The sequence below is a fragment of the Rhizobium hidalgonense genome (assembly GCF_005862185.2).
Lineage (GTDB): Bacteria > Pseudomonadota > Alphaproteobacteria > Rhizobiales > Rhizobiaceae > Rhizobium > Rhizobium hidalgonense.
The window spans coordinates 115,145-229,127 of sequence record NZ_CP054029.1 but is presented as its reverse complement, the minus strand read 5'-3'; the positions used below and the strand labels follow the sequence as shown (position 1 = coordinate 229,127).

The window sequence follows — 113,983 nt, the reverse complement described above, 5'->3', positions numbered from 1 at the left end:
CTCCGGTCATTTCTCGACGCCGAACGTGCCCTATTTCGAGGGCGTCAAGACCTTCAACGGGCGGGTGCTGCACGCCCACGACTTCCGCGACGCGCTGGAGTTCAAGGGCAAGGATATCCTGCTTGTCGGCCGTAGCTATTCGGCCGAGGACATCGGCTCGCAATGCTGGAAATACGGCGCAAAATCGGTGACGACGAGTTACCGGTCAAAGCCGATGGGCTTCAAATGGCCGGAGAATTTCGAGGAACGTCCGCTGCTGACCCGGCTGGAAAATCGCACGGCGCATTTCCTCGACGGCTCGACCAAGGAGGTCGATGCGGTGATCCTCTGCACCGGATACCAGCACCATTTCCCCTTCCTGCCTGACGATCTCAGACTGAAGACCGCCAACCGGCTCTGGGCCGACAGCCTCTACAAGGGCGTGATCTTCGACAGAAACCCGCAGCTCTTCTATATCGGCATGCAGGATCAGTTCTACACCTTCAACATGTTCGACGTGCAGGCCTGGTGGGCGCGAGACGTGATGATGGGGCGCATCACCTTGCCGCCGGAAGAGGAGCTGAAAGCCAATTTCGACATGTGGCGTGCCCGCGAGGAGACGCTCGAAGATGCCGAGCAGATGATCTGGTATCAGGGCGACTATGTGAAGGAACTGCTTGCCGAAACCGATTATCCTTCCTTCGACATCGAAGGCACCAACAAGACCTTCATGGAGTGGGAACATCACAAGGCCCACAACATCATGGGCTTCCGCGATCATGCCTATCGATCGCTGATGACCGGCAACATGTCGCCGACGCACCACACGCCCTGGGTCGAGGCGCTCGACGATTCCATGGAGGAATATCTGCGCAACTGACGAGGCGGGCCGCATTGCCGGAGCAGGGTGCCTGTCCACTCTGTTCCGGCAGTTGCAGCCGGCCGTTGAAGCGTGTCGCGCAAAAGTGTGCAGCGGTTTTGCGATCACGACATGCTTAGCACAAAGAAGACGGCATAAATCCCTCTGCAACTCATCTCTTCGGACGTGGCCTTCATGGATTTTCAGACAAGCATTCTCGGGCGCATGAACGGTTTTCTCTACCGCTGTCGCGCCGATGAAAACTATACGATGCTGGAGATGACCAACGGCATCGAGCGCATCTTCGGTTATCCAGTCGACGAGATCGTCGGCAATCGCACCCGCACCTTTACCTCGATCATGTACGAGGAAGACGTGCCGTTGATGGACGAGGTCGTCGGACGGGCGCTGGAGAAACGCGCGGACTGGACGATGGAATACCGCATCCGCCACGCCATGGGCCATCTCATCTGGGTGACCGAGACCGGCGGCGGCCTCTGGGACGAGAAGGGTGAGCTTCTCTATCTCGAGGGTAGCATCATCAACATCGAATCACTCTACCAGCGAATCGACGAACAGACCGCCGACATGCGCGTCACCGCCTCGAAGACCAACGAGATCCTGCAATCGCTGCGCTACCTCAAGCTGCTCGCCGTCAATGCCGGCATCGAGGCGGCCCGCGCCGGCACAGCCGGATCGGGTTTTGCCGTGCTTGCCGCCGAAATGCGCACGCTTGCCAACTCCTCCGAAGAGGCCGCCCGCGCCATTTCCGACGCGCAGCGCAAGGCGCAAGGCTGAGCATTGGCGCCGACGCAGAACGCCCGCGTTGTTAACCTGCGGCGTTCTCACAAATTGCATATATTCTTCAATAGCTTGTTGTAATTCCGCTGGACAGGAATCTCGCGCTGTTACCAGGAATATTCAGGCCGCGTTAACTTTTTGTTAACCATAGCAGCGCTACACATGGTCAACGATTTCTTCACATAGATGACCAAAGTGCTAACAGACGCTCGCTCTATCCGCATCAAGGGCCGCTCTTTCCTGGCGGTCATGCTGTCCCCGGACCTCCCGATCGACGATTGGTTGACCCGGCTGGACGATCTGGCCGCGCGTTCGGCCGGCTTCTTCCTCGGACGGCCTGTTGTGCTCGACCTGACGGACCTGCAAATCGACCGGCCGCAGCTCAAAGAGCTGATTGCCGAACTTGCCAAGCGCAATGTCAGCATCATGGGTATCGAAGGCGCGCGGCCGTCGATCCTCGGCTCGGGCATGCCTCCGGCACTCAAGGGCGGCCGGTCGGTTTCCGATATCGAGGTTCCCGCCAAGGAGACCGCCGATCCGCCGGTCAAAGCGGCAGCCGCCGAGACCCGTGCTGCCATGCAATCGATCGTCATCCGGGAACCGGTGCGCTCGGGACAGTCGGTGATCTTTCCGGAAGGTGACGTCACCATCATCGGATCGGTCGCGTCCGGCGCCGAGGTGATCGCCGGGGGATCGGTCCATATTTACGGCGCGCTACGCGGCCGAGCCATGGCGGGCTCCATCGGAAACGCATCGGCGCAGATTTTTTGCCGCAAGCTCGAGGCCGAGCTGGTGGCAATCGACGGCATCTACAAAATGGCAGAAGACATGGCCCCCAATCTTCGCGGACAGGCAGTTCAGCTCTGGCTCGAAGACGATGCGATCATGGCGGAAAAACTGATCTGACGACAGCGCCGCGCGTCTTTTCAGACGCGCAAAGGACGCTGTAACACTTTGAATTACTGCGGCAAAGGAGAGAGAAATGGGGAAAGTGATCGTCGTCACGTCAGGCAAGGGCGGGGTTGGCAAGACAACCTCGACCGCCGCATTGGGAGCGGCGCTGGCGCAACGCAATGAAAAGGTCGTCGTCGTCGATTTCGACGTCGGCTTGCGTAATCTCGACCTGGTGATGGGCGCCGAGCGCCGGGTCGTATACGACCTGATCAATGTCATCCAGGGCGACGCCAAGCTGACCCAGGCGCTGATCCGCGACAAGCGGCTGGAGACGCTGTTCCTGCTGCCGGCCTCGCAGACGCGCGACAAGGACAATCTGACGGCCGAGGGCGTCGAGCGCGTCATCAACGATCTGAAGCGCTATTTCGACTGGATCATCTGCGACAGCCCGGCCGGGATCGAGCGCGGTGCGACGCTTGCCATGCGCCATGCCGATGTTGCCGTTGTCGTCACCAATCCGGAAGTCTCGTCGGTCCGCGATTCCGATCGCATCATCGGCCTGCTCGATGCCAAAACTGCCAAAGCCGAACGCGGCGAGCGGATGGAAAAGCACCTGCTGCTGACCCGCTACGATGCCAACCGCGCCGAACGCGGCGACATGCTCAAGGTCGACGACGTGCTGGAGATCCTGTCCATCCCACTGCTCGGCATCGTGCCCGAAAGCATGGATGTGCTGCGGGCATCCAACATCGGTGCGCCGGTGACGCTTTCTGAAAGCCGCAGCCCGGCTGCGATGGCCTATTTCGACGCCGCGCGCCGGCTCGCCGGCGAAGTAGTACCGATGGCAATCCCTGAGGAAAAGCGGAATATTTTCGGCAAGATCTTCGGACGGAGGGCGGCATGAATATTTTCCGGCTATTCAACAAGCAGAGAACCGCACCTGCCGCCCGTGAGCGCCTGCAGGTGCTTCTTGCCCACGAGCGCTCCTCGGCGGGTTCGGACCTCGTCTCGCTGCTGCGCGAGGAAATCCTTGCGGTGATCGCAAAACATGTGCAGCTCGACCACGACAAGGTACAGGTGACGATCGATCGCAACGAGTTCGTTTCGACGCTTGAGATCGATGTCGAAATTCCGCTGAATGCGGCCGTGCAGGCCGCTTAAAACGAGGCGCTGCCTGTCGTCACGACAGGCAGCGCTCGAAGTCACGACTTCCGGGCTTTGCGATTGGCGTAACGCAAGTCGCGTGCGGCCTTTCGGGCAGCTTCGTCGGCAATTACGCGAGCGATCCGGTCTTTGTCGGCCGCTTCGCGCGCGTCGGCGTCGGCGCGTGCTGCAGCCTCGGCGGCTGCCTGGCGCTCTGCTTCCGCGGCCTGAGCCCGTTCCAGTTCCTCGCGCTTCACCCGTTCCCGCTCGGCGCGCCGTTCTTCCCTGGCCGCGGCGACAGCTTGACGCTCCGCCTGCTTTGCCAGCCGAGTCGGTTCGGCCGTATCCTTGGCGGTACGATACGCATTGAGGAGAGCTGCCTTGGCTTCGGCAGCGGCGCTGCGACGATCGGAAAGCTCGTTGTTTCTGGCGTGTTTCAAATCTGTTACCTGACTGTTTGATTTCGAGACTAGAGCACGATGCCGAAAACTGCGCGATTTTCGGAAGACCCTATGCTCTATCTGTTCGATTTGGATCTAAATGATATTATGCCAATCCGACGTAAAATCATCCAGACTAAAATCACATTTTCTTTTTTCGCTTCGTAGCCGGGGCATTTTCCGCCATCAAGCGATCCTGCAATTCCTTGGCCTCACGGGCTTCGCGCAATCTCAAGGTCTTTTCCTCACGGGCGCGCACCGTCTGATCAATCTCTTCCACTGCACGGCTGCGCGCCAGGAATTGCGATTGTGCGTTACCGAAGGCGATCTCCGCCCGCTGGCGTGATTTGCTGTGTGTCTCTGTCATTTTTGTCCTGGATTTTCTAGGGCGACGCGCGGCATTTCGGACGCGCAAAAGGCGCCGCAACACCTTGAATGCTGCATAATTCCTTAAATCGATTCCGATGAAAGGAATGACGCAGTGGCGCGCTCGGCGCGCAACAAAAAGGCCAGGCAACCTGCCTGACCTTGCCGGTATCACGCTTTCGACAGTGCCAGTACATCCGTGGTCAAAGGAAAGCAGATATCAATTTAGGCAGCTTGAAGATTGCAAGCGGACATTTTGCCCGACTTGTTATCGCGCTCAAGCTCGTAGCCGATCTTCTGGCCTTCGACGATTTCGCGCATGCCGGCGCGCTCGACAGCAGAGATGTGAACGAAGGCGTCAGCGCCGCCGTCATCAGGCTGAATGAAGCCGAAGCCCTTGGTGGAATTGAACCATTTAACTGTGCCAGTGGTCATAACAAACCCTTTCATAGCAATTGACAGACCGCACGTGCGATAGCACGGCGGATGATGATCTCGATTTTGAAGAGGGAAGTTCGTCCAGGGCACGTTGCCAGCGTGCAATAACAAAAGTCAAACAAGCAATATCGACAATCCTGATATAATCATCGAACGCGGATTTGTCAACTTTTAGTTTTTTGAAACTCTCAATTCTCTATGTGGTTGCATACGGCCGTCTTACACATCGTCGCCCGTAGGCGACGCGTCCAGGTCTCAAATGCATGCGTTACGAGCGCGGCCGCGTCTTCTGCGGGTCATAATGCGAGAGCGGCACGACCGTCGCCGGCAGGCGTTTCTGGTGGCCATCGAGCTTGCCGATTTCGACCTCGGTGCCGGGACTTGCGTGCATCACATCGATGCGGGCGAGCGCGATCGTCTTGCCGAGCACAGGCGAGCGCGTGGCGCTGGTGACAACGCCCACCTGTGCCCGGCCGATATGGACGCCGTCGCCGTGGCCGACCGCCTCATTGGCCTTGATATCGAGCCCGACGAGCAGGTGGCGCGGATGCTCCTTGCGCCGGATCAGCGCCTCGCGGCCGATGAAATCATCCTGTTTGGATTTCAGCGGCACGGTGAAGCCGATGCCGGCTTCGAACGGATCCGTCTGGTCGGTGAATTCGTGATGGGCGAAGATCAGGCCCGCCTCGATGCGGACCATGTCGAGCGCCTCCAGCCCCATCGGCTTCAGTCCATGCGGCTGCCCTGCCTCCCAGACGGCGTCGAACACCGTCAGCGCATCCTTGGGATGACAGAAGATCTCGTAGCCGAGCTCGCCGGTATAACCCGTGCGCGAGACGACGATTGGCGCCCCTTCGAAGCCGCCGATGCGGCCGATGGTGAAACGGAACCATTCGAGCTCGCCGATATCTGGCTGGCGCGGCGCCGTCCAGATGATCTCCTTCAGGATATCGCGGCTCCTGGGACCCTGCAGGGCGATATTGTGCAGTTGGTCGGTCGAGGAGCGCACCCAGGCCTTGAAGCCCTTCTTCTCGGCCTGCTGACGCAGCCAGATGCCGCTGAAATCATCGCCGCCGATCCAGCGGAAATTCTGCTCGCCGAGGCGGAAGAGCGTGCCGTCATCGATCATGCCGCCGTTTTCGTAGCACATGGCGGAATAGACCACCTGGCCGGTCGACAGTTTTCGCACGTCGCGCGTCAGGCAATATTGAAGCAGTGCCTCGGCATCCGGCCCGGTCACCTCGAACTTCCGCAGCGGCGAGAGATCGATGACGGCGGCGCGCTCGCGGCAGGCCCAGTACTCCTCGACCGGGCCTTCGCTGGAAAAGCGGTTCGGCAGCCAGTAGCCGCGATATTCGGTGTAGTCCCGCGTCAGCGCGGAGAGACGGGGATGGAAGGCGGTTTCGCGCGTCAGTTCGGCGTCGGCATCTGGGGTCATGCGATAGGCCACCGCTCTTGAGAATTTCTCGTTTCCGGAAAAGGTGCGGACATGGATATCCGTCGGATCCCAGCCGTTCGCCGCATCGATATCGTCCGGGCAGGACGAGGAGACGCAGACGAGATCGGTCAGGGCCCGCATCAGCACATAATCACCAGGGCGCGACCACGGCTCGTCGAGGTAGAGCTGGTTGTTGTGGTCGATATTGGTGTTGTAGAAATAGTTCAGCGCTTCCCAGCCCTTGCGGCCGGCAATGCCGTAAGGCGCCAGCGCCGCGTTGAAATTGTCCGTGCAGTTGCTATGGCCGGGATAGCCCATGTCGTCGTAATAGCGCGCATTGCAGGCGGTCGCGAAAGCGTCGTGGCGCCCGACCGTATCCTGGACGATTTCGACCAGGGGCTCGAAATCCCGGTCGAAAGCCTTGGAGGGAAGGCCCGGCATCGGATAGCTGCGGCCGAGCAGCGTGCGAGTGACCGTTGAATCGAGCGCCAGGTCGAGGCCCTTGTCGACCTTGCGGGCGGCGAAGGCCTGGAAATCGGTGCACTGACGTCCGTAGACGTCGATGATCTGGATGAATTCGCCGGCGCGCACGAAATAGGCCGCAGCGGTCGCCGCCCGGATGCGGATATCCTCGATCGGATCGGCGGCCGGTTCCGGCAGGGCGGCGGCATAATCACGGATCAGCAGGCTGCGCTTGATCCTGACCTCGATCGGCGTCGCCGTATCCTGCGCCTCCGGCGACATGGCAGCCGCCGGTGCTGCGACGATCAACAGACCTTTCATGCTAACGGTGAAATCCGTCTGGCTGCCCGGGGTCGATTCGGTCCCGAAGAGACGCAGGGCTCCGGCCGCCGCAAGGTCGGCGCCGCGACGCTGAAGCGCCGTTCGAGTGCGGGCCGCGCTTTCATCCTCTGCTTGAAGAATGGCCTTCAAGCCCTCGGCTGAATTGCTGAAAGCCGTTCCAAGACCGGCCGCTTGGAAGCGCCCTTTCTCGTCGAGGAAAGAGATTTCGCAGACCTGGCCGCCCTCGCTGTCGATAACACTGACGCGGTCACCCGCCTCGACGCGGACGACGACCGATCCACCGCCCTTTACCCGGTACCGTTCGGCTCCCTCCGGCAGGGTGGGAATGCCCGGATAATGCACGAGGCTTGGAGCGACCGTCCGCAGGCCCGTCACAGCAGGATGAAGTTCTCGCATTCTACCCTCATGGGCGATCGGCATGCCATGCGGCACACACCCATACAGGTTACAAAATGGCTCGGGAAAGTAAAGGCATGTTGACTAAAAAGAAAATATCTTCACTATGCATAAAGAGTTCAGACTCGGGAATCCGTCGGGAGCGCGGATCGCCAAAATCATCCGGGCGGACTTGAGACTGTCAGGGAGACACGTTCGGGGAGACGTACAAAGAGACGTCCGGAACAGATAGATATGGGGAATTTTACCGATGACAGATATTGTGGAGGCCGGAATTTCCTCCGGCACCGAAGGTAAGCTTGTACGCGCGCTCGACTGGAAGGGCGCATTCTGGGTGGCCGCGGGCGTGCCGCCGCTCGTTCTTTTCTCCATTGGCGGCATCGCAGGCACGACGGGCAAGCTTGCCTTCGTCGTCTGGATCATCTCGATGGTGATGGGTTTCCTGCAATCCTTCACCTATGCCGAGATTGCCGGCATGTTCGCCAACAAATCCGGCGGCGCCTCGGTCTATGGCGCCACCGCCTGGCTGCGCTATTCCAAATTCATTGCGCCGCTGTCGGTCTGGTGCAACTGGTTTGCCTGGTCGCCGGTGCTGTCGCTCGGCTGCGCCATCGCCGCCGGTTACATCCTCAATGCATTCTATCCGATTCCGGCGGCGGATTCGCAGATGGTCCTCGACTGGATCTCGGCGCATGCCGCTTCCATCACGGCCGACAGCCCCCGCGTCGCCGAATATATTGCAGCCCATGCCGGCACCACGCCTGAAGACGCCATCAAGGCGTTGCTCAGCACCGACGGTATTGCCGCACTGACGCCGGCGATCCGCAGTTGGTCGCTCTTGAGCTTCAACATTCCCTTCCTGGCCACCGCCAACATCAACGCCACCTTCTTCATCGGCGGCACGCTGATGCTGATCATCTTCGCGATCCAGCATCGCGGCATCTCGGAAACGGCAAGCGTGCAGAAGTGGCTGGCAATCATCGTGCTGGTACCGCTGCTGATCATCGGCCTCTATCCAATCGTCAGCGGCCAGATCCTTGCCACCAATGTCACCGGCCTGGTGCCGCCGACAGCCGCCTATGCCGCGGCCGACGGCACCTGGAGCAATGGCGGCTGGACGCTCTTCCTCGGCGGCCTCTATATCGCCGCCTGGTCGACCTATGGCTTCGAGACGGCGGTCTGTTATACCCGCGAGCTCAAGGATCCGAAGACCGACACCTTCAAGGCGATCTTTTATTCCGGCCTTGCCTGCTGCCTGTTCTTCTTCCTCGTGCCCTTCGCCTTCCAGGGCGTTCTCGGCCATGCGGGCATGCTGGCCCCCGGCATCGTCGATGGCACCGGTGTTGCCGAAGCCCTCGGCGGCCTGATCGGCGCCGGCCGGATCGTCACCCAGTTGCTCGTCGTGTTGATGATCATGGCACTCTTCCTCGCCATCATGACGGCAATGGCCGGCTCGTCGCGCACGCTTTACCAGGGCTCGAAAGACGGCTGGCTGCCGAAATATCTCGACCACGTCAACGAAAATGGCGCGCCGACACGGGCGATGTGGACGGATTTCGCCTTCAACCTCTTCCTGCTGGCAATTGCCTCGGATGTCGGCGGCTATTTCTTCGTCCTCGCCGTCTCGAATGTCGGCTACATCATCTTCAACTTCCTGAACCTCAATTCCGGCTGGATCCACCGAATGGATTCCGGCCACATCGAACGCCCCTGGAAGGCGCCGACCTGGCTGATCGGCCTCAACACCGTGCTGGCCTTCGTCAACGCGCTGTTCCTTGGCGCCGGCGCCAAGGTCTGGGGTTATTCCAATGCGCTCTGGGTCGGCTTCATTTTCGCCGCCCTGATCCTGCCGGTCTTTGCCTATCGCCACTATGTACGTGACGGCGGCAAATTCCCGGCCGGTGCGATGGAAGATCTCGGCCTCATCGGCCAGGATCTCGGCGTCAAGAAAGCCGGCATGCTGCCCTATCTGGCGCTCGCCGGCGGCCTGGCGATCGTCCTGATCGCCAACGTGATCTTCCAGCTTCCAGCTTAAAGTGCCTCCCAAGCAGAAAAGCCGCCATGGCAACATGGTGGCTTTTTCATGCGCTCATCGAGGGCAATACCGTTCCACCATCAGACAACGGTCTCGCCGCCGTCGACGACGAGGATCTGCCCGGTCATGTAGGATGAGCGGTCCGAGACCAGAAAGAGAATGGGCTCGGCGATTTCGGAGACATCAGCCCAGCGTCCGAGCGGCACCTTCTCGGCGACATAGGCCTCGATTGCGCCGCGCCCGCCCATCTGGGCGATGAACGGTTCGTTGAACGGCGTATCCACCCAGCCCGGGCAGAGCGCGTTGACACGAACGCCGAACCTGGCGTAGTCGCCCGCCATCTGCCGGGTCATCGCGATGACCGCATGTTTCGTCGTCGTGTAGGCGATCATCTCGCGATCGTAGAGCACGCCCGACGAGGAAGACGTGTTGAGGATGACACCGCGGCCGGCCTTCTTCATCAACGGCATGACGAAGCGAGCCGCCATGAAATGCGCTCGGACATTCAGGCTCCACGACCTGTCGAAACCCTCGACGGCCACCTGTTCCAGATCGCCCGCCACCTGTGCGCCGGCATGATTGTGGAGGATGTCGATCCGGCCGTGTCGTTCGGCGACCGCGGCGATGCCGGCTTCGAGTGCCGTGTCGTCGGTGACGTCGAGAATAAGGCTCTCTGCCCTGCCGCCCGCGGCCTCAATCCGGCCGACGGTTTCGGCGGCATTGGCGGCATTCAGATCGGCCACGACGACGAACGCACCTTCTCCTGCCATGATCAGCGCGCCGGCCTGGCCGATGCCCGACCCCGCTCCGGTGACGATCGCGACGCGATTTTCAAGAATCATCGGTGTTTCCCGTTCATTTTGTTGTTTTCTCACGCATCAGAAAGCGTGCGATGAGGATCAGTCCCAGCGATGCGACAAGCACCATCGTGGCGATGGCGTTGATCTCCGGCGTCACGCCACGTCGGATCGAGGCGAAGACATAGATCGGCAGAGTGGTGTTCGAACCTGCGACGAAGAAGGCGATGATGAAGTCGTCGAAGGAGAAGGTGAAGGCGAGCAGGAAACCGGCGAGGATCGACGGCAGGATCTGCGGCAGCACAATCTGACGAAAGGTGGTGAAGGGTGTGGCGTAGAGATCGCTCGACGCCTCGACGATGTCACGGCCGAGGCCGGCGATGCGTGCTTTGACGATCATTGTCACCAGCGCCATGGTGAAGAGGCCGTGGGCGGCGATGATCGAGCCGTAGCCGAGCGAAAGCTTCGGCGCCTGTTCGCCTGGCCAGATGGCGGCGATCAGCGGATTGACGAAGCCGAAGACCTCGACCAGCGCCACCAGCGTCGCGATGCCGATGACGACGCCGGGAACGACGATCGCCGCAGCAAACAGCCCGTCAAAGACCGCGCGCGCCCGGGCACCGAGCCGCTCCATGCCGATCGCCGCCATTGTGCCGAAAATGGCCGCCAGCCCGGCGCTGGTAAAGGCGATGGTCAGGCTGTTCTGCAGCGCTTCCATCAGGAAGGTGTTGCCAAGTGCCTTGCCATACCATTGCGTCGAGAAGCCGGTGAACTCGCTGGCATTGCGGCCGGCATTAAAGGAGAACAGCACGACAAGCGCGATCGGCGTGTAGAGGAACAGGTAGACTGCGGTGACCAGCGCGCGCATCAGACGAGATCCACCTGGCGGGTACCGGCAACGCGCCAGGCGATGCGCATGGCGATCAACAGCACGATGACGACGACAACGACGAGGGTGACGGCGATTGCAGAGCCGAACGGCCAGTTGCGCGACTGTAGGAAGAGGTCGACCAGCGCATTGCCGATGAAGAAGACTTTGCCGCCGCCAAGCAACTGCGGGATCAGATATTCGCCGAGTAGCAGAATGGTGACGAGGGCGATGCCGGTCATCACGCCTGGAAGCGACAGCGGCAGCGTGATGCCGAAAAAGGTCGAAAGCGGCCGCGCGCCGAGATCCGCGGAGGCCTCCAGAAGGCGGAAGTCGAGCTTTTCGAGGCTGACATAGATCGGCATGATCATCAGCGGCAGATAGCCGTAGACGATACCGAGCAGCACGGCGCCGGGTGTGTTCAGCAGTCTAACATTTTCGATGCCGACCATCTCCAAGAGATGCGGAATGCCGCGGGCGCCCAAGATGTACATCCAGGCATAGGTGCGTACGAGAAGGCTTGTCCAGAAAGGCACGACGACGAGGGAGACCAGCAGCAGCCGGTATTTGGCGCTCGCCTTGACGGCCAGGTAATAGGCAACCGGATAGGCGACGAGCAGGCAGGCGAAGGCGCCGATCGGCGCAAGGATCAGCGTGTTCTTGAAGGCTGCGGCGCGCGAACCGAGATTGGCAAACTGCGCAAAGGTGAAAGCCGCCTGATAACCGCCTTCGGGAGCCCGCTCGCCGAAGGCAAAGACGATGATGGCGATGAACGGCAGCACCAGGAACACGAACAGCCAGATGCTGGCCGGACCGACAAGAGCCGCGGTGACAAGGCGCCGTTTGGTGGCAGGAGTAAAAGGCATCGAAGGTTCTTTATCCGCCGGTTCTCAGCACGAGGCCGGCCCCCTCGCGCCAGGCGGCGGGGCCGGAGTTGGGAAGGGCGATCAGGCCGACTTGAAACGCGCCATCAGTTCCGCCCGGCCGGGATCGGTCAGCGTCACTGCCGCGCCGAATTCCAGCGGCGTCAATGATGCCTCGTCGGGATAGACGATCTTGTTCGCGGTGATCTCCTTCGGCAGCAGCGCGATGACCCGGCTGTCGGTCGTCGGCGCACCATTGGCGATGTGCTCCTTGACGGCATTGGTCGGATCCATGAGGTAGTTGAGCAGCGCGTAACCTGCCGCCTTGTTCGGCGCATCCTTCGGGATGGCGTAATAGTCGGTCCAGATCTCGCCGCCGTCGGCACCAAGCACATAGGCGATCTCGGGAACGTCGCGGTTGAGCTGCGCCCCGTCATTGGTCCAGCACATGGTGAGCCAGGCGTCGGTGGCGCGCATGGCCGGTTGGTAGTCGCTGTTGATGGCGAAAAGGTGCGGTTTGACTTTGATCAGCAGTTCCTCGGCCTTGGCGAGTTCGTCCGCCTTGATCGAATTGAAGCCGTAGCCGAGCGAGACCAGCGCGCTGCCGATCGTCGTCAGCTGGTAATCATGCACCATGGCGCGGCCGTCGGCTTCCGTTTGGGCGACTTCGAAGAAGTCCTTCCAGCTCGAAAGTTTGGTCTTGATCTTCGAGGTATTGACCGAGAACCCGGTCGTACCCCAGTTCTTCGGCACGGCATAGGTCTTGCCATCGATCATGCCTTCCTTGGTGAAGCGCGGATTTTCCGTCGCCTGGCTGAAATTTGGGATCTTGGAGAGATCGAGTTCGTCGATCAGGCCGAGCTTGTGGTGAGTGGAGATTGTATAGTTGGTCGGCACGAAGAGTGACCAGCCGGAGGCGCCCGCCTGGAGCTTGGCCAGCATTTCCTCGTTGGAGCCGAAGACGTTGACCTCGACGGCAACGCCGGTCGCCGCCTTGAAATTCTCGAAGGTCGCAGGGTCGTGGTAATTCGGCCAGGTGGCGATCGACATCTGGGTGCCGAGATCCTCGGCGTAGGCGGGCGTCGACAGCGCACCGGGGAAACGCGACAGCACGGCGGTCGCAAGCCCGAGGCCGGTGACGCCGAGGAAGTGACGGCGGCTGACGGAGCCACGCTTCAGGCGCATGAACTCGTCCATGAAGCCTTCAGGGGTAATAGGCAGATGATCCTTGTAGTCCTTGCTCATGATGCTGTTCCCTTGTTCTGGTTTATGCATTCGATGCTGAAAAAACTTGGGCCGAAGAAACCTGGGCTGGAAAGACGTGGGCCATGTCGGGATCGAAGCCGAGGAAGATTGCTTCGCCCGGCTCGACCAGATCGCTCTCATTCATGCCACGCCGGTCGGCGGTGACGAGGAAATCGCCGAGACCCGGGACGGTGACCGCATATTCGGCCGAGGAGCCGAGGAAGATGCGGTGCGTGACCGTGCCGGCAAAGGACGCGCTGCCGACCGCAGCCCGCGTCAGCCGGATCGCCTCGGGACGGATCGCAACGATGACGTCGCCCGTCGCAAGGCCAGGCCGGGCATTGGCCGCAAGCGCCGAACCGTCACCAAGGCGCAGCCTCGTGCCACCGGCTTCCATCGTCGCACCGATCCGGTTGGTCTTGCCGACGAAATCGGCGACGAAAAGATCGGCCGGGCGGTCGTAGACCTCCTGCGGCGTGCCGAGCTGACGAATGCGCCCCGCGCTCATGACGCAGACGACGTCGGCCATCGACAGCGCTTCTTCCTGATCGTGGGTGACGAGCACGAAGGTGATGCCGAGCTCGCGCTGCAGCGTCTGCAATTCGATCTGCATGGCCGAGCGCAGCTTCTTGTCGAGCGCGGCCAGCGGCTCGTCAAGAAGCAGCACCGAAGGCCGGTTGACGATCGCCCGCGCCAAGGCCACCCGCTGCTGCTGGCCGCCGGACATCTCGTGGATGCGCCGCTTGGCGAAACCGCCGAGCCGCACCATCTCGAGCGCCTCTGCCGCGCGGCGATTGATCTCGGCAGCCGCAATCCTCGGCCGCATCTGCCGCAAGCCATAGGCGACGTTCTGTTCGACGTTGAAATGCGGAAACAGAGCATAATGCTGGAAGACCATGTTGACGGGGCGGCGATAGGCCGGAACGCCGTTCATCTCCCGCCCGTCGATCAGCACGGCGCCCTCGCTCGGCTGCTCGAAGCCGCCGATCATGCGGAGACACGTGGTCTTGCCGCAGCCGGAAGGGCCGAGCAAAGCGAGGAAAGCACCTTTCGGTACATTCAGGTTTATGTCTGTCACGGCGGTCACCGCGCCATAATTCTTGGTGACCGAACGGAATTCGATATCGTTCGTCGAAGCGGATGCCACGCGTCTGTTCCCTGCGGTTGGTTGGTAAGGGCAGTCTAGCGCTGCCTTTTTGCCACCGTCGTTGGGGAAAGACTAAGCCTGGCCCCTCTGTGCGGTATATACCCCGAAGGAGGTATTTTACCTCAAATCTCTTCGTGGAAGGTGTATATGAAACTCAGAGCGTATCTCTGCTGAGGCGGTTTGGGGAGGCTATCGATGAGCATTGATCTCGAGGCGCTGTTTCAGGCTTTCGACGTCACCGTCGGAAAGCCCGCCATGGCGGATGCGGAGTTTGGAGAGACGTTCCGCCGGATGATGGCGGCGCTGGTGCGCTTCGATTATGTCGTGGTTTTTGCCTATCGCGGCAAGGAGCGGCCGATCGATCTCTACAGCACCTTCGATCCCGACGAGAACGTGGTTTTCGTCACACTCTACCAGGTCGGTCCCTATCTGCTCGATCCGTTCTACCATACCGCCCGCGCGCGCCGCCCAGGTGTCTTCCGCATGCGCGAGCTGGCGCCCGACCGCTTCTTCTCCAGCGAATATTACCGGAGCTATTATGTCCAGACCGGACTTGCCGAGGAGATCGGCTTCTTCGTGACACTCGACGACGACATCACCGTCGTGCTGTCGCTGATGCGCCGGGAAAAGACCGGCCCGTTTCCGCCGGCTGAATTCGCGCTCCTGAAAAAGGCCGAACCTCTGGTGGCGAACCTTGTCCGGCATTTCTGGCCGGGGCTCGGTGCCCGCTTCGACGCGCAACGCGATGCCGGCTTGAGAACGGGGAGGAAGCGCGGTGCGGCGGCGCAGGCGCTGCAGCCGGCCGACACTGTCTGGCGCGACCTCAAGCTGACGAGCCGCGAAACCGCGATCGTCGACCTGGTATTGCAGGGACATTCCTCGGAATCGATCGGCCTCAGGCTCAACATCTCGACGGGCACGGTGAAGGTTCATCGCCGCAACGTCTACCGCAAGCTCGGCATCTCCTCGCAGACGCAGCTTTTGTCGATCTACCTGAAGACATTCGGCAACACGGGCGACCGACCGGCCCAAAGCACAAGTCGATAGGCCTCGGCCCGGACAGCCTGTCCACTTCGGCGTGAAGCAGACAGGCTTCGCTCACTGGAAGCCGAAAGGCTCAGCGGCCGCCTTCGATCTTGCGGTGGCGCTGGTTGGTGCCGCCCTTGCCGTAAGGATAGTCCAAAGGTTGGGGAGCACTCACCTCGTTGAGTCTTCCCATTTCCTCTTCGGAGAGCACAACCTTCATGGCGCCGAGATTGTCGGCCAGTTGCTCCGGCGTGCGGGCGCCGAGGATGACCGAGGTGATCGCCGGCCGCGCCGCCGTCCAGGCGAGCGCCACCTGTGCCATGCTGACGCCACGCGCTTTGGCGATCTCCTCGACCGTGCCGATGATGGCCCAGGTGCGTTCCTGCGCATTGCGCGGCGCGTAGGATTCGCCGCCGCGGTTGGGGTTTTCGCCGAGGCGGGTGGCGCCGGTCGGCATCTCGTCGCGCTTGTACTTGCCGGTCAGCCAGCCGCCACCGAGCGGCGACCACGGCAACAGGCCCATGCCGGCATCCTGGCAGGCCGCGACGATTTCGAGTTCGATGTCGCGCATCAGCAGATTATATTGCGGCTGCAATGTCACCGGGCGTGTATAGCCCCGCGCCTTGGCGATCTCCGAAGCCTTGGCGATGTGCCAGCCGACATAGTTCGAGAAGCCGTAATAGCCAATCTTGCCGGAGGCAACCGCGTCGTCGAGGAAGCGCAGCGTCTCCTCGATCGGCGTCAGCGCGTCCCAGGCATGCATCTGGTAGAGGTCGATCTGCTCGAGGCCGAGGCGGCGGAGCGAGTCGTCGAGCGCCTGGCCGAGATGCCGGCGCGACAGGCCGATATCATTGGGACCATTGCCCATCGGAAAACGGCCCTTGGTAGCGACGATCGCCTGGCGGGCCTCGGTCGGGCGCGCCTTCAGCCAGCGTCCGATGATCTCTTCCGACTTGCCAGCGCTGTAGACATCGGCGGTATCGATGAAATTGCCGCCCCAGGCGAAATAATCGTCGAGCAGCCTGTGCGAGGCCGCTTCGTCGGCCTCCGCGCCGAAGGTCATGGTTCCAAGGCAATAGGCGGTAACAACGGTCCCGCTGGGACCGAGCTTGCGATAATCCATTTCTTCCTCCTTATGCGGACACCCGCAGCCGGCGCGCAAAATCGCCGGGGGAGAAGCCGGGGCTTCCGCAATCAATGACAATATCGAGCTTGAGGCGGCCGCTTGCCGCCAGGATGACGTATGGCGCCCTGGGCTCATTCGGCTCAGGGGCGAGGGCAGCATAACCAATCCCGCCTCTGCCACAAGTGGGAAAAAATATTCCCACCCGCCGCTGCGGCCGGCGAGGTTATGGATTTTGCGACAGCGAACCGGCGATCAAATCGGCGGCGGCAACGCCGGTCTCGTAGGCGCCGTGCGCCGTCGAATAACGCGAGCGCGAGCAGGCTTCGCCGGCAAAGAAGACCCGCCCGTCATGCGGCGCGGCGAGCACCGCGCGCAGATCGGAAGCACCGGGCTCGGCATAGGAATAGGAGCCGCCGATATGGGGTGCCGCGGCCCAGGCCGAGATCGCCGCAACCGACAATTCTCTGCGGATATCGGCGCCGAATTGTGCCGCCAGTTCATCGGCGGCGAAGGAAAAGGCGGCCTCTCCACCCTCCCGCTCCAGATCATGCGCGAGGTCGCCGGCAAAATAGGCCTCGACGACGGGAGCGCCGAACGGCCGGAGCTGATAGGTGCCGGTTGCGCCACGGCTGATCGAGCCGAGCATATGGGTATCGGCCGGCAGCGCCTGCGGATGTGCGAGCCGGAGGAACAGCTTGTCGGCGAGCCCGAGCGGCAAACGCGCCGCCGCCTCGATCTTCTCCGGCAGGGCAGGGTGGAAGGCGATCCTGCCGGCGGCAAGCACATTGGTCGAGACGGTCACCAGCACCGCACGGGTAGTGAGCCTGCCCTGGTTCGTCCGAATGTCGATACGGCCGGCATGGCGGTGGTCGATGCGGGTCACCTCGGTGCCGAGCCTTGCCGGAACCGGCCTGCCGTAGCGGCTGATCAATGTTCCATAACCCTCACGCACCCGCCAATCGGGACCGGGGCCGGGATCGTATCTGTTGTAGTCGATCACCGATGCGCGTTCCAATTCGGCGCCGGTGATATAGGTACCGATCGCCCGGATCTGGCCGTTCCAGGCATTGCCGGGTTCGAGCATCTCGGCGAGATCGGTGTCATCGCCTTCATGGCTCTCGAGACGTTCGAAATAGTCGCCGATCGCCTCTTGCGCGGCGTGGGTCTCGGCATCGTCCCGCTGCAGCCGCTGACCGCCGTTCCAGGGCGCCGGTGTCCGATCGACCGTCAGTCCGACCTCGTCAGCAATCGCCGTCCAGGCATTGGTCCGCGCCCCATGCAGCCAGCCGCAACCGAGATCGAGCCCGATATCGCCGGCATCAGGCAGCCCCACGGTCCAGGCACGGCCGCCGAGACGATCGCCAGCTTCAAGCAGCAGGATGAAAAGATCCGGGCGAATGGCCTGGAGGCGACGGGCAGCGGCAATGCCGGCGGCGCCGGCGCCGATAATGACGACGTCTTCGTCGGCGCCCTTGCCGTTGTCACCAGGCATGTGTTCTCCTTTGACCGCTCGCCGCTCAGCTAAGCTGCCATGTCCGCGAAACGCAAGGGGATAGCGCGCCGCCCGCGATGGATTAAAACGCCTCTGCATGACATACAGGTCGAATGAGCGTGAACAGAGATTCGCAACTCGACATGTTTGCCAAGCCATCGCCGGCGGCGGCCAAGGCGCGTGCTCCGATGCCCCGGTCGCCGCCGCAGCCGGCCGCCAGGTCTGAAGAACAGATGGCGCGTACGCTCGAGGAGAGCGGCAACTATCGCATCTTGAGAAAGCTGATCGCCCGGCCGGTTGCGTCAGTCAGACGGCCGGAATTCTCGCGGCTCGGGATCATTCTCGACACCGAGACGACGGGTCTCAACCACCGCAGCGACGAGATTATCGAAATCGGCGCCGTCGCCTTCACATTCGACGATGATGGCGCGGTCGGCGATGTCGTCGGCATCTATGGCGGCCTGCAGCAGCCATCGCGGCCGATCCCGCCCGAGATTACCCGGCTGACCGGTATCACCGATGCGATGGTCGAAGGGCAGGTCATCGACACCAGACCACTGAGCGCCCTGATCGAGCCGGCGGATCTGATCATCGCCCATAATGCCGGTTTCGACCGGCCGTTCTGCGAGGTCTTCTCGAAGATCTTCGCCGGCAAGGCCTGGGCATGCTCGAATTCGGAGATCGACTGGAGCGCCCGCGGTTTCGAAGGCACCAAGCTCGGCTATCTCGTCGGCCAGGCGGGTTATTTCCATGACGGCCATCGCGCCGTCGACGACTGCCACGCGCTGCTGGAAATCCTCGATCGCGCGCAGGGCGACGATGAAAGCCCGTTCGCCGAGCTTTACCGCGCCAGCCAGCGCTCACGCATCCGCATCTTTGCCGAACACAGCCCGTTCGAGATGAAGGACCATTTGAAGGCGAGGGGTTATCGCTGGTCGGATGGCAGCGACGGCCGCCTGAAATCCTGGTGGGTCGAAGTCGGCGAAGACGATCTCGACGAAGAACTCTCCTATCTGCGCTCGGAGATTTACCGTTGGAAAGAGGCGGAGCCGCCGATCATGCGGCTGACGGCCTTCGACCGTTTCAAATCCTGACCGCGCAACGCTTCGGTTCTGGATCGGCAACACCTCCAGACATGCGGACCCATGCAAGTGCCGCATAGGTGCAGTGATGCATTGGCGCTGCAACAATCGAAGGGCTCGTACTATATACCACTCATCGAAGCGAACGAAGCGCCAAGGACTGGCAGCTAGGCTTCGAAAGCCCACGGAAAGGGGATCATCATGAACGTAGCACGCTCTTTTAATAACTGGCGCAAGTACCGTCAGACGGTCGCTGAACTGGGCCGTATGTCCACGCGCGAATTGAACGACCTCGGCATCGGCCGCGGCGACATCCACAGCATCGCTCGCGCTGCCATCGCCCGCTAACGGCCCGCAGACTCAGTACTATCGAAGACTTGGCCAGCGCCTGCTTTCTCTGAAGCGGGCGCTTTGCTTTTGTGCTTGCGGCGGATAGGCCGACGATGGAGAGAGCCTCCCGCTTTTCGCATAACGCATAGCTGCCCTGCAAAGAAATGCCTACCAACTGAGCAGGAAATAAGTATGATTATTTCTATCGAAGCGATGCACCTCCTCCCGCATCCCTTCGATATGCAGGCGCCCATCCTCCTCCCAGGGTCGTCTGCGGGAACGGCAGCACTCCTCCTCCCAGCTGTCGTTCGGTTTTTTACGAAAGCCTGCCGCACCTCCTCCCGCGGCAGGCTTTTTCGTTTTGGCCGATAGAAATTTCCATCGGGCCGAAAAAGCCACTGCAATCCATCGCACTTGGAGAACACAGCTTCCCTGTTTGCTATTGATTTTATTGGTACTTTTTAGACACGCTGCTTGGCGCGAACGAACCTGCAGAAACATATTGACTTCGAACTTGTCGTACAACTATGTAACCATATGGTTCATTATCGAGCGGAAGGGACGGTCGAACCGAGCCAGCGCCGCGACAGCGACAACACCTGACGACAACGAAAACTGAGGAAATTCGCCATGCAGATCGACGTGAGACACGCCTCCCATCCCGAGGCTGTGCGCAATTTCGACACCGAAACGCTGCGGCGTCACTTTCTGGTCGAGACCATCTTTGCGGGCGGCGAGATCCGGCTGACCTATTCCCATTACGACCGCATGGTCATCGGCGGCGCCACGCCGCTCGGCCCCGGCCTGACGCTGACGGCGCCGACGGCGATCGGCCAGGAAACCTTTCTTGCCGAGCGTGAACTCGGGGCGCTGAACATCGGCGGCGCCGGCCGCATCATCGTCGACGGCACCAGTTACGATCTTGCCAAATATGATTGCCTCTATGTCGGTAGGGGCGCCAAGGACATCAGCTTCGAGAGCGCCGATGCCGCCAATCCGGCAAAGTTCTATCTGGTTTCGACGCCGGCGCATCAGACGCATCCGACCGTGCTGCTCACCCGCGAAAAGGCCCGTCACCTGACGCCGGGCGAAGCTGCGACGGCCAACAAGCGGTCGATCTACCAGTTCATCCACCCGGAAGTCTGCCAGTCCTGCCAGCTCACCCTTGGTTTCACCATGATCGAGCCCGGCAGCGTCTGGAACACCATGCCGGCCCATACGCATGACCGGCGCATGGAAGCCTATCTCTATTTCGATCTCGAAGCCGACCAGCGTGTCTTCCACTTCATGGGCGAGCCGCAACAGACCCGGCATATGCTTGTCGCCAACGAGCAGGCGGTTATCTCGCCGCCCTGGTCGATCCATTCGGGCGCCGGCACCAAAAATTACAGCTTCATCTGGGCGATGGCCGGCGACAATAAGAGCTTCACCGACATGGATCATATCGCCATTGCGGATCTGAGGTGAGCCCCGTGGCAAATCCCTTCGACCTTTCCGGAAAAACCGCCGTCGTCACCGGCGCCAATACCGGCATCGGCCAGGCGATTGCGGCGGCGCTGGCCGAAGCCGGCGCCTCTATCGTCGCCGTCGGGCGCTCGTCAATGGACGAAACCGAGGCGCTGGTGAAGGAGGCGGGAAGCCGCTTTCATGTCGTCAAGGCCGATCTCGCCACCATCGAGCCGGTCAAGGGGATCGTCGACGAGACGATCCAGACCTTCGGCGGCCTCGACATCCTCGTCAACAATGCCGGCATCATCCGCCGCGCCGATGCGCTCGACTTCACCGAGGAAGACTGGGACGCTGTGATCGACGTCAACCTGAAGACGGCCTTCTTCCTGTCGCAGGCGGCCGGCCGCCACATGGTCGAGAAGGGCAGGGGCAAGATCATCAACATCGCCTCGCTGCTCTCCTTCCAAGGCGGCATCCGCATCCCGTCCTATACCGCCTCGAAAAGCGGGCTTGCCGGACTGACCAAGCTGCTTGCCTGCGAATGGGCCGGCAAGGGCGTCAACGTGAACGCCATTGCGCCGGGTTATTTCGTCACAAACAACACCACGGCCTTGCGCGAGGATGCCGACCGCAATGCCGCCATCCTTGCTCGTATTCCGGCCGGGCGCTGGGGCACGCCTGCCGAACTCGGCGGCGCCGCCGTGTTCCTGGCCTCGTCGGCCTCCGACTACGTGCATGGAGCGGTGCTGCCGGTCGACGGCGGCTGGCTGGCGCGGTGATGCGGCCCCGACCGACGACTGAATAAATCAGCGCCGCACCTCTGAAGAGACGCGCGGCGCTGTCGCAGTGAGCTGCCATGACCGACATCATTTTGCCTTTGCCGCCGGCATGCGTTAGCAAAAGAATAGCGGCCGGCGCAGCCGCATCGACAGGCGGGATCAGACAGGGATGACGGACAGAGACAAGGCGGTCACCACCACTCGGCAGCCACCGAACCTGCGCAGCGGCCTTGCCGATATGTTGACGGCGCAGATCGAGTCCGGCGACCTGAAGCCCGGCCAGCGCCTGCCGACCGAGCTGGCGATCATGCGGGCGACCGGCGTCAGCCGGACGATCGTTCGCGAAGCGCTTGCGACGCTGCGCGCCAAGGGGCTGATCACCACGCGGCAAGGTCTTGGAGCCTTCGTCTCGAACGATCCGACCGCGAGATCCTTCTCGATCATTCCGAACGACCTGCAGTCGATCGACGAGGTCTTGCGCGTGCTGGAGCTGCGCATGGGGGTCGAATACGAAGCCGCCGGTCTTGCCGCGCTGCGGCGCAGGCAGGAAGATCTCGACCGCATGCAGGATCGCCTCGATGCCCTCGACAAGGCGCTCGAAGAGGGCGGATACGGCGCACAGGAGGATTACGCCTTTCACCGGTCCATTCTGGTCGCGACGCAGAATTCCTATTACAGCCGCCTGTTCGATACGTTCGGCGATATCATGGTGCCGCGGCAATGGGCCCGCCTGGACAAGATGACATCGGCCGAGCGCAAGCGCCATGCGGCGCGCATGCGCCGGGAACATCACGCCATATTCACGGCGATCCGCAACAGTGACGAGGCTGCGGCGCGCCGCGCCATCCGCAGCCACCTGTCGAAGAGCGCCGCCCGCTTCGAAGAGCTGCGCGACGCCAGTATTTCGTCCTGAACCGTTACGACTTGGCCTTCGGCCGCAGCAGCCGTCTCCAGCCGGCGTGATCCGTCTGCAGATCGACGGAGGCGTGAACCGCTGGCAGAAGCGGTTTGCGCTGGCGCCGGCCGAAGCGCCGTTTGAAGCCCAGGATATTTTCGACGAAGCTCCTGGTGAAAAGCCCGGGGCCGCTTGAATAGATGCGCCATCCGCCGTCGACCGCGATCTTCCCCGCCTTGACGCGCTTCCAATCGGCGGCGGCCTGATAGCGGTCAGGGAAAGCCGCGTCGCTGCTGCTGAAATAGGTGTTGCGCTGGCGCAGCGAAGCATTCGGCAGCGCATTGGTGACGGCAATCGGGTTGACGACTGATATCGCCTTCCAGAGCTCATCCGCCTCGGCATCGAGGGCCAGCGTTTCGCAGTAGCGCAGATGGGCATGCACATACATCAGCCCGATCTCACGGCCGAAGAAGGATGAGGATTCGGCGCGGCGAAACAGCGTCTCGGGTCCACCGGCATAGGTCGCGGGCTTTTCCATCAGCCGCACGCCGTCTGGAAAGAGCAGATGCTTCTTGATCAACTTCATATGATCCTGTCTCTGCGCCGGCGTGAATAGCCGGCCCAGCATCGCCTGCGTCATCGAGATCAGCGAGAAAGAGAGGCTGGTGCGCCGGTCGCTCGGGTGCAACAGCAATTCGACGCCGTCATGGGCGGGATCGAAGATGCCGTAGCCGGCAACAACGCCGTCCCGGATGAGATGACGGTTGAAATCCCGGCGCATCGCCGCGGCGACCTTCCGGAGGGCCTTGGCCTTATCGCCGTGGCCGAGGCGGCGCTGGATTGCGGAATAGCGGACGATCTGCTCGTAGAGCAGGGCAACGGTCCAGCTGCTGACCATCCAGTCGCGCAGATGCGGATCGGCCGGCTGCAGGGAATCGTTCCAGTCTCCCTCGCCATAGCGGATCAGATGCGTTCCCGGGATGAAGCGTTCGCGGACGGTATCGAGCAATTTCTCGACATGGATGGCGATGGTGCTGGCCTTCTCAGACCTCTGCATGGTCTTTTCGTCGCGCCAGGAGACCCTCTCGCCGAGGATAGCGAGATCGCCGGTCGCCTCGATATAGTCGCAGAGCGCCTTCAGCGGCCAGACGACGATGTCGCCATGGCTGTCACCCGCCCGGATATTGGAATAGGGCTCCAGCATGAACCATTGCGGCCAGTCGCCGTTTTTCAGGTATTGTTCGCCAAAGACGGTCTTCACGACCTCTTTGGCCTCGCGATCATGTTCATAAGCGAGCAGGAATTCGATCGGCCCCTGGCAAGCGTCACGTGTGCCCCAGGCTGCACCCGTATATTGCTCCAGACCGTGCGGCACGCTCAGATGCACGATCGCATCATGCGCTAGCCAGGGCAGGAGGGCCGTCTGCGCGGTAAGGTCGGGCGAAGTGCTGTCGATCGTCAGACCGCGCACGGCGTTGCGCCAGAATGTCGATGCCGGCGCAAGCATTGCTTCAACTGTCACACCGGCCTCATAACGCTCGGCCAGGCGCTCGGTTTCTTCGGCATCGGTCATCGAGCCGACGACGGCAAAGCAAAGCGCCTGGGTCGGCCGGGACCGCATGGCGACGAAAGCGCCGTCGCGTGCAATCCCGTCGGTATAGAGCAGCTCGTCACCGCCGATTACCTCGATGGCATCGGGCGTTGAGCTTACCAGGCAGTAGCTGGCGTCAGGATACCGCTCGCCCCAGAGCCAAGCGGGATCCGGCCGGAAAAGGATGCGTTTGCCTGATCTATCGAATTCGATCTGCCCGCCGGCGTCATATTCACGCTCGCCGAGTACGACATTACCGAACACCAGGAAACGGCACGGCTTGCCCTCGACGGAGACGGTCCACTGGATCGCAGTTTCCTCGCCGGAGGCGACCGCCGCAACAGTGATTGTCCGATCGGCGCAGTGATAGATCCAGCGGCAATCGCTGAGCCCCATTTCGAAAGCCGACGGCACCGCCAGCAGCTGCCAGCCGGCGCCGACATCGGCCATGATGCGCAAGCCGCTGGCGCGCGTCAGGTTGTAGGGGTCGCGGGAGACGGAAAAGAGCTTGTGGAAGGAGGTGTTGCCGATCGTCAGTTGCGCGGCGAAAATGCCCTGCATCCAGCAGGTCGCGGCAAGTGTCCTATCGTCGAGCAGCATGTTCTGGCCGCTGCGCACGATCGCGCCGTGGCGGCGCGCCACCAAAAGTTCCTTTTCGCGCAGGACGACGTGGCGGTTCAGGGCGCCATCCGGCACGAAAAACGACAGCAGCTTTCCGTCGGCGCGCTCTTCCAGGCTCCGCTCGGGATAGAGCTGGCCGATTGCCTTTTTGTCCAGCGCCTCGACCTTCAGCAAGGCAGCATCCTGGAGCAGGCTGCGGACAGGCGCCGTCTCTGCGAGATCGTCAGCTGCGCTCTCCAGGCCCGCAAGCCCGTCGAGCCTTGACAGGTCGTCATCATCAGACGTTTCGGGGTGATCGGTGGCGAAGATGGCGAAGAAGGTCGCCGTCGCGCCGCTTGCCGGACCGGAGAGCGATCGCGACTGGATGGCGGGACAGGCCGTCTCCTGCTGCCGCCGTTCGCTCGGCAGGCTGGTGCCGTAAGGGCCGACCAGCAGGTCGCCGTGGCGGTCTTTTGCCTGCACCAGCTGGATTGCATCCGTGGCATAGGCAGCCGCACCATCGAGGCAACCCTGAACGAGCCAAGGATTGCGGCCGCCGCCCTGCTTGAGATTTTGCCGGTTCATCACCACGGGGCCGAATATCCGGTGATTAGCGATGTGGTGATCGACATATTGCGAGGCATAGGCCTCGCTGTTCATCAGGAAGCCGCGATCGCCAAGACCGACATCCTGGACCAGCACCAGATCCACCGGTACCACTACCTCCTTGAGATGCTGGATCGAGACACGCCAGAACCAAGCAGTCTCGGAGGGATGCAGCGCCAGTCGGACGTTGTAGCCGATATCGCCGGCTTCGCCGCTCCAGGAAAAGCTCGTCGCGTCATGCCCGAAGCCGCCATCGGCGCCCGGCCCGACAATTTCGACGACATCGGGCCTTTTGCCACCGACGCGCAGATAAAGCCGGCCGATGCCGCCGAACAAGGGCGAACCCTGGATCTGGTTGATCTGCACCGACCCCTTGTCGTCGGCATATTCGATCGCAAACAGCGTGCCGTTCGGCAGGGCCGATATCGACAGGCCGGAACCGTTGGCGATCGTCAACAGGCCAAGCTGTTCGCGTCGGGGCATTTGAAAACTGCGCTTGAGGTCCGGGACCATTGATATCTCGTGGATTCGTTTCAAAGGGGAACTGGAGGATGACGCAAATGATTGAGAGAAATCTTAGCGGCGATCCGGAGATCGGCAAGCTGTCGCGACGGGTTTCACGTCAATGCCGGCCGCTTCGCGAAGGGTATGCAAAGCAGGGCGCAGCCAGTCAGGATGGCGACGACCAGCCAGGCCTCGTTGATCGCCTGAACGCTTGCCGCGGTCTGGACGAGAGGGTCAAGCATCGCCGTCGCATCGGCATCGAAGCTGCCGCTATGTCTTGAGACGATCTCCGCCGGCGCGCCGACAAATGCCGCAGTACCGAGGTCGCCGGCTTGAAGACGTGCCCAGAGGTTTTGGCCGAGTGGTTCCGAACGGGTGTAGATGATGGTGTCGATGAGCGCGATGCCGATCGCGCCACCGAGATTGCGCATCAGATTGAAAAGGCCGCTGGCATCGGGAATGCGGTCTGGCGGAAGCGTGCCGAGCGCCAGCCGCGTCGGCGGCAGCAGGCAGAACATGATGGCGACGCCGCGCACGATCTGCGGCCAGAACATCGCGTCATAATCCGAACGCGGATCCTGAAAGGCGCTCATGCCGACGCCGATAGCAAACAGGGCGAAACCGATAGCCGACAGCAGCCGCGCATCCATGCGCTTCTCCAGCGCCACCGCGACCGGTGCCGTGACCAGTTGGGCGATGCCGGTGACCAGCATCGTCATGCCGATTTCGAGCGCGTCATGGCCTCTGACGAAAGCGAGAAAAACCGGCATCAGATAGACCGAGCCGAACAGGCCGATGCCGAGCACGAAGCTTAAGGTCGAGCCGACGAGAAAATTCCGATCGGCGAAATTGCCGAGATCGACAATCGGCCGGCGCCGGCGCAGCGATCGTGCGATGAATATACCGCCCGATGCCAGGCAGATCGCCAGCAGGCTCAGCACATAGGCCGAGGTCCAGCCGCTGGTCGGCGCCTCTTTCAGGCTGAGCTCCAGGCTCGTCAGTGCGGTTGCCATCAACAGAAGCGACAGACCGTCGAGATGCCGGAGTTCGGAGGGATCGACGGCCTGCCTCGGCAGGAAGCGTGCCGCCAGGATGGCCGAGGCGATGCCCGGAGGGATGTTGATTAGGAACAGCCAGTGCCAGGAATAGGTCTCGGTCAGCCATCCGCCGACGATCGGCCCGACGGTCGGCGCCAGCACTGCCAGCACGCCGGCGATTGTCGTTGCCAGCGCCTGCCGCTCATTGGGGAACAGGATGAACACGGCTGAGAACACCGAGGGGATCAGGGTTCCGCCGGAAAAGCCCTGCAGCACCCGCCAAGTGACCAGCTCGCCGAAGCTGCTGCTGGCCGCACAACCGGCGGAAGCGGCGACGAACAGGCCGATGGCGGTAACGAACAGCCATCGCATCGTCAAAAGCCGCGTCAGCAGGCCGGTCAGCGGGATCGCCACAACTTCGGCGATGAGATAGGCCGTCTGTATCCAGCTCATCTGATCCGGATCGATACCCAATGCCGACTGGATGGTCGGCAGCGATGTCGCCACCACCTGGACATCGAGGATCGCCATGAACATGCCGACGCACATGGCAATGAAGCCGAGCCAGACGATGGCGGGGTTTGCGTCGGGATGGGCAGGCTCAACTCGTTTCATGCGATGGCCCCGCGCGCGCGGCATTTCTGCCCCGGTTGAGAATAGCGATCATGTTTGTGATCGAGACGATCGACATGTCAACCGGCATATCAGGGCAAAAGCATCACCGAATGCAATCGAGCCCGACCGGGAAGGCCAGGCTCGACGGCTTCGGATACGCCCGCAAAAATTTGAGATCGGCAATTGACGGGCCTGCGGGAAACTGACTATCAATATTAAATCAATTTGATTGACTCCAAAAATATAATGAGGGGAGCATTGGAATGAGATCGAGCAAAAGCCTATTCCGCAGAATTTCCGTGCGTGCCGGCTGGGCGGCGGCGACCGCCCTGACGGCGCTCGTCGCTTTCGGGGCAGGCGGTGCCGCCGCTGAATCGGTGCTGACGATGCACATAGAGGAGCAGACCAGCTGGGTTCAGAACTTCAATCCGTTCGATCTGGCCGGCCGCCGGCAGAGCACGATGGATTTCATCTACGAGCCGCTGGTGATCTTCAATGCCGAGGATGGCGGCAAGCCGGTCTTCCGCCTGGCAACCGGCTATAAATTCTCCGAGGATATGAAATCGGTCACCTATACGCTGCGGCCCGATCTGAAATGGTCGGACGGCCAGCCGCTGACCTCGGCTGACGTGAAATATACGATCGATCTGATGCTGAAGAACGCCGCCCTCGACACGGTCGGCGTCGGCGAAACCGTTGCCTCGGTCGAGACGCCGTCGGCAACCGAGGTGAAGATCGATCTCAAGGCCGTCAACTCCGATTTCCCGGAAACGCTTGCCGATCTTGCCGTCGTTCCCGAGCATATCTGGAAGGACGTTTCCGATCCTGTCGCCTTCAAGAACGAGAAGCCGGTCGGTTCCGGCCCGATGACCGAACTGCGTCGCTTCACGCCGCAGGTCTACGAGCAGTGCCGCAACCCGAACTACTGGGACGCCGCATCGTTGCATGTCGATTGCCTGAGGCTGCCGCAAATATCAGGCAACGACCAGATGCTCGCCATCCTGCCGGAGGGCAATATGGACTGGATCGGCTCCTTCATTCCGCAGATCGACAAGACCTTCGTGGCGCTCGATGCCGACCACAACGGCTATTGGCAGCCGCCGGCCGAAACTGTCGCCTTCCAAATGAACTTCAAGAGCGGCAATGACGGCAACCTCGAGGCCTATAAGGACCTGAACTTCCGCCACGCCTTCAGCCTGGCCATGGATCGCAAGTCGATGGTCGATATTGCCGGCTTCGGCTATCCCGTCGTCAACGAGCATGCGACCGGCCTGCCGCCGCGCTTCGAGACCTGGCGCAACAAGGCGGCGGAGGGCGACAAGGACGCCTTCATGGGCTTCGATACCGAGAAGGCCAACAAGGTCCTCGACGATGCCGGCTACAAGAAAGGCGCCGACGGCTTCCGCACGACGCCGAGCGGCAAGCCGATCGCCTTCCCGATCATCGTACCGAACGGCTGGACGGACTGGATCGATGCGGTGCAGATTGCCGTCGAAGGCCTGCGCGCCGCCGGCATCAATGCCTCGGTCGCCACCCCGGAATATGAACAATGGCGCAAGCAGATCATCGACGGCAGCTTCGAGGTCGTCATGAACTCCCGCGCCGACGGCGCGACGCCGTTCCGCGGCTATTACCAGAGCCTGTCGACCGCCTATGGCGGGCGCATCACCGGCGCACCCTCGCGTTATTCGAACCCCAAGCTGGATGCGCTTTTCGATCAGTATCTGAAGGCGACGTCGGAGGACGATCACAAGAAGATCTTCAACGACATCCAGCTGCTGATCGCCGATGACTTCCCCGTTGTGCCCGTCTTCAACGGCCCGACCTGGTATCAATTCTCCAGCAAACGTTTCACCGGCTGGGTCACAGACAAGGATCCGATCATGAATCCGGAGGATCATGACAATAACCGCATGCGCCTGATGCATCTGCTCCGTCTGAAGCCCGTCAGTTAAGCCTCGCAGGGAGCGGACATGCGCATTTCGAGCCGGCGCCTCGGCGTCTATGCGGTCGCCCTGGCCTTCGCCATCGTCGTGAACTTCATTCTTCCCCGGCTGATGCCGGGGAGCCCGGTTGATGCCATGGTCGCCCAGCTCGGGCCGCGGGCGACACCCGCCGCCGTCGAGGCGATCAAGGCGCGCTTCGGCGCGGTCGACCAGCCGATGCTCTGGCAATTCGCCGATTACCTGAAGGGGCTTGTCACCCTCGATCTCGGCGTCTCGGTCAAATATTACCCCCAGACCGTCGTTCAGGTTCTCGGCCGTTCGACGCTCTGGACCGTCTTCCTGGTGACGACAGCGATCATCTTTTCGCTCTGCGTCGGCGTCGTGCTCGGTGCGATCTCGGCCTGGCGCCGCGGCGGGCGTTTCGACACGATCGTCTCGCCGCTGTCGGTGATCATGATTTCGGTGCCGCCGGTCATCGTGGCGCTGACGACGCTATTCGTCTTCGCGGTTTCGCTGCGCTGGTTTCCCGTCGGCTATGCCTATGATCCCAATCTCGATCCCGCCTTCGATTTCACCTTCGCAGGCAGCGTGCTCCTCCATGCGATCCTGCCGGTGCTGACGCTTTCGCCGTTCCTGATCGGCGAGTTCCAGACGACGATGCGCTCGTCGATGATCTCGGTGCTCGGCGAGGACTATGTGACGATGGGCCGCGCCAAGGGGCTCAGCCACCTCACTGTCATGTTCGGCTACGGCGCCCGCAATGCCATGCTTCCGGTGCTGACCAATCTGGCGCTGATGCTCGGCGCCGTTTTCGGCGGTTCGATCGTCACCGAGATCGTCTTCAACTATCCCGGCCTGGGACTGACGCTTTATACCGCGAGCATCGCCCGCGACTACCCGGTCATCCAGGGCCAGCTGCTGCTGATGACGCTTGCGACGCTCGGCGCCAACTTCCTGGTCGACATGATTTACGGGTTCGTCGATCCGAGATTGCGGGAGGCTGCGTGATGAGTTTTAGCCTGTGGCCCATCCTCAAGCAGAAGAAGGCGCTGGCCGGCCTGATCATTATCGCCGTCCTGTGGTCGATGGCGCTGTTTGCGCCGCTCGTCGCCCCCGGGGAGCCCGGCGCGCGTGTCGGGCGTTCGCATCAGCCGCCGTCGATCGAACATGTTCTCGGCACCACCAAGATGGGGCGGGACGTCTATCGCCAGTTCGTCTGGGGCGCCCGCAGCTCTCTCTCCGTCGGCTTTGCCACGGGCATTGCCATCACCGTTCTCGGCACCGCCATCGGCCTCGTCGCCGGTTATGCCGGCGGCAGGACGGATGCATGGCTCGACCTGGCGACCAATGCCGTGCTCGTTATCCCGAACATGCCACTCTTGATCCTGCTCGCCTCCTTCGCCGGCACAGTGGGGCCGATGACGATCATGACGATCATCGCGCTGACCTCCTGGCCGTGGGGCGCCCGGATGACGCGATCGCAGACGATGGCGCTGCGCAATCGCGATTTCGTCACGGCTTCGAAGATGATCGGCGAGCCGGCCTGGCGCATCATCTTCGTGGAAATCCTGCCGAATCTGACGACGCTGATCGGGATCAATCTCGTCGGCAGCATCATCTACGCCATCGTTGCCCAGACGACGCTCGAATATCTCGGCTTCGGCGATCCGCTGAAAGTCTCCTGGGGCACTATGCTCTACAACGCCCAGAACTCCTCGGCGATCATGGTCGGCGCCTGGTGGGACATCGGGGTGCCGGCGCTCGGTATCGCGCTGACCGGCCTCGGCCTTGCGCTGTTGAATTTCACCTTCGACGAGATTGCCAATCCGCAGCTCCGCTCCGGCCCGGCGCTGACCCGCTGGTTCCGTCTCAACCGCGCCCGCAACCGGGAACTGGAGCTCGGCCGATGAGCGACAATCTTCTGGAAATCGAAAAGCTCAACGTCGACTACCTCGTCGACAAGGGAGAATTCCGCGCCGTCAAGGAGGTCTCCTTCACGATCGGCCGCGGCGAGATCTTTGGGCTTGCCGGCGAATCCGGTTGCGGCAAGAGCACCATCGCCTATGCCATCACCCGGCTTTCCAAGGCGCCCGCCTGGATCAGCGGCGGCAGCATCCGGCTGACCGGGCAGGATCTGTTGAAGCTGCCGGAACGCGAGCTGCAGAAAATCCGCTGGAAGCGCATCGGCATGGTCTTCCAGAGCGCGATGAATTCGCTCAATCCGCTGATGCGGGTCGAGGCGCAGTTCCACGACGTTCTGCGCCGGCACACCGGCAGCTCGCGTGAGCAATCCCGGGCTCGGGCCGAGGAGGTGTTCCGCCTCGTCGGCATTCCCACCCATCGTATCGGCGACTACCCGCACCAGTTCTCCGGCGGCATGCGCCAGCGCATCGTCATCGCCATCTGCCTGGCGCTCAGACCCGAGCTCATCATCATGGACGAGCCGACGACGGCGCTCGACGTGGTCGTGCAGCGCGAGATCCTCGAACAGGTCGTCGATCTGCAGCGGGCTCACGGCTTCTCCGTGCTCTTCATCACCCATGACCTGCATCTGATGGCGCAGCTCTGCCGGCGCATCGGCGTCATGCTGAAGGGCGAACTCGTCGAAGTCGGCGACGTCGGCCAGGTCGCCCATGCGCCGAAGCACGACTACACGCGCAAGCTCTGGAATGCCATTCCGCAGCTTCCCGGCAATCCGCATTTATCGGAGCTCACGGCATGAAAGCGGAGGTTAATCCCGTTATCACAGAAGCCGTGATCCGGCTCGAGGACATCAAGCGCGATTTCGGTGCGGTCCGGGCGCTGAAAGGCGTATCCTTCTCGCTCTTTCCTGGCCGGGCCTTGGCGCTCGTCGGCGAATCCGGCTGCGGCAAGACGACCTGCGCCCGCATCATCGCGCGGCTGGACAAGCCGACCGGCGGCAGGCTGTTTTTCCGCGGGCAGGAACTGACCGCCCGCAGCGAGACCGGGGACGAGCATCGCTACCGCCGTGAGGTGCAGATGGTCTTCCAGGATCCGTTCTCCTCGCTCAATCCGGCCTTCACCGTCAGCCATCATCTGGCGCGGCCGCTGCAACTGCATCGGCCGAGCGGCTCCAAGGCTGATCTCGCCGAGGAGATGACCCGGCTGCTGGCAAGCGTCGGGCTGGAGCCTGATCTGACCAGGCAGAAATTCCCGCATGAACTTTCGGGAGGCCAGCGGCAGCGCGTCAACATCGCCCGCGCCCTTGCCGTCGCGCCAAGTGTGCTGGTCGCCGACGAGCCGACCTCGATGCTCGACGTCTCGATCCGCAAGGACATTCTCGATCTGCTGGCGACGGTGAAACGGGAAAACGACCTTGCCATGCTCTATATCACCCACGACATTGCAACGGCAGCACATGTGGCCGAGGAGATCGTCGTGATGTTTGCCGGCCAGATGGTCGAATGGGGCGACACCAATAAGGTTCTCTCCGATCCCAGCCATCCCTATACGCGATTGCTGCTTTCCGCCGTGCCGGACGGCAGCAGGCCGTTCGTGACCGGCGGAAGCGCGCGTTTCCTCGAACAGGCGGAAAAGGTGCGTTCGCTGAGCCGCCCGGAATCATCGGTGATCGAACAGGTCGGTCCCAACCACTTCATCCGCGCGCTCGGCGTTTCCAGCGCCGAAAGCCCCAAGAGCTGATTTTCAAAAGACCCGACCTTCAAGAGGAAAAGTGACCATGTCCACACCGCGACCGAAAGCCCTGCGGCTTGAAACCCTTTGGAACCCGCCGGCCGACGGCAAGGAGTTTTCCTATGTCCTGCGCCTCAAAAATCTCGGCAGCGAGCCGCTGTCGCATTTCTCCCTCTGCGTCAGCGGCCCGGGCCGTGTCGACCCGGCCGGGCGGGTCGAAGGTGCGACGGTCTCAAAACGGCTTTCCAATTTCACCGAATTCCAGCCGCCGGCCGATTTCGTGCTCGGCGCCGGCGAGACCTGGACGATCTCCGTCTATGCGCTGAGCTGGCAGTTCCGCCATTGGACGGACGGCGCGACAAGCGCCTACCTCGCACTTTCCGATGGCCGCACCATCGTGCTCGGCATCGAGCCGACGCGTTCTTCAGTCAGCAATGCGCCGCTGAAGCGCGGCGCCGAAATCTATCCCGTGCCCGTCCATGCGCCGGTTCAGGTGTCGATCATTCCCTGGCCGAACCATGTGGCCGTCACCTCCCGCCGTCCATTGCCGGCCGGTTTTGCGCCGCAGCCGCAGAGCGGCGAAGGGGAGGCGGCGGCGCAAGGTTTTGCGGCGCTGGTGGAGCAACTCTTTGCCGTCGAAGGCATCGTGCGTAGCGAGGCGGAAGGCGCAGTCCCGGTCGTCCTGAAGGATGCCGCGGGCTTCGGTCCCGAGGCCTATCGGCTGAGCTTCGACGAGGAGACATTGACGGTCGAGGCAAGCAGCCGGACCGGCTTTCTCTACGGCCTCGTCACCCTCGGGCAGATCTGGCGCGGCGCCAGGCTGCATCCCGGGGCCTTCCAGTTTCCGGCGTCCGGCGAGATCGTCGACGAGCCGGCGATGGGCTGGCGCGGCCTGCATCTCGATGTCGCCCGCCAGTTCTATGGCGCGGCCGAAGTCAAGAAGCTGATCGCGGTGCTGGCCTGGAACAAGCTCAACCGCTTCCACTGGCACCTTTCCGACGACGAGGCCTGGCGCGTCGAGATCGACGCCTATCCCGCGCTGACCGAAATCGGCGCCTGGCGCGGCCACGGCCTTGCCGTCCCGCCGCTGCTCGGTTCGAGCCCGGCCCGCACCGGCGGTTATTATCCCAAGGCCGTCATCCGCGAGATCGTCGCCCAGGCAAAGAGCTTCGCTGTCGAGATCGTGCCGGAGATCGACATGCCCGGCCATTGCTACGCCATGCAGCAGGCGATACCCGAACTGCGCGACCCTGATGAAACCGGCAGCTACTATTCGGTTCAAGGCTTTCCCGACAATTGCATCAATCCGGCGCTTGAGAAGACCTACGAGATCGTCGAGACCATCCTGACGGAACTCATCGAACTTTTCCCGTTCAAAACAATCCATCTCGGCGCCGACGAAGTGCCGCTCGGGGCATGGTCCGGCTCGCCGGCAGCGCTCGATCGCCTGCGCACCGTTGCCGGCGACGCGGTTGCCGATGCTCATGCCAAGCGGCTGAACGTCGTCACCAATACGCATGGCGCCGACGATATCCACGGCTCGGGTGCGGCCATCCTGCAGGCGGAGTTCCTCGAACGCGTCCAACGCTTCCTGGCCGGCAAGGGCTGCATCACCGGCGGCTGGGAGGAGGCTGCGCATGGCGATGTCATCGACAAATCGAAGAGCTATCTCTGCAGCTGGCGCAATGTCGAGGTCTCGGCCGAACTTGCCGAACGCGGCTACGACATGGTCGTCTGCCCCGGACAGGTTTATTACCTCGACATGGCGCTGAGGCCGGACTGGGACGAGCCCGGCGCCAGCTGGGCGGGAACCTCGGACGCGGAAAAGCTCTATAATTTCGATCCGGTCGGCGGCTGGACAGCGGGCCAGAAACAGAAACTGCTCGGCATCCAGGCCTGCATCTGGTCCGAACCGATGACGGATCGCGCCGTTTTCGACCGCCTCGTCTTCCCGCGTATATCAGGACTTGCCGAAACCGGCTGGACGAAGCCGTCCTCCAAGTCATGGGAACGCTTCAAGGCGCTCGCAGGGCTGATGCCGCTGCTTTACGGGCTGCAACAGTCGTAAGGCTGCGATCGGGACCGTGATAGAACGGTCCCGATCGGCCATTGGGGCACCCGATCGGGTTAGCGCGGTAAGTATTGTGGAATATGCGAATGTACGCATAATTTCGGCGGCCGGCGCTGCCAGGCAAGACCGATCGAGCGCTCTTGGGGATCCCAATGGAAACAATCGTCGAGGACGCCAATACCGGCGTCGTGTCACCCGAACTCGTGGTCGATGCACTGTTTGCCTGCCGAAAGACGGCAGCGATCAGGGCGGCCATCGAGCTCGATCTCTTTACGCATATCGCCGAGGGCAAAACGGCGGCCTTGCTGGCGTCGGCAACAAGCGCGTCGGAGCGTGGGGTGCGCATCCTGTGCGACTACCTCGTGGTCCATGGTTTCCTGACAAAGGAGAGCGGACAGTACCGGATGACGCCCTCGACCAGGATGTTCCTCGATCGCAATTCGCCGGCCTATATGGGCTCCGCCGTGGAGTTCGTCGCGGCACCCGAAATACTGGATAATTTTCTGTGCGATCCGGCGGCCGTCGTGCGAAACGGCGGTTCGGCCGGGCTTGCCAACATGTCGTCCGACAATCCCGTCTGGCTGAAGTTTGCGCGCGGCATGGGCTCCTTTACCGGGCTCAGCGCCAAAATACTGGCTGGCGAAATCTCCGGCTGGCGGAGGTCTCTTAAAAAGGTTCTGGACATCGCTGCAGGTCCGGGCATTTTCGGCATCGAAATTGCGAAAGCCTTTCCAGCAGCAGAAATCGTCGCCGTCGACTGGGCCGCGGTCCTGGAGCTGTCGCGGCAGAACGCGGAAAAAGCCGGCGTGGCTGCGAGGTATCGGACAATCGCCGGCAGTGCCTTCGATGTCGACTGGGGCACGGGTTATGATCTCGTCCTGCTTCCGAATTTCCTGCACCACTTCGACATGCCGACATGCGCTCAGCTGTTGCGAAAGGTCATCGCGAGCCTGGCAGCGAATGGTCGGATCGTCGCGGTCGATTTCGTGCCGAACGAAGATGGCGTGTCGCCGCCTTTTCCCGCGGCATTCTCCTGGGAGATGCTGGCCAGCACGCCGGCGGGCCCGGCTTATACGCAAAGTGAGCTGACGGAGATGGCAAGACTGGCCGGTCTTACCGGCGTCACAGTCAAACCGATGCCGCCAACGCCGGCAAGTCTCATTCTTTTCGAATAGCCCTATGCCAGGATCGAGGCTGACGTCCCGTCAGCCTGCGCCGAACAGATATTTCGCGAGAGAAGGCGCGTCACTGCCGCTGCCGGTAGGCAGAGGGTGTGACACCTGTGCCCGCCTTGAATGCCCGGGTCATATGGCTCTGGCTGCTGAAGCCGCAGGCCGAGGCGATCTGCGCGATCGGGTCCATGCCGCGCAGCATCGATTTGGCGCGCTCGACACGCCGGTGGGCCACCCAGCCATGCGGGGACACACCGTAGCTTGCCCGGAACATCCGCTGAAAATGAAAGGCGCTGAGCTGTCCGATCGCCGCCAGATCCTGCAAGCGGATCGTCTCATCGAGATGGGCCTCGATATAGTCCACGATCCGGCGCCGGATATGAGGAGCGAGCCCGCCGCTGATGGCGCGGGAGCGCATCCCTCCGTAACGCGGATCAGCGAAGAAATCCTTGATTGTCTGCGTCATCGCTTCTTCAGCAAGGAGATGATCATCCGCCGACATCGCTTTCGTCATCTGCCGAAGCGTGCGCGCCAGGGCGGGCGCATCTGCGAAAGTTACTTCGGGAAGAACCATAAGCCTGGAATCGCGGTCAAACGTCTCGGCAAACATCCGGCGCATCTGATCGTCCGGAACATAGAGATGGACGAATTCGAAGGGGTCGGTGATTTCCCATTCGGACGAGTGCCCCTGCGGCATGATGCACAAGGCTCCGGGCCGGCCCTGCGCGGCGGGGCTGCCATCCAGACGTCGCGTTCCGGCGCCGCCGGTGAGATAGAGACTGAACGTATGTCCGTCCGGCCGTTCATAGCTCATCCTGTCGCTGCCATTGCTCCAGAGGGCCGCTGATCGTCCGAACCCCAGATCGATCGACTGCGACACCCGGGCAGAGGGAGATGCGGACAAAAAGCTGTAAACCGAGAGGCGGCTATCTTTCACTATTCTTTCCCACACGTATGACGTCCTCGCGAAGATACCGGTGGACGGTCCGCGTGGCGAGCAGGAAGTCCAGGGCAATAAAATTTCGCAGCAAGAATCTGCAAGAGGCCGGCTCACGGTTGGCCTATCGATCGAGAAAACGAGGATCATACTATGGCAAATGCCGCTCTCTTCATCTCGACCGTCCTGATATGGGGGACGACCTGGATCGCCATTGCGATGCAGGTCGGTCCCGTGCCGGTCCTGGTCTCGGTCTTTTACAGATTTGCGCTCGCAGCCGTGATCCTCGTCGCCATCCTGGCTGTCATGCGGCAGCTGAAGGTGCCTGCCTTGCGCGATCAACCTTTCATCCTTGCGCAAGCGCTCTGCCTGTTCAGCCTCAATTTCATCTGTTTCTACAATGCTGCCGGCTTTATCCCGTCAGGGCTGATCTCGGTGATCTTCTCGCTGGCAACGATCTACAATGCCGTCAATGCGCGCCTGTTCTTCGGCGATCGCATTACCGGCCGCACGCTTCTCGCAGCCGCGCTCGGCGCCACCGGCCTTCTCCTGTTGTTCGCAGAGGAGGTCGTCGTCGATTTCAATCTGGACACGTTGAAAGGGATCGGGCTCGCAGCGCTTGGCACGCTGTTCTTCTCGCTCGGCAATATGGCGTCGCGTCGAAACAGCGCGGCCGGAATCTCACCGCTGACCGCCAATGCCTGGGGCATGACCTATGGCACGGCCGTCCTGCTCCTCCTGATTGCGGTGACGCAAACGCAGATCGTGACGCCGCCCGACATCAGGTATCTGGCCGCACTGCTCTATCTCGCGGCAATCGGTTCGGTGATCGGCTTCACCACCTACCTCATGATGGTATCCCGCATCGGCTCCTCACGCGCTGCCTATGCCACCGTCCTGTTCCCGATCGTCGCCCTGTCATTGTCGACGGTCTTCGAGGGTTACCACTGGAGCGGTCTCGGCCTCATCGGTCTGGCGCTGACACTTCTCGGCAACGTGGTCATCTTTGCGCGGACTCCAGCCCGTCGCGCGCCGCAAGTCGAGGCGAGGCTGCCGGCAGCCGAATGAGGGTCAGACGACCGGTTTTTGCAGGACGTCGAAGCGTGGATTGGTTTCGGAAAAGATCGGCAGGGCGGCGGCACCGAGGATCGCCGTATCCTTGCCGGTCATGCCGATCATGACACGGGGCACCATCCGCTTTTGATGGGGGTCGATCGGGGTGTGCAACGGCTCCAGCCGCTCTGCGAGCCGGGCCATCAGCGATGTCGATATGCTGCCGCCGAGCACGATGGTCTGCGGATCGAAGGCAAGTTCGAGGAAGTCGAGGGTCTGGCGCAGCGGTTGGACGGCCTGGTCGAGCCAGGCATCCAGGCCTTCTCCGCCCCTGGCGATCAGCGCGTCGAGATCGTCTGGCGACAGCTCCTCGGCATTGGCAATGCCCATGAATTCATAGGCGACAGCAGGCGAGACGTAGCGGTCGAGGCAGCCGCGCTTGCCGCAGCTGCAGAGCTTGCCATGAGGCTCGACGATGATGTGGCCAATCTCGCCGGCATTGTTGCGGCTGCCCTTGTAGAGATGGCCGTCGAGGAACATGCCGGCACCGATGCCGCCGCCGCCGGCCAGAAACAGATAGACGAAGCTGCTGAGGCCGCGGGCGACGCCGTGAAGGCGCTCGCCGATTGCGGCTGATGTCGCATCGTTTTCGACCAGCACCGGCACTTTGACCCTCTGCTCCAGCTCATGGCCGACGGGAAAATCCTGCCAGCCGGGCAGGTTCTGCGGGCTGAGCGAGGTGGTGCCGCCATCGGCATAGCGGCCGGGCAGGGCCATGCCGACGCCGAGCAGCCGGCTTCGGTCGAAGGCGAAGGCCTGCTGCAGATCTTCGACGATCGATTGCAGCGCCGGCATCGCCCTTTGCGGATCGGGATGTTCGACATGGCGCTCGATGCGGGCGCAGACGGCGCCGGAGAGATCCGTCAGAACCCCGCTGGCGCGCTGGCGGCCGAGTTCGAGGCCGATCGAATAGGCGCCGGCGGGATTGATCGAATAGGGGATGATCGGCTGGCCGCGTGCCAGCTTCTGCGCCTCGGCCGGCACGAGAAGATGCGACCTCTCCAGTTCCTCGACGATATTCGACACGGTTTGGGCGGTCAGCGCCGTCATCCGGGCAATCGCCGCGCGCGACAGGGGACCGTGGGTTCGCACCGCCTCGATCACCACACGCCGGTTGTGAGACTTGGCCTGCTCGAGATTCGTGCCGGAGATCGCCTTCATGTCGCCTTCAAAGGAAATGGTGCCCCACCCTTGTCACAAGACGGATAGTGATGAAAGCCACATTCTTCGCCAGCTTTTATTGAACCCCGGCGTCAACGGACGCAACGGCATTTCGTCTCTGCAGCAGGCCGAGGATCGCAATGCCCGACAGGCCGGTGACGGCGCTCATGATGGCGGTCCCGGAATAACCTGTCATATAAGTGCCGGCGGCAAAGACCAGGGCGCCGATCCCCGCGCTCGCAAAGATATTGACGGAGATCAGTGCGCTGCCGAGCCCCGGCCGATCGGCGATGAGATCCTGCAGATAGGTGATCGGAATGCTGATGATCGCCGCAGCACCAATGCCGGCGAGCAAGGTGAGCGCATAGATGTGCCATGGCTGCGAGGCAACGCCGAGAAGGCTGAGGAACACGGCATAGATGATAGTGCCGGCGGCAAGCGCCACCATCTGGCCAGCCTCCCGCGCAATCCGCGACCAGACGATGATGAAGACGATCTCCAGCAAGGCGACGATGCCGACCAGGATGCCGACGTCGCTGAGCGTCCCATGGGCGGCACCAGTGGCGATCAACGGCAGAAGGGCGTCGTTCAGATGCAGCGTGCTTGTTATCAGCGCCACGCCCGCGATGTGCGCCGAAATCCGCGGTGAAATCACCTGCCGCAGTGCGCCGAGATAGCTCAGATGATGAACCGCTGATATCTCCGTTGCCGCCCGCTTCGGCAGGGCGAAGAGGATGATGCCCTGGCAGAGCAGGCATGAAATGGCAGCAAAGAGATAGGCCGGCAGCATGCTCGATGCGCCGGAGAGCAGAAGGCCTGTTATGCCCGGGATCAGCACCCAGGAGAGCGAGATCATGGCGCGCACGCCGGAGTTGGCCGTCACCATGTCACTTCGGTTCATGCCGTGCATTGCCGCCCGCGCATTGGCAAACAGCAGCGAATTCAGCGCCCCGTAGATCGGCAGCGGCAGCAAGCCGCTGATGATGAAGATCGCCGCTGTGGGAAAGGCGTAGACCATGCCGTAGCCGACGATGCCGAAGATTCAGGCGCCGATCATCGCCGAACGGTACTCGCCGAGCCGATCGGCGAGATTGCCGAGCAGGACGCTGATAACAACGTTCACCGCCGCCGAGGCGAAGGCCAGACAGGAATAGAGACCGTCGCTCAGGCCCAATTCGCGGATGCCGACGACGGAACGGTAAGGCGCGGTCATCGCCCCGGCCATGCCGAAGGTGAAAATGGCGATCATGCTGGCGCGGATCGCCGGATTGCGGAAGACGGCGGGGAAGAGGCGGCTCATGGGTTGTCTGACGTCAGTAATGTTCAGATTGGGAGAAGGTGCGCGCCAACTCGGCCTGGCCGGCCGTCAGGCCGCAATCGACGGGCAGGCAGACGCCCGTGATGGCCGCGGCGAGCGGACCGGCAAGGAAGGCGACGGCATTGGCGACATCCTTGGGATCGACCACGCGCTGCAGCGGATACCAGCGGCGCGCTTCCTCGAAGACATTCGGATTGGCTGCCGCGCGCGCCTCCCAGGCCTGGGTCTTCACCGTGCCGGGGGCGACCGCATTGGAGCGGATGCCGAACTTGCCGTATTCCACCGCCACCAGCCGGGTGAAATGCAGAAGACCGGCCTTGGCGGCGCTATAGGCCGGGTGGCCGAAGACATGCATGCCGTTGACCGAGGCGATGTTGACGACCGACCCTTTCGACGCCTTCAACATCGGCTCGAAGGCGCGGAAACATAGGAACGCCGCTTCGAGATTGAGCGCCATGTCCGCCCGCCAGATTTCGGGCGTCGTCTCGTGCAGGCTGGTCGCGCGCGCCGCACCGGCATTGTTGACCAGCGTTCGAACCACGCCGGCGCCGGCGGCACGCCCTACCAGTTCGGCAATGCTTGCCTCGCTGGTCACGTCACATCCGGCGGCGACGAAACGATTGTCCGGCCCGAGTTTCGACGCCGTGACAGCCGCCGCAGCAGCATCGATATCGGCGAGAAAGACGACGTCATGGTCATCGGCAAGCCGTGCGGCGATCGCAGCACCGATATCGCCCGCCGCACCGGTGACGATGGCTGCCGATTGGGTCATTTTCCCGCGCTCCCGCTCATATTTTCAATCTCTTGACTTTCAATCGCCCAGCAATTGCCGGTCGTCACCGTCGCGGTGAATGACGAGCTGCTGCTTGATGCGCCGAAGCGTGGTCGTCGCCTTCGGCTGAACGGCATAGGCAACGAGGCTCGACAGAATATCGACGGTCGCGAGGTAGGCGATGCGCGTCGAGGTCGGGCGATAGATGTTGTTGCCTTCGGGAAGATCGATCGGCACGACGATTTCGGCGGCCTTGGCAACCGGGCTTTCCGTCTGGGTCAGCGCGATCGTCTTCACCTTGGTGTCGCGGGCAAGCTCGAAGGCCCGCACCAACTCCATATTGCGCCCGGAGAAGGACGAGCCGATCAGCACGTCGCCCGGCCTTGCCGCGGCCGCCATCATCAGCTGCATGCTGTGATCGGAACTGGCGGTAATGCGAAGCCCGAGACGGAACAGGCGGTTCTGCAGCTCGTCGGCGATCATCGATGAATTGCCGCCCGAGCCGAAGGCATAGATCATATCGGCCTTGGCGATATGGGAAACGGCGGCCTCGATCGCCGCCAGATCGAGCGAGCGGTGCAGCAGAAAGAGCGCGTTCTGGGCCTTGGTGATGATATCCTGGGCGACATCGGCCGGATCGGTGCTTTTCGATTCCGGCTTCAGATAACGCACGCCGATATGGGCGGTGCGGGCAAGCTGCACCTTGAAATCGGAAAAACTCTCGCAGCCCAGCCGCCGGCAGAAGCGTGTGACGGTCGGCGGCGAGACCTCGGCGCGTTCGGCAAGCTCGATGATCGAGGCGTTCACGGCAAACTCGAAATCGTTGACGATGATCTCGGCGATGCGGCTTTCGGAGGGAGAGAGCCGGCTCTTGTCTTCCTGCAATGTCGAAAAGATATCCAAACCCGTCCTCCCCGCTCCATCAATCCTTCTTCTTATAGGCCACGCAGTCGATCTCAACCTTGCAATCGACCATCATCGACGATTGCACACAGGCGCGTGCCGGCGGATGTTCGCCGAAATAATCCTGATAGATCTTGTTGAAGGTCCAGAAGTCACGGGGATCGTCGAGCCAGACGCCGACGCGCACGACATCCTCGACGCCGTATCCAGCCTCATCGAGGATCGCCAGGACGTTGGCGATGGTCTTATGGGTCTGGGCGATGATGTTGCCGTCGATGATCTCGCCATCCTCCATCGCAACCTGGCCGGAAACATAGAGCCATCCATCGGCTTCGACCGCACGCGCGAAAGGCAGCGCCTTGCCGCCGGCGCCCGTTTGAACAGTGCCATAGCGCTTGATGGGCATGCTGAAGTCCTTGCAAATTATTTTCTTGATAAGTTGACAAATGACCACAGAAAGCAGAATTTGACCAGTGAAAAACAAGAATTATGAAAAGAATTTCAATCCGGGGCTGATATGCGCGATCCTTTCCTGAATCCTTTCCCCGCAGGCAGCGCCCGGCACGCCATCTGGGAAATGCTCGTTCTGCGCGATATCGATGCTTTTCTCGCTGCCGACTGGTCGAAGGTGAAAGAGGACTTCGTCGAAGACGGTTTCATCGGCATCGATGCCCAGAAGCAGGTCAGCCCCGACAGGTGGCGCCTGGCTTTCCCGACGCTCGCCGCCTATCGCCAGGAATGGCTGAGGCAGGCGCAGGATTTCGCCGAGCAGAGTTTCGCCGAAGATGCGCGCACGGCGATCTTCACCACGACGACGCTCGAAGATATCGAGATCGAAGGCGACATGGCGCTGGTTCGCAAGAAATTTGACGGCGGCATTACCAAGTCCGACGGCAGCCGCGACCTGCTGCAATGGCAGACGCTTTATTATTGCAGGCTTCACCAGGGACGCTGGAAGATCTCAGGTTTCACCGGCTACCTGCCGAACCCGATGGGGTAAAGCGGGGCCGACAACACGAAGGCCACTTTCTTGCGCATTTTCACCGCAGCATTGGCGACCGAGACCAATACTTTTTCCCCGATCTGCGTGGATCGCCGCGCATTCGAAGCCTCTCTTTATGCGCCCCCCGGCCAGCATCCGGAAACGCCGACGCTCTGCACCGCGCCGATCACCGTCGGCAGGCGCGTGACCAGAGAAAAGGGCTGGGAACTGATCGAGGGAACGGCGACCTGGGCCGACCCAGCAGGCCTGGTCAACCGGGCGACCTATGAAGAATTGCGGGATGAAATCCTCGGCCAGCTCAGCGCTGCAATGCCGGTCGATGCCATCGTCATGGGCCTGCATGGCGCCATGGTCGCGGCCGGATACGAGGATACGGAAGGCGATCTCCTCCAGCGCATGCGCGAGATCGTCGGGCCTGATGTGCTCATCTGCGCTGAACTCGACCCGCACAGCCATCTGACGGCAAAACGCGTCGCGGCACTCGATTTCGCCGTCTATTTCAAGGAATTTCCGCATACCGACTTCGTCGACCGCGCCGAGGACCTCTGGCGCATCGCCGTGGATACGCTCGAAGGCCGGGTCAAGCCTGCTCTCTCGGTATTCGACTGCCGGATGATCGACGTCTTTCCGACATCGCGCGAGCCGATGCGCTCCTTCGTCGACAAGATCATGCAGATCGAGAAGGATGATGCCGATATCCTGTCGATCTCGGTGATCCATGGCTTCATGGTCGGCGACGTTCCCGAAATGGGAACGAAGCTGCTCGTCGTCACCGACAACAAGCTGGAAAAGGGCGCGGCCCTGGCCCGCGAACTCGGCCTCGAACTGTTTTCCAAACGCGGCACCTTCATGGTGCCGCAGATCGATGAAAGGCAAGCCGTCGCGCGGGCGATTGATGCCACCGCATGGCCCGTCGTCATCGCCGATGTCTGGGACAATCCGGGCGGCGGCACGGCAGGCGATGCGACGGTTATTCTCGCCGAACTGATGGCCCGCGGCGTCACCAGTGCGGCGATCGGCACCATCTGGGATCCGGTCGCCGTGCAGATCTGTTTTGCGGCGGGCGAGGGAGCCGATATCCCGCTGCGCTTCGGCGCCAAATCGGCGCCCGGCACCGGCAATCCCATCGACGGCACCGTCAGGGTCGTCAGGCTGGTGAGGAATGCCGAGATGCAGTTCGGCGAGAGTCTCGCGCCTTTCGGCGATGCCGCCCATATCGTGCTCGATGGCATCGACATCATCCTCAATTCAACGCGCGCCCAGAGCTTCGATCCCAGCCTGTTTTCGGTGATGGGCATCGATCCGACAAAGCAGAAGATCCTGGTGATCAAATCCACCAATCACTTCTTCGCCTCCTTCTCCAGGATCGCCGCCGAGATCCTTTACTGCTCGGCCGGAACGCCCTATCCCAATAATCCGGCGACCACGCCCTATCGGCGGGCGCCGAAGACGATCTGGCCGATCGTCGCCGATCCACACGGGTTACAACGCGGAGCCGCCTAAATGCATGATGCCAGCTTTGCCGTCGTCGCCAGGGCAGGAGACAGGATCGCCGATCTCTCGACGCCGCGTCCGGTCATCGACGAAGACAGGCTGGCTGCCAACATAAAGCGCGTTCAATCCTATATGGATGATCACGGGCTGAACTTCCGCCCGCATATCAAGACGCACAAGATCCCGGCGCTGGCCGTCGCGCAGGTCGCCGCCGGCGCCAAGGGCATCAACTGCCAGAAGGTGACGGAGGCCGAAGTCTTTGCCGAAGCCGGCTTCGGCGACATCCTCATCACCTTCAACATCCTCGGGCAGCAGAAGCTTGAGCGGCTGGCGAGATTGAACGAGAAAATCCCGGCCCTCAAGGTCGTCGCCGACAGCGAAACGACGGTCGACGGGCTCGCCGCGCATTTCTCCGGCCACAAGCCGCTGACCGTGCTTGTCGAATGCGACACCGGCGGCGGCCGCTGCGGCCTGCAGACGCCGGACGAAGCCGCCTCGCTCGCCAAGCGCATTGCTGCCGCCGACGGCCTGACCTTCGGCGGCATCGTCACCTATCCGAAGCCGCAATCAGCCGCCGCCGTCGAAGCCTTTATCACCGAGGTGCTGCAACGCCTCACATCCGACGGCATAGACTGCCCGATCGTCAGCAATGGCGGAACGCCGAGCCTGTTCGAAGCGCATCTCGTCCCCTCGGCCACCGAACACCGCGCCGGCACGTATATCTACAACGACCGCCAGATGCTGCGCATGGGCCATTGCACCGAGGACGATTGCGCCATGCATGTGCTGGCAACCGTCGTCTCCCGCCCAACCCCCGACCGCGCCGTCATCGATGCCGGCTCGAAAGCCCTGACCTCGGATCTCCAGGGTTTTATCGACTACGGCCTGATCGTCGGCTATCCCCAGGCGCGGATCAGCAGCCTCTCGGAAGAACACGGCGTGATCGATCTGTCGAACTGCACCGGCCCCCGCCCGCAGATCGGCGAGAAGCTCTTCATCATCCCGAACCACACCTGCGTGGTGTCCAACCTGTTCGATACGATGGTTTTCCATCGGGGTGGCGTCGTGACCCGCGTCGAGCAAGTCGCGGCCCGCGGCCTTGTCTGGTAGAGGGCGGCTTCGTTTGAGGGCGAAATGCACGCAGCAGACGCCTTCGCTGCGCGAACGGCGGAGTTAGCCTCTACGCAGAATTTGCCGATCGTAAAGTGCCAACTCCTCGGCGGTTGGCGGGTCGAACAGCTTCGACCACCTAAAGAGGTCGGCCCGCGAGATATCGAACGTGCCGACCGGAAGCTCGGCGTTTCTTCGGGAGACCCGGTCCCAAAGCTCATCGAAGGGAACGTCGAGGAAGCAAAGGACGACGCTGGCACCAACTGCGCGAGCTTCGTCCCGGCAGGCGTCCCGCTCTGCCCGTGACCACACTCCCCAATCCACCACAACGTTACACTGAAGCCTGATGGCACGCAGAGCAATTTGCCATTGCAGGCTCTCGACTCTACCTCGGCACGGGCCGGTTTCGGCTTCTGAAGTGGAGATGCCGGGGGTAAAGCTTGTGCATCCACTCGTCTCCGGTCAGACGGAGGGCAGATGCTTCTTGTTCGATTATCTTGGCGAGCGACGACTACCCTGAACCGGGAAGACCGCAAGTGAGATAGAGCGTGGGCATCGAAAATCTCTGATTTTTGGCTTGGCAAGTGGACGTGGCCCTGGGTACTGTGCAGGACTGCGCTTCGCTCAATGCCGCTGGGCGCGGCCAATCAAAGGTTTGTTGCCATAGCCAATCTTGTAGGACCGCTCTGCTCGGGGGTCAAGACGGAGCGCATGAGTGAGCTCACAGGTGAGGTCGCACCACCCACTGGCTGCTTTGTGGAACCTCCAACAATAAGCTGACTATCTGCATCCCCCAACAAACACGTCGCTCAAAGTGTCGAGCAGAAATCGACTTCCGTCGCGAATAAGCCGACAGCGGAAGCAGGCCGACTTCCGCAACGCGCCAATCGCGGACGTTTCTCATTCCTTGTAAATCTGCTCGGACGAGGGCACGCTTCGCATTGATCGCGAACAATAATTGCGAAGACACTCCGAGGGAACTAAGCAGAATGGTAAATTTTCGCGACCTTAAGCGCCTGGCCACCCCGAGCGATGACACGGTATTGCTCGGCATCGGTTGGCTTAATCGAGATATGAACTATGCGACGGGAAAGGTTGCACCGAACTTCTACGAGAAGCTGACCGAGCTGTGCCGAAACCCTTGGCAACCTTTTGCAACCGCCGGATTTCATCATTGCGATCTTTGCCAATATGATGGCGTACCTTTCAAAGGTCAACTGTACGTCCCTGGCCGAGGCTGCATTTATGTTGCCCCAGTGGGCGTCGCTCACTACATCGCCACGCATTGGTACAGCCCGCCCGCAGTTTTCGTCCAAGCTGTCCTTGACTGTCCACCTATGCAGAGCATGGGCTATAAGAAAAAGCTGCTGTCAAACGGGGGACGAGGTTTAACGCAAGCTTTCAACGAGTCCTCTCACCCAACCTGATCTCACGATTGCCCCATGATCGCTTCGGGCAGGTTGACATCTTCCGCTTCGCGCCAATTGCGGTCATTGTTTTTATGAGTATCTTGATCGTGCGGACGCGTTGAGGGTGAGCAGGACTGCATGACAGATGACAGTCAGACGTTACTTCAGGTTGCCGACATTTCGGTATGCGTCATACTTCTGATTGTGCTCAAGATGAGGGTGCGAAAGACGAAAAGACATGGGCTCCGCGAGCTTTTAGGTCCTTCTGGAATTACTCTAGCGCTCGTCTTTTTCTTAATCCAGGCGGCGAAGGTAGTGGTTTGGTCACAGGCGTGATCGACGTCCGCCATTGGGCCGACTGAGGTCTTCCGCTTCGCGCCAACAGCGGTCATCGTGCACACATATCGAAATAAGAGCTAGGTTTCGTGGATGGCTGGCGCGAGACACTTCAACATTGTGGACCCGAGTGGGCATTATCTGTGCCCGGCCTGCGGATTCCCAGAATACACGTCGGGGCCGGCGTACGACGCAGTTGGTGGGCTCATTGGTTCCACCATTTGCGCTTGTTGCCTGTGGGAGCCAGGGTTCGATGATGACCCTGCCGCCAGCGGCGAGGCACGCCCAGACATACGGGAGTCACTGAGAAGATATCGGAGTGCCTGGAATGGAGTGCCAGTGTGGTCCGGCATCCGGTCGCGTATGCCGCCGGACTGGGACGGAGTAAAACAACTCAACTATTTGTTCGAACTCGCGCCACATGTCCGCTGAGGGCCGAAAGCGGATCTCCGCACTTGGGGGGCATGTCAGCCTAAGTGTTGGATATACAGCAGTCAGCTCAAGCCGCCGTCGGATTAATCACGTTCATATCGATCTCCGTCAGTTCCACCCGCCGCTCGAAGGCAATCCCCGCCTCGTCGAAGAGATGGCAATCCGCAGCATTGATGCCGGTTGATACAGGCGCGTCGGCGCGGATGCCGACGCTGCCGGGCAGCATGGCGCAGAAATTTTCGGCCTCGCCGTTGAGGGATGCGTAGGCGACGGTATTGGCGCCGAGGCGTTCGATGACGGTCGGGGTCACGGTGAAGACGATATCGCCGCCGTTGAGCTGGATATGCTCCGGGCGGATGCCGAGCGTCAGGGTCTTGCCTGATATGCCGTCGCGCGGGGTCACCGGCAGAATGGCGGTCTGGCCGTTATAATCCACCTCGACGCCATGAGCGCCGACGGCCTTGCAGGTCACGGGCAGAAAATTCATTTTCGGATTGCCTATGAAGCCGGCGACGAACTGGTTGGCGGGCTTATGATAAAGCTCCAATGGCGCGCCCGTCTGGGAGATATTGCCGGCGTCGAGCACGACGATACGGTCGGCCATGGTCATCGCTTCGACCTGGTCGTGCGTCACATAGATCATCGTCGCCTTCAACGCCCTGTGCAGCTTGGCAAGCTCGATGCGCATATCGGCGCGAAGTGCGGCGTCGAGATTGGAGAGCGGCTCGTCGAACAGAAAAATCTTTGGTTCGCGCACGATGGCGCGGCCGATCGCGACGCGCTGGCGCTGGCCGCCGGACAGCATGCCGGGTTTCTGCTGCAGCCGCTGTTCCAAGTGAAGGATGCGCGCGGCATTTTCCACCTTGGCCTTGAGCTTTGACTCTTCCATCTTCTCGACCCGAAGCGGGAAGGCGATGTTTTCGAACACCGACATATGCGGATAGAGCGCATAGGACTGGAACACCATGGCGATGCCGCGCTTGACCGGAGGCAGGTCGTTGACCCTGATGCCGTTGATGACGATGTCACCCGCCGTCGTCGCGTCAAGACCGGCGATCATCCGCAGCAGGGTGGACTTGCCGCAGCCAGACGGGCCGACGAAGACGACGAACTCGCCATTCTTCACCTCGAGCTGCACGCCCTTCAGAACTTCGTAGTCGCCGTAGAATTTCTGAACTTTGTTGAGAAGGAGCTGTCCCAAAAATCTGTCTCCGCCGGCGGCCTTCGTCGCACATTCGATCGTCATAAGGGGAGGGGCCGCGGCCATCCCGCCGCGACCCCAAGAAGCCTCAAGGGGGTTACTTGAAGGCTTCGATTTCGCCGGCAGCCTTCTTCAGCGCGGCTTCCGGTTCGGCCTTACCCGTCACCACCGACTGGATCATCTCGATCATCGAGTTCTGGAAGCCCTTATAGTCGGTGAAGAGCGGTTCCGGGCCACCATAGCTGATGCCGTCGATGAGCGGCTTCCAATAGGGATCCTTGGCGACGAACTCGTCGACCTTGGCCGAAGGACGCAACGGGGTGAGCCCGGCGCCGCCCTGCAGCTCGTATTCCGACTGGACATCCGGAGAGGTGATGAACTTGGCAAATTCGGTCGCCTTGTCCTCGACGCCCGAGCCCTTGAAGACCGCCAGGCTGTCGGTGATCAAGAGCGTGCCCGGACCCTTGGCGTCGGGGCCGAGCGGCAGCGTCGTGATGCCCCAGCTGATCTGCGTCTTCTTCAGGCGGTCGGCGGCACCCGAGCCTGCCTGGATCATCGCCACCTTGCCGTCGAGGAAGATGGCGCGGACTTCGTTCTGCTCATAGGCCGTCGGGCCTTCCTCGGAGTAGGGGACGATGTCCTTATAGGCCTTCAGCGCGGCAAGAATCTGCGGGCTGTCGAGCGTGACCTTGCCTTCGGCATCCGTCACCGCACCGTTGTTGGTGTAAACCCAATGCATGAACTGGTGCATCGTGTTGTCGAAGGTCTTGGCGGAAAGACCGAAGCCCGGAATGCCGGTCTTTTCCTTGATGGTCTTTGCCATCTCGATTTCTTCGGCCCAGGTCTTCGGCGGCTTCTCAGGGTCAAGGCCGGCCTGCTTGAAGAGATCCTTGTTCCAGTAAAGCGCCTTGGTGGAGAAGGCGATCGGAACGCCCCACTGGTTACCCTCGAAGGTTACCGTATCGACGATATGGGGGTAGTAGGCCTTCTTCTCGTCATCGGTCATCGGCACCGGGACGATGAGGTCGTTCTGCGCGAATTCCTTCAGCGTGCGCGAGCCGACATAGGCCATGGCGACCGGCGTGCCGGCGGCGGCCAGCGTCGTCGCCTTGTCCTGGCACTGCGCCCAGCCGACGACCTCGGGGGTGATCTTCCAGCCCGTATTCTTTTCTTCCCACTGCTTGATGTATTTGGTGTGGACCGGGTCGATCGTATCGCCGCAATAGATCCAGCTGATTTCCTTGTCGGCCGCCTGGGCAGTGACCGCGGTCAATGCCGTCGAACCGAGCAAGGCGAGCGCCATAAGGCCTGTCTTGATTGTTATGCTCACGTCGTGACTCCCGTTCTTGTGTTAGCTGTTCACTCGTTTTTTGCTCTTATTGTTTCACCGCACCGGCGGTCAGCCCGCCGACAAGGTAGCGCTGAAGGAAGAAGATGACGACCATCGCCGGCGCGATGCCGACGAAGGAAGCCGCCATCAGTTCGTTCCAGATGACCTCCTGCTTACCGAAGTAAGCAAAGAGACCCACCGGCAGGGGCATGTATTCGGTCTTCGAGTTGAAGGTCAGCGCGAAGATGAATTGCTGGGCGTAAGCGCCGATGAAGGTGGTAATGGCGACGACGATGATCCCCGGCATCGCAATGGGCAGGATGACGCGGCGCAGCGTATAGAAGTGGCTGGCGCCATCCATGTAGGCCGCTTCGTTGAGTTCCTGCGGAATACGGATCATATAGGTGCGCAGCAGCCAGATCGCCGATGGGATCAGGAAGGCGACGCCCGGCACGATCATGGCGAGATAGGTGTTGAGCACCCCCATGCTGCGCATCAGCCGGAAGAGCGGGATGAGCAGCACGGCGCCGGAGAACATGTTCACCGTCAGGAAGGCGCCGAGCAGGATCCCCATGCCCTTGAATTCGAACTTCGCGAAGGCATAGGCCGCCGGAATGACCAGGCAGAGCACGATCAGCGTAACGATGATCGAGATGAAGAACGAGTTGAAGATATAGCGTCCGAAACCCGGAACGCTGACCCACATCGTCCGGTAGGCCTCGAACGAGCCGTTTTCCGGCCAGAAGCGGTAGGGTGAAGAGAAGAGCTGGCTGAGCGGCTTCAGTGATACCATGAAGCCTTCGAAGAAGGGCGCCAGCACGAAGAACAGAAACACAGCGATGCCGCAATAGATCAGGATGATTTCCCACCAGCGGTAACGGTCGATCATGGCGGGGCTGCTCATGCGCGTTTCTCCGGGTTGAGGCGGCGGGTGACGCGGAAATAGGCAAAGCAGAAGAGCGACAGGAAGATGCAGATCAGAACGGCGCGCGCCGCCCCTTCGCCGTATTTCTTCGAGCCGATCGCCGTCTGATAGGTATCGATGATCATCGTCGTCGTCTCGCCGCTCGGCCCACCCTGCGTCAGGATCCAGATGATGTCGAACGAGTTGAAGGTGGCGATCAGCGACAGCATCGACATGGTGATGATGGCGGGCACCATCAGCGGCAGGGTGATGCGGCGGAAGCGGTACCAGCGGCCGGCGCCGTCGGTCCAGGCGGCCTCGTAGAGATCCTTGGGAATGGATTGGATCGCCGCCAGGAAGTAGATCGTCACCAGGGGCACGCCGATCCATACATCGGTGATGATCGTTGCCCAGAAGGCGGTGCTGCCATAGGCAAGAAAGGCGACCGGACCGTCGACAAGGCCGAAGCGCTGCAAGACGCCCGATATCATCCCGAACTGGCCATTATACATCCAGCCCCACATGAAGATGCCGATCGCCATCGGCACGATCCATGGCGGCATGGTCAAAAGCCGGAACAGCGAGCGGCCGGGCACGGCGGCATTCAGCATGGTCGCGCCGAAAGTGCCGATCACCATTTTCAGGGCGACGGAGAAGAAGGTCCAGATGAAGGTGCGGAAGATGACCTCCGCAAAGGTGGCGTTGAAGATCTTCTGGTAATTGACCCAACCGACCCAGTTGGTGGTCTTCTTCAGCGATGCGTCGGTGAAGGAAAGAATGAAGGTATCGACAAGGGGATAGGCGACGATGGCGAGAACATAGAGGACGGCCGGAAGGAGAAGGATCCAGGCAAAGATGACCGTGCCTCGTTGAACACTCATCCTGCCGCCCTCCTCAAGCCGCTCTTGCGTGAAGGGCTTCGTCGAAGCGGTCCCAGATGGGTCTGAGGTCGACGACCGTCTTCTTCATCCTCGCTTCGTCCATAGCCAGCGCCAGAATGCCGGCTTCGAGCGCATTCAGCGTGGAAACCGGAAGTTCGAGCCCGGTGCGCACGCTTTCCAGCAGGTCGCTCGCCATCTGTTCGTCGGCGCCGTAATGCTGGGAGAGTTCGGTGGCGGCGTATTTGTTTTCGACCACCTTGTTGCCGGTCAGCTGCTCGTGCACGTCGAGATAGCCGCGCACGAAATCGCCTTCGGCCATGCCGCGCGAGCCCATGATGGCGAAACGGCGGAACTGGTCGGGCACGTTCAGATTGGTGTGGAAGTTCATGCCGACGCCATTTTCATATTCGACGATCGCTACCTGATAATCGATGATATCGGCATCGCTGTCGAAGACCTTGTCCGATCCCATCCATCCACTCGGCTTGCGATGGAACATCTCGAGATCGTTGATGCCTTCGCGCGCCGGGTCGTTGGCCGGAGTGAAGCTCTTGCGGCCACCGAAACTGGCGACACGCTCCGGCCTTGCGCCGACGACACCATTATAAAGGTCGAGGTCGTGGCAGCATTTCTCCAGCATGAAACTGCCGGAATAACGCTCGTAACGGCGCCAGTCGCGCATGAAGAAGGCGCCGTGATAGGGCTCGATATGTTCGGAAGCTTCGATCGACACGATCTGGCCGAGCTTGCCCTCGGCCTGGATGGCGCGCAGATCCTTGTAGAGAGGCGAGTAACGCAGCACCAGACCGACCATCAGCCGCTCATGGCCGAACTTCGCCATCAGATGCGCAAGCTCGATGCTTTCGGCAATGGTCGTGACGATCGGCTTTTCGCAGAAGACCTTGAGACCGGCTTGCAGTCCGAGCCTGATATGGTCGAGATGCAGGTGATTGGGGGAGCCGATCATCAGGAGATCGAGCTTTTCGGCGGCCAGCAGCTCTTCCGGCGACCCGTAGGCCTTGCCGACCGAAATTCCCTTTTCCGTCAATCCGGGAAGCCCGGCAGGTTCCGGATCCACATAGCCGACGATGTCGAAGCTGCTATCGATCGCTTTAAAGACATAGCCGAGATAGCCGAGCCGGAATCCGAGCCCGATGATTCCCACTTTCATGCCGATCAAGTTCCCAAATTAGGTAATTTATTTTCTTTAAGTTGGGACAAAAAACGACAGGCGTCAATAGAAAACGGGCCTCACGGCATGAGTATGAAATTAATTTTCATAGATCGGTAGGCGGCTGCCGATTGCGCGCCGCCGCCAGCCGGATGCAGCCGATCTCCACTAAAGTCCTGCAACAACGAAATCGCCGAACCCATCGCAAACCTCCCGTTTGCGCCATCGATTTAGATCCGTCACCTTTTGGAATCCCGTGAGTCAGTCTCAATGAAGGTTGGCTTTAGAGACGGACGAAAGCATCAATGATCTGTACTTATATCGCGATTTCCATCTATCGCGTCTTAGTCTCGCCGTCCGCTTCCGGTCCAGACAGACGGAGCGGAGACGGACGGAGGTCAGCCAACTCGACACGGGCGCCACGCTCGACCATATCAATAACCAGACTTGGATTTCTTGTCAGATACTCTGGGTTGGTTTTGGAAATGTATGCACCTATACTAAGTGCCTCCTGTACTTTGCCTTCAAGGATGAACTGATCATATTTCTGGTGGAGCACCTGCGTTGCGCTCAGTTGGGTGGTGACCGTTTCCATCTGAGCAAGCTCCAGCTCAATCGATTTCAGCCGCATCCCATAAATAAGATTTAGACCGAGCGAGAAGCATAGCGTCACGACTATCCCACCTGTTAAGTAAAGCAGATCATCGGAGGCATTACCGACCAACCTTATCAATAAACCGCTGGTCTTAAGTTCAAACAACTGCAAGCTAGTGACAAAAGCCACGATGGCCGATGGGGCACCGAAAAGAACGATCAAAGGCACAATGATCGTCCGAATCAGATTGCGCTTCTGGCGCTCGAAAAAATCCTTGGGGGAAAAAAGCTTAGCCCGAATATATTCTTTTGCGAGATCGAATAGAAAACTCATCCCCTTTCGTCGCTTCCCTTTCGCGCCAAACGAATACCTTCATCAATAATGTCAGTAGTTTCAGAGTAGGAGTACGTGAACTGCCTAAACAATTTTATACATGCGAATATACAAAACGTTGCGGAGAATACCATTGCACCCCCCACTGCAAGCGCAACCATCAAGATGATATTCGTTTCCGCGTTCGAAAAGCGAGACATCTCCTTGAGATCGGCCAATTCCACGAACGCACTTCCGACTGCTGAAAACAACGTGCTCATACCGATCAGCAGCAGTAATGCGATCACAACGATGGACGCATTGCGGCCGATTAGGGCATGATTGACATCAGACGTCAGCTTGTCCTGCTGGCGACGTCTAAAATGTTCGATCTCACGATGATAGAGATCGCGGCGGGCATGGTTTCTCCAGTCATCGTTGATGCTTTCCGATGCCATATTCGCTTGCTCCTATCTCGATTGATCGTAGTGGCATTCTTCGCGCGACACAAGGTGTAGCTGCAGGTCGCAGCCAGCGGTGGCGAAGGTTGGAGACAATCTCATTCGAGCAGGAGACTTAGCTAGACTCGATCACGCCAACTATGCGGAAGGTCCAGTGTTATGGATGAGTCCGCATTGATTGAGGCGAGTTGCGTCGCAAGTGCATGACTAGTCGATATCTCGCGGCACGCTCACGCAAAACTCGCGAAATGTTGAAAAGAACCGCGAGTTTACGTGTGTAGGATGATGCGAGAACCCGAGGCAAGGAGGAGCCATCATGACCCGCATGACAGCCAAGGATTTCCCGCAGGAACTTCTCGAACTCTATGATTACTATGCGCACGGGAGGATCACCAAGCGCGAGTTTCTCGACCGGGCCGGCAAATTCGCCGTCGGCGGCCTGACGGCAGCCGCCATTCTGGCCTCGCTCAGCCCCGATTATGCGCTGGCGACCCAGGTCGAGTTCACCGATCCCGACATATCGGCCGAATACATCACCTATCCCTCGCCGAAAGGAAACGGCGATGTCCGCGCCTATCTCGTCCGCCCCGCCAAAGCCGCCGGCAAGGTCGGGGCCGTGGTGGTCGTTCACGAGAACAGGGGCCTCAACCCCTATATCGAGGATGTGGCGCGGCGCGTGGCCAAGGCGGGTTTCATCGCACTGGCGCCGGATGGCCTGACCTCGGTCGGCGGTTACCCGGGCAATGACGAAAAAGGCAAGGAGCTGCAGCAGAAGGTCGACCCGGAGAAGCTGATGAACGACTTCTTCGCGGCCGTCGAGTTTCTGATGAAGAGCGACCTCACCACCGGCAAGGTCGGCATCACAGGCTTCTGCTATGGCGGCGGCGTCGCCAATGCCGCGGCAGTCGCCTATCCCGAACTTGCCGCCGCCGTGCCGTTTTACGGCAGGCAGCCGCGCGCCGAGGACGTGCCGAAGATCAAGGCGCCCCTGCTTCTCCATTATGCCGGGCTGGACAAGGGCATCAACGAAGGCTGGCCGGCCTATGAAGCCGCGCTGAAATCGTCCGGAAAAACCTACGAGGCCTACGTCTACCCAGACGTCAACCACGGCTTCCACAATGATTCGACGCCGCGCTACGACGAAGCGGCCGCCAAGCTCGCCTGGCAGCGAACGGTCGACTGGTTTACGAAATACCTCGCCTGAGAAGACCATGGCTTGAACGATGATGCGGGTGGGAAGAGCATTTCCGCCCGCCCGTCTGCGGCCCGGTGAGGTCAAGCCGCCAATTACCCCCGTTGCGTTTCGGCTCGATCCCGCACCGGTCACCAAGCAGGGGACTGTCGGTGACCACTGGAAGATTCCGCCGGCAATCATCATTCGTGCATTTCTAAGGTGGAGGAAATTTCGTCATCTGTGGTATCATCATTTTTCGCGCCGGTTTTTTCGAGCGAAAGATTGCTCCGACACCAAAGACGGCCCACGAAGGACCAAGGTCGGGCGACAAGGATACGTGGCTCTCATTGTATTTTTTCCAGGGCCCAAAGCGATCTGAACGGAACAAGCATGTCCGTCATTGGTTTCGAACCTTAGCGTTCAAAGGAGGAGCATTTCATGCCTACGGTTGCCGCGACACCCATCACGCCGCCTGACCAGCACCTCGTAACTGCGCGCGAAGCCATCGAGCCGCTTTACGAGAAGCTCGAGCTTCAAACCGAATCGCTGGTGCTGGCTGCGGCACTGGAAGCCGGATGGTCTTCGGATGAGGCGACGAAGGCGCTTGCGGCGCTCCGACTGCAGGATGCTCTTTCCACCTTGGACGAATGAACCAGCCAATCCTTTTGTCCTGTTCGACATGCACGGCGTCGATTATTGCGAGCCGCCGGCCTTGCGTCGCCTCCGGCTGACCATCATTCCGGCGACGATGAGAATAATTCCGGTCGCGTTCGCCCAGAATGAGGTCGGAACGTCGCTGACATAATCCAGCGCCACCCCGGTTACCATCTGGCCGCCGATGATCAGCAGCGCGGAATTGACGGCGCCTATGCGCGCAATCGCCCAACTGCCCGCCGCCACGAAAACGACGCCGATCGGACCGCCCAGATAGATATACCAGGGCGCCTCGGCAGCACCTGCAGGCAGCAGGCCTCCGACAACAAGACCAAGGCAGGTGAGGACGGCAAAGCCTACAGCATGATTCCAGAAGGATGCGATCAGCGGCGTGGTCGATATGCTCAACCGCCCATTGAGCTGACGGCTGAGGCCGACGAGCACGCCGCCCAGGCAAGCGAGAAGAATGAACAGCGTCACGCCCCACCTCGTCCAAACAGGATGATGAGTGCGCCGCCGGTGACGACCAGGCCGAGCGCGGCGATGTCCCGGATATCCGGGCGCCGCTTCGGCAGACCGAACAGTCCCCACCGGTCGGCCGCCAGGCTGAAGGCGACCTGGCCTGCCAGGCCCAGAGCCAGGGTACCGGAGAGCCCGAGCGGCGAGTTGACCGCGGTCGAGGTCAAAATGACGGTTGCGGCGCCGGACACCCCGCCGAGATAGGCCCACAAGGGCGCTCTGGCAGTCCTCCCCGCCATCGGCGTGCGCCGGCGGTACATCGCCAAAAGCAGAATGACGGCGGCGATCATGCCTGTGCCGTGAGCGGTCCAGGATGAGAACAGGGGGTCGCCGTAACGTGCCAATTCCCCGTTCAGATGGACCATGAAGGTGAGGAGCCCGCCCGTTGCAAAAGCGCCGATGAAGTGAATGGGATGCGAATTACGTCCTGCTTCTATGGTCATTGCAGATCCCGTCAAACAATTGATTGCGCCCGAAATTTTCGATTGTCGCCACGGCCCGCGTCTTGCATCTGGCTGGAGCTTTCCGCATCCGCATCGCAGTGCTAAACGGCACCGTTTGCATGTAAAGGAAATATCGTGAAAAAATTGATCCGCCTGCTGCTGACGATCGCTCTTGCCGTCGTCGTTTTTACCGGTTTCCGTTGGTATCGCTATGTCTCCAACACCGACAGCCCCTATGATGAAATCGGCATTACCCTCAACAATTTTATGCCCGGTCCGATCAACAGCTGGGGCTGCGCCAAGCTGAAGAGCACCTTTACCAGCTCACTGCCGCCCTATGGCTGCGCTGCCGGCGACGGGACGCAGTGGAAGTAAAGCTGCCAGGCTGCGCCGCCGGCGCAGCCTGACTTGCCTTACGCGGGGAAAAAGCCCGCGGACTTCGCATCGGCCTGGGGCGGCTAACCTGGTCCGTCGCCGTCGCGATGATCATCCGCCACTTCCTGCGATCAGTCGCATTCCAGGCGTCGCGAACTGCTTCCGGTAATTCAGCGGACTGACGCCATAGGTTTGAACGAACTGCAATCGGAGATTCTCGGCACTGCCCAAGCCAGTCGCAAGAGCGATCCCGTCTAGCGGCGCATTGCTGGTTTCGAGCAACATGCGCGAACATTCGAGGCGCTCCTTCAATATCCACTTCAATGGCGGCAATCCGGTCAGGGAGCGAAAACGGCGTTGGAAAGTGCGTAGGCTCATTCCTGCCTTGCCGGCAAGCGACGCTATGCTATGCGACGCTGCGAGGTCGGCCCGGACATGATCCAACAAGGACGACAAGCGGTGCGCTTCGTATTCGGCCGGAATCGGTTGTTCGACGAACTGGGCTTGGCCGCCCTGCCGATGGCTGTACATGACCAGCCGGCGTGCGACCGAGTTTGCAATCCTCGCTCCGAAATCGGAGCGCACGATATGCAGGCATAGGTCAATGCCCGCTGAGCTGCCCGCCGAGGTCAGGATGTCTCCGTCGTCGATGTAGAGGCGATCCGCCTCGACTTCGATTGCCGGATGACGCTCGGCCAAGGTTTTCGCAAATTGCCAGTGGGTTGTCGCCCTGCGGCCATCCAGAAGGCCCGCCGCCGCGAGGACGAAAGCGCCGCCGCATATCGACACGATGCGGGCACCTCTCTTATGCGCAAGGACAAGTTCGTCGCAGATTCGCTGCGGTACGGGCGCCTCGGCGCCGCGCCACCCCGGGACGATCACCGTTCCGGCCTGGTGCAAATCCTCTGCCGAACCGGTCGCGGCGACCATCAGACCACCGCAGGCGCGAAGGGATTTATCTTCGAGGGCGACGGACTCGAATCGATACCAGTTCGGCCCAGCCTCAGGCCGCGAGAGACCGAAAATTTCGGCAGTGATCCCAAACTCGAAGGTGCACAGGCCGTCATAGACGAGGCTGACGACGCGTCTGTTTGGTTCTTGAGATGGCGTATGTCTGAAATTTGGCATGAATGCCATGCTATCTGGCAATTCCGCCACTGGCAACGCGGCTGCCGGCCATGCGATCTCGTCAAGTGTTTGTCATAGGAGAGACCATGTCACGGGATACAGAATTGCTAAGTGCCATCCAGACCTATTTCGATGCCCTTTATGCCTGCGACCTGGAGCTGTTCGACAGGGTTTTCCATCCGGCCTGCAGCCTGTTTGATGCTGACGAAGGCGCAATTGTCGTTGATCCAATCGCAGCCTACCGCGAGGTCATCGCCAAGCGAATTTCGCCTTCCAGCCGTTCGCAGCCGCGTCAAGACGAAATTATCCTGATCGACTGGCTCTCGGATGCTTCCGCTACCATCAAAGTCCGTTTGCGCATTCACGAGAATATTTTCATCGATCATCTGTGTTTTGTGAAAGGCACGGATGGCTGGCGGATCGTCGCCAAGATCTGGCATCTCGAACGAAGAATGGCTTAAGTCAGATCGGCCAGACTGCCAGCAGCGCTGGCACACTGACGAGCACGACAATCAGCGAAAGCGGCAGGCCCAATCGCGCATAGTCGCCAAATCGATATCCGCCCGGGCCCATGACCAGCGTGTTGCACTGGTGGCCTATCGGGGTGAGGAAATCACAGCCGGCGCCGATTGCCACCGCCATCAGAAACGCATCGGGCCGGAAGCCCAGCTTGGCGGCAAAGGTCGCGGCGATCGGCGCCATGACCAGAACGGTCGCCGCGTTGTTCAAAAACGGCGTCACGGCCATGGCCGCCACCAGGATGAGAGCCAGAGCGCCGAAGGGCGGAAGCATTTCGGCGGTGCGCGACAGGAGATCGGCGATGATGTCGGTGGTTCCCGTGGTTCTCAGCGAGTCGCTGATCGGGATCAGAGCAGCCAGCATGATCAGAATCGGCGCATCGAGATGATGATAGACTTCGCGCAAGGGAACCGATCCGGTGACCACCATCAGAAAGGCGGCGGCAAAAAATGCCGTCGCGACGGGAATGCCGCCGAAGGCCGTCGCCGCCATCGTCGCCAGCAGGATAATGACCGGGATCATGCCGTTGCGGGCATTGCCGAGCTTCAGATCCCGTTCGACCAGCGGCAAACATCCCCATTCGCGTAAAAGATCCGGCAGTTTCTGCAAGTCGCCCTGCAAGACCACGACGTCGCCGTTGCGGATCTTGATCTCGCCGAGACGCTCGGTGAAGCGCCTGTCCCGGCGGCTGACGGCAAGAAGGTTGAGGCCGGTATTGTGGAAGAGAGCGACGTCTTTTGCGCTGACGCCGATCAAGCGCGAATGTTCGCCGACGATGGCTTCGACGGAGCTGATGTCCCGGCGGATCTCGGGCTCGTGTTTACGATCGGACAGTTGCAGCTTGGCTTCGCTGACGATCTTGTCGAGGGCGCTTTGCTCGCCCTCGATAATGAGAAGATCGCCATCCTTGAGCACGGTGTCGGGAAGCGGCGTTCGTCTTTGGCCGCTGCCGCCGATAATCGCGGTCACCATCGCATCACCGCCGGCCGGCTTCTGCAGCCAGCTGACGGACCGGCCGATCGCCGCCGAGGGCGTGATGACCTTGGCTTCGGTCGTGTAGTTCTTGATCGCCACCGCCTCATCCATCGACGTTTCTACCCGCGATCGTTCGGGAAGCAGCTTGTAGAACAGCCCCAGAAAGACAACGCCGGCGACCGAGAGCGCCAGGCCGACGGGCGTATAATCGAACATCGTGAACGGCTGCCCGGTGATCTCCTCGCGCACCCGGGAAACGATGATATTCGGCGATGTGCCGATCTGCGTCATCAGCCCGCCGAGCAGAGAGGCGAAAGACATCGGCATCAGGAACATCGACGGTGACACGCGCGATTTCCGGGCCATCTGCACGGCAACCGGAATCATGATCGCCAGCGCACCGATGTTTTTGACGAAAGCCGACAGGGCCGCGACGATGGCAACCAAGATGATCAGTTGCATCCGCGGCCCGCGTCTTTCCGGCGAAAACCGGCGCAGCGCCAGATCCATGATGCCCGATCTGGAGATCGCCGCACTGACGATCAGTGCGCTGCCGACAATGATGACGATGTCATCGGCAAAACCGGAAAAGGCGGTTTTGGCAGGGACGATGCCGACGGTGATTGCCACAAGCAGGGAACTCACTGCGACCACGTCGTATCGATAACGCCCCCAGACGAAGGCGCCCATCATGAGCGCGATGACGAGAAGAGAAAGCCATTGATCAACGCGCATGTTTGCATCCCTGTGGTAGCAATTAACGTTTGACGCAAGAGAATGATGCGACGAGCCAGAGAATTTCTCATCGATCCTCGCCGCTTGCTGCCGCCGACAATCGGATGGGCATGAAAAGCCGGCAGGCGAGGCTTGGCAGAGACGCACTTGTTCCCATGTTTCAGCGGGAGGAGGCCATCATGGAACTTCCAGCCGCCGGCCGGCATTCCATGCTTGGATGTTGATTCGGAAACGACCATGGCCAGTGACAACCTGTCGACATATCGCTCGAAGCGCGATTTTCAAAAGACGGCGGAGCCGAGCGGCGACAAGCAGATCGCGCGCAGCAATCGCCGTCGCTTCGTCATCCAGAAACACGACGCCACCCGACTGCATTACGACCTGCGGCTCGAACTCGACGGCGTCTTCAAATCCTGGGCGGTCACCAAAGGCCCGTCGCTCGATCCGCACGACAAGCGGCTGGCCGTCGAGGTGGAAGATCACCCACTCGATTATGGCGACTTCGAAGGCACGATCCCGAAAGGCCAGTATGGCGGCGGCACGGTGATGTTGTGGGACCGCGGCTATTGGGAGCCCGAGGGAAAGAAGAGCCCGGAGCAGGCGCTTGCCAAGGGCGACTTCAAGTTCACGCTGGAAGGCGAACGGCTGCACGGCAGCTTCGTGCTGGTGCGCATGCGCAATGATCGCGACGGCGGCAAACGGACCAACTGGCTGCTGATCAAACATCACGACGCGTTCTCGGTCGACGAAAATGGCGAAGCGATCCTGGAGGACAACGATACCTCGGTTGCCTCCGGCCGGACGATGGAGGCGATTGCCGCCGGCAAGGGCCGCAAGCCGAAGCCGTTCATGATGAAAGGCGGCGATATCAAGGCCGATGCCGTCTGGGACAGCAACCACGGGCTGGCCGCCGAAGAGAGGAAAGAGACGGGCCGAGCCGGCAGGAAGCCGAAAGCGGCAAGGGTCGACCTCCCGGATTTCATCGCGCCGCAGCTTTGCCAGACCCTGGAGCGGCCGCCGGCCGGCGAGGGCTGGATTCACGAGATCAAATTCGATGGCTACCGGATCCAGATGCGGACGCTCGAGGGCGAGGTGACGCTGAAGACGCGGAAGGGGCTCGACTGGACCGGTAAATATCCGGAGATCGCCGAGGCGGCATCGGCACTACCCGACGCCATTATCGACGGCGAGATCTGTGCTCTCGACGACCATGGCGCACCGGATTTCGCAGCCCTGCAGGCCGCCATTTCGGAAGGCAGGACCGGCGATCTCGTCTATTTCGCCTTCGATCTTCTTTACGAGGGTGGCGAGGACTTGCGGTCGTTGCCGGTCGTGGAGCGCAAGGCCCGGCTTCAAAGCTTGCTGGCGGATGCCGGTGATGACCCTCGGCTCCGTTTCGTCGAGCATTTCGAGACCGGCGGCGATGCGGTCCTTCGCTCCGCCTGCAAGCTCTCACTGGAAGGCATCGTCTCCAAACAGGTCGATGCTCCCTATCAATCCGGCCGCGCCGACAGCTGGGCCAAGTCGAAATGCCGCGCCGGCCACGAAGTGGTGATCGGCGCCTATGCCAAGACCAACGGCAAATTCCGCTCCCTGCTGGTCGGCGTCTACCGCGGCGACCACTTCGTCTATGTCGGCCGCGTCGGCACCGGATATGGCGCGAAGAAAGTGGAAACGCTGCTGCCGAAACTGCAGGCGCTCGAGGCGGCAAAATCGCCCTTCACCGGCATCGGTGCGCCGAAGAAGGAGGCCGAGGTCACCTGGCTGAAGCCCAAGCTGGTGGCGGAAATCGAGTTCGCAGGCTGGACCGCCGACGGCATCGTCCGCCAGGCGGCCTTCAAGGGCCTGCGGGAGGACAAGCCGGCCAGAGAGGTCAAGGCCGAACGGCCGGCCAAGCCCGCTGAGACCGAGGTACCGGAGCCGGCGGCGGAGGCGGAGGTGAAGGCGAGGCCCGCTCGCCGTAAAGGCGCCAAAACCGAGGTGATGGGGGTGATGATCTCCAATCCGGACAAGCCGCTGTGGCCGGATGCCAATGACCGCAGGCCGGTGACCAAGGAAGAGCTGGCGCGCTATTATGAAGCCGTCGGCGGCTGGATGATCGCGCATATCGAAGGGCGTCCCTGTTCGATCATCCGTGCGCCCGATGGGCTCGGCGGCGAGCAGTTCTTCCAGCGCCATGCCATGCCCGGCACCTCGAACCTCCTCGAACTGGTCAAGGTCTTCGGCGACAAAAAGCCCTACCTGCAGATCGACAGGGTCGAGGGTCTGGCTGCTGTCGCGCAGATCGGCGCTGTCGAATTGCACCCCTGGAATTGCCAACCGCACAAGCCGGAGGTGCCGGGCCGGCTGGTGTTCGACCTCGACCCCGGCCCCGACGTGCCGTTCTCGACGGTCGTTTCCGCCGCCCGCGAAATGCGCGATCGTCTCGACGCACTGGGCCTGATCAGCTTCTGCAAGACAACCGGCGGCAAGGGCCTGCACGTTGTCACGCCGCTTGCGATCAACAAACGCAAGCCGCTTTCCTGGGCTGAGGCGAAGAGCTTCGCGCACGACGTCTGCCAGCAGATGGCGCGCGACAATCCCGATCTTTATCTGATCAAGATGACCAAGAGCCTGAGGAACGGCCGCATCTTCCTCGACTATCTCCGCAACGACCGGATGGCTACGGCCGTGGCACCCTTGTCCCCACGGGCCCGGCCAGGCGCCACGGTCTCGATGCCGCTGACCTGGACCCAGGTCAAATCGGATCTCGACCCGAAACGCTTCACCATCCGCACCGTGCCGGCACTGCTGTCGAAATCGCCAGCCTGGGAGGATTACTGCGATGGCGAGCGTCCGCTGGAGCAAGCGATCAAACGCCTCGGCAAAGCATCCGCGGCGGCTTGAACATCACGAATGAATTTTCTCTGCGTGCCATATTGCCGTTCGCAAAACTACTCCAAATAGCAGTGAAGCGGATCGCATAGATCGAGCGTTGACAATCCCCCGGCCATGAAGTCTAGTGGTCCACTTACCGGACCAGCAGACCTCAGGGAGAGGGGCATGGCAGTGGATGTTCGAGCGATGCTCGAAGAGGTTGCGACGCTTGGGGGAGCGCCGAAGAAGTCGATGAAAGACTTCGTCGTCCAGAAAATTGCGACCTTCATCGCGACCGGCATCCTCAAATCAGGCGACCCGCTGCCCAGCGAACGTGAACTGGCTGCCGCGCTCTCGGTCAGCCGCGAGACCGTCCGCGGCGCGATCCTCATCCTCGCCACACATGGAATTCTCTCTGTCGCGCAGGGAACGCGCACCGTGGTGGCATCGGAGGACGTCGGCGAATTGGCTGTCCAGGCGGCGCGCTACCGCGACATTGCGGCCTATAGTCTCGACAATGTTCATGAGGCGCGACTGCTGATCGAAGCGCAGGTGGTCAGGGCTGCCGCGGTCAAGGTCGAAGCGCCGACGCTTGATTATCTCCGCAAGTCGATCACCGCACAGGAAGCCGCCAGTGACGATCCTGTGCGTTTCTTGATCTGCGACCGGGAGTTTCACACCGCCATCTACCGTTCCAGCGGCAATGCGGTGCTGGCCGACATGGCCGCCGATCTCTATTCTTATCTTCTCAGCCACCGCAGGCGCGTCGTATCGCAGCCCGGGACGATCGCCACGAGCATCGCCGATCACCGATTAATCCTCGCCGGTCTGGAGACGCACGATCCGGACGCCGCATGCGCGGCCTTCGCGATCCACGAAACCCGCATTTATACGACAACCAAGCTGCTCTTTTCATAGACCGCAGGGAGACGAACACGATGCATATTCTCATTATCGGGGCGGGAGGAATGATCGGCCGTAAGCTTGCCGCCAGCTTGGCGCGCAGCGGTTCCCTCGGCGCTCAAACGATCACGCGCATGACGCTGGTGGATATCGCGGCGCCGCCGGTGCCATCAGGCGTCGTTGCCTCGGTGGAAGCGCTGGCTGCCGATATTTCGGAAGGGGGCGCGGCCGAAGCCTTGGCGGCTCGCCGGGCCGACGTAATCTTCCATCTCGCCGCGATCGTTTCCGGCGAGGCCGAGCGCAATTTCGAACTCGGCTACCGGGTCAATCTCGATGGCACACGCGCACTGCTGGAAGCGATCCGTCATGAGGGAAGCCGGCAAGCCTATGTTCCCCGCTTCGTCTTCACTTCGTCAATTGCGGTTTACGGCACACCGTTTCCCGATCCGATCCCCGACGATTACGTCCAGGCGCCGCTCACCAGCTACGGCGTGCAGAAAGCGATATCGGAACTTCTGCTCGGCGATTATTCGCGCCGCGGCTTCGTCGACGGCGTCGGAATTCGGTTGCCGACCATCGTCATCCGGCCCGGTGCGCCGAACGCCGCCGCATCGGGCTTCTTTTCCGGAATTTTGCGGGAACCGCTCGCCGGCCAGCGGGCGGTTCTTCCGGTGGAGGATACGGTCAAGCATTGGCTGGCAAGCCCGCGTTCCGCCATCAAATTTCTGATCCACGCCGCCACGCTCGACACATCGTCGCTGGGTGCGCGGCGCACGCTCACCATGCCGGGCGTTGCCGCCACCGTTGCCGACCAGATTGCCGCATTGCGCCGTGTCGCCGGCCCTGCGGCGGCTGAGTTGATCGACCGCCGCCGCGACGAGGTCATTGAAGGGATCGTCGCTGGGTGGCCGAAATCCTTTGCGCCCGATCGTGCGACCCAATTGGGGTTCACCGCCGAGACCAGCGTCGACGAGCTGATCGAGGTCTACCTCTCCGAAGATGCTCCGGGTGCGTCCCGATGAAGAGATAACGACAAGACGAAGACATAGCGTGTAGCGCTCGATTTCTGGGAGGAGTGAGTATGGCAGGCGTTCAATTCGCGGATGTGCGGAAATCATTCGGTTCATTTCCGGTCATCAAAGGCGTGGATATCGACATCGCCGATGGTGAGTTCGTGATCCTGGTCGGCCCGTCGGGTTGCGGCAAATCCACATTGCTGCGGATGCTGGCGGGACTTGAGAACATTTCCGGCGGCGAGATCAAGATTGGCGGGCGGGTGGTCAACACGCTGCCGCCGAAGGATCGCGATATCGCCATGGTGTTCCAGAACTACGCGCTCTATCCGCATATGACGGTGGAGCAGAACATGGGCTTCTCGCTCATGCTCAACAAGTCGCCGAAGGCGGAGGCGGAAAAGCGGGTGAAATATGCCGCCGGCATCCTCGGCCTCGACAAGCTGCTCGACCGCTATCCGCGCCAGCTTTCCGGCGGCCAGCGCCAGCGTGTCGCCATGGGCCGCGCCATCGTGCGCGATCCGGAAGTCTTCCTGTTCGACGAGCCGCTGTCCAACCTCGATGCCAAGCTGCGTGTCGCCATGCGCGCCGAGATCAAAGAACTGCACCAGCGGCTGAAAACCACCACTGTTTACGTCACCCACGATCAGATCGAAGCCATGACCATGGCCGACAAGATCGTCGTCATGCATGATGGCGTTGTCGAGCAGATCGGCACGCCGCTCGAGCTCTACGACAAGCCGGCCAATCTCTTCGTCGGCGGCTTCATCGGCTCGCCGGCGATGAACATGATCAAGGGCAGGCTCGATCCGGAAAACCCGGCACGCTTCATGGCACCCGACGGCACGGCGCTGCCGGTCTTCAATCCGCCAGCCGGCGCCATTGGCCGCGACCTCGTCTACGGGCTTCGCCCGGAATATATCCTGCTCGACGCCAATGGCCTGCCCGGCGAAATCGTGGTGATCGAGCCGACCGGCTACGAGACGCATCTCATTCTCAAGCTCGGCGGCAGCGAGCTCAGCTGCGTCTTCCGCGAACGCGTCAGCGCCCGGCCAGGCGAAATCCTGCACGTTTCGATCGACGCGGCGCATGTTCATCTCTTCGATGCCGAGAGCGGCCGGAGATTGACCGACTGACGCCGTCCGGCGGCGGCGCGGGGGCGGAGGAGCCCTTTTCGCTGTCCGCAGGCCGGTCGCATCTCCTTTCGGGATGCAAGGATCGTCGTTCACCAAGCGGGAGGTGAGGGACGGGGAATTCGTACCCGCTTTTGAGGAGGAATCTCATGAAGATCAGAAGACGCGACTTTCTTGCCGCCTCGGCTGCCGTCGCCGGTGCTGCCGGCCTCGGTATCCGGCCGTCCCTGGCGCAGGCCGAACCGACTTACACGCCGGAAAGCGGCGCCAGCCTTCGCCTGCTGCGCTGGACGCCCTTCGTCAAGGGCGACGAGGAGGCCTGGCTTGCCAACACCAAGAAGTTCACCGAGGCGACCGGCGTCGAGGTGCGCATCGACAAGGAAAGCTGGGAAGACATCCGCCCGAAGGCCGCCGTTGCCGCCAATGTCGGCTCCGGCCCCGATCTCATCATGTGCTGGTTCGACGATGCCCACCAGTATCCGGACAAGCTGGTCGATCTCACCGAACTCGGCAATTATCTCGGCAACAAATATGAGGGCTGGTACGACGGCGTGAAGGGTTATGCCACGCGCGGCGACACCTTCATCGCCATGCCGCTGACAGCGATCGGCAATGCTGTCGTCTATCGCGACAGCCACGTGAAGGCTGCCGGTTTCAACGAATTCCCCAACGATACCGCAGGCTTCCTCGAACTCTGCAAGGCGATGAAGGCAAAAGGCACGCCGGCCGGCTTCCCGCACGGCAAGGCCGTCGGCGACGGCAACAACTATGCCCACTGGCTGCTGTGGAGCCATAACGGCATGATGGTCGACGAAAGCGGCAAGGTAACGATCAACAGCCCGGAAACGCTGGCTTCGATCAACTATGCCAAGGAGCTTTATGCGACCTTCATTCCGGGCACGGAAAGCTGGCAGGACGTCAACAACAACCGTGCTTTCCTGGCCGGCCAGGTCTCGCTGATCGCCAACGGCGTTTCGGTCTATTACACCGCCAAGAACGACCCGAAGCTCGCCGAGATCGCCAAGGACATCCGCACGACGAACTTCCCGATCGGCCCCGTCGGCAAGAGCGTCGAACTTTGCCAGACGAGCTCGCTTCTGCTCTTCAAGCACAGCAAATATCCGGAAGCGGCCAAGGCTTACATCAAGTTCATGATGGAAGCCGACCAGATGAATGCCTGGATCCAGGGCTCCAGCGCCTATTGCTGCCAGCCACTTAAGGCGTTCGCCAAAAACCCGATCTGGACCGCCGATCCGGTGCACGCGCCCTATGCGCGCGCCTCGGAAAAACTGCGTCCGAACGGCTATGCCGGCCCGCTCGGCTATGCCTCGGCGGCAACCATGGCCGACTATGTTCTGGTCGACATGTATGCGGCCGCCGTCACCGGCCAGATGTCGCCGGAAGATGCGATGAAGGAAGCTGAACGGCGGGCAAACCGCTATTATCGCGTCTGAGCAAGAGGCGGAAAGCAAGCGGCGTGCCGGCCTTCGGCATGCCGCAAACTCCTGCGGGAGTCCGAAACGCGATCTGGAGATAAGCAATGTCGATGGCAAATTCGGGGGATGGACGTGGGCCGGTCTCTTCGCTCCTGCAGAACAACAATGTGCTCGGCTTCCTGTTCATGCTGCCGGCGGCGGTGTTCCTTGTCTGCTTTCTCACCTATCCGCTGGGGCTCGGCGTCTGGCTCGGCTTCACCGATACCAGGATCGGCCGCGACGGCATCTTCATCGGGCTGGAGAACTACCAGTTCCTGATGGAGGATTCCGTCTTCTGGCTGTCGGTCTTCAACACCATTCTCTACACGTTCGTCGCCTCGGTGCTGAAATTCGCGCTCGGCCTCTGGCTGGCGATGCTGCTCAACCAGCACCTGCCCTACAAATCCTTCTTCCGGGCCATCGTCCTGTTGCCCTGGGTGGTGCCCACGGTGCTTTCGGCGCTGGCATTCTGGTGGATCTACGATTCGCAGTTCTCGATCATTTCCTGGTCGCTGATGAAGCTGGGGCTGATCAGCGGGCCGATCAACTTCCTCGGCGACCCGATCAATGCGCGCATATCGGTCATCGTCGCCAATGTCTGGCGCGGCATTCCCTTTGTGGCGATTTCGCTGCTTGCGGGGCTGCAGACGATCCCGGCATCTCTGCAGGAAGCAGCCTCGCTCGACGGCGCCACCAGCTGGCAGCGTTTCCGCTACGTGACGCTGCCGATGCTGACGCCGATCATCGCCGTGGTGATGACCTTCTCGGTGCTTTTCACCTTTACCGATTTCCAGCTGATCTACGTGCTGACCAAGGGCGGCCCCGTCAATGCGACGCATCTGATGGCGACACTGTCGTTCCAGCGCGGCATTCCCGGCGGCCAGCTGGGCGAGGGCGCGGCCATCGCGGTCGCCATGGTGCCCTTCCTGCTCGGTGCGATCATGTTCAGCTTCTTCGGCCTGCAGCGGCGCAAATGGCAGCAGGGCGGCCAGGATTAGGAGAATGACGATGTCAACACATTCCAACACCGCCGATCAGGCCCTGACCGACAACGCCGAAGGCATGAGCTATCTGAACCGCCTGCCGCGGCGGATCGTGATGCTCTATCTGCCGATGGCGGTCTTCGTCTTCGTTCTGCTCTTCCCTTTCTACTGGATGGCGATCACCGCGGTGAAGCCCAACGAACAGCTGACCGACTACAACAATTACAGCCCCTTCTGGGTGGTGGGACCGACGATCGCCCACATCAAATACCTGTTCCTCGAGACATCCTATCCGGGCTGGCTGTGGAACACGATGCTGGTGGCGGTCTGCTCCACCTTTCTCTCGCTGGTGGCTTCGGTATTGGGCGCCTATGCGATCGAGCGGGTCCGCTTTACCGGCTCGCGTTCGGTCGGCCTGGTGATCTTCCTCGCCTATCTCGTGCCTCCGTCGATCCTCTTCATTCCGCTTGCCTTCATCGTTTTCAAGCTCGGCATCTACGACTCGCGGCTGGCGCTGATCTTCACCTATCCGACCTTCCTCATTCCCTTCTGCACCTGGCTGCTGATGGGTTATTTCCGCTCGATCCCCTTCGAGCTGGAGGAAAGCGCGCTGGTGGACGGCGCCAACCGGTGGCAGATCCTCATCAAGATCATCCTGCCGCTCGCCGTGCCGGGGCTGATCTCGGCCGGGATTTTCGCCTTCACGCTGTCCTGGAACGAATTCATCTATGCCCTTACGTTCATTCAGTCATCTGAGAATAAAACCATTCCGGTCGGGGTGCTGACCGAACTGGTGCGCGGCGATGTCTTCGAATGGGGGGCACTGATGGCGGGCGCCCTGTTCGGCTCGCTGCCGGTGGTCATCCTCTACTCGTTCTTCGTGGATTACTACGTGTCCTCGATGACCGGGGCGGTGAAGGAGTGACCGACGCTGAATGTGCTGCGGCAATGGCATGCCGAGCCGTAGTCAGCGTCTCCAAGTCGAGCACTGGGCCTTCTGGCGACACGTGGTATAGTTGATTTCGGTCGTCCTCCTGGACGATACGATGAAGGAATTATTCCATGGGTGACCAGAAACGCCCGCTGCGACCTGGAGAAGCCGCGCCCGGATTCGCGCTGGCCACGGCCAACTTCGACGGAACGGTCTCTTTCGCCGATTTGAGCGGTCGCCCGTTCCTGATCGGCTTCTATCGCGGGCTGCACTGCCCGTTCTGCCGGCGTCAGCTGGAACAGCTTGCCAGCGTAGAGCCATCCCTGCGCGCCGCCGGGGTGGAGATCGTGGCCGTGATTAACACGCCGGTGGAACGTGCGCGCCTGTATTTCCGCCACCGGCCGACGCCGATCACGCTTCTCTGTGATCCGGACTGCCGCACGCATCGGGCCTACGGTGTGCCGCATGCCGAGTTCCTGCCCGAGGGGAGCCACGAGCAGCCCGAATGGCCCTATAGGGTAACGATCGCGCAGTTCCAGGCGGCCCGCATCAACCCCACCGGCGAACTGCCGGAGCCGCTGCATCCGATGGAAGCCAACACGATACTTAATGCCAACGACCGCTTCGAGCTTACCGAAGCCGACCATGCGATCTTCGCCAACCACGGTACCCAGCTCGTCGGGCACTTCCTCGTGAATGCGAACGGCACCATTGGCTGGGCACGAATCGAGGCGCTCGACGGACCGAACAGCCTCTCCGTCTTCCCGACGACGGCCGAGATCATCGCCGCCGCCGGCAGCCTTGAGCACTGACCTGCCGCGAACGGTCCACCTGCCTTGCTAGCGGATCACGAACGCTGCAAAAGCAGACCTGCCGCCAAGGCATGAAAAGCCTCGACCGCCTTCGGCAGAACGCTCTGCGGATTTTCGCTGGCGGCGATCCAGAGAGCCGCATTCAGAGCCGCGCCGCTCAGCAATCGGGCCGCCGCTTCTGCGTCGAGCGGTTTGAGGATGCCTTGTTCGGTCAGGCGCTCCACGGTGCTTTTGGTCACCTGCAGACAGCTGCTCTGGCTCGGCCATTGCGAGGGATCACCCAACACCGCGGGTCCGTCGAGCAGAACGATGCGTTGGACTTCCGGATTGAGCGCCATCTCGATATAGGCCGCACCCTCGGCAAGCAGGCCCTGCCAATCATTGCCCGCTTGCGCCCCAATCTCCTTGGCGCGCACCGCCATTTCCGTGTCGAGCTGATCGACCACCGCCGCCAGCAACCCGCGTTTATCTCCGAAGTTGTGGTAGAGCGCGCCGCGTGTCAGGCCGGCGTCAGCCGTCAACTCATCCATCGACGCTGCCGCGTAGCCTTTTTCGGCAAAAGCCTTGCGCGCAGCCGCGATCAGTTTGACGCGGTTTTCCTGCATCGTTTCGCTGCGTGTCTTCGCCATTCGACCCCTCATTTCATATACGAAGCGTATATGGACTTGACATACGGCGCGCATGTCGGCTATTTCACATACGTACCGTATATCAAAATGAAGGCGGGCTTGGGAAGTCTCACCTCGCTCTCATCGGTGGTTTCCAACAATAAAGCGAGATCAGAATGACCCAACGCGAAGCAATCTTTCCTGCCGGAAGGCATGATCTTTATGAGAAGCACGGCTATTCCGCCGCGATCCGGTCCGGCGACCTGCTGTTTGTCTCCGGACAGGTCGGCAGCCGTTCGGACGGAACAGCTGAACCGGATTTCGAACGCCAGGTGCGGCTGGCGTTCGAAAACTTGAAGGCCACGCTCAGTGCCGCCGGCTGCACGCTGGACGATATCGTCGATGTCACCAGCTTCCATACCGATCCTGAAAACCAGTTCGGAACGATCCTGGCCGTCAAGCAGGAGATTTTCAGCAAGGCACCCTATCCGAACTGGACTGCGCTCGGCGTCAACTGGCTCGCCGGCTTCGACTTCGAGATCAAGGTCATCGCCCGTATTCCGGCAAGAAACTGACATCGCCAAACCCCGGCTGCGCCGGAACGCCCTGCCGCTACTGCCGTGGAGACTTGCCGACATCGGTAGCCGCTCCTATCTCATGTCGAACAGACTGATGGAGCGACGAGATCATGGAACTTGTGGCTGACACTCTTTTCGATGCGGCGATCGAGATCATTCCTCCGGAAGACACCAAAGAACAGCCCGATGGCCGCGCGTGCCTTTGTTGCCAGCGCCGGTGTCAATGGATGGATGATGACGGTTGCGGCATCTGCGAGGAATGTCTCGCCTCATGATGAACGCAGGAAGGGCGCAGCGCGATGGCGATCCGTAGCGCCGGACTTCTCATCTATCGGCGCCTGTCCGCGGACCTCGAAGTCCTTCTCGTCCATCCGGGCGGTCCCTTTTGGGCTGGGAAAGACGAGGCTGCCTGGTCGATCCCGAAGGGATTGGTCGAGCCGGAAGAGGATGAACTCGCCGCGGCGAAGAGGGAGACGGCCGAAGAGCTGGGTGTAGCAGTCGACGGCATAGCCACGCCCCTCGGCGAATACCGACAGCCTGGCGGCAAGATCGTCGTCGCCTGGTCGATCGAAGCCGATCCGCTATTGGACGTGAATGCGATACGGAGCGCCGAGTTTCAAATGGAATGGCCGCCGAAATCGGGCCGGGTCAGGAGCTTTCCCGAGGTTGACCGCGCCGGCTGGTTTTCCCTGGCCGACGCCGGAACAAAGCTGTTGAAAGGGCAGCGGCCGATGCTTGCCGATCTCCTGAAGCATCAGGAATGATCGGCGCGAAATGATTATGTGGGCCGCCCGTCTTGCTGCACGCATGCGTGAAGCGCGCGGCAGCCATGCGTTGCTTCTGAAGACATGCATCTCCATCTGACAGTCACAGCCATCTGACGCACATCGAGAAAATCGGCGCTGCGGCCCGGCCTGGGCTCGCGCGAGGAGACAATCATGAACGGCATTTCGAAAACCCTGAACGACATGACGCTTGTTGAACGGTCGAGCCTGCTCGACACCGTCGCCGATGCCTTGGAAGCAACCGCCGAGGAGGCCGAAGGGGAGGGCGATGCCCGTTTCGTCGCCAACTCCGTCTGCATCGCCAATACGATCCGCGGACTTTCGGGCGAGCTCGCGCCGCACAATCTGCGGGCGGCCGAACTGCTCCTCGAGCAGGGCATCATGCTCGTCCACCAGTTTGCCAACAGGGCGAAACCGCCTGGAATGGTTCATTAGCATTGTCGGCAGGCTCCGATGCCGAACCCGCCGACAATCCGGCCATCAATCAGCCTTTTTGCGGTACAGCAACGTCATGAGTGCGAGGGCGCATCCAAGGGCTCCGACAGAAGCGAAGATGTAGAAGTTCCACTGCGGAGCGAGGCCCGCCCCAAGAACCGCGCCGCCGATGGCCGGTCCTATCATGCCTCCGATGCGGCCGATGCCGAGCGAGAAGCCAAGGCCCGTTCCACGGATCTCGACTGGATAGAGGTTTCCAACGAGAATGTTGGCGAGGATCTGCGTGCCGATCGTTCCCGTACCGGCAAGCGCGACGAGAGCGTAAACCTGGAGGCCCTGATCCACCTGCGTCAGCAACCAGATCGAGCAGGCGCCGAGAAGAAACAGACCTGCCACAACGATTTTGACATTTCCGCGGTCAGCAATCCTGGCACCGATCAGCAGGCCGACCGCGGCTCCGAGATTGAGCGTTACCGAGAAGAGCAGGGCAGAACCGAGGTCGTAGCCCATCTTGTTCATAATGGTCGGAAGCCAGTTGACCATACCGAATGTCAGCAGGAGCGAACAGAAGTGGATGCCCCATGCGTTCAAGGTCGGGAGCAGGCGCCCTTCGGAAAATAGTGACGGGATGCCAACCTGGCGTGCCGCCACCGGCCTGGCTACGGGATTGGGCAGTCCGTACTGGTTGGCGATCTGGTTGGCTTCGGGCTGACGGTTCTTCGTTGCCAGCCATTCGGGGGACTCGGGGATGAGGCGGATGAAGAAGGGCAGTAGCAGGATCGGTGCGCCGCCGATGATCATCAGCGGACGCCATCCGTATTTCTGAATCAGCAACATTCCGAGCATACCCGAAATGATGCCGCCGGCCAGATAACCCAGAAGCGCAAAGGAATAGGCGATCGCCTTCCGTTTCGGCGGGGAGAACTCGATGATCAACGCAGTTACTGTCGGAAAAAGAGCGCCGAGCCCCAGACCGGCTAGAAAGCGGGTTGCCTCGAAAACGAGAAAGTTCGGTGCAAGACCGCTGCCGATCATCATAACCGAGAAGCTCAGCAGGCTGCCCATGATGACCTTGCGGCGGCCTATCCTGTCGGCGAGTGTTCCCGCAACGAGCGCGCCGAGCAGCATGCCGAACAGGGTGATGGAGGCAGCCCGTCCGACCATGCCGGGCGTCAGGCCCCAGCTTGCTTCACCGAGCAGCGCCGGCGCGACTGCGCCGTAAACGATGAGATCATAACCGTCGAACAGGATCAGCAGACCACAAAGGGCGATGATGATATTCGGGCTGCGAACGCGTTCGTCGAAAATAGCGAGATCTTGTATGGCCAATTTTCCCTCCCCATACATTGCGTACAGGAAGCACGCTCCTGCCAACGGCAGGTCCGCACCGATCCATGTACAAATCCTCCTGGATCATTGCCGGCGTGGTTCCTCCCAGCGCCAGACTCACCCGCGAGCGGGCGATGTCAAGACAACGATGACACGCTATTAAATACTTGCGAATAAAATATTTGCAGCTGCAAACTTCTCAGCTAGCGACTTTTCCCTTTGCGGACATGGCCGGCAGGTTGCTGTGCATGCGGCGCAACGCATTCTTCAGGGCTGCGACCTCCTCGGCCGACATGCCCTGAACCGCGGTGCGTTCAAGCTCCACGGCAAGCGGCATGAGCCTTTCCGTCAGCGCTTCGCCTTGCGGGGTCAGCCTGACGATGACGATACGGCCATTGTCTTCCGGACGTGTTCTCGACACCAGCTTGCGCTTGGCCAGCGTGCCGACGAGGCGCGAAAGCGTCGAAATCTCGACAGAGACGACGTCGGCGAGATCCCCCAGGGTGCTTTCCCGGCGCTCCTTGAGCATCGCCAGAACCCGGTACATCGCCACGCTGAGATCGTCTTCGGCAATTCTCTGCGCGAACACCTCGGCTATCCGCACGCCGGCGCGATTGAGAAGATACGGAACGGAATCGGTAAGTTTGTACATATCTCTGTCTGCTGGCGGGATTCGGGGCGCTTGCTGAATGTTCTCTCCGACATGCACCTAAATGACCGTGATGACAACATGATTGGCTTTCAGCCGCCGACAATGGCGGGGGAGATCAAACATTTTTCCCGCCTGATTTCTAGATTTGCGTTGACAACAGTTGCAAATGCAATAATTTGACGGCGAGGAAACACGGGAGGAAATCATGTCTGCCACTGCTGCTCTCGGCATAGTGCCGGCCCCCGCACCGATCAGCGACGCGTTTCGATCGACCATGCGCCGTTTCCCGGCGACGGTGACGATCATTTCTGCCTGCCGCAACGGTACGGACCATGGCATGACGGCAACTGCCGTCACATCACTTTCGATGGATCCGCCATCTCTCCTCATCTGCCTGAACAATCGCACCTACCTGCATGACATGCTGCTTGAGGTGCCGGAATTTGCAGTCAGCATTCTGACCGACAGGCAGGTCGCCCTATCGGAAGGTTTCAGCGGCAAGATTGCGCCTGAGCGCCGCTTCGAGGGTGCCGATTGGGTTCGCCATGAGCGCGGCATGATGGTGCTGGATTCCGCGCATGCCTCGGTTGTCTGCCGTCGCATGGGCGCAGTTCCCTATGGAACGCACACGATCTTCATCGGGCAGGTGGTCGACACGCGCCTTTCCGACGACACGATCGCGCTGATGTACGAGAACTCGAAATATTGCGCGCCACGGCACGCGCTTCCCACATCCCAGAACTGAAGGTCGTTCCATGAACAATACAGCTGCCCTGTTTTCCGCCGCAGCGCGGGTCGAGAACGCATGTCTTGCAGATCGCATCGCACCGGTGCTGGACGAAATTCGCACCGGCGCCCGCGATACCGAAAAATCCGGCCGTGTGCCAGTGCGCAATATCGATCTGCTGCGCTCCGCCGGCTATTTCGATATCGTCAAACCTGCCCGTTTCGGCGGCAACGAAGGATCGTTTGCCGAGCTTGTCGATGCAAATATCGAACTGTCGTCGGCCTGTGCCTCCACCGGCTGGGTTGCCGGCCTCCTTTCCGCGCATCAATGGCTCCTCGCCATGTTCGAGGAAAGGGTCCAGCAGGAAGTGTGGGGCAGCAATCCGGATGCACTGCTCTGCGGTTCCTACGCGCCGGTCCGCATGGCTGAACGCGTCGAGGGCGGTTTCCGTCTATCCGGCGATTGGGCCTTCGCGAGCGGATGCGAAAATGCCCAGTGGGCCCTCTGCGCGGCGATCATTCCGCCAAACGGCGAGGGGGAGCGTCCTATGCCGGCCTTCCTTCTGGTTCCCGCCAGCGATTATACCATTGCCGAGACCTGGGATGTGGTCGGCCTCGCCGGCACCGGCTCAAAAAGCCTGATCCTCAAGGATGTCTTCGTTCCGCAGTATCGCATACTGAGCTTTCCGGACGCGACCTCCGGCAGAACGCCGGGCGGGCGCTTCCATAAGGGTATCGGCCTCTTCAACATGCCGCTGCTCATGGGAATTCCGTTCTGCCTCGGCAGCGCCGCCGTTGGCGCGGCGAAGGGCGCGTTGGAGAGCTATATCGACCACATCGGGACCAGGGTGACACGGGGTGCGGTTGCCGGCGGCAACAACAAGATCGCCGAATTTCCGACGATCCAGCTTCGCGTGGCGGAAGCCTCCGCATCCGTGGATGCCGCCCGCGAAATCATTCTGCGCGATATTTTCCGGGCGCAGCAACTGGCCCAGGAACGCGAGGATGGCACCGGCGACATCACCGCGGAAGATCGGATTCTCGCCCGCCGCAGCCAGTCCTTTGCAGTCAGCCTGGCGCTTCGGGCTGTCGAAGCACTCAATGCATCGACCGGCGGCCTCGGCCTCCAGATGTCCAACCCCGTGCAGCGGGCATGGCGCGATGCAAATGCCGTCGGGCGCCACATTTCCATGAACTGGGATGCCGTCGGCACCATGGTCGGCCAGCATCTGCTCGGTCTTCCGCCCAAGGGACAATTCTGATCCGCCATCCCCATTATTTCGATTGAAGACAGGAAAGAGAGCATATCGTGCAAGGCAAGATCGCGCTTGAAGAACACTTCGCCATTCCCGAGACGCTGCAGGATTCGGCCGGATTCGTGCCGGGCGACTACTGGACGGAACTGTCCGCCCGTCTTCTGGATATCCAGGACAAGCGTTTGCGGCTGATGGATGCTCACGGCATCGAGAAAATGATCCTGTCGCTGAACGCACCAGCCGTGCAGGCGATCCCGGACAGGGCAAAGGCCCTGGAGATTTCCCGACGCGCCAACGACTTTCTGGCCGAGCAATGCGCTAAAAACCCGAACCGTTTCCTCGGATTTGCAGCTTTGCCGCTGCAGGATCCGGATGCCGCTGCGCAGGAATTGCAGCGCTGCGTGACGACGATGGGTTTCGTCGGCGCACTGGTCAATGGCTTCTCGCAGGAAGGCGACGGAACAACGCCGCTCTATTACGACCTGCCGCAATACCGTCCGTTCTGGGCCGAAGTCGAAAAACTCAACGTTCCTTTCTATCTGCACCCGCGCAACCCGCTGCCGCAGGATAGCCGGATCTATGCTGGCCATTCCTGGCTGATGGGTCCCACATGGGCGTTCGCGCAGGAGACCGCTGTTCATGCGCTGCGTCTGATGGGCTCTGGCCTGTTTGACGAGCATCCGGCTTTGCGGATCATCGTCGGTCACATGGGCGAGGGCCTGCCGTACATGATGTGGCGCATCGATAATCGGAATGCGTGGGTCAAAGTGGAAAAGAACTATCCGGCCAAACGACCGATCGCCGATTATTTCAACCAGAACTTCTACATTACAACGTCGGGGAATTTCCGCACGCAGTCGCTGATCGATGCTATGCTGGAAATCGGCGCGGACAGAATTCTGTTTTCGACAGACTGGCCGTTCGAGAACGTCGATCACGCTGCAAACTGGTTCGACGGTGCCACCATCTCCGAGGCCGACCGTCTGAAAATCGGCCGCACCAATGCAGTTTCCCTGTTCAAACTCGATCGATAACATGGTCGCACCTTTCAGATATACGGTCAGTGCAGCCCAGATCATCTTCGGGAGCGGTTCGGTCAGTCGCCTCGCCGATGCGATTGCCGGGCAGGGCGGCAAGCGCGCCCTGATCCTTTCGACCCAGCACCAGAAAGCCGATGCTCAACGCATCGCTGCTTCCCTCGGCCCGCTTGCGGCGGGACTATTCGACGGTGCTGTCATGCATACGCCGGTGGATGTGACCGAGCGCGCGATGACGGCATACGAGAAGGCCGGTGCCGATTGCGTGGTCGCGATCGGAGGCGGGTCGACGATCGGTCTCGGCAAGGCAATCGCCTATCGCAACGACGCGCCACAGATCGTAGTGGCGACGACCTATGCGGGGTCGGAGGTGACTCCGATCCTCGGCCAGACGGAGAACGGACAGAAGACCACGGTCCGCGGCCCCGGCATCCTGCCCGAAGTGGTGATCTACGACCCTGAATTGACATTGGGGTTACCGGTCAATATCAGCGTCAGCAGCGGGCTCAATGCCATGGCGCATGCGGTCGAAGGGCTCTATGCACGGGATCGCAATCCCATTTCGTCAATGATGGCGGTCGAGGGCTTGCGCGCGCTGAAGCAGGCTTTGCCGCAAATCGTCAACGCTCCGAGGGACATCGAATGCAGAAGTGAAGCGCTTTACGGCTCCTGGCTGTGCGGCACGGTCCTCGGAGCCGTTGGAATGGCCCTGCATCACAAGCTTTGCCATACGCTGGGCGGGAGCTTCGATCTGCCGCATGCAGAAACCCATGCGGTCATTCTTCCCCATTCCGCTGCCTACAACGCCGCGGCCGCAGCGGATGCGCTCAAGCCCGCTGCCGATCTTTTCGGCGGCTCGCTAGGCAGCGGTCTTTATGATTTTGCCGCTTCGATCGGTGCCCCGATGGCGCTGCGGGATCTGGGTATGAAGGAAGCCGATCTGGATCATGCGGCTGACCTCGCCGCTGGGAATCCCTACTGGAACCCGCGCCCGATCGAAGGAAGAGCGATCCGGGCTTTGCTGCAGAGCGCCTGGGAGGGCGCGCGGCCGCGTTAACGCGTTAGGAGGAGGGCCGCGTGCCTGAATATTTCAGCGAAGAGAGATCCGCGGAATCCGTCAACACGCGGATGGGGCAGGACATCAATCCACGTCTGGCCGAAGTGATGGCGTCGCTTGTCAACCATTTGCATGCCTTTGCCAAGGATATCAGCCTGACGCAGGAGGAATGGGAGCTGGCCATAGGCTTTCTGACCCGCACCGGCCATCTCTGTCATGACGAACGACAGGAATTCATCCTGCTCAGCGATACGCTGGGTTTCTCAATGCTGGTGGATGCGATCAATAACCGGCGTCCGCCGGGCGCCACGGAAAATACGGTGTTTGGACCATTCCATGTCGAAGGGGCGCCCGTCCGGCAGATGGGTGAAAACATCTCGCTCGACGGCAAGGGCGAGACTTGTCTCTTCATCGGGCGAGTGCTGGATCTCGATGACAATCCGATCGAAGGAGCCCGCATCGACATATGGTCGGATAATGCCGATGGCTTCTACGACGTCCAGCAGCCGGATATCCAGCCGAAATGGAACAACCGGGGTATTTTCATCACCGGTGCAGACGGCGCCTATAGCTTCGTCGGCATCAAACCGGTCTCTTATCCGATCCCGGATGACGGACCCGTCGGCCAGATGTTGGCGTCCCTCGGCCGCCATCCCTACCGTCCCGCCCATACCCATTATCTGATCACGGCTCCAGGTTATCAGAAGCTCGTAACCCACACTTTTGTCGGCGACGATCCCTATCTGGAATCCGATACGGTGTTTGGTGTCAAAAACAGCCTGGTCGCGCCTTTCCAGCGTATCGATCGTCCGACGGTCTGGCGCTCCGATTTCGATTTCGTGCTGACGCTGGTCGAGGGCAGGCAATGATCGTTGTTCGCTATGCGATATCTGACCCCGGCAAGGCCGCCGAACGTTCGCGATTGCTGGAGGAACACAAGGCCTATCTGCGCGGCGCGGCGATTCGCATCCTGCTTTCCGGCCCGTCTGCACCGGCGGCCGAGAACTCTACCGCCGTCGTAATTGCCGAAGTCGAAACGCTGGCCGAGTTCGAGGCGTTCAGCGCGGGTGATCCCTTCGTCCGATCCGGCGTATACGGAAGCGTCGATCTATTCGAATGGCGGCCCACTTTTGGGCTTCTTCTGGAGAGTTTCCGGCCAGCGTTTTAGGCAGGGATGCAAAATGGGCCGGCATAACCGGCCCATCCACAATCAATGTTACTCAGCCGGCGCCGGCACCGCAGCCGGGGCACCCTTTAGTCCGAGCCGATCGGCGACCAGCATCGACAGCATCATTTCGACCAGGCCGTTGGCGCCACCCTTGTCGCCGCCGGCGCCGCCGCCGACCTGGATCTGCGGCACGAGCGGCAGCTTGCCGTTTTCGATCGCTTCGGCAAAGCGCATCAGTACCTGCGAATGCAGCTGATAGTCCGGACCGCCGAAGGCCGCGACCTTCTTCTCGGTGGCCTCGGCTTCCGCCAGACCGACGGCGCGCACCTTCTGGGCATCGGCCAGACCGGTGGCCTTGATGCGCTCGGCATCGGCAAGTGCGATCGCCTTGATCCGGTCGGCTTCGCCAAGGCCTGCAAGCCGGACCTTTTCCGCTTCGGCCTTGGCGGTGACCTGAATGGTCTCGGCCTGCTGGCGGGTGCGGGCCAGCTGCGCCTTGCCTTCGTTCTCGCTGATCTCGATGGTGAGTGCCGATGTCGTGATCTTGGCCTGCTGTTCGGCCAGCGCTTCCTTCTCGCGCAATGTGCGCTCCTGGATCGCAGCCGCTTCCTGCAATTTATAGGTCTCGACCTTTTCAACGGCGATCTGACGTTCGCGCAATTGGATCAGGATCTGCTCTATGCTGTTCTGGCCATTGCTGGCGCGGGGCGTACCGATCAGCACTTCCTGCAGTTCGAGACTGTAGGAGCCAAACTTCTCGCGCATTTCGTTGCCGGATGTGCGCTGGATTTCACTGCGCTCCTGCAGCAGTTGGATCAGCGTCTTGGTCTGGGCGATGTTCTTGAAATAGGCCGAGACCATCGGATCGAGCGTCTGTTCGACCAGCCGTTTGATATCGCCGAAGCGCTGCACCACCAGCGGCGCCTTCATATAGTCGATATGCACGACGACCGAGAGCGGCAGCACGGGTTCGAATGCATCCTTGGTGATCAGCGACACTTCGGAAAGATTTTCGTCCAGTCTGTGCTCGCCGAATTGTTCCTTCGTCCATTTGAGCACGAAGTTGGTGGTCGGCACGATGATGATATTGCCGGCATAGGTGTTGAAGGCATATTTGCCCGGCAGAAGCGGCGTCGACCAGACACCGCGTGCGCCCGTCTCGACCAGCTCGCCATGGCGATAAGACTGGCCTGAAATATCCGCGCTTCGCCGGCCGGTATAGGAGACGACGACACCCACCGTGCCGACGTCGATGATCGTCTTCTCCACAAGTTCGACGGTCGCAAAGATGCGGTTGAGGAAATAACTGCCGTCAGCAAGCACCTGCAATTGCCGGCCGCGATAACCGCCGGCATTGAGAAACTTCTCCGGATCCTGAAAATTGTTGTGGAAGTTCGGATCTTTCGGGTTGTTGGAAACGGTCGGCGCGATGATCTCGCCATCCGGCAGCGCCGGACCGTCATGGATGGTGACAATGCCGATCAGGTCCTCGGCGTCATGGATGACGACGGGCTCGAAACCGTTCCGCTCGCTGATCAAAGTCGACATGTCGGCAAACAGTTTTTGTTCCAACGCGTTCAAGTTGACGGCATAGGTCGATTGCGCGGTCAGTACGATGAACTGCGCGAGATTGATGGCATAGGTGCCTTCGCGCAGGATCTTGCGCTGTGGCCCTTTTTGGCCACCCTTGGTCAGAAAGCTGCGCACATCCTGAAAATCATCGGCATCGATATTCGAGGCCAGTGTCTGGGTCGGCGGCAACGGTTCGCCGTCACGGGCGAAGACATAGCCGATCTGGCCCTGCGGAATGGTGACGAGATTGGCGCGATGCATCGAATACTGGAACGGCATGAAGACATGCAGGCCGCCGCGCACGACTTCCGGCTGGAAGCCGGCCTCACCGTAGAGCGCAATGAAGCCGGTCTCGACGGAGCCGCGAAAACTCCACAGCTTTTCGAGAATGCCGAGCCTGTCGTTCGGGATATAGCGGATCACGCCGCTCCACCAGAACAGGAGTACCACCACGATGACCGGGACGGCGAAAACGATCACCCTCCACCCCATCGGGCCAAGATATTGCAGGTTTTCCATCTTTTTTCTCGTATGGGCGCACGGGTTCATCCACCCGATGGCCGCCCGGTTGTTATTGGATAAGAAGGGGAGATGACGCGCCTAATTGGCTCGACGCACTCAGGGTGTATCGAACGCTTGGGCTGCTCATTGTCTGGAAAAATGACCGCGCGTCCCGAGTCCCCAATAAGGGGCGGCGTGGTCGTGAATGCTCTTACATCGGTGTCGCCTTGGTAGACATGACGATGGAGGACGTAAGGATTGCGCCTACAGGTTTAAAGATGTTGGATGCGGAAATCGAGCAAGTACTTCCAACGATTTCGATATTTCGAGCATTCAATTCTACTGAATTAGGCCGTTGCTGCTCGTTTGTTTCGGCCGGCATTTGGCGATAATATTGGTAATTGCCTCCATCCGGATGCCGTCGCCGTATTGTCCTCAACCGGCGAAACCGCTCATGTCAAATACGGCCGCGTTGTCCTGGACCTCGCGCAGTCCCTTGTACGAGGCGTGACGAAGACTGCCGTCATCGGTCCAGCCGCGGAACTCGATCTCGGCGATGAGGGTCGGCTGCACGAAGACGAAGCGCTTGCCCTTCAGGGTAACGACCGGCTGGTTCGTCTTCAACTTGTCGAGGGTCTTTTTCAACTGCTCGGCATCCCTGGCGGTGAAACCGGTCCCAACCGCCCCAGCGTAAATCCAGTCGAAACCCTTCCTGCCAGCGAGCAGCAGACTGCCGATGCCGCCGCGGGCGGATGCCGATTGTTCGTAACCGACAATCATGAAGCTCTCGCTCTCAATGCATTTGATCTTCAGCCAGTCGCCGGTGCGGCCGCTGCTGTAGGGCCGGTCGCGATGCTTGGCGATAATGCCTTCCAGCCGATGATGGCAGGCGTGCTCGAGCAGGTCTTCGGCCGGCAGATCCAGTTCTTCGGAAAAGCGGATCGTCCCATCGCCGCCTGGTATCAGGTCTTCAAGAAGGTGGCGGCGCACGGCGAGCTCGGCGCCTGTGAGGTCATGCCCATCGAGATACAAAAGATCGAAGACGTAGAGTCTGGACTCGGTCGAAGCCCGCTTGCCGCCTCGACCGCCGAGCGAACGTTGCAACGCGCCGAAATCCGATCGGCCATGATCGTCCAACACCACCGCCTCCCCGTCCAGAATGGCGGTGGTCACGCCCAGTTCTTTTGCTGCCGCAGCGATGGCGGGAAAGCGGTCGGTCCAGTCATGGCCGCCACGCGTGATGACCCGGACGCCCTTTGGCTCGATATGGATCGCAAGCCGGTAGCCGTCCCATTTCACCTCGTACAGCCAATCCGACCCCAGCGGCACATTGGGCTTCAGCAGAGCAAGGCATGGCTCGATCCTTGTAGGCATTGGATCGAACGGCAGGCTTGGTTGGTCAGGATCACGCTTGCGGAGCGGACGGGACTGCAGCGTCGCGTTGGACTCGTTGAGGAAGGGCAATGAGGGGCGGCGAGAACGTGTCATGAATAATGTTTGCCCTTCCCGAACCGGTCTGCAGTCTCTTCTCGAAGATTGATGCAGCCTTTCCAACTCGCTGGCGAGGCGACCATGTCATCATACTCCTGAGGCAACCGGTGCGAGTCAACCCAATCGACCGGCGGATTGTTCCGCGTCGAAACGAATCAAAATTCAATGACTTACGGCATAGGCGCCGCCAGAATGAACCGGCGTGAGATCGTCTTGATTCCATGCATCTTTTTGCCGCGACGCGCGTTCTAGTCAGACGGCACCATAGGAACGAATGACATGACCAAGCGCGAACTCATCGATACCGGCACCGACAAACGCTATGTCCGCCGTAGTGAAAAGGGGCAATTCAAGGAAAGCGACGATGTCGGCCGCTCACTGGCGGCCGATCGTCGCCAGACGGCGAAGACCAAGGCAAAGCCGGGCGAGGGCGACCGCGGCGATCGGACCGTCAAGCACTGACAAGCATGGTGCGCTGGGGTAGCGGAAGGCGAATCCGCGCGTAGATCTCGGCGGTCGGCCAGGGGCTCCATTCGCTGCGGTGCGGATCCCGTCCGGGCGCCGTAGCCGATCGGCCGTTCCGCTGAACAAGAAATCGAACACTTCACTGCTGCCTGCGGAGGCTCCCCAGCATAGCTTTGAACCCTGCAACTGCCCGCTTCGAGACCGCCTCCGGATTCTCCGCATTGGCGATCCACAGCGCCATATGGCTGCTGGCGCCATTGATCAGGCGGGCGGCGGTTTCGGTGCCGATGTCGATGATCTCGCCATCGGCCTTGAGGCGGTCGAGGCTGCGGGAGAGGGCGGCGATGCAGCCGGGGGTGTTCTGCCATTGCGAGATGTCGCCGAGGACAGCCGGGCCATCGCGAAACATGATACGCTGGATTTCGGGCTCGAGTGCCATTTCGATATAAGCGGAGCACTCGTCGACAAAACCCTGCCAGCGCGTGGGAGCGGCGGCCGAGACCTCGTTCAGCCGTTCGGTCATTTCCGCATCGATTTCCATGATCACGGCCTTTAGCAGGCCCCTCTTGTCCCCGAAATGGTGATAAAGGGCCCCACGCGTCAATCCCGCTTCGCCGGTGAAATCGTCCATCGAGGCTTCCGCGTAACCGATCGTGCCAAAGGCACGCCGTCCGGCTGCGATAAGTTTGCCGCGGGTCTCTGCGATCATCTTCTGGCGCGGTTTGCGCATGGCTTCTCCATTGGCATACGCCGCGTATCTTTTTCATTGACATACGGGACGTATGTCTTATCTAAACACATACGCTCCGTATATAAGTGTTCTATCCGATAGCTGGAAGGATCGTCGCATGTCAAATCCGTACAGACAAATATTCGCGGCACCTGGGGCCAAGGGCTTCTCGGTCGCTGGCTTTTTCGCACGCCTTCCCATTGCCATGGCGCCGATCGGCATCGTCGCCATGCTTTCGCAGGCACGTGGCGAATATTGGCTGGCGGGCGCCGTGTCGGCGACCTATGCGCTCACCAATGCAGTGATCTCGCCGCAGATTTCGCGAGCGGTTGACCGGCTGGGCCAGACGGCAGTGGTCGTTCCCGCAACCATCGTGTCAGTGCTGGCATTCATCGCGCTGATCGCCGCGGCCAACCAGAACTGGCCGGTGTGGACCCTCTTTGCCTCAGCCTTCCTCGCGGCAGCCATGCCGAGCATTCCGGCACTGATGCGGGCGCGCTGGACGGAGCTCTTTCGCAACCAGCCCGAACTCAACACCGCCTTCGCGTTCGAAAGTGCCGCGGACGAACTGGTCTATATCGCCGGCGCCTCGTTGTCGGTTGGGCTGGCCGTCGCCCTATTCCCGGAAGCCGGCATGATGGTGAGCACAGCTTTTCTGGCGCTTGGGACGGCCGCTTTCATCGTGCAGCGCGGCACCGAACCGAAGGTGCGCCATGTCGCCGGCGCGGCTTCGGCTGGCTCGGCGATCCGCCAACGGCCGGTGCAGATCATCACCCTCGCGCTCATCTTCGTCGGCGCGATCTTTGCAACCGCTGAAGTGAGTGTTGTCGCCATCACCAAGGAGCTCGGTCAGCCGAATGCGGCAAGCCTGGTCATCGGGGTCTATGCCCTCGGTTCTTTCCTGTTGGGTTTGACCCTCGGCGCGCTTAATCTGCGCATCCCCTTGCACCGTCAGTTGCTGATCGCTGTCGCCACTCTCGCACTGACCTCCCTGCCGCTGCTCGTTGCCGGCAGCTCGGTGCCCCTGCTTGCTATCGCCGTCTTCGTCAGCGGCATCGCGATATCGCCGACCTTTATAACGGCCTTCGGACTGATTGAGCGTCGTGTGCCGGAATCGGTGCTGACGGAGGGCGTCACCTGGGTGATGACCGGCATCGGCATCGGCATGGCGCTCGGCGCCTTCGTCTCGGGCTGGGTCGTCGACAGCTACGGCCCCGAGAGCGGGTTCTGGGTGTCTGCGGCTGCCGGGGCGGCAACCGTCCTTATCATTGCGCTCGGTCAGCGTACCCTTTCGGGCGAGTGCACCGGCGGGGAAGATTGCGCGATGCTGGAACCGGCGCAGTAGGAAGAAGGCGGCTGGCGCTTGCCCGACAGGCGAATCCCCTCAACCCGACCACCCCAACCTCACGGCAGCTGAGCACCGCTGACTGCGAGATAGACCGAATAAAGCGACCGCGTCGCCGCGATAAACAGCCGGTTGCGTTGGGGGCCGCCGAAGGTGAGGTTGGCGACGGTTTGCGGCACGCGGATCTTGCCGATCAGCTTGCCTGTCGGGTCGAAGCAATGCACGCCATCGGCAGCACTCGACCAGAGGTTTCCGTTGACGTCGGTGCGGATGCCGTCCGGAATGCCATTGTCGATCAGGCAGAAGACGCGGCCGTTTGTGAGCCTGCTGCCATCGATCACGTCGAAGGCGCGGATGTGGCGCGGCAGGCTTTCATCATGGCTTGCCGCCGAATCCGCTACGTAAAGAATTGTCTCGTCGGGCGAGAAGGCAAGCCCGTTCGGCTGGATGAAATCCGTGACGACAGCCGCAAGCGCCCCGGTCGCCGGGTCGAGCCGGTAGACATTGCGGGCCGGCTGCTCCGGCACGGCGCGATAGCCTTCATAGTCCGACATGATGCCGTAGGTGGGATCGGTGAACCAGATCGCGCCGTCCGATTTCACCACCACGTCGTTCGGCGAATTGAGCCTGGCGCCCTCGAAACGGTCGGCGAGCACGGTGATCGAGCCATCGACCTCGGTGCGGGTGACGCGGCGGCCGCCATGTTCGCAGGAGATCAGCCGTCCCTGCCGGTCGCGCGTATGGCCGTTGGCGAAATTGGAGGGTTGCCGGTAGACGGAGACGCCGCTCTCCGGTGTCCATCGCAGCATGCGCTGGTTGGGAATGTCGCTCCAAAGCAGCTGGTTGGCATCGCTGAACCAGACCGGACCTTCGGCCCAGCGGCAGCCGGAATAAAGCTCGTCGAGACCGGCGCTCGCCACGATCATCTGCCGGAAACGCGGGTCATGGATTTCGTAGATACTGGCCTCGGCCATGGCGGTCTTCCCGTTTATCGCATACCGGCCCGGCGGCCGCCGGCAAGCATGATGACACTGATGATGATGAGGCCGGTCATGATCAGGCGGATGCCCGCGCCGACCCCGTAGGTGTTGAGCATGGAGACGACCAAAAACATAAAGAGCGAGGCGCCCCAGATGCCCGGCACGTTGGAATCACCGCCGGCGACCGCCGTGCCGCCGATCACCACGACGGCGATCGACATCAGGAGATATTCCGAACCCATGTTGAGCGCCGCGCCGCCGGAGAAACAGGCGAGCAGATAGCCTGCGACCGACGCGAGCACGGCGCAAAACAGGTAGGTGACGAAGCGCGTGCCGTCGACCGGTATGCCGGCCATGCGCGCGGCCGGCATGCTCTGACCGATCGCCGAGATCCAGCGCCCGTAGATCGTCTTCTCCAGCAGGAACCAGGCGAGCAGCGAGATGAGCAGTGCGGCGATCGCCACATTCGGCACGCCGAGCGTGTTCGACGTGGTGAACTCCGCAAGCATGCTCGGGGGCTTGATGCGCAAGCCCCGGTTCGTCCAGATCGCGGCGGACTGGACGATGAAACTCATGGAAAGCGTGGCGATGATCGGCGGAATGCGCAGCACCTTGATCAGCGCATAATTGCCGAGCCCGACGGCAAGGCCGATGACGAGGGCGACGAGAAGGCCGGGCAGGATCAGGCCGTTCTCGACATTCATCAGCTTCAGCGCCACCGTGCCGGCAAGCGTCATGGTGGCGGGGACCGAGAGGTCGATATTGCCGGGACCGAGCGTGATGACGAACATCTGACCGATGCCGACGATGACCGAGAAGGCGGCGAATGTGAGGGCTGCCTGCGACAGGCCGAGCGCGCTCGCCCCGAGCGTCACCATGATCGTCAGGAACCAGACCACGAAGGCGGCAAGCCACGACCAGATCCAGGGTCTCCCGAAAAGGCGAAACAGCGCGCTCATCGGCGTTTCTCCCGCTTCTCCAGGCGGTTCAGCATCAGGCGAAGCGCCAGCACGATGATCAGGATCGCCCCCTGGGCGCCGATCTGCCAGTCGGGCGAGATTCGCAGAAAGGACAGAAACGAGCCGGCGAGCGTCAGCGTCAGCGCGCCGATTACGGCCCCGACAGGGGAGACGCGGCCGCCGATGAACTCGCCGCCGCCGAGGATCACGCCGGCGATCGACAGCAGCGTGTAGCGCAGCGCGATATTGGCATCGGCCGAGGTGGTCAGGCCGACGAGGGCGATGCCGGCAAGCACGGCGAAGAAGCCGGCAAGCCCATAAGCGATGGCCCGCGCTCCGACAATCGACCAGCCGGCGCGCTCGACCGAGCGCTGGTTGCCGCCAATGCCGCGGATGAGCACGCCGAGCGAGGAGCGCATGACGAGGATATGGGCGACGACGGCGATGGCAACGCTGGCGACGATCGCCATCGGCGCCAGCGGCGGCTTGACGGTCATCAAAGAACGCACCCAATCCGGCGCCTGGCCGCCGGGTGCCGGTAGCAGCAGCACGGCAAGGCCGCCCCAGACGAAGCTCATGCCGAGGGTGACGACGATGGACGGCAGGTTGCGCAGATGGATGACGACGCCGAGGCCCGCATAGATCGCGATCGCACCGGCAAGGATCAGCACGCCAATCGCGGGGGCATCCCGCAGAAAGGTCGCAGTGACGCAGGCGACGAAGCTGACGAAGGTGCCCATCGACAGATCGAGATCGTTGACCGCCATGACAAGCATTTGGGCGATCGTCGCAAGCGCGATCGGCACCGCCAGATTGAACAGCAGATTGAGCCCGACATAGCTCATGGCGCGTGGCTGCAGCCAGAAGACGGCGGCGAGCAGCAGGGTCAGCGACAAAGCGGGAATAGCAAGACGCAAGGCGTCGGACGACGGCCGGAACGTCATGCGGCGACCCCTTCGAAGGAGGCGGCGATGATACTTGTCTCGTTGACGGCATCACCGGCGAGTTCAGCGGTGATGCGGCCTTCGCGGAAGACATAGACGCGGTCGCAGAGGCGGACCTCGTCCATCTCCGTCGAGTACCAGATGAAGGTGCGGCCGCGCGCCGCTTCCTCGCGGATGATGGCATAGACCTCCTGCTTGGTGCCGACATCGACGCCGCGCATCGGATCGTCCATCAGCACGACAGGCGCGCGCGTCGCAAGGGCGCGGGCGAACAGCACCTTCTGCTGGTTGCCGCCGGAAAGCGACAGGATGCGGTTTGCCATATCGGGCGTGCGGATTTCGATCCGCCGCCGCCAGTCGGCGCCTTTTGTCTCCTCTTCGCCTGCAAGGATGAGGCCTCGGCGCGTGAGATCACCGAGCGAGGCGATGGAGAAGTTGCGCAGGATACTCCACAGTTCGAAGACGCCGTTGAGGCGGCGGTCGCCGGCGACAAAGGTGACGAGCGGATCGCGCTCCGGCAGCCAGTTGCCGGACTGGGCGGCGTGCAAAGCGAGCAGCAGTTCGGTCTGCCCGTGGCCGGCCAGCCCCGCCAGTGCGATGATCTCGCCCTTGCGCGCCGTGAAAGGAAGACCTTTCGTCAGATGCGACAGAATGACGGGCGCAGTGGATTGTTCGCGCGCCGCCCGCTGCCCGCTCTCCTCCTTCGCAACGGTGCCCATCGCTTCGACGAGGCCGTGATGGTCGAATCCATCAGCCGGACGTTCGGCGACGACGCGGCCGTCCTTCATGACGACGATGCGGTCGGAGGATTCGAGGATTTCGTGCAGGATATGCGAGATGAAGATGACCGCCCCGCCGGCGGCGATGAAGCGGCGGACATGGTCGAGCATCTGCCGGGCAAGGCTCGCATCGAGTGACGAGGTCGGTTCGTCGAGGATCACCAGCCGCGGCGGCGTGCCGGCGTCGGAAAAGGCCATTGATATCTCGACCATCTGCCGCTCGGCGATCGAGAGATCGCCCACGGCTCGGCCACTGTCGATGCCATGGCCGGGGAAGACGGTGTCGAGGCTCTTCTCGATGATGTTGGCGGCGCGCCTGCGCCAGCCGAAGCCACCGAGATGGCGATGCATGACGCGTGTGTTCTCGACGATGGAAAGGTTGGGACAGAGCGAAAGCTCCTGGAAGACGCAGCGCACGCCGCGGGCGCGCGCCGCGTTGATACCATAGCGCTCCAGCCGTTCGCCGCCGCTCGCGACACTTCCTTCATGTGGTGTGAGGCCGCCGTTGATGACGCTGACGATCGTCGATTTGCCGGCGCCATTGTGGCCGACGAGCCCGACGCACTCGCCCGGCATGACGCTAAGCGTGACGCCGTCGAGCGCCCTGACCGCGCCGAAGCTCACCCTGGCGCCATCGACGGCAATCACCGCCTTCAAAACCTCATTCATGCTGCCCGCCACATCTGCTCGGAAGGACTGCCGCGCGGCCATTTTCGGCCCGCACGGCAGTCGCCGGGAGAGTTATTTTGCCGACTCGATGACCTTGATCGCGTCTGCCTGCGTGTATTCCACATTGGCGACGCCGCCGGCCTGAGTATTGGCGAGGTTCGTTTCAAGATTGTCCTGGTCGATGCGCAGGAAAGGCACGACGAGATCCTTCTTCACCTCTTTGCCGTCGAGGATCTGCTGGGCGACCCAGAAGGCAAGAGTCGAGACGCCCGGTGCGATCGACACGGACATGGTCTCGTAACCCTTGCCGTCCTTCTGCTCCTTCCACCACTTCAACTCGTCTTCGCGGTTTCCCATGATGATGGTCGGCATCTTCCGGTCGGTCGCGGCGATCGCCTGTGCGGCGCCATAACCGTCACCGCCCTGCGTCACCACGCCGACGATGTCGGGCAGGCTGGGCAGGATGCCGGCAACGGCCTTCTGCGCCACGTCCTGCGCCCAGTCACCGTGAACCGAGCCGACAATCTTGAACTGCGGGAACTGCTTGACGCCGTCATGGATGCCGGCCGAGATCTCGTCATCGACGAAGACACCGGCAAGGCCGCGGATCTCGAGCAGGTTGCCGCCTTCCGGAAGTTTCTTCGACAGGTACTCGACCTCGCTGCGGCCCATTTCCTTGAAGTTGACAGCAATGCGCCAGGCGCAGGGTTCGGTCACGATGCCGTCGAATGAGACGACGGTGATGCCGGCGTCGCAGGCTTCCTTGACCGCGCCGTTCAGCGCCGTCGGCGAGGCGGCGTTCAGCACGATGGCGTCATAGCCCTGCAGGATCATGTTCTGGATCTGCGCCGCCTGTTCCGTCGCCTGGTTCTCGGCGGTGGTGAAAGGATCGGCTGCGGCAACGGTACCGGCCTTCACGGCTTCGCCGGTCACCTTGCCCCAACTCGTCAGCATGGCCTGGCGCCAGGAGTTTCCAGCATAGTTGTTGGAAAGAGCGATCTTTTTAGCCGACGTGTCGGCAAAGGCACAGACGGGCATGGCGGCGCAAGCAATAGCGGCCGATGCCAGAAGCATCTTACGGATTGTCATGTCTTCCTCCCTCATGATCGCGCCGGTCGGCGGATCGCTTCACTCTGCCGCCTCAAACGGCCTCGAATGAAAATTGTTCTTGCACTGAGCTTCCTCCTCTCAGTAAGGGCAGGATGCGGGAGATCGGCCGACCTGTACAGGGGCAAGGCGGCAAGTCGTTTGCGGGTTTTGCGCAACAAGCTGCGGGTTTACGCAAGACGGCGGCCCATTTGCGGGCGCTTACTGGGGAAACGATCACGGCGGGTTGAGGAGCCTGTCGTGACGGGGGAGGAACTGACAATGCTGCATCGTGCACCGGCAGCCCTGTTCGACCATTATCTCGGCATTTCCCGGCTGCTCGCGGGTCAGCTCGACTTCCGCTCGGCCATCCGCTCCGTCGCGGCCGAGGTTGCTCACATCATCCCGCACGACCATCTCGACGTTTGCGTGCTGCTCGAAGGCGGCAGCTATCACACGGCTTATGAGACCGGCATCGAGACCGCCTGGGGCGAGATTGCCGGCGCGCCTGTCGTCAACAGCCCGATCCGCTCGCTGCTGCGGGGCGAGGTGGACTTTCTGCTGACGGACGATGCCATGACCGATCCGCGTTTCCACTTCGAGGGCGCATTCAAGCGGCCGATCGTCGAACAGTCACTGAGAAGCCGCCTGCATGTGCCGATGAAGGTGCAGGGCACGATCATCGCGGCACTTTCCTGTTCGTCGCAGACGGCTGGCGTCTATACAATGGAGGATATCGAACGCGCCCGCATCATCGCCGACCTGCTGACGCCCTATTTCTTTGCGCTGCAGGCGGCCGAGCAGGCGCAACGCTCGGCCATCGTCGAGGCGGAGGCCCGCGCCCGCGAGGAGGGACTGCGGCAAGGCGCGCTGAAGCTGACCGAGGCACTGGAGCAGGAACGCCAACGCATCGGCATGGATCTGCACGACCAGACGCTCGCCGACCTGACGCGGCTCGCCCGCCGCATAGACCGGCTGTCGCGCAACGGCGAGGTGGCGCCCGAGGTGCTGGAGCCGGTCTCGCGTTCGCTGCAGCATTGCATGCAGGATCTGCGGCAGATCATCGAGCAGGCCAAACCTTCCGTGCTGCAGCTCTTCGGCCTTTCCCAGGCGATCGAGCATCATCTCGACCGATCGACCCGCGATAGCGGGTCGGCCATCGAATGGGGCCTCGTCGACGAGACGCACGGCGCGCTGGAGCGGCTGGAACCGACCGTCAGCGTCGCTCTGTTCCGGATCGCCCAGGAGGCGATCAACAATGCGGTGCGCCATGCCGCGCCGCTCGCTGTGACGGTGCGGCTCGAGGCCGACGACGAGCGGCTGTCGATCGAAATTTCCGACGATGGCAGCGGCCTCGCCAAGGCGCGGGGCCGGATCGGCGGCGGCATCGACAATATGAAGACCCGGGCGCGGCTGATCTCGGCGCGCTTTGCGACCGGGTCGGGCCACAACAATCGCGGAACCGTGGTGCGCGTCGTGCTGCCGCTTAGCCCGCACGACCCAGCGAACGAGCCGAACTGAGGAGAAGGGCGCAATGAAGGTTCTGATCGTCGAGGACGACCCTCTGCACCGCTCCTACCTGCACGAGGCGGTCAACGCGGCCCTGCCGGAATGCGACACGGTGATCGAGGCCGAGAACGGAACCGTCGGCGAGAAGCTCGCCCGCGACCACAAATCGGCGCATATCGTCATGGACCTGCAGATGGCGAACCGCAACGGCATCGAGGCGGCGCGCACCATCTGGAAGGAGCGGCCGGAGACCCGCATCCTGTTCTGGTCGAATTATTCCGACGAGGCCTATGTGCGCGGCGTCTCGCGCATCGTGCCGGATGGCGCAGCCTACGGCTACGTGCTGAAATCCGCTTCCGACGAGCGGCTGAAGCTTGCGCTGCGCTCGATCTTCATCGAGAGCCAGTGCGTCATCGACCGCGAGGTGCGCGGCCTGCAGCAGAAGAGCCTTGGCCAGACGAACGGCTTTACCGATTCCGAATACGAGATTCTCGTCGATATCGCGCTCGGCCTCACCGACCGGGCGATCGCCAAACGCCGGGGCCTGTCGCTGCGCAGCGTGCAGAACCGCTTGCAGCAGCTCTACGACAAGCTCGACGTCTACCAGAGCGCCGGCGACGACCACGAAGACGGTCGTTTCAATCTCCGCGCCCGCGCCATCACGGTCGCTTTCCTGCGCAAGCTGCTGAACTATAGCGCCCTGGAGCGGGCCGAGGCGGAGCTGCAGGAATGGCTTGACGGAAAGTAGATCCGCGGCTCCACGCGGATCATGCGATGGCTTTCAAGGGAGCCAGGCTGCATAGAAATAATCAGCAATTCAAACCGTTACAGCGTCGTTCTCACGTTCGAGTCAACCTCCGAAAAGCGGCATCATGAGCCAGGCAGCGGAATTGAACGCTTGGCCTCTGCTAAGGATGGGCCCAAAATGACGCGGTATCGTGCCTCGGCAAGATTGTATAGTCCGAAGGCTGCCAATCCAGCGGCAACGGCGATGTAGAGGAAGGCTCCCAACGGAAGCCGGCGGACCCATTCCAAGGCGTCGCCCATGCTGCCGGCCTGTTGCGGATTCACCCGGAAGCCTGCATAGGCAAAAAGCACGCCGGTGATGGCGAACACCACGCCGCGGGCGACGAGACCGTAAACGCATATCCATGTCACGATACCCTTGCTGTCCGGTATCTTGACGTAGCGCTCAAACTTCCGGCTGATGCCCTTTGCGACAGTCACGATGCCGCCGATGACAAAACCGGCGCCAACGGCGATCGCAAGGTAGGACCCGAACGGCTGCGACATGATCCATCCCGCCAAACCCTTCTCGCCGGAACCTTCGCTGCCTCCGCCGAAGAACAGGGCACGACCCAGTGCATATCCGGCAAGCCCGAGATAGGTGATGGCGCTGCCAAGGAGTGCTGCCCGGATCACCAATGCCTTTGCGTCTTTCCCGTAGCCATCGCTATCTGCCAGGGACTGGGCCAGCCTCAAGGCGACAAAGCCGAGAAGTCCGAGACCAATGATTCCGACCCAGACACGACCGAACGGCTGCGCAAGCAGCGTCGAAAGCGCCGATTTCGTTTCGGGCCGACCGCCAGCGACGCCGGAGAACAGCGCCAGCCCCGCTATCAGCAGAAAAACGACACCGCGCGCGGTGTAACCGCCTTTGGCGAGCAGATCAAATCGAAGGCCTTTGGTCATCAGCATTTCCTATGCGTCGCAGGTGCGCGGGATTAACGCGCCAGCCTGCCGAAAGTTTGCTGGGTGGATCTTCCTTTGATGACCGGGCAACGCGATGGCTCACCGTCACGAACGGCATAAGTTCCATAAGATAGATTACGCCACTTTGCAATTTAAAGTTGAATTAACCTTCTTCCAGAAATTGTACCTCCCGCACTTAGGAGGAGGTATTGCAGATGGCGTTGATCGCAGTGGCGGGCGGCATGCGCGCACCAGTCCGTTGTTTCTTATCGCACCTCAAACTCCGGATCGGGCGGAACTTGCATGGCGAGGGCGAGATGATTTGTCTGCGCGGCAAGACCGATGATCGTCAGGAGTTCGCCGTGTTGGGCATCGCTCATCCCTCGCACACGGGCGGCGGCGGTGTGAGATTGAACACAGTACTGGCAAGCATTGGCCGTTGACACTGCAATGTAGATCATCTCGCGCGTCAACGGATCGATCGTGCCCTCGACCATCATGACCGATTTGAGCGTTTCCCATACCCGCTTGAGATTTGCCGGATCGTTTGCAAGAGCGCGCCAGAAATTGTTGATGAAAGCGGTCTTGCGTGTCGCCCTGATGTCATCGAACACCGCTTGCACGGCTGGAATGGCTGCGGCCTGTTGATCCGATAGAAGTTTGACTGTTGCCATCGATTTTTCCTTTCCGGTGTGCCGATGCACGGCTTCAACCATGATCTTTTCTTCGCCGCGGTGAAATTGCCCGGCGATCAGACACTGCCGGCGGAAGATACGAAGAAACGACAATGGCCACCAGCCTTCCCCGTCTCGCGAGGAAATCGAAGGCTGGTGTTTCAGGAAAACAGTCAAAATTAGAAAATATTGTCTACTGATTTTATAGATTATACGGTTTCATTGCCCCGTCGATTTCAGCGATGAGGCTTAAACGCCCGGGAAATGCTTCTTCGGGCGCAAATGACCTGCCGACTTCTTTACATCAACAGGAGATTTCCATGAGCAATCCGGTCCTCGTCAATCAGATCATTCCCGAGTCCGATGTCGTGCCGCTGACCGGCCGCGTCGGCGCCGAAATCAGAGGGATCCGTCTTGGCGGGGATCTTTCGGACGCGCAAGTAGCCGCCATCAACCAGCTTCTCCTGAAACACAAGGTCATCTTCTTCCGCGATCAGGGACATCTTGAGGATTCTGAACAGGAAGCTTTCGCACGCCGCCTCGGCGATCTCGTGCCTCATCCAACCCAGGGACCGGTCGCTGGCACGGCTTCTATCCTCAACCTCGATTCCAGCCGCGGCGGCGGCCGGGCTGATCAGTGGCACACCGACGTCACCTTCGTCGATGCCTACCCCAAATTCTCGGTCCTTCGCGGCGTCGTCATTCCGGCGGCCGGCGGCGACACGATCTGGTCCAACACCCATGCTGCCTACGAAAGTCTGCCGGCGCCGCTCAAATTGCTGGCGGATAATTTATGGGCCATTCACAGCAATGCCTATGACTACGCGGCCGTACGCCCTCGCGCCACCGCCGAAGAGAAAAAGCACTTCGAAGAGGTTTTCACCTCGACAATCTACGAGACCGAGCATCCGGTCGTGCGTGTCCATCCGGAAACCGGCGAGAGATCGCTGCTGCTCGGCAATTTCGTGCAACGCCTAGTCGGGCTGTCGAAGGGCGACTCCGCCAAACTCTACGAGGTGTTCCAATCCTACGTCACCGCCCCCGAAAATACCGTGCGCTGGCGCTGGAAAGCCGGGGATGTCGCGATCTGGGACAATCGCGCGACCCAGCACTATGCCGTCAACGACTATGGCGACCAGCACCGGGTTGTGCGCCGCGCCACTGTCGACGGCGATGTCCCAGTCAGCATCGACGGCCGCCGCAGCATAACCCATGTCAAGGCGGCCAAGCCGAAAGCAAAGGCGGCGTGATCATACGCAGATAAGTATTGCCCGGCACATGAAGCGACCAAAGCTTCATGTGCCGGTTGACATCCTTGTAGCGCAGATAGCGGACGCAGCCGGGTCCGCCTTCCGCAAGAAGCCCGCGGGTTAAATGAGCCGCGCGTCTTACGAGAAGGAAAGCTTCTCGCTCGGCCGGGTCAGCGTTTCTGGGCGCAGCACCGCATCGAGGTGCTCCTTCTGCATCAGACCGCGTTCGAGAATGATTTCGTAGACGCCCCGTCCGGAATGATGCGCTTCAAGCGCGACCTCCGTGGCGTTGCGATAGCCGATATAGGGGTTTAATGCCGTCACGATGCCGATCGACTGCTCGACTGTCTGCCGCAACCGGTCACGGTTGGCGGTAATGCCTTGAATGCAATTGGCTTCGAGTGTCAGGCAGGCATTGGTCAGGTGGCTGAGACTGCGGTAGAGACTATAGAAGATCACCGGCTCGAAAGCGTTCAACTGAAGCTGGCCGGCCTCCGCTGCCATGGTGATTGTCACATCATTGCCGATCACTTCGAAAGCGACCTGGTTGACGACTTCCGGGATCACCGGGTTCACCTTGCCGGGCATGATCGAGGAGCCGGCCTGCCGCGCAGGCAGATTGATCTCGTTCAATCCGGCGCGCGGCCCCGAGGACAGAAGCCGCAGGTCGTTGCAGGTCTTGGACAGCTTGACCGCCACGCGCTTGAGGACGCCCGAAAGCTGTACGAAGGATCCACAATCCTGCGTCGCCTCCACCAGATCCGGTGAGGTCACCAGATCGACGCCGACGATATCCGACAGACGCTCGCGCACCAGCGCTGCATATTGAGGATGGGCGGTGATGCCGGTGCCGATGGCCGTTGCGCCAAGGTTGATCTCGCGGATCAGCGAGACCGCTTCGGAGAGGCGCGTTTCGTCCTCGGCGAGCATCAGCGCATAGGTTCCGAATTCCTGCCCCAGCGTCATCGGCACGGCGTCCTGCAACTGGGTGCGGCCCATCTTGAGGACGTCGGCAAATTCGATCGCCTTGGCCTCGAATGCCCGGCGCAGGATCGCCATGGCGTCGACGAGACGGTGAACGCCGATCCATGCGGCGAGCTTCAGCGCCGTCGGATAGACATCGTTGGTGGATTGCGAGAGATTGACGTGCTCGTTCGGATGCAGGTGCTGGTAATCGCCTCGGCCATATCCCATGATTTCCAGCGCCCTGTTTGCAATCACCTCGTTGGCGTTCATGTTGGTCGAGGTGCCGGCGCCGCCCTGAATGAGATCAACGACGAAGTGGTCGTGCAGCGCACCGTCACGGATCTCGACGCAGGCCGCAATGATGGCGTCGGCGCGTGCCCGATCCAGAAGCCCGAGGCTTGCATTGGCCTGAGCCGCCGCCTGCTTGATCGCGGCGAGCGACGCAATCAGGTCTGCCGATTCATGCAGGGTCTGACCGGTGATCGGGAAATTCTCGACCGCGCGCAGCGTATGAATACCGTAATAGGCCGTGGCCGGCACGTCGCGATCGCCGATCAGGTCATGCTCGACGCGGATTTTCGCAATATCAGAGATAGTCATGGCTGGACTTTCGAGAAGCGGCGCTGCGGACATGAACTGCGGCAGCAGGCCGGACAAGATGATGGGGAGACGCGGCAATATTGCCGCATCCAGAATGCGTCATCGGCTCAAAGCTGCAGGACGAGAACCGTCCGCGTCCGATTTCGATCCGCCAAGCATGAACGGAAAGGACACGCCGCCTGTCGCGACACCCATCGTGTTCACACGGCCGGGATGATGGAATGATGCAAGCGGCTTGCGGCGTTCCGGCGAACCGATACCGAGCTGCTCGAGGATTTCCGTCACGACAGCGTAGAGGATTTCGATGTTGCCATCCTCGATCTTGACCGAGATGCCGAGCGCCCCTTCCGCTCCCAATCGCCTGGTATCATTAGAGGCTTGCACACCGATTGCGTAGCTGGCGTCGGCGCCGAGCTTGCCGATCATGGCACCGTCGAATGCGCGCATGAGCACCGTGCAGTAGCGCCCCTCACCCGCAACCATTTCCGGGTAGCGCGCCATCGCCTGGAAGATGCGAGCCAGCGCCGCGTCTCGCGTCGACACGCCCTCGCGCGCCTCGCCCTGGTCCACCGCCGAAGCGAGCTTGGCATAGATGCGCGCCAGCCGATCCAATGGAAAGGCGGGCGTCGGGAGATTGCATCCGTCGACCCCCCATTCGACGTCCTGCATGTCCAAATCGCAGAGCTCGGCAACCGTCCGCTTCACCACCACCTGCATCGGGTGATCCGGAAGATGGTAGCCTTCCAGGCCCGCCCCGATCGCCCGGGATCCGGCCATCATTCCGACGTGCTTTCCCGAACAATTGCTGCAAACCGCCGTCGGCGTATAGTCCTGCCTGATCCAGGCGCGATTCACGGCTTCGGAGAGTGAAGGATGGCCGCCGCAACGAAGATCGGCCTCCTTGGCCCCAATCTTCGACAGCATGGTCCGCGTCCGCGCAATATGCCGCTCCTCGCTGCTGTGGGAAGCGCACATCAGTGCCAGGTCGGCATCATCGAACCCGTAAGGCTCGAACCCATTCGCCTCCAGGATGGCAAGCGCTTGGGCCGGCTTGGCGGCAGACCGGGCAAGCGTAAAGCGCGTCGGGTTTCCCAGCGCAAAAAGCAGCCTGCCTTTTGCATCGACGACCGCGACATGGACGCGGTGACGGTTCTCGACGATGCCGCCACGCTCGGTGACGACGAAATCCTCACTCGGTATCATTTCTCTCTCCATTCATGCGCCGCCCCGGCAGCCTTCGGCGCCGGGGCAAGCCTTGCTATCGCGCGGCTCAGGCCAGATCGAAACTGCCGCGATCGTCGCCCTGCTCGGCGGCAATCATGTGGATGCGCTCACGCATCAGCAGCCAGCCGACCACCAGCGCCGGAATGATCAGCAGCAGAGAGGCAACCGTGTAGGTACCGACCGGATAATCGAGGGCCATCAGGATCACGACGACCGCAAGGAAGCCCAGCGTCAGCACGCCGGTATAAGGCGCGCCGAACATCCGGAATTCGGGCCTTGCCAGCTTGCCTTGGCGCGACAGGTGCCACAGCTTGAGCTGGCACAGGATGATGACGCCCCATGCAGCGATGATGCCGAGCGCGGCAACATTCAAGCCGATCTCGAAAGCCGCTGCCGGAACGACAGCGTTCAGCACGACGCCAAAGGCGGTCACAACTGCCGTCACCGCAATGCCGCCATAGGGCACGCCGGATCTGTTCATCTTCGCCAGCGCGGCCGGCGCCGATCCCGAAATCGCCATGGAATGGAGGATGCGGCCGGTCGAATAGAGGCCCGCATTGAGCGACGACAGGACGGCGGTCAGCACGACGAGGTTCATGACGACGTCGGCACCCTGGATGCCGATCTTGCCGAAGAAGGTCACGAACGGGCTCTCGCCGCCCTTATAGGCGGTATAGGGCAGCAGCAGCGACAGCAGCAGAACCGAGCCGACATAAAAGACCACCAGACGCAGCACGACCGTCCGGATCGCCCGCGGCATGACCTTGCGCGCATTTTCGGTTTCGCCTGCGGCGGTGCCGATCAGCTCGATCGAGGCATAGGCGAAAACCACGCCCTGTATCACGACCAGCGCCGGCAAGATCCCGCTCGGAAACATGCCGCCGAAGTCGGTGATGGTATTTAGCCCCGGAACGTGACCGTCGATCGGCGTGCCGGTGACGACGAAGTAGATTCCGACGATGAGGAAGACGACCAAAGCGAGAACCTTGACGAGGCTGAACCAGAATTCCAATTCGCCGAAGACCTTCACCGACAGCAGGTTCATGGCGAGGACGAGGACTAGCGCCACCAGCGCAAATACCCACTGATCGATCATGGCAATCCAGGGGACATAAGCCTTGAAGAAATTCATGTAGAGAGCCACCGCGGTGACATCAGCGACCGCCGTCATCGCCCAGGTCAGCCAATAGAGCCAGCCGACCGCGAAGGCGAGCTTTTCGCCGTAAAATTCACGGGCATAGGAGACGAACGAACCCGAAGTCGGTCGATGCACGATGAGTTCACCGAGAGCCCTGAGAACGAGAAAAGCGAAAAAGCCGCACAAGGCATAGACCAGCACGAGTGCCGGACCGGCAGCGGCGAGCCGCCCACCTGCGCCCAGAAACAAGCCGGTGCCGATGGCTCCGCCGATGGCGATCATCTGGATCTGCCGTGGCTTCAACGCTTTTTTGTAACCGAGGTCCTCCTCGGCGAAAACCTGGCCATCGGCCTCGGTTCTGGTGGATTCCATCACTGTCATTTTCCTCCCTATCCATAGGTTCGGCAACCTCCCGGCCTCCCCTCCGCGCAGCTGACAACAAGATGTTCACCTGCTATGCAGTCTGACAGGTTTGGAAATAGATGCAAAAGCGGGCCTCGGTCAAGCGTCTTTCGTTCGACCTATGGAAGGGACTCGAGCAGTCGCCGATGCCTGGACACCGGGAGTGTTCGACAAGACTGTTGCGTGAAGCGCTTGCTAGCGCGGCTCGGCGCCGATGATGCGATTGACCGCCGCCTCGACCTTTTTGAGATGGATTTCCATCGCGGCCCGGGCTTCGAGCTCCGACCCGGTACGGATGGCCTCGACGATGGCGCGATGCTCTTCGTTCGACTCCCGACGCCGCGGCCCCAACACCGTCAGCAGCCCCGATTGCTGCGCCATCGCCTCGCGAACCTCATCGACGATGTCGCGGAAGACAGCATTCTGCGACGACGCCGCGATCAGCCCATGAAACTCCGAATCCAGCCGCACCCAGGCCTCGGTATTTTCCTCCTGCTCCATCTGCTCGCAAAGCCCGAGCAGCCGGGACAACTCGTCGTCATTTCGACGCAGCGCCGCCCAACCGGCGGCCGATACTTCGACATAGGGACGCGCCTCCATCAGATCACGCGCCGAATAATCGCCGTAACTGATATCTCCGTCGCCGGAAGCCGAAAGCACGTATGTACCGCTGCCCGTTCGTGTCTCCGTCAGCCCCAAAATCTGCAGCGAGCGCAGCGCTTCCCGCACGATCGGGCGGCTGACACCGTATTTTCCCGCCAGCTTCGCTTCTGACGGCAGCTTCGAACCGGCAGCAAACCGGCCGGAAAGGATGAGGCTGCGCAACTCCTCGAACACCAGTTCCGAGGCGCTTTTGCGACTGAGGACAGCGGTGTCGGACAGCCAGCTTTCTAGATCGTTCATCGCTTTGCATCCGATCGGCGGCGCGCCCGGCTTCCCGGACGTAAATTGGAAATCATTGCTTCGACGCGGTTCGTCTTTCATCGGTAATTCCGATGATGGACCGCTTGACCTCCAGCAGGTGCTCAGCCATGGCTGCACGCGCATCCTCCTCCCTGCCCGCGGCCACGGCCTGCAGAATTCGGCGATGCTCCGCATTGGACGCCTTGCGCCGTCCGCGAACATGCTCGACGAGTTCCGATTGCGTCGAAAGCGCGCCGCCAACATCACCGACGACTTTCCTGAAGATCGCATTGCCCGAGGCCTCGGCGATTTCTCCATGAAACGCCGCATCCATCCGCACCCATTTCTGGACATCCACTTCCGCGTCCATCCGGTCGCACAAGGATGTCAGCAGGGTCAACTGCTCGTGCGAGCGACGCAATGCCGCCCAGCCGGCAGCCGGTATTTCGATGCAGGGGCGCGCTTCCATGAGATCGCGGGCGGAATAGGCGCCGCCGCCGAGTTGGCGCGCGGGGCTTTCCGAAACGACGAAGGTGCCCCGGCCGGTCCGGGTCTGCGTGAACCCCAGTGTCTGCAGCGAGCGCAGCGCTTCACGCACGATAGCCCGGCTGATGCCGTAACGCTCGGCAAGCTGTACCTCCGAGGGAAGACGAATACCGAGAGCCAGTTTCCGATCGACAATGGCCGTGCGGATATCTTCGAAGACCGCTTCCGCAGCGTTTCTTCGGCTCATATCCTTCTTCTCCGACAGCCATGAATCCCTATCCCGCATCGAACGACGATGGGTGCAATCCCCAGAGCTGTCAAGCAACCGGACAGGCTCTTGGCGGAGCTTGCCGACCGCATGCAGCGCGCCTCGCGAGGCCTACCAGAGCTTCATATGACGGTTGACGTCCTTGTAGAGCAGATAGCGGAACCGGCCGGGCCCGCCGGCATAACAGGCCTGCGGGCAGAAGGCGCGCAGCCACATGAAATCGCCGGCCTCGACCTCGACCCAATCCTGGTTCAGGCGATAGACGGCCTTGCCTTCCAGCACATAGAGGCCGTGTTCCATGACATGGGTTTCCATGAAGGGGATCACCGCGCCCGGCTCCAGGGTCACGATATTGACGTGCATATCGTAGCGCACATCTGCCGGATCGATGAAGCGGGTCGTGCCCCAGCGGCCGTCGGTATCGGGCATGGAGCGGATCGGATGGTCGTCCTCATGGGTGACGATCGCCGGCGGCAACTCCAGCCCGTCGACCTCCTGAAAGGCCTTTCTCACCCAGTGGAAGACCGCGGCAGCCGAACCATCGTTTTTGAGGCGCCAGGCAGAACCCGCCGGAATATAGACGAAGGAACCGGCGCGCAGCGCGTGGCTGACGCCTTCGAGCTCCACCGTCATGCCGCCTTCGACGACGAAGAGGACCGCCTCGGCCCGCTTGTCGGGCTCCGGCCGATCGCTGCCGCCGCCCGGCTGAACTTCCATCACATATTGCGAGAAGGTTTCGGAGAAGCCGGAAAGCGGCCGCGAGAGAACCCATGCGCGTGTTCCCGTCCAATGCGGCAGGAAGCTCGTGACGATATCGCTCATGACGCCGCGGGGGATGACCGCGTAAGCCGTGGTGAAAACGGCTCTGCCGGAAAGCAACTGGGTCTGCGGCGGTAAACCGCCGAGCTTCGAAAAATACTCTGTCTTGTCCATTGATACGGCTTTCCAGGCAGGTGTCTCTGCATCTGCTTTATGCGCCGCCGGCCCGTTAGGCAACTGCCAATAGGCCAAGCCAGGCCTAGCGATCGGCCATCACCAGATGGCCCGGCCCGACCTCGCGATAGAAGGTGGCCGGAGGCTGATAGTCGACGGCACGCATCGGGCTCTTGATCTCGTCATTCACCACCATCCGCTTCTCGTGGCGGCGATCGGGATCGGGCACCGGCACGGCTGCGATGAGTTTCTTCGTATAGGGATGCTGCGGATTTTCGAACACGGCGGCGCGCGGGCCGATCTCGACGATTTCGCCGAGATACATCACCGCCACCCGGTGGCTGACGCGCTCGACCACCGCCATGTCGTGCGAGATGAACAGGAAGGCGAGGTTGAGGCTCTGCTGCAGATCGAGCATCAGGTTGATGACCTGCGCCTTGATCGACACATCGAGTGCCGACACGCTCTCATCGGCGACGATGACCTTCGGCTGCAAGGCGAGCGCCCGGGCGATGCAGATGCGCTGACGCTGGCCGCCGGAAAATTCATGCGGATAACGCGCCGCCATATCAGGAGACAGGCCGACCTTCACCAGCAAATCGGCGACCACGTCTTTTGCCTGTTTCGAACTGCCCATCCGATGTTCGAGAAAGGGCTCGGCGATCGCAGCACCGACGGTCATGCGCGGATTGAGGCTGGCAAAGGGATCTTGAAAAATCATCTGCACGGATTTGCGCATCTCGCGCAACTCCTGCCTGTCGAGGCCGAGCACCTCCCTGCCCTCGACGAGAACGGAGCCCGCCTGCGGCTCGATCAGACGCATGATAGCCCGCCCGGTCGTCGATTTGCCGCAGCCGGATTCACCGACGAGCGACAGCGTCTCGCCGGCATGAAGATCGAAGGAGACGTTTTCGACCGCGTGCACCCGGCTGGTGAGCCGGCCGAACAGGCCGGTATGAATGTCGAAACGCTTGGTGAGGTTCTTCACCTCGAGGACCGGCGTCGCTGCTACGGTATCGGCGGCCTCAGAGGGAATGTCCGATTCCCCTGTCGTGGTGTTGACCACAGGAAAACGCAGCGGCCTCTCCCGGCCCCGCATCGAGCCGAGCACCGGCACGGCCGACAGCAGCGCCCTTGTATAGGGATGTTTGCCGCGGTGGAAGATATCGGCTGTGGCGCCGCTTTCAACCTGTTCGCCGCGATACATCACGACTGTCCTGTCGGCGATCTCGGCAACGACACCCATGTCATGGGTGATGAAGAGAACGGAAGTCCCCTCCTCTTCCTGCAGCATTTTGATCAGATCGAGGATCTGGCCCTGGATCGTCACATCGAGCGCCGTCGTCGGCTCGTCGGCGATCAGCAGTTTCGGCCGGCTGGCGAGCGCCATGGCGATCATCACCCGCTGACGCATGCCGCCGGAGAAACGATGCGGGTATTCATCGAAGCGCGAGGCGGCAGACGGGATGCGGACCTTTTCCAAGAGCCGGATCGTCTCGGCCCGGGCATCGGCCCGGCTCATATCGGAATGGCAGAGCAGCGCTTCGGAAATCTGATCGCCGATGGTGAAGAGCGGATTGAGCGATGTCATCGGCTCCTGGAAGATCATCGCCACCTCATTGCCGCGCACCTGCCGCATGGCATGTTCCGGCAAGGCCAGGAGGTCGCGTCCGCCAAGAATGACCCGGCCCTCGACGCGGCTTGTGTCGGCCTGCAGCAGCCGCATGATCGAGAGCGAGGTGACACTCTTACCCGAGCCGGATTCGCCGACAATCGCCACCGTCTCACCAGGTGCGACAGTGAAGGAGACGTCGCGCACGACCGGTTTCCAGGCGCCGTCGACCAGAAAGGACGTCGTCAGCCCCTCGACGGAAAGAACCGTGCTGGCTGTCTCGATCGATCGTGCTTGAACGCTGCCCATATCGTCTCTCCTGCGGCTCAATCCGGCCAGCGCAACAGCCCGTCGAAACGATGCCGGCTGCGGTTTTCGATCGGCGTGGCAATGATCTCATTGGAGGCGCGCGCCTTGTCGAGTTCCTCAGCCAGGCGCTCGGCGACGATTGTCTCTTGGCCCGGATGCAGGTTGCACGGGTCGAGATAGAAATAGCGGTGCTCCACCTCGTGATCGCGCACGATGATCGGCGGGTTGCCCCTCGCGAGCGCATCGGCCAGATCCCAGGCGGTGATATGCGCCTCTTCGGGATCGACGATCAGGCGCAGCCGATCGAGCGGATTGTGGGTCGGATCGGGTTCGATCAGTGCGGTGACGCCGGGGCGGCCGTCAAGCGTGCGCTTCCACAAGTTGAGATAGCCGGTCTCGCGTTCCCGGATGCCGGCATGGTCGCGGCGCTCCCAGGCTTCGAGTGCCGCCATGACGCCGAAGATGCTCTCCTTGCCGACCTTCATGCCGCGGCCGATGCCCATATTCTGCAGGAAGGCATGGCGCACCAGCTCCTTCCTGCCGGCGACGATGCCCGAGGTCGGGCCGCCGAGGAATTTGTGGCCGGAATAAAGTGCGATATCGGCCCCCTGCTCCAGGAAAATCCTGAGATCATATTCCGAGGCCGCATCGACGATAACCGGCACGCCCCTGGCGTGAGCGATCTCGACGAATTCCTTCAGGTTCAACAGGCCATAATCGACGACATGATGGGAGACGACATAGACGGCGGCGGCCGTCTTGTCGGTGATCGCATGCTCCATGTGGAAGCGATGCGTCGAGGTTGCCTGTCCCACCAGCACGACCTTGCCGCCGGCAAGCCGGATCGCCTGATCGACCGGGGCGCCATAGCTCACCACATGGCCCATCTGCACCAAGACTTCGTTTTTCTCGAGCATGGCATCCGGCAGCTTTTCGATCGCCAGCAGATTGTCGCCTGAGATGGCGCCGGCGACGGCGAGCGAGATGCCGGCCGAGCAGGAGGCAGTGACGAAGCCAGCCTCGCCGCCGGTCAGCCGGGCGATGACGGCGCTGGCCTTGCGCTGCAGGTCGTTGATCTCGACAAAATGCGGCAGGATCGATGCCATCGCTTCGATCGCCTCGGGCACGACGATCGAGGCGCCGAGGCTGGTCATCGTGCCGGACACATTGATGACGGGGCGAAGGCCGAGCGAAGGTCTGATATCATTGGGCATGAAGGTCTCCAGAGGTCTGGGGCGAGGAACGGGTCACGGGTGGACGCTGCTCCAAATATGCAAGCTCTCGTCAGCCATTCAAGGCGACGATCGCCTCGATTTCGACGGTGATGTTGCCGGGCAACGAGCCGAAGCCGACGGCCGAGCGGGCATGTTCGCCGGCCGCGCCGAAAACCGCGATCAGCAGATCCGAGCAGCCGTTGATGACGCTCGGATGATCCTCGAACTCCGGCACGGCATTGACCATCCCAAGCAGCTTGACCACCCGCTTGACGCGGGAGAGATCGCCGAGCGCATCATGCATGACGGCGAGCAGGTTGATGCCGGTCAGCCGCGCATGCCGATAGGCCTCCTCGACACCGACGTCGGCTCCGACCTTGCCCGCATGCAGGAAGCCGTCGGCCTCGCGCGGCCCCTGGCCGGAGAGGTAGAGCATATTGCCCTCCACCACATGCGTCACGAAATTGGCGATCGGCGGCGGCGGCGGCGGAAGCTTGATACCGAGGGCAGCCAAGCGTTGGTAAGGCGAGCTCTCGACCTTGCTGGCGGCGGTTGGAAACTGATTCACGCAAACTCCTGTCATGCGAATTTTGGATTGGCGAATTTGGGAGCCGATTGAGAGGTCGGCGGATTAAAGGTCCTTGCGAAGTCTTGGATCGAGCATGTCTCTGAGGCCGTCACCGACCATCTGCAACGACAGCACCGAGAGAATGATGGCCACACCCGGAAACAGCGTCATCCAGTCGGCCTGGCCGATATATTGCCGGCCGGCGGCAATCATCGTTCCCCAGGTCGGAATCTCCGGGCTGACGCCGAGGCCGAGGAAAGACAGGCCGGCTTCGGCAAGCATGGCGCTGGCGAAGAGGAAGGTCGCCTGCACCAGGATCGGCGAGAGCAGATTGCGCAGCACGTGCCGCGTCATGATGTGGAAAGTGGAAATGCCGAGCGCCCTTGCCGCCTCGACATAAGGCAGCTCGCGAATAACCAGCGTCGACGCACGCACGATACGGGCAAGGCGCGGCGCATAGACGATCGACAGCGCGATGATGACGGTGGTCAAGGACGGGCCGAGGGCGGCGACCAAGGCGATCGCCAGCAGAATGTCCGGAAAGGCCATCATCGCATCGATCAGCCGGGCGATCGGCGTGTCGAGCTTCTGGAAAAAGCCGGCAAGCAGGCCGAGTGTAACGCCGATCACCGCCGACAGGCTGACGACCGCGGCGCCGACCAGCAGCGACAGCCGGCCGGCGAAGATCGTGCGCGAGAAAACATCACGGCCGAACTCGTCGGTGCCGAAAAAGAAGGTCTCGCTCGGCGGTTTCAGCCGGTTGACGATGGAAAGCTTGGAGGGCGAATAGGGTGCCACGACAGGCGCAAAGACCGCGAGCAGCACGAAGATCGTCAGGATCAGCAGGCCGACGGCCACCGTCTTTCGCTTCAGCAGGCGGCGGACGAATTTGCTGCTTTCGCTCTCGGCTGATTTGATTGCGATATCGGCCATCAGTAGCGCACCCTCGGATCGACCAGCAGATAGAGCATGTCGATCGCAAAATTGATCAGCACATAGAGCGCGGCGATGACGAGCAGCGCCCCCTGGATGACCGGATAATCGCGGCGCAGCACCGCCGAGACGACGAGGTTGCCGACGCCAGGCAGGCCGAAGACGGTCTCGGTGACGACGGCGCCTGAAATCAGCACCGCCGCCGTCAGCCCGAGCACCGTCAGGATCGGGATCAGCGCATTCTTCAGCGCGTGCTTGAGGATGACCTTGCGCTCGATCAGCCCCTTGGCGCGCGCCGTGCGGATATAATCGTCGCCGAGCACATCGAGCATCGAGGCGCGGGTGAAGCGCAGGATCAGCGCCGAAGAGACGATGCCGAGCGCAAAGGCCGGCAGCGTCAGATGATACATGCGCTCTGGGAAGGTCGAGCCGGGGCCGCCATAACCGGAGACCGGGAAGAGGTTGAACCGGACGGCGAAGATCTGCATCAGGATCAGGCCGAGCCAGAAGCTTGGAATGCTGGCGGCAAACATCGCCAGCGTCGTTGCCGCCTGGTCGACGAAGGAGCCGCGCCGATAGGCAGCATAGATGCCGATCGGCAAAGCGATGATGCTGGCGATGAGAAGCGAAAACAGCGTCAGGAAGAAGGTCGGCTCGGCGCGGTCGAGCAGAGCCGACGTCACCGGCATGTTGAGGAAGATCGACTGGCCGAGATCACCTTTCAGCAGTTGGCCGATATAATAGACATATTGCAGGCCGAGCGACTGATCGAGGCCGAGCCGGCTCCTGAGATCGGCAACATCCTGCGGCGTCGCATCTGGCCCGAGCATGACGGCCGCCGGATCACCCGGCGTCACGCGTACGATGACGAAGACGATCGTGACGACGAGAAACATCACGACGATCATGCCGAACAGGCGCTGGAGGATGTAACGGATCATCCCAACTTTGCTCCTGTACTTGGTCGATGTAGCATCGAGGCGGAATCCGCCGCCCCTCTTCCCTCATTCCTGTGCTCGTCACAGGAATCCAGCGCGTCCAAGTCCTTGGGCGCAAAAGACTCCGTGACCGGATAACGGTCAATCACGGCGCGGACGCGCCGTGGCTGGATTCCTGTGACATCCCTCGGGCGAAGCCCGAGGAAGGGAATGAGGGAGCAAGTGGAGGCCACCGACGTCACTCCATCACTTCTTGATCGAAGCGTTCCAGAAATACGGCCATGGGGCCGGATCGACGCCCTCGAGCTTGACCGACTTCGCCGAGACCGCATTGAAATCGCCGATCTTCATGAAGGGCGCGTCTGTATAAATCGCCTTCTGGACATCGGCCCAGAGCGCCACGCGCTTCTTCGGATCGACCTCGGAGGTGAAGGCATCGACGGCGGCCTTGCGGGCCGGCGTATCCCACCAGCCGGGCGAGCTGGTCGAGAGCGAGCCGATGAGGGCCGGCTCCGGCAGGAAGGGGCTGTGGGTGATGTAGATATCCCAGAGCTTCGGATCGGTGCGGCGCTGCGTCAGCGTCGCCCAGTCCACCACCTGCATATCGACGGTGAAGCCGGCAAGCTTCAGATATTCTGCGGCGACCTGCGCCATCTTGTAATGGAACTCATACTGGCGGCTGGTCAGGATGCGGATCGGCTCGCCATTATAACCGGCCTTCTTGGCGGCAGCGGCCGCGCCTTCCGGATCGGCGACATTATAGGCGCCTTCGACGCCGGCATCCGTCGACCAGGAGAAGGTCTTCGGATAGATGGCGCCATCGAGCGCATAAAAATCCTTGCTGCCGAAAGCTGCGGCCAGCATGTCTTCCATGCTCAGCGCCTGGCGGATCGCCTTGCGGATCTCGACATTTCCAGCGACGCCCTCCTTCGTGTTGAAGACGAAGACCGGATAACCGAAGGGCTTCAGCATGACCGGCTGCGAGGCCGTCGACGCTTTCAGCTTGTCGTAGGATTCCACCGCGATCGAATCGACATAGTCATACTGGCCGGAGACGGCGGCTTCGACGCGGGTATTCGCATCCGGCACCGGCACGAAGCGGATCTCGTCGAGATATTGATGACGGGCGCCGCCGTAGCCATTGCTGTCGCCCTCACGTGACTTGTAGCCATCGAAACGGACGAGCTGGATATACTGGTCGGCCTTGCGCTCCTTCAGCATGTAGGGACCGGTGCCGATGAACTCCTTCATCGGCTCGTCCTGTTTTTCGGCCGGAATGATGATTGCCGCCGAATTGTTGAAGGCAAGCAGCGACGTCAGCGGCGCATAGGGCTGCTTCAGCGTGATGGTGACGGTGGAAGCATCGCTAGCGGTGACCTTGTCGATGAAGCCGGCCACCTGCTTGCCGCGCGAGGCGATCTTCATCCAGCGGTTAAGCGAAGCGACGACATCTTCCGAGGTCATGTCGCTATTGTCGTGGAACTTGATGCCGGTCCGGAGCTTGATCGTATAGGTTTTGCCGTCGGCGCTGATCTCGGGCAGGCTTTCGGCCAGCAGCGGCGTGACGTTCCAGCTCTTGTCGAAAGTGTAAAGCGTTTCGAAAATATGCTGGGTGACGATGCCGACAAGATCGGCTGTCGACGACATCGGATCAAGCGTCGGCGGCTCGCCGATCGTTGCGACATTGATGACGCCGCCCTTTTCCTGGGCAAGCAGGGTCGAAGGCAGGACGACGAGCGCGGTGCCGAGCAGGAATGCGACCAGTGTTTTCATGTGAGGGCTCCCGTTTAGTTCCATTATTATGCAATTCATCTTTTTGTAACAGAATAAGAGATGAAGCGATGGTGTCAAGCGGAAGCCGCTGATTATATCGTGGGACGAGGATCAGGAGGGCGGGAAGCGCGCCCACTAGCCGTCTACGCCAGGGTTGTGCACTATGCCCCGGCGGGGAATCGGCAACCCCGCAGCTTTGATGGTGGGAGGGTTGAATGAACATCGATTTCAACGACGGAAAATGGCTGAACGAACCGGCCAGCTGGCGCGCAGACGAAACCGGCCTCACCCTGACGACCGACGAGAAAACCGATTTCTGGCGCGAAACCCACTACGGCTTCACCCGCGACAACGGCCACTTCCTCGCCTTTCCCACGACCGACAGCTTTACCGCCCAGATCCGCGTCCAGGGCGAATTCCGCACCCTCTACGACCAGGCCGGCCTGATGGTGCGCCTCGACGAGAAACGCTGGGTAAAAACCGGCGTCGAATTCACCGACGGCGAACCCTTCCTCAGCACCGTCGTCACCGGCGGCAGATCCGACTGGTCGGTGTCACAGCCCTTCAAGGAACTCGAAGATTTCCATATCCGCGTCACTGTCGCAAACGGTGCCCTGCGCATCCAGGCTTCACGCGACGGCCGCCATTGGCCGCTGCTGCGGCTAGCGCCTTTCCCGGCGGCTGACAGGTATGAGGTCGGGCCGGCTGCGTGCACGCCGGAGCGCAGCGGGTTGAGGGTGCGGTTTTCGGAGTTTTCGATTGGGGCAGCGATTACCACCGATTTGCATGATTTGAGCTAGCGTTTCCGGAACAGTATCAGCATCAAGAGTTGGAATACTTGAGAAACGCCCAGGTATCTGCTTCTAGATTCATCTCATGCGCCAGCGCCTGAATGTTTGTCAGCTCCTCCGAAGCCAACACGACATCATACTCGTACAACTGTGTGCATAGATTTTCCAATGCGACCACACACTCATTGTGCTCGGCAAGCGATATGTATTCTTGAATATCTTCCCCGGCCAAGCGCCCGTTAAAGTTGTTGATCAATTCGATTAACCGCTTCTCAATTTCCATCCATCCGCACCTCAACGAATTTCACTTAACCTTCACCCGACGGGTTCCAGACGCTCGGCGGATTAGACAGCAGGCGATGCACGCTGTCAGAGACTTCGCTCTTCAAAGTGATCTGACATTTTTTCGAGATAATCCCGACATTTATTTAAATCCGGGTAGTAGTCTGCGGTAAATCTTACTTCGCCCCGGTTACTGACTACCAAAGCACACTTTCGAAGACTAGCTTCTGGCGGTATCTGGATACGGAGATCCCTGAAGAACATCCAAGCCCGACGAACATTCAGACATTCGTCAAGAATTGGGCTCTCCCCATTTGCCAGAAAGTCCTGCCAATGTTCGCGACCGGCCTCCTCGGCAAGCTCTCTGATTTCCTCAAAGCTCAGCACAGTTTCCCCTATGGTTGATG

General features: G+C 61.3%; 109 protein-coding genes and 3 pseudogenes (1 of these 112 only partly in view). 53 read left to right on the top strand and 59 right to left on the bottom strand.

Annotated features, from left to right (window positions below; genetic code table 11):
- From FFM81_RS29920 to minE, 5 genes are all read left to right on the top strand, one after another.
- Positions 1–859, top strand: the 3' portion of a protein-coding gene (locus tag FFM81_RS29920) for an NAD(P)-binding domain-containing protein (protein ID WP_003563732.1). 479 nt of this gene lie to the left of the window's left edge; the window shows 859 of its 1,338 coding nt (coding positions 480–1,338); the start codon falls outside the window, past its left edge; its stop codon occupies positions 857–859.
- 174 nt (positions 860–1,033) lie between these two features.
- Positions 1,034–1,636, top strand: coding sequence for a methyl-accepting chemotaxis protein (locus FFM81_RS29915; RefSeq protein ID WP_025418823.1), 603 nt, complete (start codon positions 1,034–1,036; stop codon positions 1,634–1,636).
- Between the two features lie 189 nt (positions 1,637–1,825).
- Entirely contained in the window at positions 1,826–2,545 is a 720-nt protein-coding gene (gene minC / locus FFM81_RS29910; RefSeq protein WP_003563736.1) for a septum site-determining protein MinC, read from the top strand.
- A gap of 76 nt (positions 2,546–2,621) precedes the next feature.
- Positions 2,622–3,437: a septum site-determining protein MinD gene (gene minD, locus FFM81_RS29905; protein ID WP_025418824.1), complete on the top strand. Its 816-nt coding sequence runs from the start codon at positions 2,622–2,624 to the stop codon at positions 3,435–3,437.
- Positions 3,434–3,694 (top strand): cell division topological specificity factor MinE, encoded by a 261-nt coding sequence (minE, locus tag FFM81_RS29900; protein ID WP_003563740.1) that lies wholly within the window; start codon positions 3,434–3,436, stop codon positions 3,692–3,694. Before minD ends, minE begins: the two co-directional genes overlap by 4 nt.
- A gap of 41 nt (positions 3,695–3,735) precedes the next feature.
- Here the strand turns inward: minE and FFM81_RS29895 are convergent, their stop codons facing one another.
- The 4 genes from FFM81_RS29895 to FFM81_RS29880 all read right to left on the bottom strand — a co-directional run bounded on the left by FFM81_RS29895 (position 3,736) and on the right by FFM81_RS29880 (position 7,558).
- Positions 3,736–4,116 carry a DUF6481 family protein gene (locus FFM81_RS29895; RefSeq protein WP_003563742.1) on the bottom strand — a complete coding sequence of 127 codons (381 nt, stop codon included), beginning with the start codon at positions 4,114–4,116 and terminating at the stop codon, positions 3,736–3,738.
- Between the two features lie 142 nt (positions 4,117–4,258).
- On the bottom strand, positions 4,259–4,483 hold the full coding sequence (locus FFM81_RS29890) for a hypothetical protein (RefSeq protein WP_003563744.1): 225 nt from the start codon (positions 4,481–4,483) through the stop codon (positions 4,259–4,261).
- Positions 4,484–4,707: 224 nt separating this feature from the next.
- Positions 4,708–4,917: a cold-shock protein gene (locus tag FFM81_RS29885; RefSeq protein ID WP_003548109.1), complete on the bottom strand. Its 210-nt coding sequence runs from the start codon at positions 4,915–4,917 to the stop codon at positions 4,708–4,710.
- Between the two features lie 271 nt (positions 4,918–5,188).
- Positions 5,189–7,558: a trimethylamine N-oxide demethylase gene (locus FFM81_RS29880; protein WP_138385968.1), complete on the bottom strand. Its 2,370-nt coding sequence runs from the start codon at positions 7,556–7,558 to the stop codon at positions 5,189–5,191.
- Positions 7,559–7,808: 250 nt separating this feature from the next.
- Here FFM81_RS29880 and FFM81_RS29875 point away from each other — a divergent pair, with 250 nt between their 5' ends.
- Entirely contained in the window at positions 7,809–9,593 is a 1,785-nt protein-coding gene (locus FFM81_RS29875) for a trimethylamine N-oxide permease (protein WP_003563748.1), read from the top strand.
- Positions 9,594–9,673: 80 nt separating this feature from the next.
- Here FFM81_RS29875 and FFM81_RS29870 read toward each other — a convergent pair whose 3' ends face one another.
- From FFM81_RS29870 to FFM81_RS29850, 5 genes are all read right to left on the bottom strand, one after another.
- A complete protein-coding gene (locus FFM81_RS29870; protein WP_025418826.1) occupies positions 9,674–10,435 on the bottom strand; it encodes an SDR family NAD(P)-dependent oxidoreductase in 762 nt (253 codons plus the stop codon).
- Between the two features lie 13 nt (positions 10,436–10,448).
- Positions 10,449–11,258 carry an ABC transporter permease gene (locus FFM81_RS29865; protein WP_003563751.1) on the bottom strand — a complete coding sequence of 270 codons (810 nt, stop codon included), beginning with the start codon at positions 11,256–11,258 and terminating at the stop codon, positions 10,449–10,451.
- A complete protein-coding gene (locus FFM81_RS29860; protein ID WP_003563752.1) occupies positions 11,258–12,124 on the bottom strand; it encodes an ABC transporter permease in 867 nt (288 codons plus the stop codon). The genes FFM81_RS29865 and FFM81_RS29860 overlap by 1 nt, the downstream gene beginning before the upstream one ends.
- A gap of 81 nt (positions 12,125–12,205) precedes the next feature.
- Positions 12,206–13,366, bottom strand: coding sequence for an ABC transporter substrate-binding protein (locus tag FFM81_RS29855; protein WP_025418827.1), 1,161 nt, complete (start codon positions 13,364–13,366; stop codon positions 12,206–12,208).
- Between the two features lie 22 nt (positions 13,367–13,388).
- Positions 13,389–14,513 (bottom strand): ABC transporter ATP-binding protein, encoded by a 1,125-nt coding sequence (locus FFM81_RS29850; protein ID WP_041686834.1) that lies wholly within the window; start codon positions 14,511–14,513, stop codon positions 13,389–13,391.
- A gap of 195 nt (positions 14,514–14,708) precedes the next feature.
- On the opposite strand from FFM81_RS29850, the gene FFM81_RS29845 reads away from it, so the two are divergent.
- Entirely contained in the window at positions 14,709–15,560 is an 852-nt protein-coding gene (locus tag FFM81_RS29845) for a helix-turn-helix transcriptional regulator (RefSeq protein WP_025418828.1), read from the top strand.
- Between the two features lie 70 nt (positions 15,561–15,630).
- Here the strand turns inward: FFM81_RS29845 and FFM81_RS29840 are convergent, their stop codons facing one another.
- Entirely contained in the window at positions 15,631–16,662 is a 1,032-nt protein-coding gene (locus FFM81_RS29840; protein ID WP_025418829.1) for an aldo/keto reductase, read from the bottom strand.
- Between the two features lie 226 nt (positions 16,663–16,888).
- Entirely contained in the window at positions 16,889–18,157 is a 1,269-nt protein-coding gene (locus FFM81_RS29835; protein ID WP_138385967.1) for a flavin monoamine oxidase family protein, read from the bottom strand.
- 113 nt (positions 18,158–18,270) lie between these two features.
- Between FFM81_RS29835 and FFM81_RS29830 the strand changes: the two genes are divergently transcribed.
- Positions 18,271–19,251: a 3'-5' exonuclease gene (locus FFM81_RS29830; RefSeq protein WP_138385966.1), complete on the top strand. Its 981-nt coding sequence runs from the start codon at positions 18,271–18,273 to the stop codon at positions 19,249–19,251.
- Positions 19,252–19,440: 189 nt separating this feature from the next.
- Complete coding sequence (locus FFM81_RS29825) at positions 19,441–19,587, top strand: DUF1127 domain-containing protein (protein ID WP_003563760.1); 147 nt, start codon at positions 19,441–19,443, stop codon at positions 19,585–19,587.
- Between the two features lie 150 nt (positions 19,588–19,737).
- Here FFM81_RS29825 and FFM81_RS29820 read toward each other — a convergent pair whose 3' ends face one another.
- Complete coding sequence (locus FFM81_RS29820; protein WP_164895951.1) at positions 19,738–20,094, bottom strand: hypothetical protein; 357 nt, start codon at positions 20,092–20,094, stop codon at positions 19,738–19,740.
- Positions 20,095–20,199: 105 nt separating this feature from the next.
- Here FFM81_RS29820 and kduI point away from each other — a divergent pair, with 105 nt between their 5' ends.
- The 3 genes from kduI to FFM81_RS29805 all read left to right on the top strand — a co-directional run bounded on the left by kduI (position 20,200) and on the right by FFM81_RS29805 (position 22,710).
- Complete coding sequence (gene kduI / locus FFM81_RS29815; RefSeq protein ID WP_003563761.1) at positions 20,200–21,036, top strand: 5-dehydro-4-deoxy-D-glucuronate isomerase; 837 nt, start codon at positions 20,200–20,202, stop codon at positions 21,034–21,036.
- Positions 21,033–21,797, top strand: coding sequence for a 2-dehydro-3-deoxy-D-gluconate 5-dehydrogenase KduD (kduD, locus tag FFM81_RS29810; RefSeq protein WP_281389177.1), 765 nt, complete (start codon positions 21,033–21,035; stop codon positions 21,795–21,797). The genes kduI and kduD overlap by 4 nt, the downstream gene beginning before the upstream one ends.
- 169 nt (positions 21,798–21,966) lie before the next feature.
- Entirely contained in the window at positions 21,967–22,710 is a 744-nt protein-coding gene (locus FFM81_RS29805) for a FadR/GntR family transcriptional regulator (RefSeq protein ID WP_025418834.1), read from the top strand.
- A 4-nt stretch (positions 22,711–22,714) separates the two neighbouring features.
- On the opposite strand, the gene FFM81_RS29800 is transcribed toward FFM81_RS29805, so the two are convergent.
- Together FFM81_RS29800 and FFM81_RS29795 are read right to left on the bottom strand one after the other, a co-directional pair.
- Positions 22,715–26,002, bottom strand: a complete 3,288-nt coding sequence (locus tag FFM81_RS29800; RefSeq protein ID WP_138385964.1) for a GH36-type glycosyl hydrolase domain-containing protein — start codon at positions 26,000–26,002, stop codon at positions 22,715–22,717.
- 104 nt (positions 26,003–26,106) lie between these two features.
- The gene (locus tag FFM81_RS29795; RefSeq protein ID WP_138385963.1) at positions 26,107–27,645 is read right to left on the bottom strand and encodes a DHA2 family efflux MFS transporter permease subunit; all 1,539 of its coding nucleotides are present in this window, start codon (positions 27,643–27,645) and stop codon (positions 26,107–26,109) included.
- A 263-nt stretch (positions 27,646–27,908) separates the two neighbouring features.
- Between FFM81_RS29795 and FFM81_RS29790 the strand changes: the two genes are divergently transcribed.
- The 7 genes from FFM81_RS29790 (at position 27,909) to FFM81_RS29760 (ending at position 36,491) form a co-directional block, all read left to right on the top strand.
- Positions 27,909–29,600, top strand: a complete 1,692-nt coding sequence (locus tag FFM81_RS29790; protein WP_138385962.1) for an ABC transporter substrate-binding protein — start codon at positions 27,909–27,911, stop codon at positions 29,598–29,600.
- 18 nt (positions 29,601–29,618) lie between these two features.
- Entirely contained in the window at positions 29,619–30,599 is a 981-nt protein-coding gene (locus tag FFM81_RS29785; protein ID WP_138385961.1) for an ABC transporter permease, read from the top strand.
- Positions 30,599–31,501, top strand: coding sequence for an ABC transporter permease (locus FFM81_RS29780; RefSeq protein WP_138385960.1), 903 nt, complete (start codon positions 30,599–30,601; stop codon positions 31,499–31,501). The genes FFM81_RS29785 and FFM81_RS29780 overlap by 1 nt, the downstream gene beginning before the upstream one ends.
- Positions 31,498–32,313 carry an ABC transporter ATP-binding protein gene (locus FFM81_RS29775; RefSeq protein ID WP_138385959.1) on the top strand — a complete coding sequence of 272 codons (816 nt, stop codon included), beginning with the start codon at positions 31,498–31,500 and terminating at the stop codon, positions 32,311–32,313. The genes FFM81_RS29780 and FFM81_RS29775 overlap by 4 nt, the downstream gene beginning before the upstream one ends.
- Positions 32,310–33,254, top strand: a complete 945-nt coding sequence (locus FFM81_RS29770) for an ABC transporter ATP-binding protein (protein WP_138385958.1) — start codon at positions 32,310–32,312, stop codon at positions 33,252–33,254. Before FFM81_RS29775 ends, FFM81_RS29770 begins: the two co-directional genes overlap by 4 nt.
- 37 nt (positions 33,255–33,291) lie before the next feature.
- Positions 33,292–35,313, top strand: a complete 2,022-nt coding sequence (locus FFM81_RS29765) for a beta-N-acetylhexosaminidase (RefSeq protein ID WP_138385957.1) — start codon at positions 33,292–33,294, stop codon at positions 35,311–35,313.
- Between the two features lie 155 nt (positions 35,314–35,468).
- Positions 35,469–36,491, top strand: a complete 1,023-nt coding sequence (locus FFM81_RS29760) for a class I SAM-dependent methyltransferase (protein WP_138385956.1) — start codon at positions 35,469–35,471, stop codon at positions 36,489–36,491.
- Positions 36,492–36,561: 70 nt separating this feature from the next.
- Here FFM81_RS29760 and FFM81_RS29755 read toward each other — a convergent pair whose 3' ends face one another.
- Entirely contained in the window at positions 36,562–37,425 is an 864-nt protein-coding gene (locus FFM81_RS29755; RefSeq protein ID WP_483475578.1) for a helix-turn-helix domain-containing protein, read from the bottom strand.
- A 153-nt stretch (positions 37,426–37,578) separates the two neighbouring features.
- Between FFM81_RS29755 and FFM81_RS29750 the strand changes: the two genes are divergently transcribed.
- Positions 37,579–38,493 carry a DMT family transporter gene (locus FFM81_RS29750; protein WP_003563779.1) on the top strand — a complete coding sequence of 305 codons (915 nt, stop codon included), beginning with the start codon at positions 37,579–37,581 and terminating at the stop codon, positions 38,491–38,493.
- Positions 38,494–38,496: 3 nt separating this feature from the next.
- On the opposite strand, the gene FFM81_RS29745 is transcribed toward FFM81_RS29750, so the two are convergent.
- The 5 genes and pseudogenes from FFM81_RS29745 to FFM81_RS29725 all read right to left on the bottom strand — a co-directional run bounded on the left by FFM81_RS29745 (position 38,497) and on the right by FFM81_RS29725 (position 43,098).
- Entirely contained in the window at positions 38,497–39,699 is a 1,203-nt protein-coding gene (locus tag FFM81_RS29745; protein ID WP_003563780.1) for an ROK family transcriptional regulator, read from the bottom strand.
- A 76-nt stretch (positions 39,700–39,775) separates the two neighbouring features.
- A pseudogene (locus FFM81_RS29740) lies at positions 39,776–40,999 on the bottom strand (MFS transporter).
- A 13-nt stretch (positions 41,000–41,012) separates the two neighbouring features.
- The gene (locus tag FFM81_RS29735; protein WP_097536724.1) at positions 41,013–41,789 is read right to left on the bottom strand and encodes an SDR family oxidoreductase; all 777 of its coding nucleotides are present in this window, start codon (positions 41,787–41,789) and stop codon (positions 41,013–41,015) included.
- Between the two features lie 39 nt (positions 41,790–41,828).
- Positions 41,829–42,692, bottom strand: a complete 864-nt coding sequence (locus tag FFM81_RS29730; RefSeq protein WP_025418847.1) for a MurR/RpiR family transcriptional regulator — start codon at positions 42,690–42,692, stop codon at positions 41,829–41,831.
- 19 nt (positions 42,693–42,711) lie between these two features.
- Entirely contained in the window at positions 42,712–43,098 is a 387-nt protein-coding gene (locus tag FFM81_RS29725) for a RidA family protein (protein WP_003563784.1), read from the bottom strand.
- Between the two features lie 111 nt (positions 43,099–43,209).
- Here FFM81_RS29725 and FFM81_RS29720 point away from each other — a divergent pair, with 111 nt between their 5' ends.
- From FFM81_RS29720 to FFM81_RS29710, 3 genes are read left to right on the top strand one after another with little or no spacing between them, the layout of a single operon-like run.
- The gene (locus FFM81_RS29720) at positions 43,210–43,692 is read left to right on the top strand and encodes a hypothetical protein (protein ID WP_003563786.1); all 483 of its coding nucleotides are present in this window, start codon (positions 43,210–43,212) and stop codon (positions 43,690–43,692) included.
- A 30-nt stretch (positions 43,693–43,722) separates the two neighbouring features.
- Positions 43,723–45,198, top strand: coding sequence for a M81 family metallopeptidase (locus FFM81_RS29715; protein ID WP_003563787.1), 1,476 nt, complete (start codon positions 43,723–43,725; stop codon positions 45,196–45,198).
- Positions 45,199–46,299: a D-TA family PLP-dependent enzyme gene (locus tag FFM81_RS29710; RefSeq protein ID WP_025418848.1), complete on the top strand. Its 1,101-nt coding sequence runs from the start codon at positions 45,199–45,201 to the stop codon at positions 46,297–46,299.
- A 63-nt stretch (positions 46,300–46,362) separates the two neighbouring features.
- Here FFM81_RS29710 and FFM81_RS33015 read toward each other — a convergent pair.
- Positions 46,363–46,795: pseudogene (locus tag FFM81_RS33015) on the bottom strand (P-loop nucleotide/nucleoside kinase family protein).
- A gap of 493 nt (positions 46,796–47,288) precedes the next feature.
- Between FFM81_RS33015 and FFM81_RS29705 the strand changes: the two are divergent.
- Positions 47,289–47,726 (top strand): DUF7919 family protein, encoded by a 438-nt coding sequence (locus FFM81_RS29705; RefSeq protein ID WP_128398735.1) that lies wholly within the window; start codon positions 47,289–47,291, stop codon positions 47,724–47,726.
- An 817-nt stretch (positions 47,727–48,543) separates the two neighbouring features.
- Here the strand turns inward: FFM81_RS29705 and FFM81_RS29700 are convergent.
- From FFM81_RS29700 to FFM81_RS29670, 8 genes are all read right to left on the bottom strand, one after another.
- Positions 48,544–49,677, bottom strand: coding sequence for an ABC transporter ATP-binding protein (locus tag FFM81_RS29700; protein WP_025418852.1), 1,134 nt, complete (start codon positions 49,675–49,677; stop codon positions 48,544–48,546).
- Positions 49,678–49,774: 97 nt separating this feature from the next.
- Positions 49,775–50,980 (bottom strand): ABC transporter substrate-binding protein, encoded by a 1,206-nt coding sequence (locus FFM81_RS29695; RefSeq protein ID WP_037091198.1) that lies wholly within the window; start codon positions 50,978–50,980, stop codon positions 49,775–49,777.
- Positions 50,981–51,053: 73 nt separating this feature from the next.
- Positions 51,054–51,911 (bottom strand): carbohydrate ABC transporter permease, encoded by an 858-nt coding sequence (locus tag FFM81_RS29690; protein ID WP_003563807.1) that lies wholly within the window; start codon positions 51,909–51,911, stop codon positions 51,054–51,056.
- The gene (locus FFM81_RS29685) at positions 51,908–52,792 is read right to left on the bottom strand and encodes a carbohydrate ABC transporter permease (RefSeq protein ID WP_003563809.1); all 885 of its coding nucleotides are present in this window, start codon (positions 52,790–52,792) and stop codon (positions 51,908–51,910) included. Before FFM81_RS29685 ends, FFM81_RS29690 begins: the two co-directional genes overlap by 4 nt.
- A gap of 13 nt (positions 52,793–52,805) precedes the next feature.
- On the bottom strand, positions 52,806–53,963 hold the full coding sequence (locus FFM81_RS29680) for a Gfo/Idh/MocA family protein (protein WP_138385955.1): 1,158 nt from the start codon (positions 53,961–53,963) through the stop codon (positions 52,806–52,808).
- An 80-nt stretch (positions 53,964–54,043) separates the two neighbouring features.
- A complete protein-coding gene (locus FFM81_RS33175; RefSeq protein ID WP_281389176.1) occupies positions 54,044–54,166 on the bottom strand; it encodes a hypothetical protein in 123 nt (40 codons plus the stop codon).
- Positions 54,167–54,297: 131 nt separating this feature from the next.
- The gene (locus FFM81_RS29675) at positions 54,298–54,891 is read right to left on the bottom strand and encodes a hypothetical protein (protein WP_138385954.1); all 594 of its coding nucleotides are present in this window, start codon (positions 54,889–54,891) and stop codon (positions 54,298–54,300) included.
- Positions 54,888–55,328: a hypothetical protein gene (locus FFM81_RS29670; protein ID WP_138385953.1), complete on the bottom strand. Its 441-nt coding sequence runs from the start codon at positions 55,326–55,328 to the stop codon at positions 54,888–54,890. The genes FFM81_RS29675 and FFM81_RS29670 overlap by 4 nt, the downstream gene beginning before the upstream one ends.
- Before the next feature lie 319 nt (positions 55,329–55,647).
- On the opposite strand from FFM81_RS29670, the gene yghX reads away from it, so the two are divergent.
- The 3 genes and pseudogenes from yghX (at position 55,648) to FFM81_RS29660 (ending at position 57,156) form a co-directional block, all read left to right on the top strand.
- Positions 55,648–56,535 (top strand): YghX family hydrolase, encoded by an 888-nt coding sequence (gene yghX, locus FFM81_RS29665; protein WP_138385952.1) that lies wholly within the window; start codon positions 55,648–55,650, stop codon positions 56,533–56,535.
- A gap of 85 nt (positions 56,536–56,620) precedes the next feature.
- Positions 56,621–56,770: pseudogene (locus FFM81_RS33010) on the top strand (pirin family protein); the annotation flags it as partial.
- A gap of 173 nt (positions 56,771–56,943) precedes the next feature.
- Positions 56,944–57,156 carry a hypothetical protein gene (locus tag FFM81_RS29660; protein ID WP_003563817.1) on the top strand — a complete coding sequence of 71 codons (213 nt, stop codon included), beginning with the start codon at positions 56,944–56,946 and terminating at the stop codon, positions 57,154–57,156.
- A gap of 42 nt (positions 57,157–57,198) precedes the next feature.
- Here the strand turns inward: FFM81_RS29660 and FFM81_RS29655 are convergent, their stop codons facing one another.
- Together FFM81_RS29655 and FFM81_RS29650 are read right to left on the bottom strand one after the other, a co-directional pair.
- Positions 57,199–57,639, bottom strand: coding sequence for a DMT family transporter (locus FFM81_RS29655; protein WP_138385951.1), 441 nt, complete (start codon positions 57,637–57,639; stop codon positions 57,199–57,201).
- Entirely contained in the window at positions 57,636–58,121 is a 486-nt protein-coding gene (locus FFM81_RS29650; RefSeq protein ID WP_138385950.1) for a DMT family transporter, read from the bottom strand. Before FFM81_RS29650 ends, FFM81_RS29655 begins: the two co-directional genes overlap by 4 nt.
- A 135-nt stretch (positions 58,122–58,256) precedes the next feature.
- Between FFM81_RS29650 and FFM81_RS29645 the strand changes: the two genes are divergently transcribed.
- Entirely contained in the window at positions 58,257–58,496 is a 240-nt protein-coding gene (locus tag FFM81_RS29645) for a hypothetical protein (protein ID WP_138385949.1), read from the top strand.
- Between the two features lie 111 nt (positions 58,497–58,607).
- On the opposite strand, the gene ftrA is transcribed toward FFM81_RS29645, so the two are convergent.
- A complete protein-coding gene (gene ftrA, locus FFM81_RS29640; RefSeq protein ID WP_097536728.1) occupies positions 58,608–59,633 on the bottom strand; it encodes a transcriptional regulator FtrA in 1,026 nt (341 codons plus the stop codon).
- A 77-nt stretch (positions 59,634–59,710) separates the two neighbouring features.
- On the opposite strand from ftrA, the gene FFM81_RS29635 reads away from it, so the two are divergent.
- Entirely contained in the window at positions 59,711–60,085 is a 375-nt protein-coding gene (locus FFM81_RS29635) for a nuclear transport factor 2 family protein (RefSeq protein WP_138385948.1), read from the top strand.
- Position 60,086: 1 nt separating this feature from the next.
- Here the strand turns inward: FFM81_RS29635 and FFM81_RS29630 are convergent, their stop codons facing one another.
- Positions 60,087–61,853 carry an SLC13 family permease gene (locus FFM81_RS29630; RefSeq protein WP_138385947.1) on the bottom strand — a complete coding sequence of 589 codons (1,767 nt, stop codon included), beginning with the start codon at positions 61,851–61,853 and terminating at the stop codon, positions 60,087–60,089.
- 237 nt (positions 61,854–62,090) lie between these two features.
- Between FFM81_RS29630 and ligD (FFM81_RS29625) the strand changes: the two genes are divergently transcribed.
- From ligD (FFM81_RS29625) to FFM81_RS29590, 8 genes are all read left to right on the top strand, one after another.
- The gene (ligD, locus tag FFM81_RS29625) at positions 62,091–64,739 is read left to right on the top strand and encodes a DNA ligase D (protein WP_025418861.1); all 2,649 of its coding nucleotides are present in this window, start codon (positions 62,091–62,093) and stop codon (positions 64,737–64,739) included.
- 162 nt (positions 64,740–64,901) lie between these two features.
- Complete coding sequence (locus tag FFM81_RS29620; RefSeq protein WP_138385977.1) at positions 64,902–65,627, top strand: FadR/GntR family transcriptional regulator; 726 nt, start codon at positions 64,902–64,904, stop codon at positions 65,625–65,627.
- Between the two features lie 20 nt (positions 65,628–65,647).
- Positions 65,648–66,634 carry a D-erythronate dehydrogenase gene (gene denD / locus FFM81_RS29615; protein WP_003563830.1) on the top strand — a complete coding sequence of 329 codons (987 nt, stop codon included), beginning with the start codon at positions 65,648–65,650 and terminating at the stop codon, positions 66,632–66,634.
- A 59-nt stretch (positions 66,635–66,693) separates the two neighbouring features.
- Positions 66,694–67,761, top strand: a complete 1,068-nt coding sequence (locus FFM81_RS29610) for an ABC transporter ATP-binding protein (protein WP_025418863.1) — start codon at positions 66,694–66,696, stop codon at positions 67,759–67,761.
- A gap of 146 nt (positions 67,762–67,907) precedes the next feature.
- On the top strand, positions 67,908–69,212 hold the full coding sequence (locus tag FFM81_RS29605; protein WP_138385946.1) for an ABC transporter substrate-binding protein: 1,305 nt from the start codon (positions 67,908–67,910) through the stop codon (positions 69,210–69,212).
- Positions 69,213–69,298: 86 nt separating this feature from the next.
- The gene (locus tag FFM81_RS29600) at positions 69,299–70,231 is read left to right on the top strand and encodes a carbohydrate ABC transporter permease (protein WP_003563833.1); all 933 of its coding nucleotides are present in this window, start codon (positions 69,299–69,301) and stop codon (positions 70,229–70,231) included.
- Positions 70,232–70,241: 10 nt separating this feature from the next.
- Positions 70,242–71,141, top strand: coding sequence for a carbohydrate ABC transporter permease (locus FFM81_RS29595; RefSeq protein WP_003563834.1), 900 nt, complete (start codon positions 70,242–70,244; stop codon positions 71,139–71,141).
- Positions 71,142–71,278: 137 nt separating this feature from the next.
- Positions 71,279–71,959: a peroxiredoxin-like family protein gene (locus FFM81_RS29590; RefSeq protein WP_003563835.1), complete on the top strand. Its 681-nt coding sequence runs from the start codon at positions 71,279–71,281 to the stop codon at positions 71,957–71,959.
- A 35-nt stretch (positions 71,960–71,994) separates the two neighbouring features.
- On the opposite strand, the gene FFM81_RS29585 is transcribed toward FFM81_RS29590, so the two are convergent.
- Positions 71,995–72,588, bottom strand: a complete 594-nt coding sequence (locus FFM81_RS29585; RefSeq protein ID WP_138385945.1) for a TetR/AcrR family transcriptional regulator — start codon at positions 72,586–72,588, stop codon at positions 71,995–71,997.
- A gap of 155 nt (positions 72,589–72,743) precedes the next feature.
- On the opposite strand from FFM81_RS29585, the gene FFM81_RS29580 reads away from it, so the two are divergent.
- The 4 genes from FFM81_RS29580 to FFM81_RS29565 all read left to right on the top strand — a co-directional run bounded on the left by FFM81_RS29580 (position 72,744) and on the right by FFM81_RS29565 (position 74,365).
- Positions 72,744–73,142 (top strand): RidA family protein, encoded by a 399-nt coding sequence (locus tag FFM81_RS29580; protein WP_138385944.1) that lies wholly within the window; start codon positions 72,744–72,746, stop codon positions 73,140–73,142.
- Between the two features lie 113 nt (positions 73,143–73,255).
- On the top strand, positions 73,256–73,420 hold the full coding sequence (locus FFM81_RS29575) for a hypothetical protein (RefSeq protein WP_003563839.1): 165 nt from the start codon (positions 73,256–73,258) through the stop codon (positions 73,418–73,420).
- Positions 73,421–73,444: 24 nt separating this feature from the next.
- Positions 73,445–73,909, top strand: coding sequence for an NUDIX hydrolase (locus tag FFM81_RS29570; protein WP_003563840.1), 465 nt, complete (start codon positions 73,445–73,447; stop codon positions 73,907–73,909).
- A gap of 174 nt (positions 73,910–74,083) precedes the next feature.
- Positions 74,084–74,365, top strand: a complete 282-nt coding sequence (locus FFM81_RS29565; protein WP_003563841.1) for a hypothetical protein — start codon at positions 74,084–74,086, stop codon at positions 74,363–74,365.
- 45 nt (positions 74,366–74,410) lie between these two features.
- Here FFM81_RS29565 and FFM81_RS29560 read toward each other — a convergent pair whose 3' ends face one another.
- On the bottom strand, positions 74,411–75,712 hold the full coding sequence (locus FFM81_RS29560) for an MFS transporter (protein WP_172643002.1): 1,302 nt from the start codon (positions 75,710–75,712) through the stop codon (positions 74,411–74,413).
- 181 nt (positions 75,713–75,893) lie between these two features.
- Positions 75,894–76,346, bottom strand: a complete 453-nt coding sequence (locus FFM81_RS29555; protein WP_003563845.1) for a MarR family winged helix-turn-helix transcriptional regulator — start codon at positions 76,344–76,346, stop codon at positions 75,894–75,896.
- Positions 76,347–76,551: 205 nt separating this feature from the next.
- On the opposite strand from FFM81_RS29555, the gene FFM81_RS29550 reads away from it, so the two are divergent.
- The 6 genes from FFM81_RS29550 to FFM81_RS29525 are packed head-to-tail and all read left to right on the top strand — an operon-like array spanning position 76,552 to position 81,590.
- Entirely contained in the window at positions 76,552–77,091 is a 540-nt protein-coding gene (locus FFM81_RS29550) for a flavin reductase family protein (RefSeq protein ID WP_025418870.1), read from the top strand.
- Positions 77,092–77,101: 10 nt separating this feature from the next.
- Positions 77,102–78,334, top strand: coding sequence for a flavin-dependent monooxygenase (locus FFM81_RS29545; protein WP_003563848.1), 1,233 nt, complete (start codon positions 77,102–77,104; stop codon positions 78,332–78,334).
- Positions 78,335–78,381: 47 nt separating this feature from the next.
- The gene (tsdA, locus tag FFM81_RS29540; protein WP_138385943.1) at positions 78,382–79,362 is read left to right on the top strand and encodes a gamma-resorcylate decarboxylase; all 981 of its coding nucleotides are present in this window, start codon (positions 78,382–78,384) and stop codon (positions 79,360–79,362) included.
- A 1-nt stretch (position 79,363) separates the two neighbouring features.
- Entirely contained in the window at positions 79,364–80,422 is a 1,059-nt protein-coding gene (locus tag FFM81_RS29535; protein ID WP_138385942.1) for a maleylacetate reductase, read from the top strand.
- A gap of 20 nt (positions 80,423–80,442) precedes the next feature.
- A complete protein-coding gene (locus tag FFM81_RS29530) occupies positions 80,443–81,291 on the top strand; it encodes a dioxygenase family protein (protein WP_138385941.1) in 849 nt (282 codons plus the stop codon).
- The gene (locus FFM81_RS29525; RefSeq protein ID WP_138385940.1) at positions 81,288–81,590 is read left to right on the top strand and encodes a YciI family protein; all 303 of its coding nucleotides are present in this window, start codon (positions 81,288–81,290) and stop codon (positions 81,588–81,590) included. Before FFM81_RS29530 ends, FFM81_RS29525 begins: the two co-directional genes overlap by 4 nt.
- A gap of 48 nt (positions 81,591–81,638) precedes the next feature.
- Here the strand turns inward: FFM81_RS29525 and FFM81_RS29520 are convergent, their stop codons facing one another.
- Both FFM81_RS29520 and ligD (FFM81_RS29515) read right to left on the bottom strand, forming a co-directional pair.
- Positions 81,639–83,681: an SPFH domain-containing protein gene (locus tag FFM81_RS29520; RefSeq protein WP_025418874.1), complete on the bottom strand. Its 2,043-nt coding sequence runs from the start codon at positions 83,679–83,681 to the stop codon at positions 81,639–81,641.
- 417 nt (positions 83,682–84,098) lie between these two features.
- Complete coding sequence (ligD, locus tag FFM81_RS29515) at positions 84,099–85,151, bottom strand: non-homologous end-joining DNA ligase (RefSeq protein WP_025418875.1); 1,053 nt, start codon at positions 85,149–85,151, stop codon at positions 84,099–84,101.
- 282 nt (positions 85,152–85,433) lie between these two features.
- Between ligD (FFM81_RS29515) and FFM81_RS29510 the strand changes: the two genes are divergently transcribed.
- Positions 85,434–85,616 (top strand): hypothetical protein, encoded by a 183-nt coding sequence (locus tag FFM81_RS29510; RefSeq protein WP_003563859.1) that lies wholly within the window; start codon positions 85,434–85,436, stop codon positions 85,614–85,616.
- A 142-nt stretch (positions 85,617–85,758) separates the two neighbouring features.
- Here the strand turns inward: FFM81_RS29510 and FFM81_RS29505 are convergent, their stop codons facing one another.
- Positions 85,759–86,349 carry a TetR/AcrR family transcriptional regulator gene (locus FFM81_RS29505; RefSeq protein ID WP_138385939.1) on the bottom strand — a complete coding sequence of 197 codons (591 nt, stop codon included), beginning with the start codon at positions 86,347–86,349 and terminating at the stop codon, positions 85,759–85,761.
- A 118-nt stretch (positions 86,350–86,467) separates the two neighbouring features.
- Between FFM81_RS29505 and FFM81_RS29500 the strand changes: the two genes are divergently transcribed.
- A complete protein-coding gene (locus tag FFM81_RS29500; protein WP_138385938.1) occupies positions 86,468–87,694 on the top strand; it encodes an MFS transporter in 1,227 nt (408 codons plus the stop codon).
- Between the two features lie 59 nt (positions 87,695–87,753).
- On the opposite strand, the gene FFM81_RS29495 is transcribed toward FFM81_RS29500, so the two are convergent.
- The 5 genes from FFM81_RS29495 to FFM81_RS29475 form a co-directional block, all read right to left on the bottom strand.
- Positions 87,754–88,668: an SMP-30/gluconolactonase/LRE family protein gene (locus tag FFM81_RS29495; protein ID WP_138385937.1), complete on the bottom strand. Its 915-nt coding sequence runs from the start codon at positions 88,666–88,668 to the stop codon at positions 87,754–87,756.
- Positions 88,669–88,682: 14 nt separating this feature from the next.
- Positions 88,683–89,633 carry an ABC transporter permease gene (locus FFM81_RS29490; RefSeq protein ID WP_025418879.1) on the bottom strand — a complete coding sequence of 317 codons (951 nt, stop codon included), beginning with the start codon at positions 89,631–89,633 and terminating at the stop codon, positions 88,683–88,685.
- Entirely contained in the window at positions 89,630–90,577 is a 948-nt protein-coding gene (locus tag FFM81_RS29485; RefSeq protein ID WP_003563865.1) for an ABC transporter permease, read from the bottom strand. The genes FFM81_RS29490 and FFM81_RS29485 overlap by 4 nt, the downstream gene beginning before the upstream one ends.
- Complete coding sequence (locus tag FFM81_RS29480) at positions 90,574–92,025, bottom strand: sugar ABC transporter ATP-binding protein (RefSeq protein WP_041686863.1); 1,452 nt, start codon at positions 92,023–92,025, stop codon at positions 90,574–90,576. The genes FFM81_RS29485 and FFM81_RS29480 overlap by 4 nt, the downstream gene beginning before the upstream one ends.
- A 72-nt stretch (positions 92,026–92,097) precedes the next feature.
- Positions 92,098–93,114 (bottom strand): ABC transporter substrate-binding protein, encoded by a 1,017-nt coding sequence (locus FFM81_RS29475; RefSeq protein WP_025418881.1) that lies wholly within the window; start codon positions 93,112–93,114, stop codon positions 92,098–92,100.
- A gap of 279 nt (positions 93,115–93,393) precedes the next feature.
- Between FFM81_RS29475 and FFM81_RS29470 the strand changes: the two genes are divergently transcribed.
- Positions 93,394–94,632 (top strand): GAF domain-containing sensor histidine kinase, encoded by a 1,239-nt coding sequence (locus tag FFM81_RS29470; protein WP_025418882.1) that lies wholly within the window; start codon positions 93,394–93,396, stop codon positions 94,630–94,632.
- Between the two features lie 13 nt (positions 94,633–94,645).
- Complete coding sequence (locus FFM81_RS29465) at positions 94,646–95,368, top strand: response regulator transcription factor (RefSeq protein WP_003563869.1); 723 nt, start codon at positions 94,646–94,648, stop codon at positions 95,366–95,368.
- Between the two features lie 122 nt (positions 95,369–95,490).
- Here FFM81_RS29465 and FFM81_RS29460 read toward each other — a convergent pair whose 3' ends face one another.
- Both FFM81_RS29460 and FFM81_RS29455 read right to left on the bottom strand, forming a co-directional pair.
- Positions 95,491–96,312 (bottom strand): DUF1206 domain-containing protein, encoded by an 822-nt coding sequence (locus tag FFM81_RS29460; RefSeq protein WP_138385936.1) that lies wholly within the window; start codon positions 96,310–96,312, stop codon positions 95,491–95,493.
- Positions 96,313–96,578: 266 nt separating this feature from the next.
- Positions 96,579–96,986 (bottom strand): carboxymuconolactone decarboxylase family protein, encoded by a 408-nt coding sequence (locus tag FFM81_RS29455; protein WP_003563880.1) that lies wholly within the window; start codon positions 96,984–96,986, stop codon positions 96,579–96,581.
- A gap of 320 nt (positions 96,987–97,306) precedes the next feature.
- Here FFM81_RS29455 and FFM81_RS29450 point away from each other — a divergent pair, with 320 nt between their 5' ends.
- Positions 97,307–98,236, top strand: a complete 930-nt coding sequence (locus tag FFM81_RS29450) for a TauD/TfdA dioxygenase family protein (protein ID WP_025418884.1) — start codon at positions 97,307–97,309, stop codon at positions 98,234–98,236.
- A gap of 138 nt (positions 98,237–98,374) precedes the next feature.
- Here FFM81_RS29450 and aspA read toward each other — a convergent pair whose 3' ends face one another.
- The 12 genes from aspA to FFM81_RS29390 all read right to left on the bottom strand — a co-directional run bounded on the left by aspA (position 98,375) and on the right by FFM81_RS29390 (position 112,503).
- Positions 98,375–99,802, bottom strand: a complete 1,428-nt coding sequence (aspA, locus tag FFM81_RS29445; RefSeq protein WP_025418885.1) for an aspartate ammonia-lyase — start codon at positions 99,800–99,802, stop codon at positions 98,375–98,377.
- 99 nt (positions 99,803–99,901) lie between these two features.
- Positions 99,902–101,005 carry an asparaginase gene (locus tag FFM81_RS29440; RefSeq protein ID WP_138385935.1) on the bottom strand — a complete coding sequence of 368 codons (1,104 nt, stop codon included), beginning with the start codon at positions 101,003–101,005 and terminating at the stop codon, positions 99,902–99,904.
- Between the two features lie 67 nt (positions 101,006–101,072).
- The gene (locus tag FFM81_RS29435) at positions 101,073–102,545 is read right to left on the bottom strand and encodes an amino acid permease (RefSeq protein ID WP_138385934.1); all 1,473 of its coding nucleotides are present in this window, start codon (positions 102,543–102,545) and stop codon (positions 101,073–101,075) included.
- A gap of 216 nt (positions 102,546–102,761) precedes the next feature.
- Entirely contained in the window at positions 102,762–103,469 is a 708-nt protein-coding gene (locus FFM81_RS29430; protein ID WP_138385933.1) for a FadR/GntR family transcriptional regulator, read from the bottom strand.
- Between the two features lie 52 nt (positions 103,470–103,521).
- Positions 103,522–104,241 (bottom strand): FadR/GntR family transcriptional regulator, encoded by a 720-nt coding sequence (locus FFM81_RS29425; RefSeq protein WP_138385976.1) that lies wholly within the window; start codon positions 104,239–104,241, stop codon positions 103,522–103,524.
- A 93-nt stretch (positions 104,242–104,334) separates the two neighbouring features.
- Positions 104,335–105,156 (bottom strand): bifunctional allantoicase/(S)-ureidoglycine aminohydrolase, encoded by an 822-nt coding sequence (locus FFM81_RS29420; protein WP_003563890.1) that lies wholly within the window; start codon positions 105,154–105,156, stop codon positions 104,335–104,337.
- An 85-nt stretch (positions 105,157–105,241) separates the two neighbouring features.
- The gene (locus tag FFM81_RS29415) at positions 105,242–107,077 is read right to left on the bottom strand and encodes an ABC transporter ATP-binding protein (protein ID WP_138385932.1); all 1,836 of its coding nucleotides are present in this window, start codon (positions 107,075–107,077) and stop codon (positions 105,242–105,244) included.
- Between the two features lie 17 nt (positions 107,078–107,094).
- The gene (locus FFM81_RS29410) at positions 107,095–108,291 is read right to left on the bottom strand and encodes an aminotransferase class V-fold PLP-dependent enzyme (protein WP_025418892.1); all 1,197 of its coding nucleotides are present in this window, start codon (positions 108,289–108,291) and stop codon (positions 107,095–107,097) included.
- A gap of 70 nt (positions 108,292–108,361) precedes the next feature.
- Positions 108,362–108,874, bottom strand: a complete 513-nt coding sequence (locus tag FFM81_RS29405; protein ID WP_097536743.1) for a RidA family protein — start codon at positions 108,872–108,874, stop codon at positions 108,362–108,364.
- Positions 108,875–108,922: 48 nt separating this feature from the next.
- Positions 108,923–109,792, bottom strand: coding sequence for an ABC transporter permease (locus FFM81_RS29400; protein ID WP_138385930.1), 870 nt, complete (start codon positions 109,790–109,792; stop codon positions 108,923–108,925).
- Entirely contained in the window at positions 109,792–110,733 is a 942-nt protein-coding gene (locus FFM81_RS29395) for an ABC transporter permease (protein WP_173883888.1), read from the bottom strand. Before FFM81_RS29395 ends, FFM81_RS29400 begins: the two co-directional genes overlap by 1 nt.
- A gap of 243 nt (positions 110,734–110,976) precedes the next feature.
- Positions 110,977–112,503: an ABC transporter substrate-binding protein gene (locus FFM81_RS29390; RefSeq protein WP_138385929.1), complete on the bottom strand. Its 1,527-nt coding sequence runs from the start codon at positions 112,501–112,503 to the stop codon at positions 110,977–110,979.
- Positions 112,504–112,718: 215 nt separating this feature from the next.
- Between FFM81_RS29390 and FFM81_RS29385 the strand changes: the two genes are divergently transcribed.
- Positions 112,719–113,303 (top strand): DUF1349 domain-containing protein, encoded by a 585-nt coding sequence (locus tag FFM81_RS29385; protein ID WP_138385928.1) that lies wholly within the window; start codon positions 112,719–112,721, stop codon positions 113,301–113,303.
- Between the two features lie 22 nt (positions 113,304–113,325).
- Here the strand turns inward: FFM81_RS29385 and FFM81_RS29380 are convergent, their stop codons facing one another.
- Positions 113,326–113,577, bottom strand: a complete 252-nt coding sequence (locus tag FFM81_RS29380) for a MafI family immunity protein (protein ID WP_128398710.1) — start codon at positions 113,575–113,577, stop codon at positions 113,326–113,328.
- Between the last annotated feature and the right edge of the window lie 406 nt (positions 113,578–113,983).

Coding starts and splice junctions, on each gene's coding strand:
- FFM81_RS29915 (WP_025418823.1), top strand. CDS start 1,034: ATGGATTTTCAGACAAGCATTCTCGGGCGCATGAACGGTTTTCTCTAC.
- minC (WP_003563736.1), top strand. CDS start 1,826: ATGACCAAAGTGCTAACAGACGCTCGCTCTATCCGCATCAAGGGCCGC.
- minD (WP_025418824.1), top strand. CDS start 2,622: ATGGGGAAAGTGATCGTCGTCACGTCAGGCAAGGGCGGGGTTGGCAAG.
- minE (WP_003563740.1), top strand. CDS start 3,434: ATGAATATTTTCCGGCTATTCAACAAGCAGAGAACCGCACCTGCCGCC.
- FFM81_RS29890 (WP_003563744.1), bottom strand. CDS start 4,483: ATGACAGAGACACACAGCAAATCACGCCAGCGGGCGGAGATCGCCTTC.
- FFM81_RS29885 (WP_003548109.1), bottom strand. CDS start 4,917: ATGACCACTGGCACAGTTAAATGGTTCAATTCCACCAAGGGCTTCGGC.
- FFM81_RS29880 (WP_138385968.1), bottom strand. CDS start 7,558: ATGCGAGAACTTCATCCTGCTGTGACGGGCCTGCGGACGGTCGCTCCA.
- FFM81_RS29875 (WP_003563748.1), top strand. CDS start 7,809: ATGACAGATATTGTGGAGGCCGGAATTTCCTCCGGCACCGAAGGTAAG.
- FFM81_RS29870 (WP_025418826.1), bottom strand. CDS start 10,435: ATGATTCTTGAAAATCGCGTCGCGATCGTCACCGGAGCGGGGTCGGGC.
- FFM81_RS29865 (WP_003563751.1), bottom strand. CDS start 11,258: ATGCGCGCGCTGGTCACCGCAGTCTACCTGTTCCTCTACACGCCGATC.
- FFM81_RS29860 (WP_003563752.1), bottom strand. CDS start 12,124: ATGCCTTTTACTCCTGCCACCAAACGGCGCCTTGTCACCGCGGCTCTT.
- FFM81_RS29855 (WP_025418827.1), bottom strand. CDS start 13,366: ATGAGCAAGGACTACAAGGATCATCTGCCTATTACCCCTGAAGGCTTC.
- FFM81_RS29845 (WP_025418828.1), top strand. CDS start 14,709: ATGAGCATTGATCTCGAGGCGCTGTTTCAGGCTTTCGACGTCACCGTC.
- FFM81_RS29840 (WP_025418829.1), bottom strand. CDS start 16,662: ATGGATTATCGCAAGCTCGGTCCCAGCGGGACCGTTGTTACCGCCTAT.
- FFM81_RS29835 (WP_138385967.1), bottom strand. CDS start 18,157: ATGCCTGGTGACAACGGCAAGGGCGCCGACGAAGACGTCGTCATTATC.
- FFM81_RS29830 (WP_138385966.1), top strand. CDS start 18,271: ATGAGCGTGAACAGAGATTCGCAACTCGACATGTTTGCCAAGCCATCG.
- FFM81_RS29825 (WP_003563760.1), top strand. CDS start 19,441: ATGAACGTAGCACGCTCTTTTAATAACTGGCGCAAGTACCGTCAGACG.
- kduI (WP_003563761.1), top strand. CDS start 20,200: ATGCAGATCGACGTGAGACACGCCTCCCATCCCGAGGCTGTGCGCAAT.
- FFM81_RS29805 (WP_025418834.1), top strand. CDS start 21,967: ATGACGGACAGAGACAAGGCGGTCACCACCACTCGGCAGCCACCGAAC.
- FFM81_RS29800 (WP_138385964.1), bottom strand. CDS start 26,002: ATGGTCCCGGACCTCAAGCGCAGTTTTCAAATGCCCCGACGCGAACAG.
- FFM81_RS29795 (WP_138385963.1), bottom strand. CDS start 27,645: ATGAAACGAGTTGAGCCTGCCCATCCCGACGCAAACCCCGCCATCGTC.
- FFM81_RS29790 (WP_138385962.1), top strand. CDS start 27,909: ATGAGATCGAGCAAAAGCCTATTCCGCAGAATTTCCGTGCGTGCCGGC.
- FFM81_RS29785 (WP_138385961.1), top strand. CDS start 29,619: ATGCGCATTTCGAGCCGGCGCCTCGGCGTCTATGCGGTCGCCCTGGCC.
- FFM81_RS29780 (WP_138385960.1), top strand. CDS start 30,599: ATGAGTTTTAGCCTGTGGCCCATCCTCAAGCAGAAGAAGGCGCTGGCC.
- FFM81_RS29775 (WP_138385959.1), top strand. CDS start 31,498: ATGAGCGACAATCTTCTGGAAATCGAAAAGCTCAACGTCGACTACCTC.
- FFM81_RS29770 (WP_138385958.1), top strand. CDS start 32,310: ATGAAAGCGGAGGTTAATCCCGTTATCACAGAAGCCGTGATCCGGCTC.
- FFM81_RS29765 (WP_138385957.1), top strand. CDS start 33,292: ATGTCCACACCGCGACCGAAAGCCCTGCGGCTTGAAACCCTTTGGAAC.
- FFM81_RS29760 (WP_138385956.1), top strand. CDS start 35,469: ATGGAAACAATCGTCGAGGACGCCAATACCGGCGTCGTGTCACCCGAA.
- FFM81_RS29750 (WP_003563779.1), top strand. CDS start 37,579: ATGGCAAATGCCGCTCTCTTCATCTCGACCGTCCTGATATGGGGGACG.
- FFM81_RS29745 (WP_003563780.1), bottom strand. CDS start 39,699: ATGAAGGCGATCTCCGGCACGAATCTCGAGCAGGCCAAGTCTCACAAC.
- FFM81_RS29735 (WP_097536724.1), bottom strand. CDS start 41,789: ATGACCCAATCGGCAGCCATCGTCACCGGTGCGGCGGGCGATATCGGT.
- FFM81_RS29725 (WP_003563784.1), bottom strand. CDS start 43,098: ATGCCCATCAAGCGCTATGGCACTGTTCAAACGGGCGCCGGCGGCAAG.
- FFM81_RS29720 (WP_003563786.1), top strand. CDS start 43,210: ATGCGCGATCCTTTCCTGAATCCTTTCCCCGCAGGCAGCGCCCGGCAC.
- FFM81_RS29710 (WP_025418848.1), top strand. CDS start 45,199: ATGCATGATGCCAGCTTTGCCGTCGTCGCCAGGGCAGGAGACAGGATC.
- FFM81_RS29705 (WP_128398735.1), top strand. CDS start 47,289: ATGGTAAATTTTCGCGACCTTAAGCGCCTGGCCACCCCGAGCGATGAC.
- FFM81_RS29695 (WP_037091198.1), bottom strand. CDS start 50,980: ATGGCGCTCGCCTTGCTCGGTTCGACGGCATTGACCGCGGTCACTGCC.
- FFM81_RS29690 (WP_003563807.1), bottom strand. CDS start 51,911: ATGAGCAGCCCCGCCATGATCGACCGTTACCGCTGGTGGGAAATCATC.
- FFM81_RS29685 (WP_003563809.1), bottom strand. CDS start 52,792: ATGAGTGTTCAACGAGGCACGGTCATCTTTGCCTGGATCCTTCTCCTT.
- FFM81_RS29680 (WP_138385955.1), bottom strand. CDS start 53,963: ATGAAAGTGGGAATCATCGGGCTCGGATTCCGGCTCGGCTATCTCGGC.
- FFM81_RS33175 (WP_281389176.1), bottom strand. CDS start 54,166: ATGGGTTCGGCGATTTCGTTGTTGCAGGACTTTAGTGGAGATCGGCTG.
- FFM81_RS29675 (WP_138385954.1), bottom strand. CDS start 54,891: ATGAGTTTTCTATTCGATCTCGCAAAAGAATATATTCGGGCTAAGCTT.
- FFM81_RS29670 (WP_138385953.1), bottom strand. CDS start 55,328: ATGGCATCGGAAAGCATCAACGATGACTGGAGAAACCATGCCCGCCGC.
- yghX (WP_138385952.1), top strand. CDS start 55,648: ATGACCCGCATGACAGCCAAGGATTTCCCGCAGGAACTTCTCGAACTC.
- FFM81_RS29660 (WP_003563817.1), top strand. CDS start 56,944: ATGCCTACGGTTGCCGCGACACCCATCACGCCGCCTGACCAGCACCTC.
- FFM81_RS29650 (WP_138385950.1), bottom strand. CDS start 58,121: ATGACCATAGAAGCAGGACGTAATTCGCATCCCATTCACTTCATCGGC.
- ftrA (WP_097536728.1), bottom strand. CDS start 59,633: ATGGCATTCATGCCAAATTTCAGACATACGCCATCTCAAGAACCAAAC.
- FFM81_RS29635 (WP_138385948.1), top strand. CDS start 59,711: ATGTCACGGGATACAGAATTGCTAAGTGCCATCCAGACCTATTTCGAT.
- FFM81_RS29630 (WP_138385947.1), bottom strand. CDS start 61,853: ATGCGCGTTGATCAATGGCTTTCTCTTCTCGTCATCGCGCTCATGATG.
- ligD (WP_025418861.1), top strand. CDS start 62,091: ATGGCCAGTGACAACCTGTCGACATATCGCTCGAAGCGCGATTTTCAA.
- denD (WP_003563830.1), top strand. CDS start 65,648: ATGCATATTCTCATTATCGGGGCGGGAGGAATGATCGGCCGTAAGCTT.
- FFM81_RS29610 (WP_025418863.1), top strand. CDS start 66,694: ATGGCAGGCGTTCAATTCGCGGATGTGCGGAAATCATTCGGTTCATTT.
- FFM81_RS29605 (WP_138385946.1), top strand. CDS start 67,908: ATGAAGATCAGAAGACGCGACTTTCTTGCCGCCTCGGCTGCCGTCGCC.
- FFM81_RS29600 (WP_003563833.1), top strand. CDS start 69,299: ATGTCGATGGCAAATTCGGGGGATGGACGTGGGCCGGTCTCTTCGCTC.
- FFM81_RS29595 (WP_003563834.1), top strand. CDS start 70,242: ATGTCAACACATTCCAACACCGCCGATCAGGCCCTGACCGACAACGCC.
- FFM81_RS29590 (WP_003563835.1), top strand. CDS start 71,279: ATGGGTGACCAGAAACGCCCGCTGCGACCTGGAGAAGCCGCGCCCGGA.
- FFM81_RS29585 (WP_138385945.1), bottom strand. CDS start 72,588: ATGGCGAAGACACGCAGCGAAACGATGCAGGAAAACCGCGTCAAACTG.
- FFM81_RS29580 (WP_138385944.1), top strand. CDS start 72,744: ATGACCCAACGCGAAGCAATCTTTCCTGCCGGAAGGCATGATCTTTAT.
- FFM81_RS29575 (WP_003563839.1), top strand. CDS start 73,256: ATGGAACTTGTGGCTGACACTCTTTTCGATGCGGCGATCGAGATCATT.
- FFM81_RS29570 (WP_003563840.1), top strand. CDS start 73,445: ATGGCGATCCGTAGCGCCGGACTTCTCATCTATCGGCGCCTGTCCGCG.
- FFM81_RS29565 (WP_003563841.1), top strand. CDS start 74,084: ATGAACGGCATTTCGAAAACCCTGAACGACATGACGCTTGTTGAACGG.
- FFM81_RS29560 (WP_172643002.1), bottom strand. CDS start 75,712: ATGTATGGGGAGGGAAAATTGGCCATACAAGATCTCGCTATTTTCGAC.
- FFM81_RS29555 (WP_003563845.1), bottom strand. CDS start 76,346: ATGTACAAACTTACCGATTCCGTTCCGTATCTTCTCAATCGCGCCGGC.
- FFM81_RS29550 (WP_025418870.1), top strand. CDS start 76,552: ATGTCTGCCACTGCTGCTCTCGGCATAGTGCCGGCCCCCGCACCGATC.
- FFM81_RS29545 (WP_003563848.1), top strand. CDS start 77,102: ATGAACAATACAGCTGCCCTGTTTTCCGCCGCAGCGCGGGTCGAGAAC.
- FFM81_RS29535 (WP_138385942.1), top strand. CDS start 79,364: ATGGTCGCACCTTTCAGATATACGGTCAGTGCAGCCCAGATCATCTTC.
- FFM81_RS29525 (WP_138385940.1), top strand. CDS start 81,288: ATGATCGTTGTTCGCTATGCGATATCTGACCCCGGCAAGGCCGCCGAA.
- FFM81_RS29520 (WP_025418874.1), bottom strand. CDS start 83,681: ATGGAAAACCTGCAATATCTTGGCCCGATGGGGTGGAGGGTGATCGTT.
- ligD (WP_025418875.1), bottom strand. CDS start 85,151: ATGACACGTTCTCGCCGCCCCTCATTGCCCTTCCTCAACGAGTCCAAC.
- FFM81_RS29510 (WP_003563859.1), top strand. CDS start 85,434: ATGACCAAGCGCGAACTCATCGATACCGGCACCGACAAACGCTATGTC.
- FFM81_RS29505 (WP_138385939.1), bottom strand. CDS start 86,349: ATGCGCAAACCGCGCCAGAAGATGATCGCAGAGACCCGCGGCAAACTT.
- FFM81_RS29500 (WP_138385938.1), top strand. CDS start 86,468: ATGTCAAATCCGTACAGACAAATATTCGCGGCACCTGGGGCCAAGGGC.
- FFM81_RS29495 (WP_138385937.1), bottom strand. CDS start 88,668: ATGGCCGAGGCCAGTATCTACGAAATCCATGACCCGCGTTTCCGGCAG.
- FFM81_RS29490 (WP_025418879.1), bottom strand. CDS start 89,633: ATGAGCGCGCTGTTTCGCCTTTTCGGGAGACCCTGGATCTGGTCGTGG.
- FFM81_RS29485 (WP_003563865.1), bottom strand. CDS start 90,577: ATGACGTTCCGGCCGTCGTCCGACGCCTTGCGTCTTGCTATTCCCGCT.
- FFM81_RS29480 (WP_041686863.1), bottom strand. CDS start 92,025: ATGAATGAGGTTTTGAAGGCGGTGATTGCCGTCGATGGCGCCAGGGTG.
- FFM81_RS29475 (WP_025418881.1), bottom strand. CDS start 93,114: ATGACAATCCGTAAGATGCTTCTGGCATCGGCCGCTATTGCTTGCGCC.
- FFM81_RS29470 (WP_025418882.1), top strand. CDS start 93,394: ATGCTGCATCGTGCACCGGCAGCCCTGTTCGACCATTATCTCGGCATT.
- FFM81_RS29465 (WP_003563869.1), top strand. CDS start 94,646: ATGAAGGTTCTGATCGTCGAGGACGACCCTCTGCACCGCTCCTACCTG.
- FFM81_RS29460 (WP_138385936.1), bottom strand. CDS start 96,312: ATGACCAAAGGCCTTCGATTTGATCTGCTCGCCAAAGGCGGTTACACC.
- FFM81_RS29455 (WP_003563880.1), bottom strand. CDS start 96,986: ATGGCAACAGTCAAACTTCTATCGGATCAACAGGCCGCAGCCATTCCA.
- FFM81_RS29450 (WP_025418884.1), top strand. CDS start 97,307: ATGAGCAATCCGGTCCTCGTCAATCAGATCATTCCCGAGTCCGATGTC.
- aspA (WP_025418885.1), bottom strand. CDS start 99,802: ATGACTATCTCTGATATTGCGAAAATCCGCGTCGAGCATGACCTGATC.
- FFM81_RS29440 (WP_138385935.1), bottom strand. CDS start 101,005: ATGATACCGAGTGAGGATTTCGTCGTCACCGAGCGTGGCGGCATCGTC.
- FFM81_RS29435 (WP_138385934.1), bottom strand. CDS start 102,545: ATGACAGTGATGGAATCCACCAGAACCGAGGCCGATGGCCAGGTTTTC.
- FFM81_RS29430 (WP_138385933.1), bottom strand. CDS start 103,469: ATGAACGATCTAGAAAGCTGGCTGTCCGACACCGCTGTCCTCAGTCGC.
- FFM81_RS29425 (WP_138385976.1), bottom strand. CDS start 104,241: ATGCGGGATAGGGATTCATGGCTGTCGGAGAAGAAGGATATGAGCCGA.
- FFM81_RS29420 (WP_003563890.1), bottom strand. CDS start 105,156: ATGGACAAGACAGAGTATTTTTCGAAGCTCGGCGGTTTACCGCCGCAG.
- FFM81_RS29415 (WP_138385932.1), bottom strand. CDS start 107,077: ATGGGCAGCGTTCAAGCACGATCGATCGAGACAGCCAGCACGGTTCTT.
- FFM81_RS29410 (WP_025418892.1), bottom strand. CDS start 108,291: ATGCCCAATGATATCAGACCTTCGCTCGGCCTTCGCCCCGTCATCAAT.
- FFM81_RS29405 (WP_097536743.1), bottom strand. CDS start 108,874: ATGACAGGAGTTTGCGTGAATCAGTTTCCAACCGCCGCCAGCAAGGTC.
- FFM81_RS29400 (WP_138385930.1), bottom strand. CDS start 109,792: ATGGCCGATATCGCAATCAAATCAGCCGAGAGCGAAAGCAGCAAATTC.
- FFM81_RS29395 (WP_173883888.1), bottom strand. CDS start 110,733: ATGATCCGTTACATCCTCCAGCGCCTGTTCGGCATGATCGTCGTGATG.
- FFM81_RS29390 (WP_138385929.1), bottom strand. CDS start 112,503: ATGAAAACACTGGTCGCATTCCTGCTCGGCACCGCGCTCGTCGTCCTG.
- FFM81_RS29385 (WP_138385928.1), top strand. CDS start 112,719: ATGAACATCGATTTCAACGACGGAAAATGGCTGAACGAACCGGCCAGC.
- FFM81_RS29380 (WP_128398710.1), bottom strand. CDS start 113,577: ATGGAAATTGAGAAGCGGTTAATCGAATTGATCAACAACTTTAACGGG.